Origin of the sequence: Microbacterium sp. SL75, from assembly GCF_026625865.1 — a bacterium.
Lineage (GTDB): Bacteria > Actinomycetota > Actinomycetes > Actinomycetales > Microbacteriaceae > Microbacterium.
The window spans coordinates 1-115,343 of record NZ_CP113067.1 but is presented as its reverse complement, the minus strand read 5'-3'; the positions used below and the strand labels follow the sequence as shown (position 1 = coordinate 115,343).

Annotated in this window: 94 protein-coding genes, 1 tRNA gene, 2 rRNA genes and 2 pseudogenes (1 of these 99 running past the window's edge); 62 read left to right on the top strand and 37 right to left on the bottom strand. The window is 69.5% G+C overall.

The window, feature by feature from the left end; genetic code table 11:
* The 3 genes in view from hutH to hutI are tightly spaced (at most 39 nt apart) and all read left to right on the top strand, a layout consistent with a single transcriptional unit that may run on beyond the window.
* Positions 1-1,330, top strand: the 3' portion of a protein-coding gene (gene hutH / locus OVA17_RS00500) for a histidine ammonia-lyase (protein ID WP_267787551.1). It extends 209 nt beyond the left edge of the window; 1,330 of the gene's 1,539 nt are visible here — the last part of the coding sequence; its start codon lies off the left edge, out of view; the stop codon is at positions 1,328-1,330.
* Between the two features lie 39 nt (positions 1,331-1,369).
* Complete coding sequence (locus OVA17_RS00495) at positions 1,370-3,139, top strand: urocanate hydratase (RefSeq protein ID WP_267787550.1); 1,770 nt, start codon at positions 1,370-1,372, stop codon at positions 3,137-3,139.
* Positions 3,136-4,353, top strand: a complete 1,218-nt coding sequence (hutI, locus tag OVA17_RS00490) for an imidazolonepropionase (RefSeq protein WP_267787549.1) — start codon at positions 3,136-3,138, stop codon at positions 4,351-4,353. The genes OVA17_RS00495 and hutI overlap by 4 nt, the downstream gene beginning before the upstream one ends.
* Here hutI and OVA17_RS00485 read toward each other — a convergent pair.
* From OVA17_RS00485 to OVA17_RS00460, 6 genes are all read right to left on the bottom strand, one after another.
* Positions 4,343-4,807, bottom strand: a complete 465-nt coding sequence (locus OVA17_RS00485; protein WP_267787548.1) for a SixA phosphatase family protein — start codon at positions 4,805-4,807, stop codon at positions 4,343-4,345. The two genes, hutI and OVA17_RS00485, sit on opposite strands and share 11 nt — an antisense overlap.
* Positions 4,804-5,808, bottom strand: coding sequence for an arginase family protein (locus OVA17_RS00480; RefSeq protein WP_267787547.1), 1,005 nt, complete (start codon positions 5,806-5,808; stop codon positions 4,804-4,806). Before OVA17_RS00480 ends, OVA17_RS00485 begins: the two co-directional genes overlap by 4 nt.
* Positions 5,805-6,155, bottom strand: coding sequence for a gamma-glutamylcyclotransferase family protein (locus OVA17_RS00475; protein ID WP_267787546.1), 351 nt, complete (start codon positions 6,153-6,155; stop codon positions 5,805-5,807). The genes OVA17_RS00480 and OVA17_RS00475 overlap by 4 nt, the downstream gene beginning before the upstream one ends.
* A 76-nt stretch (positions 6,156-6,231) precedes the next feature.
* The gene (locus tag OVA17_RS00470) at positions 6,232-7,506 is read right to left on the bottom strand and encodes a DUF445 domain-containing protein (protein WP_210073934.1); all 1,275 of its coding nucleotides are present in this window, start codon (positions 7,504-7,506) and stop codon (positions 6,232-6,234) included.
* Complete coding sequence (locus OVA17_RS00465; protein ID WP_267787545.1) at positions 7,506-8,666, bottom strand: acyl-CoA dehydrogenase family protein; 1,161 nt, start codon at positions 8,664-8,666, stop codon at positions 7,506-7,508. The genes OVA17_RS00470 and OVA17_RS00465 overlap by 1 nt, the downstream gene beginning before the upstream one ends.
* 75 nt (positions 8,667-8,741) lie before the next feature.
* Positions 8,742-9,494 (bottom strand): alpha/beta fold hydrolase, encoded by a 753-nt coding sequence (locus tag OVA17_RS00460; RefSeq protein WP_267787544.1) that lies wholly within the window; start codon positions 9,492-9,494, stop codon positions 8,742-8,744.
* 72 nt (positions 9,495-9,566) lie between these two features.
* Between OVA17_RS00460 and OVA17_RS00455 the strand changes: the two genes are divergently transcribed.
* Entirely contained in the window at positions 9,567-9,971 is a 405-nt protein-coding gene (locus tag OVA17_RS00455; protein WP_210073940.1) for a pilus assembly protein CpaE, read from the top strand.
* A 51-nt stretch (positions 9,972-10,022) separates the two neighbouring features.
* On the opposite strand, the gene OVA17_RS00450 is transcribed toward OVA17_RS00455, so the two are convergent.
* Positions 10,023-11,228: an MFS transporter gene (locus OVA17_RS00450; protein ID WP_267787543.1), complete on the bottom strand. Its 1,206-nt coding sequence runs from the start codon at positions 11,226-11,228 to the stop codon at positions 10,023-10,025.
* Positions 11,229-11,614: 386 nt separating this feature from the next.
* Between OVA17_RS00450 and nrdH the strand changes: the two genes are divergently transcribed.
* The 7 genes from nrdH (at position 11,615) to OVA17_RS00415 (ending at position 17,464) form a co-directional block, all read left to right on the top strand.
* Positions 11,615-11,848 (top strand): glutaredoxin-like protein NrdH, encoded by a 234-nt coding sequence (gene nrdH / locus OVA17_RS00445; RefSeq protein WP_058625194.1) that lies wholly within the window; start codon positions 11,615-11,617, stop codon positions 11,846-11,848.
* Between the two features lie 28 nt (positions 11,849-11,876).
* Positions 11,877-12,317, top strand: coding sequence for a class Ib ribonucleoside-diphosphate reductase assembly flavoprotein NrdI (nrdI, locus tag OVA17_RS00440; protein WP_267787542.1), 441 nt, complete (start codon positions 11,877-11,879; stop codon positions 12,315-12,317).
* Entirely contained in the window at positions 12,299-14,455 is a 2,157-nt protein-coding gene (gene nrdE / locus OVA17_RS00435) for a class 1b ribonucleoside-diphosphate reductase subunit alpha (RefSeq protein WP_210073944.1), read from the top strand. The genes nrdI and nrdE overlap by 19 nt, the downstream gene beginning before the upstream one ends.
* A gap of 38 nt (positions 14,456-14,493) precedes the next feature.
* Entirely contained in the window at positions 14,494-15,468 is a 975-nt protein-coding gene (gene nrdF / locus OVA17_RS00430; RefSeq protein WP_074696716.1) for a class 1b ribonucleoside-diphosphate reductase subunit beta, read from the top strand.
* Between the two features lie 68 nt (positions 15,469-15,536).
* Positions 15,537-16,313 carry an adenylate/guanylate cyclase domain-containing protein gene (locus tag OVA17_RS00425; RefSeq protein ID WP_267787541.1) on the top strand — a complete coding sequence of 259 codons (777 nt, stop codon included), beginning with the start codon at positions 15,537-15,539 and terminating at the stop codon, positions 16,311-16,313.
* 7 nt (positions 16,314-16,320) lie between these two features.
* Positions 16,321-16,941 carry a hypothetical protein gene (locus OVA17_RS00420; protein WP_267787540.1) on the top strand — a complete coding sequence of 207 codons (621 nt, stop codon included), beginning with the start codon at positions 16,321-16,323 and terminating at the stop codon, positions 16,939-16,941.
* 28 nt (positions 16,942-16,969) lie between these two features.
* Positions 16,970-17,464, top strand: coding sequence for a hypothetical protein (locus OVA17_RS00415; RefSeq protein WP_267787539.1), 495 nt, complete (start codon positions 16,970-16,972; stop codon positions 17,462-17,464).
* A 166-nt stretch (positions 17,465-17,630) separates the two neighbouring features.
* Here OVA17_RS00415 and OVA17_RS00410 read toward each other — a convergent pair whose 3' ends face one another.
* The 3 genes from OVA17_RS00410 to OVA17_RS00400 form a co-directional block, all read right to left on the bottom strand.
* Positions 17,631-18,554 carry a nucleoside hydrolase gene (locus OVA17_RS00410; RefSeq protein ID WP_267787538.1) on the bottom strand — a complete coding sequence of 308 codons (924 nt, stop codon included), beginning with the start codon at positions 18,552-18,554 and terminating at the stop codon, positions 17,631-17,633.
* Entirely contained in the window at positions 18,551-19,384 is an 834-nt protein-coding gene (locus OVA17_RS00405) for a ribokinase (RefSeq protein WP_267789329.1), read from the bottom strand. The genes OVA17_RS00410 and OVA17_RS00405 overlap by 4 nt, the downstream gene beginning before the upstream one ends.
* A 121-nt stretch (positions 19,385-19,505) precedes the next feature.
* The gene (locus OVA17_RS00400) at positions 19,506-20,531 is read right to left on the bottom strand and encodes an FUSC family protein (RefSeq protein WP_267787537.1); all 1,026 of its coding nucleotides are present in this window, start codon (positions 20,529-20,531) and stop codon (positions 19,506-19,508) included.
* Between the two features lie 345 nt (positions 20,532-20,876).
* Here OVA17_RS00400 and OVA17_RS00395 point away from each other — a divergent pair, with 345 nt between their 5' ends.
* Positions 20,877-21,341 carry a DUF3817 domain-containing protein gene (locus OVA17_RS00395; protein WP_267787536.1) on the top strand — a complete coding sequence of 155 codons (465 nt, stop codon included), beginning with the start codon at positions 20,877-20,879 and terminating at the stop codon, positions 21,339-21,341.
* Positions 21,342-21,355: 14 nt separating this feature from the next.
* On the opposite strand, the gene OVA17_RS00390 is transcribed toward OVA17_RS00395, so the two are convergent.
* The 4 genes and pseudogenes from OVA17_RS00390 to OVA17_RS00375 all read right to left on the bottom strand — a co-directional run bounded on the left by OVA17_RS00390 (position 21,356) and on the right by OVA17_RS00375 (position 24,140).
* Positions 21,356-21,925: a hypothetical protein gene (locus OVA17_RS00390; protein ID WP_267787535.1), complete on the bottom strand. Its 570-nt coding sequence runs from the start codon at positions 21,923-21,925 to the stop codon at positions 21,356-21,358.
* Between the two features lie 76 nt (positions 21,926-22,001).
* Positions 22,002-23,106, bottom strand: a pseudogene (locus OVA17_RS00385) (class I SAM-dependent methyltransferase).
* Between the two features lie 53 nt (positions 23,107-23,159).
* Positions 23,160-23,309: a hypothetical protein gene (locus OVA17_RS00380; RefSeq protein ID WP_164481596.1), complete on the bottom strand. Its 150-nt coding sequence runs from the start codon at positions 23,307-23,309 to the stop codon at positions 23,160-23,162.
* 24 nt (positions 23,310-23,333) lie between these two features.
* A complete protein-coding gene (locus OVA17_RS00375) occupies positions 23,334-24,140 on the bottom strand; it encodes an EI24 domain-containing protein (RefSeq protein ID WP_267787534.1) in 807 nt (268 codons plus the stop codon).
* Between the two features lie 9 nt (positions 24,141-24,149).
* Here OVA17_RS00375 and OVA17_RS00370 point away from each other — a divergent pair, with 9 nt between their 5' ends.
* From OVA17_RS00370 to OVA17_RS00350, 4 genes are all read left to right on the top strand, one after another.
* Positions 24,150-25,055 (top strand): hypothetical protein, encoded by a 906-nt coding sequence (locus OVA17_RS00370; RefSeq protein WP_267787533.1) that lies wholly within the window; start codon positions 24,150-24,152, stop codon positions 25,053-25,055.
* 87 nt (positions 25,056-25,142) lie between these two features.
* A complete protein-coding gene (locus OVA17_RS00365) occupies positions 25,143-27,659 on the top strand; it encodes an ATP-dependent Clp protease ATP-binding subunit (RefSeq protein ID WP_267787532.1) in 2,517 nt (838 codons plus the stop codon).
* A gap of 129 nt (positions 27,660-27,788) precedes the next feature.
* On the top strand, positions 27,789-29,501 hold the full coding sequence (locus OVA17_RS16365; RefSeq protein ID WP_324289903.1) for an LLM class flavin-dependent oxidoreductase: 1,713 nt from the start codon (positions 27,789-27,791) through the stop codon (positions 29,499-29,501).
* Positions 29,502-29,574: 73 nt separating this feature from the next.
* Complete coding sequence (locus OVA17_RS00350) at positions 29,575-29,982, top strand: hypothetical protein (RefSeq protein WP_267787531.1); 408 nt, start codon at positions 29,575-29,577, stop codon at positions 29,980-29,982.
* A 74-nt stretch (positions 29,983-30,056) separates the two neighbouring features.
* On the opposite strand, the gene OVA17_RS00345 is transcribed toward OVA17_RS00350, so the two are convergent.
* Positions 30,057-31,706, bottom strand: coding sequence for a RecQ family ATP-dependent DNA helicase (locus tag OVA17_RS00345; protein WP_267787530.1), 1,650 nt, complete (start codon positions 31,704-31,706; stop codon positions 30,057-30,059).
* A gap of 211 nt (positions 31,707-31,917) precedes the next feature.
* On the opposite strand from OVA17_RS00345, the gene OVA17_RS00340 reads away from it, so the two are divergent.
* Both OVA17_RS00340 and OVA17_RS00335 read left to right on the top strand, forming a co-directional pair.
* On the top strand, positions 31,918-33,462 hold the full coding sequence (locus OVA17_RS00340) for an ATP-dependent DNA ligase (protein ID WP_267787529.1): 1,545 nt from the start codon (positions 31,918-31,920) through the stop codon (positions 33,460-33,462).
* A gap of 4 nt (positions 33,463-33,466) precedes the next feature.
* Complete coding sequence (locus tag OVA17_RS00335) at positions 33,467-34,093, top strand: hypothetical protein (RefSeq protein ID WP_210073985.1); 627 nt, start codon at positions 33,467-33,469, stop codon at positions 34,091-34,093.
* Positions 34,094-34,548: 455 nt separating this feature from the next.
* On the opposite strand, the gene OVA17_RS00330 is transcribed toward OVA17_RS00335, so the two are convergent.
* Together OVA17_RS00330 and OVA17_RS00325 are read right to left on the bottom strand one after the other, a co-directional pair.
* Entirely contained in the window at positions 34,549-35,409 is an 861-nt protein-coding gene (locus OVA17_RS00330; protein ID WP_267787528.1) for an NYN domain-containing protein, read from the bottom strand.
* A gap of 47 nt (positions 35,410-35,456) precedes the next feature.
* The gene (locus tag OVA17_RS00325; protein WP_267787527.1) at positions 35,457-36,440 is read right to left on the bottom strand and encodes a Gfo/Idh/MocA family protein; all 984 of its coding nucleotides are present in this window, start codon (positions 36,438-36,440) and stop codon (positions 35,457-35,459) included.
* Positions 36,441-36,558: 118 nt separating this feature from the next.
* Here OVA17_RS00325 and OVA17_RS00320 point away from each other — a divergent pair, with 118 nt between their 5' ends.
* From OVA17_RS00320 to OVA17_RS00280, 9 genes are all read left to right on the top strand, one after another.
* Entirely contained in the window at positions 36,559-37,881 is a 1,323-nt protein-coding gene (locus OVA17_RS00320) for a M20/M25/M40 family metallo-hydrolase (protein WP_267787526.1), read from the top strand.
* Between the two features lie 228 nt (positions 37,882-38,109).
* Positions 38,110-39,135, top strand: coding sequence for a LacI family DNA-binding transcriptional regulator (locus OVA17_RS00315; protein ID WP_267787525.1), 1,026 nt, complete (start codon positions 38,110-38,112; stop codon positions 39,133-39,135).
* A 331-nt stretch (positions 39,136-39,466) separates the two neighbouring features.
* Positions 39,467-40,570, top strand: a complete 1,104-nt coding sequence (gene chvE, locus OVA17_RS00310; RefSeq protein WP_210074199.1) for a multiple monosaccharide ABC transporter substrate-binding protein — start codon at positions 39,467-39,469, stop codon at positions 40,568-40,570.
* Between the two features lie 159 nt (positions 40,571-40,729).
* On the top strand, positions 40,730-42,256 hold the full coding sequence (gene mmsA, locus OVA17_RS00305; RefSeq protein ID WP_210074201.1) for a multiple monosaccharide ABC transporter ATP-binding protein: 1,527 nt from the start codon (positions 40,730-40,732) through the stop codon (positions 42,254-42,256).
* On the top strand, positions 42,243-43,508 hold the full coding sequence (gene mmsB / locus OVA17_RS00300) for a multiple monosaccharide ABC transporter permease (protein ID WP_267787524.1): 1,266 nt from the start codon (positions 42,243-42,245) through the stop codon (positions 43,506-43,508). The genes mmsA and mmsB overlap by 14 nt, the downstream gene beginning before the upstream one ends.
* A 76-nt stretch (positions 43,509-43,584) precedes the next feature.
* A complete protein-coding gene (locus tag OVA17_RS00295) occupies positions 43,585-44,886 on the top strand; it encodes a substrate-binding domain-containing protein (RefSeq protein WP_267787523.1) in 1,302 nt (433 codons plus the stop codon).
* A gap of 79 nt (positions 44,887-44,965) precedes the next feature.
* Complete coding sequence (locus tag OVA17_RS00290; protein WP_267787522.1) at positions 44,966-46,291, top strand: sensor histidine kinase; 1,326 nt, start codon at positions 44,966-44,968, stop codon at positions 46,289-46,291.
* Entirely contained in the window at positions 46,279-46,944 is a 666-nt protein-coding gene (locus OVA17_RS00285) for a LuxR C-terminal-related transcriptional regulator (protein WP_267787521.1), read from the top strand. Before OVA17_RS00290 ends, OVA17_RS00285 begins: the two co-directional genes overlap by 13 nt.
* Complete coding sequence (locus OVA17_RS00280; protein ID WP_267787520.1) at positions 46,941-47,762, top strand: hypothetical protein; 822 nt, start codon at positions 46,941-46,943, stop codon at positions 47,760-47,762. The genes OVA17_RS00285 and OVA17_RS00280 overlap by 4 nt, the downstream gene beginning before the upstream one ends.
* Positions 47,763-47,787: 25 nt before the next feature.
* Here the strand turns inward: OVA17_RS00280 and OVA17_RS00275 are convergent, their stop codons facing one another.
* Positions 47,788-48,687, bottom strand: a complete 900-nt coding sequence (locus tag OVA17_RS00275) for a DMT family transporter (RefSeq protein ID WP_267787519.1) — start codon at positions 48,685-48,687, stop codon at positions 47,788-47,790.
* Positions 48,688-48,726: 39 nt separating this feature from the next.
* On the opposite strand from OVA17_RS00275, the gene OVA17_RS00270 reads away from it, so the two are divergent.
* The gene (locus OVA17_RS00270; protein WP_267787518.1) at positions 48,727-49,221 is read left to right on the top strand and encodes a MarR family winged helix-turn-helix transcriptional regulator; all 495 of its coding nucleotides are present in this window, start codon (positions 48,727-48,729) and stop codon (positions 49,219-49,221) included.
* A 51-nt stretch (positions 49,222-49,272) separates the two neighbouring features.
* Here OVA17_RS00270 and OVA17_RS00265 read toward each other — a convergent pair whose 3' ends face one another.
* The 3 genes from OVA17_RS00265 to OVA17_RS00255 all read right to left on the bottom strand — a co-directional run bounded on the left by OVA17_RS00265 (position 49,273) and on the right by OVA17_RS00255 (position 56,156).
* Positions 49,273-53,529, bottom strand: coding sequence for a DUF3418 domain-containing protein (locus OVA17_RS00265; RefSeq protein WP_267787517.1), 4,257 nt, complete (start codon positions 53,527-53,529; stop codon positions 49,273-49,275).
* Positions 53,530-53,686: 157 nt separating this feature from the next.
* Positions 53,687-54,838 (bottom strand): glycoside hydrolase family 3 N-terminal domain-containing protein, encoded by a 1,152-nt coding sequence (locus OVA17_RS00260; protein ID WP_267787516.1) that lies wholly within the window; start codon positions 54,836-54,838, stop codon positions 53,687-53,689.
* 64 nt (positions 54,839-54,902) lie between these two features.
* Positions 54,903-56,156, bottom strand: coding sequence for an LCP family protein (locus OVA17_RS00255; protein WP_267787515.1), 1,254 nt, complete (start codon positions 56,154-56,156; stop codon positions 54,903-54,905).
* 104 nt (positions 56,157-56,260) lie between these two features.
* On the opposite strand from OVA17_RS00255, the gene OVA17_RS00250 reads away from it, so the two are divergent.
* Positions 56,261-57,097, top strand: a complete 837-nt coding sequence (locus OVA17_RS00250; protein WP_210074031.1) for an aldo/keto reductase — start codon at positions 56,261-56,263, stop codon at positions 57,095-57,097.
* 19 nt (positions 57,098-57,116) lie between these two features.
* Positions 57,117-58,934 carry a thioredoxin domain-containing protein gene (locus OVA17_RS00245; protein WP_267787514.1) on the top strand — a complete coding sequence of 606 codons (1,818 nt, stop codon included), beginning with the start codon at positions 57,117-57,119 and terminating at the stop codon, positions 58,932-58,934.
* 145 nt (positions 58,935-59,079) lie between these two features.
* Here the strand turns inward: OVA17_RS00245 and OVA17_RS00240 are convergent, their stop codons facing one another.
* Positions 59,080-60,651 carry a dolichyl-phosphate-mannose--protein mannosyltransferase gene (locus OVA17_RS00240; protein ID WP_267787513.1) on the bottom strand — a complete coding sequence of 524 codons (1,572 nt, stop codon included), beginning with the start codon at positions 60,649-60,651 and terminating at the stop codon, positions 59,080-59,082.
* 23 nt (positions 60,652-60,674) lie between these two features.
* Here OVA17_RS00240 and rsmI point away from each other — a divergent pair, with 23 nt between their 5' ends.
* From rsmI to OVA17_RS00225, 3 genes and pseudogenes are all read left to right on the top strand, one after another.
* On the top strand, positions 60,675-61,493 hold the full coding sequence (rsmI, locus tag OVA17_RS00235; protein WP_267787512.1) for a 16S rRNA (cytidine(1402)-2'-O)-methyltransferase: 819 nt from the start codon (positions 60,675-60,677) through the stop codon (positions 61,491-61,493).
* 49 nt (positions 61,494-61,542) lie between these two features.
* A complete protein-coding gene (gene metG / locus OVA17_RS00230; protein WP_267787511.1) occupies positions 61,543-63,135 on the top strand; it encodes a methionine--tRNA ligase in 1,593 nt (530 codons plus the stop codon).
* A gap of 5 nt (positions 63,136-63,140) precedes the next feature.
* A pseudogene (locus OVA17_RS00225) lies at positions 63,141-64,141 on the top strand (TatD family hydrolase).
* Between the two features lie 886 nt (positions 64,142-65,027).
* On the opposite strand, the gene OVA17_RS00220 reads toward OVA17_RS00225, so the two are convergent.
* On the bottom strand, positions 65,028-66,488 hold the full coding sequence (locus tag OVA17_RS00220) for a sugar porter family MFS transporter (protein WP_210074048.1): 1,461 nt from the start codon (positions 66,486-66,488) through the stop codon (positions 65,028-65,030).
* 67 nt (positions 66,489-66,555) lie between these two features.
* Here OVA17_RS00220 and rsmA point away from each other — a divergent pair, with 67 nt between their 5' ends.
* A complete protein-coding gene (gene rsmA, locus OVA17_RS00215; protein ID WP_267787510.1) occupies positions 66,556-67,395 on the top strand; it encodes a 16S rRNA (adenine(1518)-N(6)/adenine(1519)-N(6))-dimethyltransferase RsmA in 840 nt (279 codons plus the stop codon).
* 325 nt (positions 67,396-67,720) lie between these two features.
* Complete coding sequence (locus OVA17_RS00210; RefSeq protein ID WP_267787509.1) at positions 67,721-68,656, top strand: phosphodiesterase; 936 nt, start codon at positions 67,721-67,723, stop codon at positions 68,654-68,656.
* Here OVA17_RS00210 and OVA17_RS00205 read toward each other — a convergent pair.
* Positions 68,607-70,187 (bottom strand): stealth family protein, encoded by a 1,581-nt coding sequence (locus OVA17_RS00205; protein ID WP_267787508.1) that lies wholly within the window; start codon positions 70,185-70,187, stop codon positions 68,607-68,609. The two genes, OVA17_RS00210 and OVA17_RS00205, sit on opposite strands and share 50 nt — an antisense overlap.
* 242 nt (positions 70,188-70,429) lie before the next feature.
* Here OVA17_RS00205 and OVA17_RS00200 point away from each other — a divergent pair, with 242 nt between their 5' ends.
* The 7 genes from OVA17_RS00200 to OVA17_RS00170 all read left to right on the top strand — a co-directional run bounded on the left by OVA17_RS00200 (position 70,430) and on the right by OVA17_RS00170 (position 77,025).
* Positions 70,430-71,362: a 4-(cytidine 5'-diphospho)-2-C-methyl-D-erythritol kinase gene (locus OVA17_RS00200; RefSeq protein WP_267787507.1), complete on the top strand. Its 933-nt coding sequence runs from the start codon at positions 70,430-70,432 to the stop codon at positions 71,360-71,362.
* A 135-nt stretch (positions 71,363-71,497) separates the two neighbouring features.
* Positions 71,498-71,800, top strand: a complete 303-nt coding sequence (locus OVA17_RS00195; protein ID WP_267787506.1) for a DUF427 domain-containing protein — start codon at positions 71,498-71,500, stop codon at positions 71,798-71,800.
* Between the two features lie 14 nt (positions 71,801-71,814).
* Positions 71,815-72,639, top strand: a complete 825-nt coding sequence (locus tag OVA17_RS00190; RefSeq protein ID WP_210074061.1) for an ABC transporter ATP-binding protein — start codon at positions 71,815-71,817, stop codon at positions 72,637-72,639.
* A complete protein-coding gene (locus tag OVA17_RS00185) occupies positions 72,636-73,316 on the top strand; it encodes an ABC transporter permease (RefSeq protein WP_210074063.1) in 681 nt (226 codons plus the stop codon). Before OVA17_RS00190 ends, OVA17_RS00185 begins: the two co-directional genes overlap by 4 nt.
* Complete coding sequence (locus OVA17_RS00180; protein ID WP_267787505.1) at positions 73,313-74,071, top strand: ABC transporter permease; 759 nt, start codon at positions 73,313-73,315, stop codon at positions 74,069-74,071. The genes OVA17_RS00185 and OVA17_RS00180 overlap by 4 nt, the downstream gene beginning before the upstream one ends.
* Positions 74,072-74,111: 40 nt before the next feature.
* On the top strand, positions 74,112-75,029 hold the full coding sequence (locus tag OVA17_RS00175) for an ABC transporter substrate-binding protein (RefSeq protein ID WP_267787504.1): 918 nt from the start codon (positions 74,112-74,114) through the stop codon (positions 75,027-75,029).
* 202 nt (positions 75,030-75,231) lie between these two features.
* Positions 75,232-77,025: an ABC-F family ATP-binding cassette domain-containing protein gene (locus OVA17_RS00170; protein ID WP_210074068.1), complete on the top strand. Its 1,794-nt coding sequence runs from the start codon at positions 75,232-75,234 to the stop codon at positions 77,023-77,025.
* Between the two features lie 128 nt (positions 77,026-77,153).
* Here the strand turns inward: OVA17_RS00170 and OVA17_RS00165 are convergent, their stop codons facing one another.
* Complete coding sequence (locus tag OVA17_RS00165; RefSeq protein ID WP_267787503.1) at positions 77,154-78,824, bottom strand: PHP domain-containing protein; 1,671 nt, start codon at positions 78,822-78,824, stop codon at positions 77,154-77,156.
* Positions 78,825-78,978: 154 nt separating this feature from the next.
* Between OVA17_RS00165 and OVA17_RS00160 the strand changes: the two genes are divergently transcribed.
* Positions 78,979-79,710, top strand: a complete 732-nt coding sequence (locus tag OVA17_RS00160; RefSeq protein WP_267787502.1) for a hypothetical protein — start codon at positions 78,979-78,981, stop codon at positions 79,708-79,710.
* A 98-nt stretch (positions 79,711-79,808) separates the two neighbouring features.
* On the opposite strand, the gene OVA17_RS00155 is transcribed toward OVA17_RS00160, so the two are convergent.
* Together OVA17_RS00155 and OVA17_RS00150 are read right to left on the bottom strand one after the other, a co-directional pair.
* Entirely contained in the window at positions 79,809-80,321 is a 513-nt protein-coding gene (locus OVA17_RS00155) for a hypothetical protein (RefSeq protein ID WP_267787501.1), read from the bottom strand.
* Positions 80,318-80,770 (bottom strand): MarR family winged helix-turn-helix transcriptional regulator, encoded by a 453-nt coding sequence (locus OVA17_RS00150; protein WP_267789327.1) that lies wholly within the window; start codon positions 80,768-80,770, stop codon positions 80,318-80,320. Before OVA17_RS00150 ends, OVA17_RS00155 begins: the two co-directional genes overlap by 4 nt.
* Before the next feature lie 147 nt (positions 80,771-80,917).
* Here OVA17_RS00150 and OVA17_RS00145 point away from each other — a divergent pair.
* The 7 genes from OVA17_RS00145 (at position 80,918) to OVA17_RS00115 (ending at position 87,906) form a co-directional block, all read left to right on the top strand.
* A tRNA-Gln gene (locus OVA17_RS00145) sits at positions 80,918-80,989 on the top strand.
* A gap of 1 nt (position 80,990) precedes the next feature.
* The gene (gene glmU, locus OVA17_RS00140) at positions 80,991-82,439 is read left to right on the top strand and encodes a bifunctional UDP-N-acetylglucosamine diphosphorylase/glucosamine-1-phosphate N-acetyltransferase GlmU (RefSeq protein ID WP_267787500.1); all 1,449 of its coding nucleotides are present in this window, start codon (positions 80,991-80,993) and stop codon (positions 82,437-82,439) included.
* Positions 82,429-83,463, top strand: a complete 1,035-nt coding sequence (locus tag OVA17_RS00135; protein WP_210074077.1) for a ribose-phosphate diphosphokinase — start codon at positions 82,429-82,431, stop codon at positions 83,461-83,463. Before glmU ends, OVA17_RS00135 begins: the two co-directional genes overlap by 11 nt.
* A gap of 408 nt (positions 83,464-83,871) precedes the next feature.
* Positions 83,872-84,363 (top strand): hypothetical protein, encoded by a 492-nt coding sequence (locus OVA17_RS00130; protein WP_210074079.1) that lies wholly within the window; start codon positions 83,872-83,874, stop codon positions 84,361-84,363.
* Positions 84,364-84,368: 5 nt separating this feature from the next.
* Positions 84,369-85,247 (top strand): FAD:protein FMN transferase, encoded by an 879-nt coding sequence (locus OVA17_RS00125; protein ID WP_267787499.1) that lies wholly within the window; start codon positions 84,369-84,371, stop codon positions 85,245-85,247.
* A gap of 27 nt (positions 85,248-85,274) precedes the next feature.
* Positions 85,275-86,828 (top strand): FAD-dependent oxidoreductase, encoded by a 1,554-nt coding sequence (locus tag OVA17_RS00120; RefSeq protein WP_267787498.1) that lies wholly within the window; start codon positions 85,275-85,277, stop codon positions 86,826-86,828.
* 115 nt (positions 86,829-86,943) lie between these two features.
* Positions 86,944-87,906 (top strand): S41 family peptidase, encoded by a 963-nt coding sequence (locus OVA17_RS00115; RefSeq protein ID WP_267787497.1) that lies wholly within the window; start codon positions 86,944-86,946, stop codon positions 87,904-87,906.
* Between the two features lie 18 nt (positions 87,907-87,924).
* On the opposite strand, the gene OVA17_RS00110 is transcribed toward OVA17_RS00115, so the two are convergent.
* From OVA17_RS00110 to OVA17_RS00090, 5 genes are all read right to left on the bottom strand, one after another.
* Positions 87,925-89,373 (bottom strand): sensor histidine kinase, encoded by a 1,449-nt coding sequence (locus OVA17_RS00110; protein WP_267787496.1) that lies wholly within the window; start codon positions 89,371-89,373, stop codon positions 87,925-87,927.
* A 155-nt stretch (positions 89,374-89,528) separates the two neighbouring features.
* Complete coding sequence (locus OVA17_RS00105) at positions 89,529-90,263, bottom strand: response regulator transcription factor (RefSeq protein WP_056228637.1); 735 nt, start codon at positions 90,261-90,263, stop codon at positions 89,529-89,531.
* A gap of 222 nt (positions 90,264-90,485) precedes the next feature.
* On the bottom strand, positions 90,486-92,081 hold the full coding sequence (gene gndA / locus OVA17_RS00100; protein WP_267787495.1) for an NADP-dependent phosphogluconate dehydrogenase: 1,596 nt from the start codon (positions 92,079-92,081) through the stop codon (positions 90,486-90,488).
* 85 nt (positions 92,082-92,166) lie between these two features.
* Complete coding sequence (locus OVA17_RS00095; protein WP_267787494.1) at positions 92,167-92,682, bottom strand: gluconokinase; 516 nt, start codon at positions 92,680-92,682, stop codon at positions 92,167-92,169.
* Positions 92,683-92,702: 20 nt separating this feature from the next.
* On the bottom strand, positions 92,703-94,106 hold the full coding sequence (locus OVA17_RS00090; RefSeq protein ID WP_267787493.1) for a GntP family permease: 1,404 nt from the start codon (positions 94,104-94,106) through the stop codon (positions 92,703-92,705).
* 141 nt (positions 94,107-94,247) lie between these two features.
* Between OVA17_RS00090 and OVA17_RS00085 the strand changes: the two genes are divergently transcribed.
* Complete coding sequence (locus OVA17_RS00085; protein WP_267787492.1) at positions 94,248-94,958, top strand: FadR/GntR family transcriptional regulator; 711 nt, start codon at positions 94,248-94,250, stop codon at positions 94,956-94,958.
* Positions 94,959-95,040: 82 nt separating this feature from the next.
* Here OVA17_RS00085 and OVA17_RS00080 read toward each other — a convergent pair whose 3' ends face one another.
* Positions 95,041-95,955: an NAD(P)-dependent oxidoreductase gene (locus OVA17_RS00080; protein ID WP_267787491.1), complete on the bottom strand. Its 915-nt coding sequence runs from the start codon at positions 95,953-95,955 to the stop codon at positions 95,041-95,043.
* Positions 95,956-96,069: 114 nt separating this feature from the next.
* On the opposite strand from OVA17_RS00080, the gene OVA17_RS00075 reads away from it, so the two are divergent.
* The 6 genes from OVA17_RS00075 (at position 96,070) to OVA17_RS00050 (ending at position 102,058) form a co-directional block, all read left to right on the top strand.
* Positions 96,070-97,125 (top strand): D-2-hydroxyacid dehydrogenase, encoded by a 1,056-nt coding sequence (locus OVA17_RS00075; protein ID WP_267789326.1) that lies wholly within the window; start codon positions 96,070-96,072, stop codon positions 97,123-97,125.
* Positions 97,126-97,149: 24 nt separating this feature from the next.
* Positions 97,150-97,941, top strand: coding sequence for an IclR family transcriptional regulator (locus OVA17_RS00070; protein WP_267787490.1), 792 nt, complete (start codon positions 97,150-97,152; stop codon positions 97,939-97,941).
* A gap of 154 nt (positions 97,942-98,095) precedes the next feature.
* Complete coding sequence (locus OVA17_RS00065; RefSeq protein ID WP_210074097.1) at positions 98,096-99,511, top strand: MFS transporter; 1,416 nt, start codon at positions 98,096-98,098, stop codon at positions 99,509-99,511.
* Positions 99,508-100,275, top strand: a complete 768-nt coding sequence (locus OVA17_RS00060) for an SDR family oxidoreductase (protein WP_267787489.1) — start codon at positions 99,508-99,510, stop codon at positions 100,273-100,275. The genes OVA17_RS00065 and OVA17_RS00060 overlap by 4 nt, the downstream gene beginning before the upstream one ends.
* Positions 100,275-101,012, top strand: a complete 738-nt coding sequence (locus OVA17_RS00055; protein WP_267787488.1) for a fumarylacetoacetate hydrolase family protein — start codon at positions 100,275-100,277, stop codon at positions 101,010-101,012. The genes OVA17_RS00060 and OVA17_RS00055 overlap by 1 nt, the downstream gene beginning before the upstream one ends.
* An 8-nt stretch (positions 101,013-101,020) precedes the next feature.
* The gene (locus OVA17_RS00050) at positions 101,021-102,058 is read left to right on the top strand and encodes a zinc-binding dehydrogenase (protein WP_267787487.1); all 1,038 of its coding nucleotides are present in this window, start codon (positions 101,021-101,023) and stop codon (positions 102,056-102,058) included.
* Between the two features lie 132 nt (positions 102,059-102,190).
* On the opposite strand, the gene OVA17_RS00045 is transcribed toward OVA17_RS00050, so the two are convergent.
* Positions 102,191-102,316 carry a hypothetical protein gene (locus OVA17_RS00045; protein WP_267787486.1) on the bottom strand — a complete coding sequence of 42 codons (126 nt, stop codon included), beginning with the start codon at positions 102,314-102,316 and terminating at the stop codon, positions 102,191-102,193.
* A 296-nt stretch (positions 102,317-102,612) separates the two neighbouring features.
* Here OVA17_RS00045 and OVA17_RS00040 point away from each other — a divergent pair, with 296 nt between their 5' ends.
* The gene (locus tag OVA17_RS00040; protein WP_210074105.1) at positions 102,613-103,251 is read left to right on the top strand and encodes a 50S ribosomal protein L25/general stress protein Ctc; all 639 of its coding nucleotides are present in this window, start codon (positions 102,613-102,615) and stop codon (positions 103,249-103,251) included.
* A 129-nt stretch (positions 103,252-103,380) separates the two neighbouring features.
* Entirely contained in the window at positions 103,381-103,965 is a 585-nt protein-coding gene (gene pth / locus OVA17_RS00035) for an aminoacyl-tRNA hydrolase (protein ID WP_267787485.1), read from the top strand.
* Positions 103,966-103,974: 9 nt separating this feature from the next.
* Here pth and OVA17_RS00030 read toward each other — a convergent pair whose 3' ends face one another.
* The 3 genes from OVA17_RS00030 to OVA17_RS00020 all read right to left on the bottom strand — a co-directional run bounded on the left by OVA17_RS00030 (position 103,975) and on the right by OVA17_RS00020 (position 105,975).
* Positions 103,975-104,745, bottom strand: coding sequence for a MerR family transcriptional regulator (locus tag OVA17_RS00030; protein ID WP_267787484.1), 771 nt, complete (start codon positions 104,743-104,745; stop codon positions 103,975-103,977).
* Positions 104,746-104,843: 98 nt separating this feature from the next.
* Positions 104,844-105,350, bottom strand: coding sequence for a hypothetical protein (locus OVA17_RS00025; RefSeq protein ID WP_267787483.1), 507 nt, complete (start codon positions 105,348-105,350; stop codon positions 104,844-104,846).
* A gap of 139 nt (positions 105,351-105,489) precedes the next feature.
* Positions 105,490-105,975 (bottom strand): hypothetical protein, encoded by a 486-nt coding sequence (locus OVA17_RS00020; protein WP_267787482.1) that lies wholly within the window; start codon positions 105,973-105,975, stop codon positions 105,490-105,492.
* An 82-nt stretch (positions 105,976-106,057) separates the two neighbouring features.
* Between OVA17_RS00020 and mfd the strand changes: the two genes are divergently transcribed.
* The 3 genes from mfd (at position 106,058) to OVA17_RS00005 (ending at position 115,296) form a co-directional block, all read left to right on the top strand.
* Positions 106,058-109,645 (top strand): transcription-repair coupling factor, encoded by a 3,588-nt coding sequence (gene mfd, locus OVA17_RS00015; protein ID WP_267787481.1) that lies wholly within the window; start codon positions 106,058-106,060, stop codon positions 109,643-109,645.
* 602 nt (positions 109,646-110,247) lie between these two features.
* Positions 110,248-111,769, top strand: a 16S ribosomal RNA gene (locus OVA17_RS00010).
* A gap of 418 nt (positions 111,770-112,187) precedes the next feature.
* A 23S ribosomal RNA gene (locus tag OVA17_RS00005) occupies positions 112,188-115,296 on the top strand.
* The 16S and 23S rRNA genes sit together here, the layout of an rRNA operon.
* Positions 115,297-115,343: the final 47 nt, after the last annotated feature.

Genomic DNA, 115,343 nt, shown 5'->3' with positions numbered 1-115,343 from the left:
CGAGGACCGCCGGGCGCAGCTGCAGGCGAGCCTCATCCGCTCGCACGCCGCCGGAACCGGCGCCGAGGTCGAGCGCGAGGTAATCCGCGCCCTCATGCTGCTGCGCTTGCAGACCCTCGCCACCGGGCGCACCGGCGTCCGCCCCGTCGTCGTCGAGACCTACGCCGCCCTGCTGAATGCGGGGATCACCCCCGTCGTGCGCGAGTACGGCTCGCTCGGCTGCTCGGGCGATCTGGCTCCGCTGTCGCACGTCGCCCTGGCGGTCATGGGTGAGGGCGAGGTGCGCGACGCGTCGGGGGAGCTTCGGGCAGCCGCCGACGCGCTCGCTGCGGCGCACATCGCCCCCGTCGCCCTGCGCGAGAAAGAGGGCCTCGCCCTCATCAACGGCACCGACGGCATGCTCGGCATGCTTCTGCTGGCGCTGCACGACCTCGAGATGCTGCTGACCACGGCCGATGTCTCGGCGGCGATCTCGATCGAATCGCAGCTCGGAACGGATGCCGTGTTCGCCGCCGACCTCATGGCGCTGCGTCCGCAGTTCGGTCAGGCCCACTCGGCGGCGAACCTCCGCGCGTTCCTCGCCGACTCGGCGATCGTCGCGAGCCATCGCGGCCCCGAGTGCACGCGCGTTCAGGACGCGTACTCGCTGCGCTGCACTCCCCAGGTGCACGGCGCCGCCCGCGACACGATGACGCACGCCGCCCTGGTCGCCGATCGCGAGTTGGCATCGGCCGTCGACAATCCCGTCGTCACGCTCGACGGACGCGTCGAGTCCAACGGCAACTTCCACGGCGCGCCCGTCGCCTACGTGCTCGACTTCCTCGCCATCGCGGTGGCCGACGTGGCGTCGATGTCGGAGCGCCGCACCGATCGCGCCCTCGACGTCTCGCGCAGCAACGGGCTTCCCCCCTTCCTCGCCGATGAGGTCGGGGTCGACTCGGGCTTGATGATCGCGCAATACGCCGCCGCGGGCATCGTGTCGGAGCTCAAACGTCTCGCCGCCCCCGCGTCGGTCGACTCGATCCCCTCGAGCGCCATGCAGGAAGACCACGTCTCGATGGGCTGGGCCGGCGCCCGCAAGCTCCGCCGGGCGATCGACGGACTCGCTCGGGTGCTCGCGATCGAAGTGCTCACCGGATGCCGTGCCCTCGACCTGCGCGCCCCGCTCCAGCCCGCGCCGGTCACCGGGGCCGTTCGCGACCTCGTCCGCGAGCGCGTGCAGGGCCCCGGTCCCGACCGGTTCGTCTCGCCCGAGATCGAGGCCGTGACCGAGCTCGTCGCCTCGGGAGCGGTGGCTCGCACCGCTCTCGACGTCGTCCTTCGCGCGTAGAGCGCGATTGTTCCCGCCCTGATCGAAGGAGATCCCGCCATGACCGACACGACAGCATCGCCCTCGACGGCCTCCGGCGCCCACGCCTCGGAGCGAGACGCGTCGGCCGTCGTCTCGACCCCCGACGCCGCGACCGCGCCGCGGGCCGGGGCCTCGGCATCCGGCTCCCGCCCTCCGATCCGCGCGCCGCGCGGCGCCCAGCGCACCGCGAAGAGCTGGGGCGCCGAGGCGGCCAAGCGCATGCTCATGAACAACCTCGATCCCGAGGTCGCCGAGCGGCCCGACGACCTCGTCGTCTACGGCGGCACCGGAAAGGCTGCGCGGTCGTGGGCGGCATACGACGCGATCGTGCGCACCCTCGACGAGATCGAGCCCGACGAGACCCTGCTGGTGCAATCGGGCAAGCCCGTCGGCGTCTTCCGCACGCACGAGTGGGCACCGCGCGTGCTCATCGCCAACTCGAACCTCGTGGGTGACTGGGCGACGTGGCCCGAGTTCCGCCGCCTCGAGGAACTCGGGCTGACGATGTACGGACAGATGACCGCGGGCTCGTGGATCTACATCGGCACCCAGGGGATTCTGCAGGGCACGTACGAGACCTTCGCGGCGGTGGCTCGCTCCCTCGGTCGCGAGTCGCTCGCGGGGACCGTGACCCTTACCGCCGGATGCGGCGGGATGGGCGGGGCACAGCCTCTGGCGGTGACGATGAACGGCGGGGCGGTGCTCATCGTCGACGTCGACCGCGCGCGGCTCGACCGACGCGTCGCCCACGGCTACCTCGACGAGGTCGCTCTCGATCTCGACTCCGCGATCGAGCGGGTGACCGCGGCGCGTGAGGCGGGTGAAGCGCTGTCGGTCGGCGTCGAAGGGAACGCGGCCGAGGTCTTCCCGGAGGTGCGGGCCCGCGGCATCCGGATCGACATCGTCACCGACCAGACGAGCGCGCACGACCCCCTGTCGTACCTGCCCGTCGGGACGCCGGTCGACCGGTGGCAGGCCGACGCCGCGCGCGACCCCGAGGATTTCACCCGCCGCTCGCGCGAGAGCATGGCGGCGCACGTGAAGGCGATGGTGGAGTTCCAGGATGCGGGAGCCGCGGTCTTCGACTACGGCAACTCGATCCGCCGCGAGGCCGAGCTCGGCGGGTACGATCGGGCCTTCGCCTTTCCGGGGTTCGTGCCGGCGTACATCCGTCCGCTCTTCGCCGAGGGCAAGGGGCCCTTCCGGTGGGTCGCGCTGTCCGGGGATCCCGAGGACATCGCCAAGACCGACCGCGCGGTGGCCGAGCTCTTCCCCGAAGATGCCGCCCTGCACCGCTGGCTCGAGAAGGCCGGCGAGCAGGTGCACTTCGAGGGGCTGCCGGCGCGGATCTGCTGGCTCGGCTACCAGGAGCGCCACCTCGCGGGGCTGAAGTTCAACGAGATGGTGGCCTCCGGCGAGCTCTCGGGGCCCATCGTGATCGGTCGCGATCACCTCGACGCGGGCTCCGTCGCCTCGCCCTACCGCGAGACCGAGGCAATGGCCGACGGTTCGGATGCGATCGCCGACTGGCCGCTGCTGAACGCCCTGCTCAACACGGCGAGCGGTGCCTCATGGGTGTCGCTGCATCACGGAGGGGGCGTCGGGATCGGCCGGAGCATCCACGCGGGGCAGGTGTGCGTCGCGGACGGCACGGAGCTGGCGGCCGAGAAGCTCGCGCGCGTGCTCGTGAACGACCCCGGAACGGGCGTCATGCGACACGTGGATGCCGGATACGACCGCGCCCGCGAGGTGGCGGCCGACCGCGGGCTCACGGTGCCGATGCCATGAGCGCTCCGGCACCGGGTGGTATCAGCCCCGCGGGCGACCTCTTGCTGACGAACATCGGGGAGCTGACGACGAACGTCGCCGTCGACGGTGATCCGTGCGGGACGGTGCAGGGTGCGGCCGTGCTCGTCCGCGGCGGGCACGTGGTGTGGGCGGGTCCTTCGGACCGGGTTCCGGACGCCGGCGGAGGGGTCGACGTCGTCGACGCCGGGGGGCGCGCGGTGATCCCGGGCTTCGTCGACAGCCACACGCACCTCGTCTTCGGCGGCGACCGCGCGGCGGAGTTCGCCGCACGCATGGCGGGGGAGCCGTACGCGGCGGGCGGCATCCGCACGACGGTGGCGGCAACCCGAGCGGCATCCGAAGACGAACTTCGCCAGCGGCTCCGGGCGTTCGTCGGAGAGTGCCGGTCCCAGGGGACGACGACGCTCGAGATCAAGACCGGGTACGGCCTCGACGTTGCGACCGAGACGCGTCTTGCGCGGCTGGCCGCGGAGGTGACGGACGAGGTCACCTTCCTCGGCGCACACGTCGTCGCACCGGAGTTCGCGGGGCGGGCTGACGACTACGTCGATCTCGTCGTGGGACCGATGCTCGACGCCGTCGCGCCGCACGCGCGGTGGGTCGATGTCTTCTGCGAGGCCGGGGCCTTCACGCCCGCACAGAGCCGGCGTGTGCTCGAGGCGGGGAGGGCGAAGGGGCTCGGGATCCGGGTGCACGGGAACCAGCTCGGCTACGGCGCGGGGGCGGCACTGGCCGTCGCGATGGGTGCGGCCGCGGTCGATCACTGCACCTTCTTGACGGACGACGACGTCATCGCGCTCGCCGGCTCTCGAACCGTCGCGACCCTGTTGCCGGGCGTGGAGTTCTCGACCCGGCAGCCCTACCCCGATGCGCGTCGTCTGCTCGCAGCCGGCGTGACGCTCGCCCTCGCGAGCGACTGCAACCCGGGGTCGAGCTTCACCAGCTCGATGCCCCTCATGATCGCCCTCGCCGTCCGCGAGATGGGGATGACACCGGCCGAGGCCGTGTGGGCAGCCACGGCCGGCGGAGCGCGCGCGTTGCGTCGTACCGACGTCGGCGTGATCGAGCCCGGCGCCAAGGCGGACCTCGTGCTGCTCGACGCGCCGTCGCGGGTGCACCTGGCCTACCGGCCGGGGGTACCGCTCGTGCGGCGGGTGTGGAAGGACGGGCTGATCGCCGAGCCTATGGGGTGACGAGCTCGAACTCGTCGGGAGGGGTGGCGTCGACGTCGTCCCAGGTGCCCTCGTGCCAGGTGAAGATCGCCACGGCGCACGTGACCATGCGCTCGTCGCGATCGGCCAGGCGTGAGACCAGCGCGCTCATCCCGGGGTCGTGCGCCACGACCATGACCTCGTCGACTCCGGCGGCGCGCGCCGCGGCCAGCACCTGTGCGGGATCGGCGAGGTAGAGCTCCGCCTGCTCGGTGATCTCGGCGTCGAAGACGCAGGCGAACGCCTCGGCCGTCTGCCGAGCGCGCAGCGCGGTGCTGGAGAGGATCGCCTCGGGTCGGACGCCCTTGCGAGCGATCGTCCGGGCCATCGCCGGGGCGTCGCGCAGGCCGCGGTGGTTCAGGGGGCGGTCGTGGTCGGCGAGGCCTTCATCGGCCCAGTCCGATTTCGCGTGTCGCGCGAGGACGAGTTGGATCATCGTCTTTCCGCCAATCCTGCCAAGAGCTCGAGTACGCACAGTGCGGCGAGTCGCACGGTGCGGGAATCGGGGGCGTCCGCCGTGGCATCCACTTCGACGACGTCGGCGCTGACGACGCCGGGGTCTTGAGCGAGCGCGCGGACGAGGGCCCGCAGCTCCCAGGCGGCGAGACCGCCGGGAACGCTCGCGGGGCAGCCGGGGGCGACCGAGCGGTCGCACACATCGACGTCGATGTCGAGGTGGATGCCGGGGGACGAGGCGCCGACCCCCGGGAACGCGAACCGGCCGGCGGCCGGTCCGTCGGGGGGAGAAGCGGCCGATTCGCTGCCGACGACGGTGAGGGGTCCGTCGCCCGGCCGATCGACCGGCCGGCCCGCCGCGACTCTCAGCGCCTCGGCGACGACCTCGGCGATGCCGCGTCGGCGCACCTCGTCGAGCGTGATGACGGTGATGCCGGCGTCGAGAGCGCGCTGGGCGTAGGCAGCCGAGTTGGCGAAGTCGGCGATGCCGATCTGCACGATGCGCCGGGGGTCGAGGCCGTCGGCGATCAGCCGTCGCACGGGGGAGCCGTTGGATTCCCCGTCGCGGAGGTCGAAGTGCGCGTCGAGGGTGATCAGGCCGCCCGCTCCGCGCCCCTGGGCCACCGCGTAGGTGGCGGAGTTGTCGCCACCGAGAGCGACGACGAGCCGGGCCGCGGACAGGTCCGCCACGGCGGCGCGCACGCGCGCTTCTCCCTCGCGGCCGTCGGGGTCGTGCACGTCACCGGCGTCGGCGATGCGGAGCGCGCCGTTCAGGTCGACGGGCGGCGGTCCGAGCAGAGTCGGCGAGAAGCGGCGGAGCGCCTCGCGGACGGCGGCGGGGGTCGCCGCTGCTCCGGTGGGAGAGAGCGACGTGCGCCAGGCGGGAACGCCGAGCAGGACGGCATCCGGGATCGTCGTGCCGTGGGGCGCGGGCCAGTCCCCGGCACGGGGCCACAGAGGATCGACGGACAGGGCGCTCATGCGGCCAGGTACACCCAGGCGCGGACACCGCTGACGAGAACGACCGAGGCGCGGCGGTAGAGCGACACCTCGTACTCGTCGGCGGCGTCGAGTTCTTCCGGCGTCAGGAGCAGCACGCGACCGAAGACGCGATCTCGCGCGTCGTCGGTGCGACGGAGGATCGGATGACGGTCGTGACCCGAGAGCTGGGCGACGTGGTCGTCGGCGATGTCGGTCCACTCGAGCCGGTACCCGGCCAGGGCGTCCTCGGCACCCTCCACACGGTGGCCGAAGGTGTCGAGCTGCACGTCGGGCAGCTGGAGCGTCCCATACGTGAAGAGGGACTCCATGTCCGAAGCGTCGCTCACGCGGACCAGGCTACTCACGCACCGAGGGCGCCGGGCGGCGCGAGCGTGATGATTCGGCCAGCGATTGCGCGAATCGTCATGATCCCCACACCAGATGCGCGACGGTGAAGATCACCAGCCCTGCGAGAGCGCCGACGATCGTGCCGTTCAAGCGGATGTACTGCAGGTCGCGGCCGACCATGAGCTCGATCTTCTCGGTGGTCTCTTCGGCATCCCACCGCTCCACGGTGTCGGTGATGATCGAGGCGATGTCGTGCCGATAACGACCGACGACGAAGACCGCCGCGTCGGTGACCCATCCGTCGACGCGCTTCTGCAGCGCAGCGTCGCGTTGCAGGCGGCCGCCGACCTCGGCCAGGGCGGCGGCGGCGCGGCGACGCAGAGCGCTCTCGGGGTCGGCGAGCGACCGCAACAGTCCGGCCTTGGCGGTGTTCCAGGCGTCGGCGGCGAGCTGCCGTACGCGCGGGCTGTCGAACACCGCGGCCTTGGCCTCTTCGAGGCGCACCATCGTCGCGGGATCGTGCTGCAGGCTGTCGGCGAGGCGGCCGAGGTAGCCGTCTATCGCCCCGCGTGCCTGGTGGCTCGGGTCGGCCCGCACGGCGTCGACGAACTGCACGGCCTCCCGATAGACGGTGTCGTCGACGAGGCGCGCCGCCATACTCGGGACCCACGACGGAAGCCGCCGCGAGACGAGCCCCTGGAACGTGTCGCGGTTGTTGCCGAGCCATACCGCGATGTTGTCGAGGGCGAGGTCGACGGCGCCGTGGTGGGCGCCCGAGCCGACGACGCGTTCGAGCCAGCCGCCGAGGGAGGGACCCCAGTCGGGCGAGAGCAGGTGCTCGCGGGCGAGGTCTTCGATCAAGCCCTGCACGTCGTCGTCGCTGAGCGCGGTGAGGACGCTCGAGGCGAGCGTCGCCCCCTCGGCCGCGACGCGATCGGCGTGGGCGGGGACGGCCAGCCAGGCTCCGGCGCGAGCCGACAGGGGCGTCGATTCGAGCTTGGTCCGTACGACGTCGCCCTCGAGGAAGTTCGTCTCGACGAACTCGCCCAACTGCCGCCCGATCTCGTCTTTGCGTCGGGGGATGATCGCCGTGTGGGGGATCGGCAGCCCGAGCGGGTGGCGGAACAGCGCGGTGACCGCGAACCAGTCGGCGAGGGCGCCGACCATGCCGCCCTCGGCCGCGGCCCGGACGTACTGCAACCACTCCACCTCGCGCTGCAGCGAGAACGAGACGGCGAAGACGATGGCCATCGCGAGGAGCGCGCCGAGGGCCACGCCCTTCATCACGCGGAGGGCGCGGCGGCGCTCCTGATCGGCCGGGCTCAGCGCGCGGGTGGGCGTGCGCGCCATCACGCGGTCACCGGCCCGAGCCAGGCGGCCGCGGCGGTCGAGTGGGCGGACTCGGAGTCGGAGGGGTGGAACATCCCGGCGAGCACGTCGCGGTACAGGCGGCTCAGTTCGTTGTGCGAGAAGTACGCCGAGCCGCCGCCGACGAGGATCGCGTCGTCGACGACCTCTTTCGCCATGGCGACCGCGCGGTACTTCACGCCGGAGAGCAGGGCGAACCACCGACCGCCGTGGTCGACCAGGGTGTCCACGTCGGAGGCCAGCGAGGCGAGCTGCGGCGGAAGCGCGTCGTAAGCGAGCGCCATGTCGGCCACACGCCACCGGATGTCGGGGTCGTTGGCGTACGTCGTGCCCGTCTTCTTCGACCGCCGCGAGGTCCCGGCTGCGACGGCCAGGTCGAGCGCACGTCGCGCGATGCCGGTGTACACCGAGGCCAAGAGGATCTCGAAGACGGCGAAGATGCCGAACACGAGCGGATCGGGCTGAGGGCCCGGGTCGATGCGACGCACGATGCGGTCGGCGGGAGCGTGGGCCCCGCGCAGTTCGGTCGTGCGGCTCTGCGTGCCGCGCATGCCCAGTGTGTCCCAGTCGTCGTGGGCGACGACGTCGTCGCTGCGGTCCAGGAACGCGAACACCATCTTCGGTCCGTCGGCCGATGTCTCGTCGAGCCCGTGCACGCCCAAGTGGTCCCACACGGGGGAGAGCGAGGTGAAGATCTTGGTCCCCGTGAACGTGTAGCCGCCGTCACCGTCGGGGCGGGCCTCGGTGTCGCTGCCGAAGAGCACGAGGTCGTTGCCGGCTTCGCTGATGCCGAAGGCGAAGACCTCTCCTGCCGCAGCGCCCCGCTGGACGTGCTCGAGATCGTTCAGGCCGCGGTCGCTCAAGACCTTCGCGACCCCCGTCCACACCAGATGCATGTTGACGGCCAGGGCGGTCGCCGGGGCCGCGCCCGCGAGACGCTGCTGCAGGAGCGACGCCTCGGCGAGGCTCAGCCCCGCGCCACCGAGGTCGGATGGCACCAGGATGCCGAGATACCCGGCCGCTCGGAGTTCGTCGAGGTCGTCGTGCGGGAAGGTGTTCTCGCGGTCGTGCTCGACGGCGCGCTCACGGATGCGCGCGAGCAGGTCGTCGGGCAGGTACCGAGCCGGGTCGAACGAGGTCATGGCATCCATTCTGCTCGGCACCGCCGACATTGCGTGCGGGGGTGGCATCGCGCCGCACATCGCGTATGCGCGGCGTCAGCGGAGGGCGTGCAGGACCGCCGCGACGGCGGCCTCGGGGCGATCGCGATGCGGGGAGTGCCCGGCGCCCTCGATGACGCCCATCGTCACGACCGGGTTCCGGAGCACCTCGGCCGCGAGCTCGCCCGTGAAGATCGAGTGCACGGCCGGGTCGGCGCCCACCACGTGCGTCGGCACCGTGAGAGAGGCCGCGGCGGAGCGCACGTCCCACACGGCGTTCTGCAGACTCGTCTGCTCGACCGCCCAGCGGCTCGCGCGCTGCGTCGCCCGCGCCTTCAACTCGACGTCGATCGGATGCCATTCGGGATGCACCGCGCGCACGGCCTCGATGCTCGGGTCGGCGAACGACTGCTCCTGGCCCACGCGTACGACCTCGCGGTCGTCCTCCGACAGGGCGATGGCCGGGTCGATGAGCACGAGCCGGCGGGTCCAAGCGGGACGCTGAGCCGCGGCGAGTGTCGACGACGCACCGCCGAGCGAGTGACCGACGACCGCGTCCCACGCACCGCCGCTTGAGGGCGTCGTGCCGATCAGATCCGCCGCGTACGACGACAGGCGGTAGTCGAGGGTGCGCGGGGCGTCACCGTGGCCGCGGAGGTCCACCGCGACCGCGTGCCACCCGGCGTCGGCCAGCGCCACGCCGTAGCGCCACATGAGCGCGCCGTCGGAACCGAGTCCGTGGGCGAGCAGCGCCTGCGGTCCGTGCGGGTCGCCCCACGACAGTCGGGGGAGGGTCACGGGTGTCGACATGGCATCCATCTTGCTCCGTCCACGCGGACGACAGGCGACCGGCCGTCACAGAACGCCCCCAGAATGGATGCCATGATCTCGACCGAGTTGGCCCAGGCCCTGCGTGAGGCGGGATTGGTGTGGCATCCGCTCTCCGGTGACCGCTTTCAGCTCGACGAGCCGGAGTTCGAGGCCGACGTCTTCACCGTGAGCGACATGACGGTGGAGCCGCGGGATTACCCCACCGGTCGGATCCTCGCTTTCAACGGCACGACGGAGTGGGCGCTCGACTCCGTCGCCACCGAAGACGCTCTCTGGCTGCCCTCGGAATCCCAGTTGCGCGAGATGCTGCGCTCGACCTTCCGCTCTCTGCGACGTCTCTCCGACACCTACGAGGTCGAGATCTCGGTCGGCGGCTCGACCCTGGTGTTCGACCACCCGGCACCGGCGGACGCGTACGCGCTCGCGGTGCTCGAGCTCTTGCGGCGCACGCACTGACCCACGGCTCGGGCGGTTCGGGTGCGGGATGCCGATCGCCCCGGCATCCGCTCAGGTGATGGTGTGCACCGGCTCGGTGTCGGGGATGGGGCTCGCATCTCGGTGCCGCAGATCCGGGAAGCCGCGCACGAACACCGCGGCGACCACGAAGCCGACCAGGGCGAAGCCTGCGGCGGCGATGTACGCACCGGTGGGGCCGACGCCGTCGACGAGGAAGCCGGCCACCGCGGAGCCCGCGGCGGCACCGATGAGCTGGCCGGTACCGATCCAGCCGTAGGCCTCGGCGGTCTCGCTGAAGCGGACGCTGGCAGAGGTCATCGCGAACATCACCGCGAGGGCCGGCGCGATACCGGCGCCGGCGACGAGGAGGGTGGCGCCGATCCACCACGCGTTGAGCGAGAAGATCGTGAGCGAGAGACCGAGGGCCACGATCGCGAAGCGGCGCGCCATGGCCCAGGGGCCGATGGGGATGTGACCGAACGACAGTCCGCCGGCGAGACTGCCGACGGCGAAGACGGCGAGGATGAGGCCGGCCTCGAGGCCGCCGTGGTCGAAGGTGGCCACGACGCCCGCCTCGACGGCCGAGCAGGCGCCGATGAGGAGGAAGCCGGTCGCGGTGGCGAGGATGACCGGCGGCTTGGCGAGCACGCGGCCGAGGCCGCGGCGGCTGCGCGGGATGCGCACGCGGCCGACCTCGGGACTGAGGATGAACCACGCCCCGCCCCCGAGAAGGATGATCACGACGAGGAGCAGACCCGGGACGGTGCCGACCTGCGTTGCGACCAGGGTGATGAGCACGGGCGCGAGGACCCAGATGATCTCTTGCAGCGACGCGTCGAGCGAGTACAGCGGGGTGAGCCGCTGGGAGTTGACCATCTTGGGATAGATGGTGCGGACGGCCGACTGCACCGGAGGGGTCGACAAGCCGGCGATGAGGCCGAGCACCATGTAGAGGGGCAGCGGCATCTCGATGAGGGCGAGGGTTGCGATCGCGGCCGCGCACACGAGAAGCGTCACGGTGAGGACGCGCCGCATACCCCAGATGCCCATCCAGCGACTGGTGACCGGGCCCGCGACGGCCTGGCCGATGCTCGTGGCGGCCAGCACCAGCCCCGCCGCTCCGTAGGAACCCGTGACGTGTTCGATGTGGAGGAGCACCGCGAGGCTGGTCATGCCGTTGGGGAAACGCGCCGTCAACTGTGCGGCGATGATGCGCCCCACGCCAGGGGTTTTGAGGAGTTCGCGGTAGCCGGCCACCGGATAACGCTACAGCCGACCTCCGACATGCGCCGAGGCGTCCTCGTACCGGCTCGCCGCGACACGCCGCGACACGCCCTCGGGCGAATTTGCTCGCCTGTGCAATGTCGGACCCCCCGTCTACCGTCCGACCTGTGGACAGACATCGACCGGTCCCGCCAAATCCGCGGAATCGCGCCCGTCGACAACGTTCCGGAAGGGGTGCGATCTGTGGATGAAATCGTGGACAACCTGTGTTGTACATGGGGAGAGACGGTGGAAAATCACATCGCTGTAACTACTACCCCTTGTGGTGCCTTCCGATGTCCGTCCCCATATGTAGTATTGAGGTCCCGGCTGGCCCTGCCCGGCCGAACACAGATTTTCCAGGGGAGAGAGAGAACGACATGGCGATCACGGTCTACACCAAGCCGTCCTGCGTCCAGTGCACCGCGACCTACCGTGCGCTCGACTCGAAGGGCATCGAGTACAACGTGCTCGACCTGTCCGAAGACCCGTCGGCGCTCGAGCAGGTCAAGTCGCTCGGGTACCTTCAGGCACCCGTCGTCGTCACCGACGAGGACCACTGGTCGGGCTTCCGTCCCGACAAGATCGACGAGCTCGCTTCGCGCCTCGCGTGATCCGGCGACAGGCTCTCAGACCTCCGTCATGAGCACTGTCTTGTCGGCGACCGAAGCCCCGCTGCTGGTCTACTTCTCGAGCGTGTCGGGCAACACCGCACGTTTCATCGAGAAGCTCGGCAAGCGGGCCGTGCGCATTCCGCTCCGGCCGACCGATCCGCCCCTTCACATCGACGAACCCTTCGTGCTGGTCACCCCTACTTACGGTGGGGGTGCCGGTCGGGGCGTTGGGAAGGGCGCGGTCCCCAAGCAGGTCATCCGATTCCTCAACGAGGAGCGGAACCGACGCAACATCCGCGGTGTCATCGCCGCGGGAAACACGAACTTCGGCGACGCGTTCTGCCTCGCCGGCGACATCATCGCGCGCAAATGCGGGGTGCCGCACCTGTACCGGCTGGAAGTTTTCGGCACCCCCGACGATGTCGAGCGGGTCAACGAGGGATTGGAACGATGGTGGAAGTTGAGCTGACCGACGTGGACTTCAAGACCGAAGCGCGGTTCGAGGGGCTGGATTACCACGCCCTCAACGCGATGCTGAATCTGTACGACGCGGACGGCAAGATCCAGTTCGACGCCGACAAGCGTGCCGCACGCGAGTACTTCCTGCAGCACGTGAACCAGAACACGGTGTTCTTCCACTCGCTCAAGGAGCGTCTCGACTACCTCGTCGAGAAGGAGTACTACGAGCCGACCGTGCTCGAGAAGTACTCGATGGACTTCATCCAGGAGCTCAACGACCGTGCCTACGGCGCGAAGTTCCGCTTCGAGACCTTCCTCGGCGCGTTCAAGTACTACACGAGCTACACGCTCAAGACCTTCGACGGAAAGCGCTACCTCGAGCGCTTCGAGGACCGCGTCGTCATGACCGCCCTCGCCCTCGCCGACGGCGACCCCCGTCTCGCCGTCCAGCTGGTCGACGAGATCATCTCGGGCCGCTTCCAGCCGGCCACCCCCACCTTCCTCAACGCGGGCAAGGCGCAGCGCGGCGAGCTCGTGTCGTGCTTCCTGCTCCGCATCGAAGACAACATGGAGTCGATCGCTCGCGGCATCAACTCCGCTCTGCAGCTGTCGAAGCGCGGCGGCGGCGTGGCCCTGCTGCTGTCGAACATCCGCGAGGCGGGTGCTCCGATCAAGCAGATCGAGAACCAGTCTTCCGGCATCATCCCCGTCATGAAGCTGCTCGAAGACAGCTTCAGCTACGCCAACCAGCTCGGCGCGCGTCAGGGTGCCGGCGCGGTGTACCTCAACGCCCACCACCCCGACATCCTGCGCTTCCTCGACACCAAGCGCGAGAACGCCGACGAGAAGATCCGCATCAAGACGCTGTCGCTGGGTGTCGTCATCCCCGACATCACATTCGAACTCGCCAAGAACGGCGAGGACATGTACCTCTTCTCGCCGTACGACGTCGAGAAGGTCTACGGCAAGCCGTTCGGCGACATCTCGGTCACCGAGAAGTACCGCGAGATGGTCGACGACCCCCGCATCAAGAAGACGAAGATCAACGCGCGCGAGTTCTTCCAGACCCTCGCCGAGATCCAGTTCGAGTCGGGCTACCCGTACATCATGTTCGAGGACACGGTGAACAAGGCCAACCCGATCGCCGGTCGCATCAACATGTCGAACCTGTGCTCGGAGATCCTGCAGGTCAACACGCCGACCACGTACAACGAGGACCTCTCGTACGACACCATCGGCAAGGACATCTCCTGCAACCTCGGCTCGATGAACATCGCTCTCGCGATGGACGGCGGCGACCTCGGCCTCACGGTCGAGACCGCGATCCGCGCCCTCACCGCCGTCAGCGTGCAGAGCCACATCGCCTCGGTCCGCTCGATCGAAGACGGCAACGACCGCTCGCACGCCATCGGCCTCGGCCAGATGAACCTGCACGGCTACCTCGCTCGTGAGCACGTCTACTACGGCTCCGAAGAGGGCATCGACTTCACGAACATCTACTTCTACACGGTGCTGTTCCACGCGCTGCGTGCGTCGAACCGCCTTGCGATCGAGCGCGGCACCGCGTTCGACGGCTTCGAGAACTCCACCTACGCGTCGGGCGAGTTCTTCGACAAGTACACCGACCAGGTGTGGGCGCCCGAGACGGCCAAGGCCAAGGAGCTGTTCGCGAACGTCCAGATCCCCACGCAGGACGACTGGCGCGAGCTCAAGGCGTCGGTGCAGGCGCACGGTATCTACAACCAGAACCTGCAGGCGGTGCCCCCGACCGGCTCGATCTCGTACATCAACAACTCGACGAGCTCGATCCACCCGATCGCCTCGAAGATCGAGATCCGCAAGGAAGGCAAGCTCGGTCGCGTCTACTACCCGGCTCCGTTCATGACGAACGAGAACCTGGAGTACTACCAGGACGCCTACGAGATCGGCTACGAGAAGGTCATCGACACGTACGCCGCCGCGACGCAGCACGTCGACCAGGGCCTGTCGCTGACGCTGTTCTTCAAGGACACCGTCACCACCCGCGACATCAACAAGGCCCAGATCTACGCGTGGCGCAAGGGCATCAAGACCATCTACTACATCCGTCTGCGTCAGCTGGCGCTCGAGGGCACCGACATGACCGAGTGCGTCTCGTGCATGCTCTGAGCCACTGACACCTCATCGATCAAGGACACAGGAACGACATGGCTGAGAAGCTGCAGTTGCTGAACCACGTGCAGGCCATCAACTGGAACCGCATCCAGGACGACAAGGACCTCGAGGTCTGGAACCGTCTCGTGAACAACTTCTGGCTGCCCGAGAAGGTGCCGCTGTCGAACGACATCCAGTCGTGGAACACGCTCACCCCCGAGGAGCAGACGCTCACGATGCGCGTGTTCACGGGGCTCACGCTCCTCGACACCATCCAGGGCACGGTCGGCGCCGTCTCGCTCATCCCCGACGCGATCACCCCGCACGAGGAAGCCGTCTACACGAACATCGCGTTCATGGAGTCGGTGCATGCGAAGAGCTACTCGTCGATCTTCTCGACGCTGTGCTCGACGAAGGAGATCGACGAGGCCTTCCGCTGGTCGACCGAGAACGAGTTCCTTCAGAAGAAGGCGCGCATCGTCATGGACTACTACCGTGGCGATGACCCGCTCAAGCGCAAGGTCGCCTCGACCCTGCTCGAGTCGTTCCTGTTCTACTCGGGCTTCTACCTGCCGATGCACTGGTCGAGCCGCGCCAAGCTCACCAACACGGCCGACCTGATCCGCCTCATCATCCGCGACGAGGCCGTCCACGGGTACTACATCGGCTACAAGTTCCAGCGCGGTCTCGAGACGGTCGACCAGGCCCGTCGCGACGACATCAAGGACTACACGTTCTCGCTGATGTACGAGCTCTACGACAACGAGGTGGGCTACACGCAGAGCCTGTACGACTCGGTCGGACTCAGCGAAGACGTGAAGAAGTTCCTTCACTACAACGCGAACAAGGCGCTCATGAACCTCGGCTACGAGGCGATGTTCCCCGCGTCGGTCACGAACGTGAACCCCGCGATCCTCTCGGCCCTGTCGCCGAACGCCGACGAGAACCACGACTTCTTCAGTGGCTCGGGTTCGTCGTACGTCATCGGCAAGGCCGAGGCGACCGAGGACGACGACTGGGACTTCTGAGTCACCGCGGGCTGTGTGGGAAGTGAACGCTGCTGATGGTCGATTCGAGTCGAGATCGGTTCACAAAGATGGTCGCGGACGACTACGTCCGCCGGCAATACAACCGTCAGTATGCCGCTTTCAGTCATAGTGATGGCTCGTCCAGTCTTCTGGAGAATCGATCCTTGGAGCATCCACAGACCGCGGACCTCGAGGTGGGTGGCCGCGTCACGATCCCGATGACTGTTGCGTTCCTCGATCTCTCCAATTTCACTCGCCGCACATTCTGGGACGATCTCGACGATGTGGTTGATCTCGCACACGCGGTATTGACGGGCTTCATCGATACCGTCGACCGTTTCGGAGGCCATCCACTCGGACTTCGTGGCGATGGGTTGTTTGTAGGGTTCGGCGGAAATCCGGCGTTTGCCTCCGCTATGGCGTTAGGCGCGTGTGCGAGTGCGCTAGACGCGGTAGAAAATGGAGTCAATTCCTGGCTCGAGGATCGGCAGATGGAACCCATTCAAGCCCGTGCTGGCCTAGACGCAGGAGAGATTTCTTTTGTGCGGACAGGGAACTCGCAGCACAGCGAGGTAAACGCTCTCGGGTTCGCGGCTAATTTCGCGGCGAAGTGCGAGAAGGTGGCAAATTCCTGGGAGATCGTCGTCGGCGAAGGTGTGGCTAGTTGCTTGCCTGATTATCGTTTCTTTTCGCAGCATCCGGACTCTCCGAAGAAATACACTCGATTCGGAGCGAGCAAATACTACCGGTTCTACGATTTCGCTTGGCGTCGGGCGCTGCCGCACCTGAGCGGAGTCCCTGAGCAACTGCTGGGTACATCAACAAGCCAAGTTCGATCGAGTTAGGATTGCAATGAGTCTTCCATCGCTTCTTAGTCACTTCGGTATCGATGATCAGCGCTTCGTTACCTCCACCGGACGAGTCATCTTCGACGGCGTGACCAAATCTCCTCTCGGGCAACGCCACTCCCACCCGGAATACGGCGTGGTGACGCCCGTTGAAACCCACCGATTCCATGGCGACGAGCCCGAGCCGCAGGATGGAGGGGCGGACGGTGCGTGGTGGGCGGACGAAGCAGAACTCGAACGTCACGACTCTGCAGTTCGTGCCGCTTTCCCGGGTTTCACGCGCGTGGAGGGTCACGAGTCCGAGCCGCCAGTCTGGGTGGGAACCCTCGATACCGGTCGTGGGAAATTCACGATTGCCGTCTTCACTCGGTGGGACCGAGAGCTGCCGTCAGTGACTATTCTCAAGGGGCAGAAACCAGGTGTCGCAACCGGACGTTCCTGGGTTCCGTCACCGCACCTCTATCTCAATGGCGCGCTTTGCATCGCGGATCGCACCGATTGGAAGCCCGCGGAGCACACCGTTGCAACCGCCATCACTTGGTCAGCTCACTGGCTCGCTGCGTACACGGAGTGGCGCATGATTCGCCGGTGGCCCGTTGACGGTGCGCAAGCACGTGCGGCGTAAACCTGGTCGGGTTGGCGACGAAGGGAGTTTGCAGGCCCTGGATCATGCGGCTAATTGGGTCAGGTTTGCCGACACAAAGGCCACAATCCTAACGGCGGCGTTCGGGGTCGTCACGACTTTGCTTATGAATAATATCGCGCTGATCGTTCAGGCCGCTATGAGTGGTGAGTCGGCGTCTATTGGATTCGGATCAGCGGTGGTGGCGGCGGCGGTAGCGTTTTTCGCGACCCTTGGTTGGCTTCTTGCGGCGTTGCTGCCGCGCCGCGGTGGGCCGGTGACGCTAAATCGTTTCTCGTGGCCGTCCTTGATCTCCGCCAGTCCTGAACTGTTGGAAGATCATGCCCAACGGGTAACTGTCGGATACGACGCGCGCGAGCAGTCGATAACGCTGGCCAAAATTGCAAACGCAAAATTTGGAGCGTGTCATAATGCCGCTATTTGGTTTGGCGTATTTGTTATCATTGTGGCCTTGACTGTGGGAATGGCCGCTGTCGCGACCTCATGCTGTTCTCCGTCTTCTTGATCGCTTCGGTTGGGCCCGGCAATCCAGGGCAGCGCGCGGCGCTTCCGAGGAAATATAGCGTCACCGCGAACGTCGGCAATCGCGCATTCAGGCTCAGCCACGAGTGAGCAGATCGCCATGCGGCCTGGTGAACAGCTTGGTCGCCGCTCTTTCGCCAACGGCGGGCTCAGCCCGGCCATTCCCGCCGTTCGAGCGCGCCGAGCAGCACCTCGGCCGCCGAGCCCTCCATGGCGCGGACCCAGCGCTGCGTCTCGGACCCGCTGCCCGAGACTGTCCGCCCGCGTTCGCCGCGTTCGAGCCGCACGTCGACGTGGCCCGAAGCGACGCTCACTCCGCGCAGCGCCCCCGCGGCCACCATCGCGGCGAGCGGATCGTGCAGCGCGCAGCGCCGGTCGGGGAAGACCCCGGCGTAGAAGTCGAGGTAGGCCGGCAACATGCGGGCCAGCGCGCGGGGGAGCGCCCCCGGGATCGCTTCGAGACGCACGAGGTCGGCGGCATCCAGGGTCTGCGTCATGGTGACGTCGAGGGGGACGAGGGTGGTGTCCCAGTCCTGCGCGAAGACGACGGCGGCAGCTTCGGGGTCGTTGTGGATGTTGGCCTCGGCCCACGCGGTGACGTTGCCCGAGTGGGCGAAGGCGCCGCCCATCACGACGAGGTGGTCGAACCGCGCGACCCCGGGCGCCTCGGCGTAGGCCGCGAGATTGGTCAGGGGGCCGAGGGCGAGGACGGTGAGGTCCGGATGCCGTGACGCCACGTGGTCGATCAGCTCGACGGCGGCGCGGGCGTCGTGCGCGCGGACCGCGGCGGCCAGGGCGATACCGCCGAGCCCGTCGTCACCGTGCACGTGCGGAGCTCCGCCCGCGTAGTCGCGAGCGCGGAAATCGTGCGCGCCGATCGCGACGGGGATGTCGTCTTCGCCGGCGAGCTCGAACAGCGACAGGGTGTTGGCGGCGGCGCGGGCGGCATCCGTGTTCCCGGAGACGGTCGTGACGCCGACGACCTCGACGGAGGGCTCGGTCAGCAGGTAGGCGAGGGCCAGGGCGTCGTCGATGCCGGTGTCGCAGTCGACGAGGATCGGGCGGCGGTTCATGCGGGGACTCCGTACGTGTCGAGGGCGTCGAGCGCCGGTTGCGAGGCGTCGTCGGCGACGGCGGCGGATCCTACGGCGCACGCGCGGGAGAGGGCGTCGGCTTCGGCGTCTCCGCGGAGCAGTCCGACGACGAGAGCCGCGCAGAACGCGTCGCCCGCGCCGACGGTGTTGCGAACGGTCGTGGGCACTCCCGCGGCCGAAGCCACGAGCTCGCCGCGCCGGTAGAGTCGCGCACCCTCGGCACCGAGCGTCACGCAGAGCAGAGGGGCGGCGTGCACCTCGGGCAGCTGCGCGTACTCGGTCTCGTTGACGATCACGAGGTCGCACCGCTCGAGCACCTCGGCGGGCAGCGGCCGGGCGGGGGCGGCGTTGACCGCCAGGAAGCCCGCAGCGCGCGCGGCGGCCGTGACGACGGCATCCGACACCTCCAACTGCAGCAGGACCGCAGCTCCCGGTTCGATGCCGAGCGCATCCGCGCCGATGGCGGCGTTCGCCCCCGCGCACACGACGATCGAGTTCTCGCCCGTCGCATCGACGACGATGAGGGCGGTTCCGGTCGCGGCGTCCGTGGTTTGCACCCCCGAGGCGTCGACCCCGATCGCGGCGAAGCGGTCCCGGATACCGCGACCGTCGGCGTCGTCGCCGACGGCGCCGATGAGCCGGACGTCGGCGCCGAGGCGGGCAGCGGCAACCGCCTGATTGGCCCCCTTGCCTCCGGGGCCGCGGTCGAGGACGCCGTCGGCGACGGTTTCGCCGGGGCCGGGGGAGCGGCGGACGCGGGCGGTGAGGTCGACGTTGATGGCGCCGACGACCGTGAGTGGGGCAGAGATGGCGGGGCCTTCCGATCAGTGCAGCAGGAGGTTCGCGGCGATGAGCAGCGGCGATACGAGGGCCGCGCCCACGGCGGTGCTCACGAACGGGAACGGGGTGTAGCCGGTGGGCATGGGGCGCTCAGCCTCTCGCGGAGCGGCGGCGCAGGCCCGCCGACACGATCGCGACGAGGGTTCCGACGGCGACGCCGATGACCGTCTCGATCACGCGGTCGCGCAGCAGCATGTCGGGGGCGACGGGGGAGGCGAGCGACACCATGAGCAGAGCCAGCGGGGTGATGAAGAGCATCGCGATGCCGTAGTTGCGGCCGACGAACAGCTCGGCACCCGCCTGCAGGGCGACCGCGACGAGCAGCACGACCCACGGGGGCAGGTCGAGAGCGAGCAGCCCCGCGGCGATCAGCACGCCCAGGAGCGTTCCGACCAGTCGCTGCACGCCACGGATGAGTCGCGCGGTGACGTGTGCTCCGCCGACGGCGGCGACGGCGCCGACCATCGCCCAGTACCAGTGCGTCCCGATGAGCAGGGCCCCGGCGATGCCGGCGACGAGAGCGGCGACGCCGACGGTCGCCGTCATCTCCCACGCGACCGAGCCGATGGGCGGTCGCGTGCGAGCCGGGCGCCGCCACGAGCCGCGCCGCGCGAGGACGAACGCGCAGGTCACGAGCAGGCTCCACAGCACGCTTGCGCCGCCGACGACGAGCACGGTGAGGAACGTCGCGCCGGTGGCGGGGAAGCTTGCGGTGGCTCCCGCGGCGAAGACGGCGAAGAGCGCGCCGGGCGGATGCCACTGGGCGCGGTAGGCGAAGAGGGTGACGGCCGCGGCGAGGACAGCGACGACGGCGACGCTCGCCATGGCGGGGGTGGAGAGGGCCGAGAGGGCGGTCCCGACGAGCATGCACGAGACCAGGACCGTACCCGCCACGGCCTGCATGCGCACGCGCGTGCGAGGGAGGTCGGTGCGACCGTAGAGCGCGGCGAAAGCCCCGAAGCTCGCGTAGACGCTCAGGTCGAGGCGGCCGAGCGCCAGGAGCACGAGAAGCGGGACACCGACGCTCACCACGGCACGCAGAGCCACGCGGTGATCCCCGCGGTGCGGTCCCACGCGGATGACCCCGGTCCACACGCGCCCCCGGGATTCCGCCATCCCTCCAGCCTACGCTCCAGGATCGCGGGCGCCGGGCGTCCCGCGGGGGAGCCGGACCCTCGGGGGGAGAGGCGACGGTGCCCGGAGGGATGCCGAGACGTCAAGGGCGTGGCATCCCTCGCTCGATCTGATGGGGTGGAGCGATGGATGCCGAACGCGAGAAGCCCCCGATCGAGCCCGGCCCCGAGCCCGACACGTCGACGGCCGCGGAGGGGACGAGGTCGGATCCCTCGCTGGATGAGGACGATCAGCCGATCGAGTGACGTCTCGACGTCGAACGGTGAGCCGGTCAGCGGCGAGACGTTCTGCGTAGGGTGGAAGGCCCCGACTCGAACGAGGAGAGACGTGTTCCGCACGCCCCTGACCCTGTTTCGCACCCTCGCGATCGCCGAGGCGGTCTCGTGGACGCTCCTGATCGGAGGGTTGATCCTGCGCGCCGTCGCGGACCTGCCGATCGCGGTGTCGATCGGCGGGGGGATCCACGGCTTCGTGTTCCTGGCCTACGGCGCGACCGCCGTGCTCGTGGCGCTGAACCAGCGCTGGGGCCTCGGTCCCACCGCCCTCGCGGTGGTCAGCGCCGTGATCCCGTACGCCACGATCCCCACCGAGATCTGGCTCCACCGCACCGGACGTCTGCGCGGCGCGTGGCGCCTCGACGACAGCGGCGACCCCCGCGATCGGCGCCCGCTCGACCGGTTGCTGCGATTCTTCCTCCGGCGACCGTGGGCCCTCGCGGTGGCGCTCGTGGCGGTCGTCGTGGTCGTGTTCGTCGTGCTGCTCACCGTCGGCCCTCCCGGCGGCAAGGGCTGACGACGGGCTCCCCGTCAGCGCACGAAGATGCGCACGCTCGCGGGGACGATCCGACAGGTCGCGGTGAAGGTCTCGACCGACCCGGACAGGGTGGCCGTCGCCCTCCCCGCCCCGAGGAACGCGACCGTGCCGTCGTGCGCGTGGACACTGGGCGAGCGGTCCGAGAAGTGGCGCATCTCGCCGCCCGAGCCGCTCGCGAAGGCGAGGTCGAACTCGACGGCGACGATCGGGCCCGTCTCGGAACTCACGCGCCAGTCGATCGCGGCGAGCCCTCCGCCCCGGCTCGTCATCGTCAGCGTCGCCGACCCGCACTCCTCACCGCCCACGCTCTCCGTGCGCAGAGGCTCGGCCGGGGGCGTGGTGGCGGCACCGCAGAGATCGATCCCGTGCAGGCGGGCGTAGCCGCGGCCGTTGTCGGTGATGCTCGAGCAGTCCGCCAGGAGCGGGGCCGTGAGGGCGTCGGAGAGCGGATCGGCGCGCACGCTGCCGGTTGCGGGTGCTCCGGAGGCGGGAGGGGCGGGCGGCAACGCCGTCGCCAGGGCCGCGACGACCAGGAGCGCGGGAACGGCGGTTCGGATCCGCACGGCGCACCTCCTCGTCGACGTCGATCGAAATCTACGCGCGGAACGCGGTGGACGCCACGACTCGACGCGGATCGGGTCAGCGCTTCGTCGAGACGGTGACGGTGAACTTGCGATCGCGCGCCACCTGGCGGGTCGGACCGACCAGCCGCTCCAGCGCCGCGCGGTACCGCAGCGAGGAATTCCACACCGTCCACAGCTCGCCGCCCGGCTCGAGCACCCGAGCCGCGTCGGCGAACATGCGGGGAGCGAGACCCTCGTTGATGGCGGCACCCGCGTGGAACGGGGGGTTGAGGGCGATGAACGAGGCCGAGGCATCCGGTTGCGACCGGAGGACGTCGTCGCGAACCACGCTCACGCGATCGGCCACGCCGTTGGCCTCTGCCGTGGCCCGCGCCGAGGCGACGGCGACCGCGGACTGGTCGCACGCGACCACACGGACGGAGGGATGCCGCACGGCCAGGGCCGCGGCCACCACGCCCGTCCCGCAGGCGAGGTCGATCGCCCGGTCTCCGCGCGGGGCGGGCAGCTGGGCGAGCATCAGGCGCGTGCCGATGTCGATCGACGCGCCCGCGAAGGCGCCGCCGAACGCACGGACCCGGATGCCGTCGATCTCGGCCCCCTCCGGCTCGGGGACCGTGCCGTCGTGTGGGCCGCGGGCGGTGAGGACGCGGGACTTCTGCCGCGCGTGCGAGACGTCCACGTGGTCGAAGAAGCGCCGCAGCACGTCGTTCATCGACACCGTCATGTGCTTCAGCCGGCCACCCGCGACCACGACGACGTCGGGGTGCGCGTGCAGCGCGATGAGTCCGGCGATGTCGGACAGCGCGTGAAGCGAGCGGGGGAGGCGCAGAAGGACGACGCTGGCGCCGGTGAGCAGGTGCGCGTCGAGCGAATGAGAGACGAAGGAGTCCTCGAGGCTCGGCATCGCGGGCGTTGCGCGCGAGGGCTTCCTCGCCCAGCAGCTCGTCTTGATGGACCCGGATGCCCCGGGCTCCGGCATCCGCCGCCGCCAGGGTCAGTGCCCCGTAGGAGTCGCCGACCACGACGAGCTCTCCCTCACCGAGCGCGGCACGCACGTCGGCGGATTCGTCCAGGATCAGACGATCGGCGGCATCGACGGCCACGAGGTCGGGACCCTCGAGATCGGGGCGGCGACGCAGGGCATCGAACGAGAAAGGCACCGGACCACGCTACCCGGGGGTGACGTGACGCGGTGCCTGACCGAGATGCGTGCTCAGCGGGTGCCGAAGTGGAACGGCAGCGCCAGCGAGGCCGAGACGAGGATGATGCCGAGCGCGAAGAACAGCGCCGGAGCGGCAAGAGAGAACGAGATGCCGGTCAACAGCATGCCGCCGACGAACAAGATGAGAGAGACGATGAACATGAGGATCCCTTCGGTCGCTCCAGGCTATCGTGCCGAGTCCGCGCGCGAGTGCGCGGCCGGGGTGGCGTGGGGGTCGAGCGCGTCCGGAGCGCGGGAGTCGACAGGACGGATACCGAGAGCCGCGTGCGCCCAGAGGGTACTGCCGGCCACGGCTGCGGGCATGACCGCCACCGCCCCGAGCGGGACGAGGAAGCAGAGCTGGGTCGCGACGCCGAAACCGAGGGCACGTGCTCGGTTCGTGCGGAGGAGCTCTCTGCGCGCGCGCCGATCGAGCCCCCGGGCGGAGAGCGCGCGCGAGGTGAGTTCGTCAGCCAGGAGCCACCCGGTCAGCAGCACGCCGGTGACGAAGCCCAAGACTCCGCCGACGAAGGGGATGAGGCCGATGAGCCATGCCAGAGCAGCGGCCACGATACCCCGGAGGATGAGACGCACGCTGTCTGCGACGGCCCGCCAGAAGCCGTACTCTGCGGCGGGGACCGCGCCCGTGGCGCTGCGCTCGGTCGCGCGCCAGATGCGGTCGTAGAACGGCTCACCCACGGCGAGAGTGACGGCGGTGAACGACACGATGACCACGAGGACCGCCGCGCCGAACGACGCGAGGCCGATCGCCGCACGGAGAGTGCCGGCCCACACCGGTGCCCACGCGTCGGCGAACGGCGTCCAGTCGTCGACGAGATCGGGCAGGACGAGACCCCACGTCACGAGCGCGGCACCGAGCACCAGGCCGACGATCGTTCCCGGGATGAGCCCGAGCGCCATCGCCCCGGGGGTTCGGCGCCATTGGCCGAGACCGCGGGCCAGCAGTGCCGCTCCGGCGAGGAATTCGCGCATGCCGGAATTGTGACAGACGCCACCGACGTCGAGAGGAAGGTTGCGCTCGCCGCCGATGTCGGCGGGCAGTGCCAGGATGCCGCTATGCGCATCCGCACCACTTCGACGCAGCGCACGTACCGGTACGTGCGACTGGCGCTGATCGGTGCGACGGTGTTCCTCGCCATCGGTGTCGGCCTCGAGCTCGGGCGCGGCGACGGGCTGCCGTCGGTCAGCGCGACGTATTACACCCCCGCGGGCCCGGTGTTCGTGGGGGCGCTGAGCGCGACGGCCCTCGCCCTGCTCGCCCTATCGGGCCGCAGCCTGGAGCAGGGCCTGCTCGACATCGCGGCGGTGCTCGCTCTCGTGATCGCCTACGTACCGACGACCATCTCGTCGAACGCCTGTGCCGACGGTCTGCGCTGCGTGCCGCCGGAGGTGAGACCGACCGTGGCGAACAACGCCGTGGCGGTGGCATCCGTGGTTCTTCTCGGGGCGGTCGCGGCGGGGATCCTGGCACGCGTTCAGGGCACCGCGAGTCGCGGGGTAGCGCTCACGGTCGGGGTCATCGTCGTGCTGGTCGCCGGGGGAGCGGCGTGGGCTCTGGCCGCGCCCGGGGTCTTCCTCGCGTGGGCGCACGAGATCGCCGCGGTCGCGTTCTTCGTTCTGATCGCGGCGGTCGCCTCGATCGCGGCGTGGAGGCCGCGGCGCAGCGGGCGGCTGCGGCGGGGAGTCCGTCTCGCCTACGCGGCCGTGGCCGTGGCGATCGTGCTGACCCTGGTCCTGCTCGTCATCGGGGTCGTCTCGGGCGTGGAACGCACGGGCTTTCCGGTCGTGCTCGTGGGCGAGTCGGCGGCCCTGGCGCTCTTCGCGATCTTCTGGCTCGTGCAGACGGTGGAGCTCTGGAACGACGCCGACCCGACCCTCCGGGAATAGACGCCGCGCACTCTCGTTGAACTTGATGCGACGGCGCTCAAGTAGCAAACTTGAGTGAAACGCACTCACGTATCTCAGGAGACGGAATTGCCCGAAGAATTCACCCCCGGCGACGGCGCTCAGTCGTTCGACGAGTTCCTGGCCCGCTACCTCGCGGGCGAGCAGGCGCGAGCCGAGCGCTCGATCGACCTCAGCCGGTTCCTCAGTGCACGCACGCAGGACGCCCTCCAGGCGGCCGGACGTTTCGCGCTCGGCCGAGGCCAGCGTGAGCTCGACGCTCTGCACGTGCTCCACGTCCTCGTCGGACGCTCGCCCGCCAAAGAAGCCGTCGCGCGGCTCGGCGCCGACCCCGCCGCGATCGCCCGTGCGGCCGAGAGCCGCCTTCCCGCCGCCGCGACCCCCGCGAACGTCGACGGTGCCGTCGTCGCCGGCTCCGTGCAGCGCGCGCTGTTCCACGCGTTCCAGGTGGCGCGGGCCGCCGGGTCCACGTACGTCGACCCCGACCACCTCTTCTTCGCGCTCGTCCTCGCCCAGGACGCGCCCGCGGGGCAGATCCTCGCGCAGGCCGGAGTGACCGCCGAGGCCCTCACCCAGGGGGTGCGCGAGACCGTCATGGGCGGCGACGAGAACGAGGCGGCCGACGAGTCGGCATCCGCGACTCCGAACCTCGACCGCTTCGGCACCGACCTGACGGCGCGGGCCGTCGCCGGTGAGCTCGACCCGGTCATCGGCCGCTCCGATGAGATCGAGCAGACCATCGAGATCCTCAGCCGCCGCACGAAGAACAACCCCGTGCTGATCGGCGAGGCCGGCGTCGGCAAGACGGCCGTCGTCGAGGGGCTCGCCCGCGCGATCGTCGCCGGAGAGGTGCCCGAGCAGTTGCGCGGTACGCGCGTCGTCTCGCTCGACCTCGCGGCGATGCTCGCCGGAGCGCGCTACCGCGGCGACTTCGAAGAGCGCCTCACCCAGACGATGGAGGAGGTCGCGGCATCCGACAAGCTCGTCGTCTTCATCGACGAGGTGCACACCCTCGTCGGCGCGGGCGGAAGCGGAGACGGCTCGATGGACGCCGGGAACATCCTCAAGCCCCGCCTCGCCCGCGGCGACGTGCACCTGATCGGCGCCACGACCGTTCGCGAGTACCGCACGATCGAGAAGGACCCCGCCCTGGAGCGGCGCCTTCAGCCCGTGCGCGTGGGCGAGCCCTCGATCCCGGATGCCGTGGAGATCCTGCGCGGACTCCGCTCGGCGTACGAGGAGCACCACGCCGTGACGTACACCGACGAGGCGTTGCGCGCGGCGGTCGAGCTGAGTCACCGTTATCTGCCGGACCGCGTGCTGCCCGACAAGGCGATCGACCTCATCGACCAGGCGGGCGCGCGGCTGCGGCTGCGGCTGGGCTCGACGGTCGACACGACGGCGCTGCTCGAACGCCTCGCAACCCTGGAGGCCGAGAAGAACGCCGCGGTGTCCGCCGAGCGCTACGAGGAGGCCTCTCGTCTGCGCGATGAGATGGCTGCCGTGCAGACGCGGCTCGACGAGGCGACGGCCGGCCCCCGTGCCGCCGCGGTCGTCGACGAGGCCGAGATCGCCGCGGTCATCAGCCGGGCCACTGGCATCCCCGTCGCACGCCTCACCGCCACCGAGCGTGGTCGTCTCGCCGAGCTCGAGACCGAGCTGCACGCCCGGGTGATCGGGCAGGACGACGCGGTCGCCGCCGTGGCGAAGGCGGTGCGTCGCAACCGCACGGGCATGGGCGACGAGAACCGCCCGGTCGGATCGTTCCTGTTCCTCGGCCCCACCGGCGTCGGCAAGACCGAACTCGCAAAGGCTCTCGCGGGCTCGTTGTTCGACGACGACGCAGCGGTGATCCGCTTCGATATGAGCGAGTTCGGCGAGCGGCACACCGTGTCGCGCCTGATCGGTGCCCCTCCCGGATACGTCGGCTACGACGAGGCCGGTCAGCTCACCGAGCGTGTGCGCCGCAACCCCTACGCCGTCGTGCTGTTCGACGAGATCGAGAAAGCCCACCCCGACGTCTTCACGCTGCTGCTGCAGGTGCTCGACGACGGCCGGCTCACGGACGGACAGGGCCGCACGGTCGACTTCCGAAACACGGTCATCGTGATGACCTCGAACCTGGGCGCCGAGTTCCTGGCATCCCGCTCGGGCGCCATCGGCTTCACCACGACGGGTCGCGAGTTCGCCGATGCCGACCTCCGCGACCGAGTGATGGGAAAGCTCCGCGAGGCCATGCGTCCGGAGTTCCTCAACCGCATCGACGACATCGTGTTGTTCCGCAAGCTCGAGAAGACGCAGCTGCGCGAGATCGTGGGGTTGCTGCTGGAGGCGACCTCGCGGCGACTGGCGTCGCGCAACGTCTCCCTCGAGGTCACCGATGCGGCGATGGACCGTCTCGCCGAGATCGGGTACGAGCCGGAGTACGGAGCGCGGCCCCTGCGCCGGGTCATCCAGCGCGAGGTCGACGACCGTATCGCCGACCTGTTCGTGTCGGGTGAGCTGAGCGACGGTGCAGCGGTGACGGTGGATGCCACGGACACGGGCATGACGGTCACCCCCGTCACCGCCGCTCTCGCCGCCTGACGAGCCCCTTCTCGACGCCCCCGGTGCTTCGGTGCCGGGGGCGTCTTGGCGTGGGGGCGTTTCGCCCGGGCAGCGGCGACCCGCGCGCCAGCCCCTCCCGATGTCGCAGGTTCGCGGCAGAGTAGAGACATGAGTCGTATCGGCACGATCTTCAGCCCGTACCCGCATCCGCCCGAGAAGCTTCGCGACGCAGCGCGAGCGGCCGAAGACGCGGGGGTCGACGAGCTGTGGCTGTGGGAGGACTGCTTCCGCTCGTCCGCGTGGGCCGCCGCCGCCGCCGCTCTCGCCGTCACCGACCATCTGCGCATCGGAGTCGGCATCGCGCCGCTCCCGCTGCGCAACGTCGCGGCGTCGGCGATGGAGATCGCGACGATCGAGCGCATGTTCCCCGCACGCCTCCTGCCGGGCTTCGGGCACGGGGTGCAGGACTGGATGCGTCAGGTCGGCGCCAAGGCCGCCTCACCGCTCACGCTCATGCGCGAGCAGCTGCCGGCCCTCCGCTCGCTGCTCGCCGGTGAGACGGTGAGTACCGAGGGGCGCTACGTGAAGCTCCGCGACGTCACTCTCGACTGGCCGCCTCCCGCGGCGCCGCTCGTCTATGCCGCCGCCGAAGGGCCCAAGACCCTCGCCCTCGCCGGGGCCGTCGCCGACGGGGTGGTGCTCGACAGCAGGCACACCGTCGCCGAGATCGCGGCGGCCGTGCAGACCGTGCAGATGGGTCGTGCCGAGGCGGGCCGTGAGGGCCGCACCGATGTCGTCGCCTACGTGCTGACGGCGTTCGGCCCCGACGCTCTCGAGCGCGCCACCGCGGTGCTCGCCGATCGCGAAGACGCGGCGGACCGCGTGCTCGCCGGCTCGGTGACAGAGGTGGCCGAGGGGGTCGCGCGCTTCCACGCCGCGGGCGTCGACGACGTCGTTCTTCTCCCCACCGACGACGTCGACCTCGCCGCCTTCTTCTCGGCGGTGGGTCAGGTCGCGCTGGCCCTGCCGAACGCGGGGAGATGCGTCATGACACGAGGAACCGTTTCGCTCGGACTCGCAGGCTCCCTCGGTCCCGACGCCGTCGCGCGGATCGCTCCGGCCGTCGAGAGAGCGGGCTTCGACACCCTCTGGATCAACGACACCCCCGATGGCGATGCTCTGGCCGCGCTCGCCGCCGCCGCGCGTGTCACGGATCGTCTTCGACTCGCGACCGGCGTCGTCCCCGTCGATCGCCGGCCCGCCGACGCGATCGCCGCCGAGGTGGCATCCCTCGGTCTTCCGCTGGACCGCTTGACGATCGGTATCGGCTCGGGCATGGCCAAGCAGGGCGCCCTGGCCCGGGTGACCGAGGCCGTCTCCGTGCTGCACGAGGCCGGCGTGCCCCGCGTCCTCGTGGGGGCGCTGGGCCCCAAGATGCGCCGCACGGGGGCGGAGCTCGCCGAGGGCGTGCTGTTGAACTGGGTACCGCCGACCGAGGCTCGAGACCAGGCCGAGGTCCTCCACGCCCTCGCACCGGCCGCGCACGTCGCGGTCTACGTGCGTACCGCCGTGGTCTCGGCCGCCCGCGAGCGCCTCGACGCCGAGACCGCCATGTACGCGTCGTTCCCGAACTACGCCGCGAACTTCGAGCGGATGGGAGTGGATGCCGCGGCCACGACGATCCGCGACGCCGCCGGACTCGCAGACGCGCTCGAGGCATACACGGCGGCCGCCGACGAGGTCGTGCTGCGCGCGATCGTGCCCGAGGACACGGTCGAGGCGTACGTCGAGTTCGTGCGGACGACGGCGCCGGCCCGGCACAGCGGTCATGCGGCATCAACGGACCCGGACGCCGTATCGCCACGCCCGCCGGGGTCGTGATGACCCCCTGCTGAGGCCGGTGGGGCCGCGCGCGAGCGGCCCCGCCGGCTTGCACGGATGACAGACTGACCCCATGCCGCGTCGCACTGGTCTCACCGTCCGTTCCGTCGCCCGCGGGGTGCTGGCCCTCCTGCTCGTCGGGGCCGGGGTCGGCCACGTCACGTGGGGTCGGCGGGGCTATCGGATCGTCGTCCCGGGGTGGGCCACGCGACTGCTTCGGACGGACAAGGACGCCATCGTCGTGGCATCCGGGGCCGTCGAGGTCGTCTTGGGGGTCGCTCTCGTCGCTCTGCCGCGGGAACGTGGACGCATCGGGGCGGCCATCGCGGCCTTCTTCGTCGCCGTGTTCCCGGGAAACGTGCACCAGTGGCGGACCGGACGTTCGGCGCCGGGGCTGAACACCGATCGCTCCCGCTTCATCCGGCTCTTCCTGCAGGTGCCGCTCGTCGCGTGGGCGTGGTGGTCGACGCGCGCCCGGTGACGCCCCTGCCGCGGTTCGGAACGGAACTCACGGTGCAGAGCCGATGAATCACACCTCGAGCCGCTGACTGCCCCTCAGGCCGCCTCGCCGAGCTCCAGGATGCCCTTCTCGAACGCCGCGCGAGCGAGCACCTTGTACCCGTGGTCGGCGAAGAACACCGTGAGCCGGTCGTCCTCGATCGCCATCACGGTGCCGGTGCCGAACTCGCCGTGCTCGACGGTCGAGTCGATCCGGATGCCGTCGTCGTCGGACGTCTCGTCGCGCTCGTCGACCGTGGCCGCGGTGCCGGCGTCGCACCGATCGCACGACCCGCACTGGGCGGCAGTCTCGACGCCGAAGTACTCGAGCAACGCCCGCCGGCGGCAGTGCGTGGTCTCGGCGTACCCGCGCATGATCTCGATGCGCGAAGCTCGAATGCGCTCCTCGGCCTCGTCGCGCTCGCGCACGGCGCTGACCGCGTCGCCCGCCGATACCTTCGCTTGCGCCGAGACCCCCTCGGGGCCCGAGACGGCGAGCTCGCACGCCACGAGCTGATTGAGCACCCGGCCGATCGCCCTGACCGAGCGTCCGCTCTCGTCGGCGATGTCCCTCGCGCGCACCGGCTTCTTCATCCGCTGGAGCACGTCCCACACCCCCGCGATGTCGGCGCGCTTGGTGTGACCGCCCGCGAAGAAGGAGCGCAGCGAGAAATCCTCGGCGCGGTAGTGCAGGATCGCCCGCGCGGGTTGCCCGTCGCGTGCCGCTCGGCCGATCTCCTGCGCGTAGGAGTCGAGGGACTCGGTCACGTCGGCGTGCACGACCAGACGAACGTCGCTCTTGTCGACGCCCATGCCGAACGCGGAGGTCGCCACGACCACGTCGAGTTCGCCTGCGCTCCAGGCGGAGTGCACCTCGTCGCGCTTCTTCTGCGCCATCGCACCGTGGTACGCCGCAGCTCGCAGGCCGAGCTCACGCAGTTCCTCGGCATACGAGTCGGTGCCCTTGCGCGTCGCCACGTACAGCAACGCCGGGCCGCCGGCATCCTGGACGTCCGCGATGACGGCGCGGCGCTTGTCGGCGTCGTGCTCGTGCCGCCGGACCGCCATGTGGATCTCGGGGCGATCCATGCCGCGCACCTCGAGGTGAGGCTCGCGCATGCCGAGGCTTTCGACGATGTCGTCTCGGACGGGAGCGGATGCCGTGGCCGTCAACGCCAGCACCGGGGGGTGACCGAGCGCCTCGATGGCGTCGCCGATGCGCGCGTAGTCGGGACGGAAATCGTGGCCCCACGCCGACACGCAGTGCGCTTCGTCGATGACGACGAGGCGCACGTCGGCTTTCGAGAGTCGATCGAAGACCTCGTCGTTGGCGAGCTGCTCGGGTGCGAGGAACGCGTACACCGAGTCGGGGCCCTCGATCGCCGCCCAGGCCTTCTTCTTGGCGGCGGCACCGGTGCGGGAGTTGAGGGCGACGGCCGCGGGGGCGTCGGGGGCGGCGTCGATCGAGTCGATCTGGTCGCGCTGCAGGGCGAGCAGGGGAGAGAGGACCACCGTCGTCCCCCCGAGCTCGCAGCCGGCGATCTGGTAGACGGCCGACTTTCCTGCGCCGGTGGGGAAGACGACGAGGGTGTCGCGACCGCTCACGACCGCGTCGATCGCCTCGGCCTGACCCGGCAGCAGGTCGTCCCATCCGAACACCTCACGGGCGGTGCGGGCGGACTGTTCGAGTGTGGCGGGAGCGTTCACGAATCCTCATTCCTCGGGGAGGACCCCAGCACACTCCAGACCTCCGACATCGATCCGGGGGTTGCGAGGCCGGGCCGGATCTGTTCTCACCGGAACGGCCGCACAGGCGATCCTCCTCCGAAGGTGCCGGGTTCTCCGGCGCTGCATGGCACCGCCGCCGGTTCCGCACAAGCGTCGCCGCGATGTCGGAGGGGGATGCCAGGATGCCGACATGCTCTTCGGCGATATCGAGACCGCGCTCGCGGCGGTGACGAACACGCGTTCTCGACTCGCGAAGGTCGCCGCCCTCGCCGCGCTGGTGCGCGGGCTGGACCCGGACGAGATCGAACCGGCGGTGGGGCTGCTCACCGCGTCACCGCGGCAGGGCCGCCTCGGGGTGGGCTGGCGCACGCTCTCGGCGCACGACGGCGGTCACGCAGATGAACCGAGCCTGACGATCGGCGACGTCGACGCGGCTTTCACGCGGCTGACCGCGGTCGGCGGCGCCGGGTCGGGGGCGGAGCGCACGCGCCTGCTCGACGAGCTCGCCGAGCGCGCGACGGCGCGGGAGTGGCATCTGCTGATCCGGATCATGACGGGCGAGCTGCGCACCGGCGCCCTCGAGGGGGTGCTGCTGGATGCCGTGGCCCGAGCCTCGGATCGCGACGTCGCTCTGGTTCGTCGCGCAGCCATGCTGTCGGGCGACCTGGGCTCGACGACGCGCATCGCGCTGACCGCCCCCGCCGCCGATCTCGCGGCGGTCGGACTCGTGGTGGGTCGCGGCGTGCAGCCGATGCTCGCCTCGACCGCGACGAGTGTCGCGGAGGCGATGGCGGTGACGGGGCGTGCGTCCGTGGAGTACAAGCTCGACGGGGCCAGAGTCCAGGTGCATCGGCACGGTGACGAGGTCCACGTCTTCACCCGCACGCTGGCGGACATCACCCATCGCGTTCCGGAGATCGTCGAGGTCGCCCTCTCGCTCTCCGTCCACGACGTCATCCTCGACGGAGAGACCCTCTCGCTCGACGAGGACGGCGGACCCCGGCCGTTCCAAGACACCATGGCGCGCTTCGGCGCCGAGTCGGCGCGCGAGATCGCCCTCCGGCCCTGGTTCTTCGACATCATGCACGTCGACGGTCGTGACCTCGTCGACGAACCGCTCGCCGCGCGCCTCGACGAACTCGAGAGGGTCGCGGGAGAGCACCGCATCCCCGCCGTTCTGACCGACGACGCGGAAGTCGCCGACGCCTTCGCGCGCGACGCTCTCGCCGCCGGTCACGAGGGCGTGATGGTCAAGGGGCTCGACGACGCCTACACCGCGGGGCGCCGCGGCAAGAGCTGGCTCAAGGTGAAGCCGGTGCACACGTTCGACTTCGTCGTCCTCGGCGTCGAGTACGGTTCGGGGCGACGTTCGGGATGGCTGTCCAACCTGCATCTCGGCGCGCGCGATCCCGAGGGGCGTTTCGGCGAACCCGGCGGCTTCGTAATGGTCGGCAAGACCTTCAAGGGTCTGACCGACGAGCTGCTGCAGTGGCAGACGGCTCACTTCGCCGAGCGGCAGACCGGAGAGGTGGCGGGGGGTCTTCGCGTGGCACCCGACACCGTCGTCGAGATCGCCATCGACGGGGTGCAGCGGTCGGTGCGGTACCCGGGCGGCGTGGCGCTGCGCTTCGCCCGGGTGAAGACCTACCGTTCGGACAAGACCGCGGCCGAGGCCGACACGATCGACACCCTGCGCGCGCTGCTGCCCGGCGGCGAAGCAGCGACGAAAGGATGACGCGATGAGTCTGGCCCCCTGGCTCGACGGTGAACTCGGTTACCGCAGCTTCGGCACCCCCGGCGCTCCGCGTGCCGTGTTCGTCCTGCGCACCGGCGACGTCGCCACCACCGACCCCGACGCCCGGGTGACTTCGGGCTTCGACGTGCGGATCGTCGCCGTCGGTCTCGACGCCCCCGAACTCGAAGATCCGCCGGTGTTCGGGGGACAGACCCCCGCCGGTCTCACCGTCGAGGCGTTGAGGGCGCTGCTCGAGCGCGAGGCCCCCGGCGCGACGGTCGGACTGGTCGGCGAGCGGTCTGCGGGACCGATCGCGCTCTATCTGGCCGCGGCCATGGGTGAGGTCGTCGACCGTGTCGCGATCGTCGGCGTTCGGAGCCCGACCGACGCGCTGAGCCGCGACCTGCGCACGCCGCTGCTCGACGATCTGGCGGCCGACGTCCTGGTGGTCGTGGGCCACGATGGCCCCGCGGGGCAGGGTGACGCTGCGTGGTACGTCGACCGGTTGCGCTCAGGCGCCGCGGAGGTCATCCACCCCGACGAGATCGGCTCGGTCAACGGCGAGGTCACGCTGACCTCGGTCTGGTCGCGCGTGCTGACCCACGTCGCCCCGGGCGCCGAGCGCCGCTGACGGCGCGGGTCGTCACCGGCGCGGGGCGCCGAACGGCCCGCCCAACCTCTTCGACCCGTTGAGTGTCCAAAACACCCGGACGCCCGTCGAAATCGTCCGGGTGTTTTGGACACTCGAAGTGAGGGCGAGTGTGCTCGCGAGGGCGAGGTGCCCGTGAGGGCGAGGTGCCCGCGAGGGCGAGTGCGCCCGGTAGGGCGAGTGTGCCCGCGAGGGCGAGCGTGCTCGCGGCCGTGATGCCGCGCGCCGACCGTGCCCCGGCTGGGGCCGCGCGACCGCGCCTCAGCCTCGCCCGTTCGCGTCCCTTGAGTGTCCAAAACACCCGGACGCCCGTCGAAATCGTCCGGGTGTTTTGGACACTCGACGCGGGCGCCCACGTCTGGTCAACCGCGCAGGGCCACTCATGCGCACGCGAGGCCACGTCCGCCAGCGCGTCGGGTCCGCGCGCCCGCGCCACCTCAGCCCCGCGAGACCGCCTTCACCTGCACGACGTTCGACTCCTCGTCGACCTCGACGTGATCGGTCTGCGCCTTGAGGAAGTCCGAGAAGCTGCGGAACCCGAGCGCCTTCTCGCTGAACGACGGATCCAGACGCTTCATGAGATCCTTCACCGCCGACGCGTGGAGCCACTCGCCGTCGGCGCGCTCCGCCTCGAGTTGCATCGCGCGCTCGAGCAGGTCGACCGCGGGATCTTTCGAGCGCTTGCGCGCGCGGGGCCGCGACGGGGCGGGATCCTTCTTCGTCTCGGCGAGATTCGGGATGCCGGGGAGGGAGTCGTAGGCGTCGAAACGGTCGCACGCGGCGGCGAGCGACTTCGCCGTGGACCCGGCCACGCCGACCCCGACGACATACCGGCCGAGCCGCTTGCACCGCTGAGCGAGCGGCACGTAGTCGCTGTCTCCGGCGACGACGACCACGTGCGACAGGTCGGGGAGGCGAAACATGTCTTCGACGGCGTCCACCGCGAGACGGATGTCGGCGCCGTTCTTGGCGTAGGCCGCGGCCGGGAAGAGCTGCACGAGGTCGACCGCGCGAGCCACGAGCTGCGAGCGGTACTCGGCGTTGACCGGTGACGACCAGTCGGCGTACGCGCGGGTCAGCACCAGCGTGCCGAACGATGCGGCGTAGTCGATCACCGCGCCGACGTCGATGGTCGCCTTGGTCAGGCGCTCGGCGATCTCGGGGTCGATCGGATTCTCGGCGATCTTCTGCCGATCCCGCGAGTAGGCGTTCCGGCCGTGCACGCGGTCGTACCAGGACATCACGATGTTGTCGAAGTCGAGGTAGACGGCGACGCGGGCGGTCTGGGTGTCGGGCATGCCTCCAGTCTGACCCGTCGCGGCGGAGCGCGGGTAGCCCTCGCCGCTCATCGCTCGCCGGGGTACACCACGCCGATCTGGCGTCGCACCTCGTCGAGCACGCCCATGATCGCGACCGTCTCGTCGATCGACAGGATGTCGTTCGGCCCGGCTCCGGACGCGACGAAGCGCTCTGCCGCCTGCGCCTGGAACTGCATGCCGCGGCCCTCGACCTCGGTGGTGAACTCCTCGATCACGTCGCCGTCGGGGGAGACGACGCGGAACGACGTGGGGGTGTACCAGACGCCGTCGATCTCGATGCGGGCCTCGGTGCCGACGATCTGCGCCGTGTTCAGACCGGCCCCGCGCGACGACGACACGGTGCTCGACAGCGCCCCGCCGGAGTGCACGAACGCGGTCGCCACCTCTGCATCGCTACCCGCGTCGGAAAGCCGCGCGAGAGCGGTGATGCGCTCGGGGAGGCCCAGGACGTCTATCGCGAACGAGATCGGGTAGATACCGAGGTCGAGCAGGGCTCCGCCGCCGAGTGCGAGGTCGTTGAGGCGGTGAGCCGGGTCGGTCGAGATCTTCTGGGTGTGGTCGGCCGAGACCACCCGGATCTCACCGAGGGTGCCGGCGGCGAGGATCTCGCGGATGCGCACCATGTGCGGCAGGTACCGCGTCCACATCGCCTCCATCGCGAGAAGACCCTTCGCGGCCGCCGCGTCGCGGATCTGCGCCGCCTCGGAGGCGTTCAGGGTGAAGGGCTTCTCGACCAGCACGTGCTTGCCGTGCTCGAGGGCCAGCAAGGCGTTGTCGAGGTGGCCGGGGTGCGGCGTCGCGATGTAGACGATGTCGACATCGGGGTCGGCGACGAGCTCTTCGTACGAGCCGTGCGCGTGCGCGATGTCGTATTGCTCGGCGAAGGCGCGAGCGCTGTCGATGCGGCGCGAGCCGACGGCGGTGACGTCGAGGCCCGCGGTGCGCAGGTCGGAGGTGAAGGCGTGCGCGATGCCGCCCGTTGCGAGGATGCCCCAGTGCAGTCCGGTCATGCGATCCACCGTAGCCGCGTCTGCCGACATCGGCGTCGCGCCCGCCCGTCGTACGCCGTGGCCATCGGATGCCGGCATCCCCGGGGCTCCGAGATCTCCCACGACCTAGGCTCGTCGCATGACGCCCGTCGAGCGCTTCCGCGAGCTGCTGTCCATCCCGACGGTGTCGCGGGTCGACCCGGGCGAGGTCGACGACTCGGCCTTCGAGACGTTCCACGCTGCCCTCGAACGGCTGTACCCGCTGGTCCACGAGCGATTGGAGCGACAGGTCGTGGCCGGCCGCTCGTTGCTGTACCGCTGGACGGGAACGGCGAGCGACGCGCCGCTGGTCCTCCTCGCCCATCAGGATGTCGTCCCCGTCGACGGGCAGGAGTGGCGGCATCCGCCTTTCGCCGCCGACCTCGTGGGGGAGGGACCCGACGCGACGATCCACGCGCGCGGGGCGATCGACGACAAGGGCGCTCTCGTCGCCATTCTCGAGGCCGTCGAAGCGGCGCTCGCCGAAGGGGTCACCCCGCGCACCGACGTGTGGCTCGCTTTCGGTCACGACGAAGAGACTCGCGGCACCGGGGCACAGGCCATGGCCGCGCTCCTGGAAGAGCGCGGCATCCGTCCGGCCCTCGTGCTCGACGAGGGGGGAGCGGTCGTCGAGGGCGCCGTTCCCGGGGTCGCCGTGCCCACCGCGATGATCGGCGTCGCCGAGCGCGGCGCCGCGACCTTCGAGCTCGTGACGCGCGAGGCCGGGGGCCACGCCTCGACCCCGCCGCGCATGCCCGCGACGGCCCGACTCGCTCGGGCCATCGATCGCCTCCGGCGTCGTCCGTTCCCGCGTCGGCTCGTCGCTCCCGTCCGGGCGATGCTCGCCACCGCCGCCGCCCACACGGGCGAGCCCGTCTCGACGCTGTTCCGCCGCACCTCGCTGTCGGCTCGCGCGGTGACCGCGGCCCTGTCGCTGCTCGGACCCGAGACCAACGCCCTCGTGCGCACCACCGCCGTCGTCACCCGTCTCGAAGGTTCGGCGGGCGAGAACGTGCTCGCCACCTCGGCGCGGGCGAGCGTGAACGTGCGGCTGCTGACCGGTGACACACTCGCCGACGTCGCGATCCACCTGCGCCGAGCGGTGGCCGACCCGCTCGTCGACATCGAGCTGCGCCACGGCGACGATCCTTCGCCGGTCTCGCCCTGGCAGGGGGAGGCGTGGCGGCGGCTGTCGCGGGCGGTCACCGACACCCTCGGCGCCGACACCGTGGCCCTGCCCTACCTGCAGCTCGGGGCCAGCGACAGCCGGTTCTACACGGGGATCACCGACGCGGTGTACCGCTTCGCGCCGTTCCACCTCACGCGCGCCGAGCGCGATGCGCTGCACGCTCCCGACGAGCGCATCCGAGTGGACGTCTGGCTCCGCGGCATCCGGTTCTATCGGGCACTGCTCGAGTCCTGAACGGGTTCGCACTCAGCTGGTCGACTGTCCCGCGGCGACATCCCGATCCGATCCCGAGACGTCGAGCCGATGCTGATGCGCCGGCGCCGACGCGCCCACGACGACCCGCCCCGCCCGCGCACCCCGGCGGATCGCGCTGACGTGAGCACGTTCGGGCGGACCGAGCCGCGTCGGCTATCCTCGTGTGACCGGTCACGCAACAGCGCGCGACCCGCAATGAGGCGGACCATGAGCGACACCGATATTCCGGAGGCGACGGGGCGCGCCCCGAGCATCCGCGACGTCGCGCGGCTCGCGGGGGTGTCGTATCAGACCGTCTCTCGTGTGATCAACAACAGCACGCAGCTGCGTCCCGAGACCGCGGCCAAGGTGCGATCCGCGATCGCCGAGCTGAAGTTCGTGCCCAACCAGGCCGCTCGTGCCCTCGCCACCAGCCGCTCGCGCCTGATCGGCGTCCTGGGGCCGCGCGCCACCACCCACGGCACCGCATCAATGGTGCAGGCCATCGAATCCGCCGCTCGCGCCGCCGGTTACCGTCTCACCGTCACCAACCTCGCCACGAGCGCCCCCGACGATGTCCGCTCGTCGATCGACCACCTCATGCAGCAGTCGATCGAGGGGCTCATCGCGGTGGCTCCGCAGACCCGGGTCGTCCCGATCCTCGACGAGCTGAAGCTTCCGGTGCCGGTGCAGATCGTCACCTCGACGGACACCTCCACCACGCACAACGACCAGAGCGCGGGGGCACGCGCCGCCGTCCGCCACCTCATCAAGCTCGGGCACTCGCGCATCCTCCACCTCGCCGGTCCGCGTGACTGGGTCGAGGCCGATCACCGTATGCGGGGGTATCTCGCGGAGATGGATGCCAACGACCTGTCGCCGCGACCGCCCGTCCTCGGCGATTGGACGGCGCAGTTCGGCTTCGAGGCGGGGCTGGAGCTTCTGCGCACCGAGGATGCCACCGCGGTGTTCGCGGGCAACGACCATATGGCGCTCGGGTTCATGCATGCCGTGCGAGCCATAGGTCGTTCGGTCCCCGAGGACATCTCCGTCGTCGGTTTCGACGACGTCCCCGAATCCGCGCATCTCTGGCCCCCGCTCACCACGGTGCGCCAGGACTTCGTGGGCATCGGCACGCGCGCGGTCGCCGACCTCCTGGCATCCCTCGGCGAGGTGAACGACGACAAGCCGGTGGTCGAACCCGACCATCTGCGTCTTATCGTGCGGGCATCGACGGCCGCACCCCGGGCGTGAGCCGCGCGCCGCGCACGTCACGTTTCGGCAACGGCTGGACTTCGAGCGCATCGAGACTTGACAGTCCCGCCTGGCGGGGAGGTAGCATCGCTCACACGATGTGAACGGTCACATGACCGGGTCACACGGCCGACGGGACTCGCTGCGGAGCGGATCCGTCGAGACGAAGACGTTTCGAACGACGCGGGTCGCACCGCCTCGCCGAGGGCCCTTCGTTTCGCCCCCGAAGCCGTGCGCCCCGACGCGACCCGTCTGCATCGCCGCGGTGGGCTCCAGGGGGAGGCGCCGCGACAAACACCCAACGGAGGGAACCAGAGTGAAGAAGCACAGCATGCTCAAGGCGATCGCGGGAGCGGGCGTCCTCGCGCTCGGCATCGGCCTCGCCGGTTGCGCGGGAGACCGCACCGGCGCCGGCAGCGGAGACTCGCAGGAAGCCGGTGGCACCATCGGCGTCGCCATGCCGACGCAGCAGTCGGAGCGGTGGATCGCCGACGGCAACAACGTCAAGTCGCAGCTCGAGGAGCTCGGCTACCAGGTCGACCTGCAGTACGCCAACGACGACATCCCCACCCAGGTCTCGCAGATCGAGAACATGATCACCACGGGCGCCAAGGCCCTGATCGTCGCCTCGATCGACGGCACCACGCTCACCGACGTGCTGCAGCAGGCCAAGGACGCGAACATCCCCGTCATCGCGTACGACCGCCTCATCAACGGCACCGAGAACGTCGACTACTACACGACGTTCGACAACTACAAGGTCGGCGTCCAGCAGGCCACCTCGCTCCTGACCGGCCTGGGCGTCCTCGACGCGTCGGGCAAGGACACCGGCGCCGCCGGCCCCTTCAACGTCGAGCTGTTCGCGGGCAGCCCCGACGACAACAACGCCACGTTCTTCTGGAACGGCGCCATGGACACCCTCAAGCCCTACATGGACAAGGGCGTGCTGAAGGTTCCCTCCGGCCAGACCGAGTTCGGCCAGGCGGCCATCCTCCGCTGGCTGCCCGAGACGGCGCAGAAGCGCATGGAGAACATCCTCACCGTCATCGGCGGCACCAAGCTCGACGGCGTCCTCTCGCCCTACGACGGTCTGTCGATCGGCATCATCTCGGCCCTGACCTCGGGCGGCTACGCCGCCAACGCCCTCCCCGTCATCACGGGTCAGGACGCCGAGGCCGGCTCGATCAAGTCGATCATCGCCGGTGAGCAGTACTCGACGATCTTCAAGGACACGCGCGAGCTGGCGAAGCAGGCCGTGACCATGGTCGACGACATCCGCAAGGGCGAGAAGCCCGAGGTCAACGACGAGAAGACCTACGACAACGGCAAGAAGGTCGTTCCCTCGTACCTCCTGCAGTCGACGATCGTCACGAAGGACAACTACAAGGAAGTCCTCGTCGACAGCGGTTACTACACCGAGGCCGACCTGGGTTGATCCCCGGAGGGGCTCTGAGCCCCTCCACCCCGCCTCCGCCGCGGCCCACCGGGTCGCGGCGGAGGCTCCTGCGGGTCCGCGGCATCCCGCACCCGCCCCACATTCCGACCGGCCACGAGCCGGTTCTGCAAGGAGGACCTCGTGAGCACCATCCTCGAGATGCGCTCGATCACCAAGGAGTTCCCCGGCGTCATCGCGCTCGCCGACGTGTCACTGACCGTCGAGCGCGGGACGGTTCACGCCATCTGCGGCGAGAACGGCGCCGGCAAGTCCACCCTCATGAAGGTGCTCAGCGGCGTGTACCCCGCGGGCGACTACCGCGGCGAGATCGTCTTCGACGGCAACACCGTCGAGTTCAAAGACATCCGCGACAGCGAAGCGGCCGGCATCGTCATCATCCACCAGGAGCTGGCCCTTAGCCCCTACCTCTCGATCGCCGAGAACATCTTCCTCGGCAACGAGATCACCCATCGCGGTCTCATCGACTGGGATGCCACGAACCGAGAGGCCGCCAAGCTCCTCGCTCGCGTGGGTCTGGGCGACAGCCCCGACGTCCCCGTCAACGAGATCGGCGTCGGCAAGCAGCAGCTCGTCGAGATCGCCAAGGCGCTGTCGAAGGACGTCAAGCTGCTGATCCTCGACGAGCCGACCGCGGCGCTCAACGACGACGACTCCGAGCACCTGCTCGATCTGATCCGTCACCTGCGCGGCCAGAACATCACCTGCATCATCATCAGCCACAAGCTCAACGAGATCCGTGCGATCGCCGACGAGGTCACCATCATCCGTGACGGTCGTACGATCGAGACCCTCGACGTGGCCACCGGCGGTACGAGCGAAGACCGCATCATCCGCGGGATGGTGGGCCGAGAGCTCGAGAACCGCTACCCCGACCGCGACGTCGAGATCGGCGACGAGGTCCTGCGCATCGAGGACTGGAACGTCAGCCACCCGACCGATGCGAGCCGCGTCGTCATCCACCAGGCGAACCTGAACGTGCGTGCCGGCGAGGTCGTCGGCATCGCCGGTCTCATGGGCGCGGGGCGCACCGAGCTTGCGATGAGCGTCTTCGGCAAGAGCTTCGGCTCGCGCATCTCGGGCAACGTCTACATCCGCGGTGAGAAGGCCGACACCTCGACGGTTCCCGCGGCCATCCGCAGCGGGCTGGCGTACGTTACCGAAGACCGCAAGGGCGCCGGGCTCAACCTCATCGACACGATCAAGCGAAACATCTCGATCGCCGGCATGCGCAAGCTCGTCAAGGGCGGGTTCGTCGACGGGGACGAGGAGTACCTCGTCGCCAACCGCTACCGCAAGTCGATGAACATCAAGGCGCCGAGCGTCGACGTGGTCGTCGGCAAGCTCTCGGGCGGCAACCAGCAGAAGGTCGTCCTGTCGCAGTGGCTGTACTCCGACCCGGAGGTGCTCATCCTCGACGAGCCGACGCGCGGTATCGACGTGGGCGCGAAGTACGAGATCTACACGATCATCAACTCCCTCGCGGCGCAGGGGAAGGGGGTGCTGGTCATCTCCTCGGAGCTGCCGGAGCTCCTCGGCATCTGCGACCGCATCTACACCCTCAGCGAAGGCCACATCACCGGCCAGCTGCCCATCGAAGAGGCCACTCCCGAGGCACTCATGGTGCTCATGACGAAGGAAAAGGAAGCCGACCATGTCAGCGCTTGACAACACCGTGACCCCCCAGGGTCCCGCCACGCCGAAGGGCCCCGTCGGCGGCGGTGCCGGCAACGGTGCCGGCGGCATCGTGCAGTTCTTCACGTCGCGCCTGCGCGAGATCGGCATCTTCATCGCGCTGATCGTCATCGTGCTGCTCTTCCAGGCGCTCACGGGCGGGCGTCTGCTCACCGCGGGCAACGTGTCGAACATCATCGTTCAGAACAGCTACATCCTGATCCTCGCGATCGGCATGGTGATGATCATCATCGCCGGCCACATCGACCTCTCGGTCGGCTCGGTCGCCGCCTTCGTCGGTGCGGTCTCGGGTGTGCTCATCGTCCAGTGGGGCCTGCCCTGGTGGCTGGGCATCGTCCTCTCGCTGCTCCTCGGCGCCGTGGTCGGCATGTGGCAGGGATTCTGGGTCGCGTACATCGGCATCCCCGCGTTCATCGTGACCCTGGCGGGCATGCTGCTCTTCCGCGGTCTGACGCAGATGACCCTGGGCAACACCCAGATCACGCCGTTCCCCACCGAGTACCGCGCCCTCGGCGGCGGCTACCTGTTCCCCGATCTCTTCCCGGCGGCGTCGTCGCCGGCCGAGTGGATCACGGTCGCCCTCGGCGTACTGACCCTCGTGCTCTTCGTCGTCTCGCAGGTGCGTCAGCGCGCCAAGCGTGCCGCCCTCGAGCTGCAGAACGAGCCGCAGGTCGCCTTCCTGGTCAAGCTCATCGGTGGCGGCGCGCTCATCGCGTACCTCACCTACCTGCTGGGCGTCGCGCCCGGCTCGCGCGGCACGCCCATCGTGCTCGTCGTGCTGGCGCTGCTCATCATCGGCTACTCAACGGTCATGAGCCGCAGCGTCTTCGGCCGCCACATCTACGCGCTCGGCGGCAACCGCACCGCCGCGAAGCTGTCGGGCATCAACACCCGTCGCGTCGACTTCATGCTGTTCGTCAACATGGGCGTCCTCGCGGCCCTCGCCGGCATCGTCTTCACGGGCCGCCTGAACTCCGCCGGTCCCGGCGCGGGAAACCTCTTCGAGCTGGATGCCATCGCGGCATCGTTCATCGGTGGAGCGGCCGTCCAGGGTGGTGTCGGCCGCGTGGTCGGCGCGATCGCCGGTGGTCTGGTCATGGGTGTGCTGAACAACGGCATGTCGCTCATGGGTATCTCGACCGACGTCCAGCAGTTCATCAAGGGTCTCGTGCTGCTGCTGGCCGTGGCCTTCGACGTGTGGAACAAGAACCGCACCCGCGGTTGAGTCCCCGCTCCTCCGGCAACGCCCCGTCGCTTCGAGCGGCGGGGCGTCGCCCGTTTTCCGGGGGAGGATGGAGGGGATGACACGCTCCCACGCCCTCCGTGCCGCCGCGGCACTGCTCGCCCTGACCCTCGGCCTCGCCGCGTGCGCCCCGGCGCAGGGGAGCGCCGCGGGCTCGAGCGACGGGTCGAGCGACGGGGCGGGAGTGGTCGGGGTGGCCCTGCCGACGACGGCCGACGCCCTGTGGAGCCGCGGCGGCGACGCCCTGCGCCGGGAACTCATCGTGCGCGGCTATCGCGTCGACCTGCAGTTCGCGGCCTCCGACTCGCGGACGCAGGCCGCGCAGGTGCAGAACATGCTCACGAAGAGCGCGGATGCCGTGGTCGTCGCGCCGTGGGCATCCGAGGAGCTGACGCCGGCCCTGGCCGTCGCCGCCGACGACGGCGTCCCCGTCGTGGAGTTCGGCCCGTCGCCGGCGGATGCCGCTGATCTCGGCCGCGCCCAGGCCCAGGCGCTCCTCGCGGACCTCGCCGACGCCCCGAGCGTCGCGGAACCGTCGCCCGAGGCGACGCCGACCACCACGGCATCCGGGTCGACGCCGTCGGGGGACGCGTCGCCCGGCGCGGTGTCCGGGACGGACGCGGTGCTCGAGACGGGCGCCGTGCCCGGGACGGACGCGGTGCCCGGGACGGACGCGGTGCCCGGGACGGACGCGGTGCCCGGGACGGACGCGGTGCCCGGGACGGACGCGGTGCCCGCGACCGCGGCGGTGCGTCTCGCGGTGCTGGCCGCCGGGGTCTCCGACGCGGGGGAGCAGAGCCGATACGAGGCAGCCCTCGCCACCTTGCAACCGGCGCTCGACGCGGGACGCCTCGAGATCGTCTCGGGAGCCACCCTCGAGGCGGCCGAGGTCGGCGGCGACACCGCCGAGAGCCGCGCCTCTGCGGCCGAGAAGCGCTTGCGCGATCTGCGCGCGGGGGCCGCGGACGAGGCGCCGACCGCGGTGCTCGCCCTCGGCGACGCGGTCACCCGCGGAGTGGTGACGGCGCTCACCACGACGGCCCCGGCCACCGAGGCCGAGACGGCGTCGCCCACCCCGACTCCGGCGACGACCGCCGCCGCGGTCGCCCCCGCCCCGCTCGTGGTCGGGTCGGGTGCCGATCCGGTCACCGTGCGCGCGCTGCGCGACGGCGCGATCGACGCCACGACCTTCGCCGATCCCCGCGCGCTCGTGCCCGCGACCGCCGACCTCGTCGAGGCACTGCTCGCCGGCGACGACACCGCGGCCGACGAGACGCCGGAGGTCTCGCCGAGCATCCTGCGCGCCGACGACGTCGAGGAGCTCATCGCCTCGGGATGGATCTCGGCCGAGGAGCTGTGATCCGCTTTCGGGATAACCCGAATCGCGGCGGGGGCTGACCGGGCGGTGCCCGCGCCGACCGCGCCCTAGCGTGGAACGCATGACCACGGCATCCGTTGTTCCGCCTCCGCCTCCGACACCCGGCGGGTACACCGCCCCGGCCGACCCCGCCTCGACCGTCGTGCCCCAGAGGGTGCGCGTCGCCTCGCCCGGCCGCGTGGCCGGGGCCGCGGCGCACCTCGCCGCCCTCGGCGTGGTGGGTCCCGCGGCCTTCACGGGCCTGTTCAGCCTGCTCGGGTCGGGGTTCGGACTGCTCGCGGCCCTGCTGGTCGGGGTGCTCGTGCTCGTGGTCTTCGTCTACGCGCTCTTCGCCGTCGCGTGGTTCGAACGCGCGCGCGTCGACGGTCTCTACGACCTCGGGCTCGCCCCGCTGCGGCCGCGGCGCAGCCCCAAGCACGGGTTCGTCGGCGTGCTGCACACCATCTGGCTGCAGGCCATCGATCCGCTGCAGTGGCGGGCGGTGGCGTCGTTCACGATCGCGACCGTGCTCGGCATGGTGACGCTGACGGCCCTCGCGGGGTTCGCGTGGGGTCTCGCCCTCGCCGTCAGCCCGGTGTTCGGGTGGACGAACACCCGCTTGTTCGACCTCATCCCGCTCCACGGCGCCGCCGCCCCCTTCGTGGGGATGATCGCCGTCATCGGAGGCCTCGCCGTCGTCGTCGGCCTGGCGATCCTCGACGGTGTCATCGTGCGGGCGATCTTCGTCCCCTCGCGCGAGGCGCAGCTGCTCGAGCAGGCGCGCACCTCCGACACCCGGCGCGCGGGAGCGGTGCGTGCGGCCGAGGTGGAACGCACCCGCATCGAGCGCGACCTGCACGACGGCGTCCAGCCGCGCCTGGTCTCGATCGGCATGACCCTCGGCCTCGCGCAGACGAAGATCGACGACGACCCCGAAGCGGCGAAGGCCCTCGTCGCCGAGGCGCACGCCTCCACCAAGTCGGCCATCACCGAACTGCGGCAGTTGGCCCGCGGCATCCACGCGTCCGTCCTCGAGGATCGGGGGCTGGATGCCGCCCTCTCGGCCCTGGCGTCGCGCTCGCACATCCCCGTGACCCTCGACGTGCGGCTCCCGCGCCGCTGCGGTCGCGCGACCGAGGAAGCGGTGTACTTCGCGATCGCGGAGGCCCTCACCAACGCCGCGAAGCACTCCCGCGCCGCCGCCTGTCGCGTCGACGTGCGCGTGCGCGACGACGGCTCGCTCTGGGCCCGCGTCGAGGACGACGGCCTGGGCGGGGCGCGCATCGTGCCCGGCGGCGGTCTCGACGGCATCGTCAACCGCGTCACGGCGGCGGGCGGCACAGCGCGCATCGACAGCCCGCAGGGCGGTCCGACGACGGTGGAGGTGACGGTCCCGTGCGCATCCTGATCTGCGAGGACTCCGTCCTCCTGCGCGAGGGCCTCGTGCGCCTTCTCGCCGACGATGGTCACGAGGTGGTCGCCGCACTCGCCGACGCCGGCGGTCTCGACGCCGCCGTCGTCGAGACCGCGCCGGAGCTGTGCATCCTCGACGTCCGGCTACCGCCGACCTGGACCGACGAGGGCATCCGCGCGGCCATCGCACTGCGGCCGCGGCATCCGGGGCTGGCCGTGCTCGTGCTGTCGCAGTACGTCGAGGAGCGGTACGCGAGCGACCTCATCGCCGACGGCCAGGGCGCCCTGGGGTACCTGCTGAAGGACCGCGTGGCCGACGTCGCCGACTTCCTCGCCGCCGTCGCCTCGATCGCGGCCGGTGCCACCGTGCTCGACCCCGAGGTCGTGGCGCAGTTGCTCACCCGGCGTCGGCGCGACGAGCGCCTGCAGAGCCTCACCGAGCGCGAGCGGGCCGTGCTCGCACTCATCGCCGAGGGACGCTCCAATCAGGCCATCGCCGCCGCGCTGTTCGTCAGCGAGGCGAGCGTCGAGAAGTACATCACCGCCATCTTCACCAAGCTCGGACTGGAGCAGGACGAGACCGGCAACCGCCGCGTCATCGCCGCTCTCGTGCACCTGGGCCACGACCATACCGGAGCGACCTCATGACCGCGAACGCCCCTCTCCCCGCCCCCGACCGACCGCGACGTCGCGGCCCCGCCTTCGCCGTGTCGATCGCCACGATCGTGGTCGGCGCGTGCGTCGCCCTCGGCACGGTGGCCGGAACCGGCGCCTCGGCGGTCGTCGTGCTGCGCGACGCCGACCGCAGCTCGAGCCGTGTCGACGACGCGGAGCAGGCCGCGGGTTCCCTCGACATCGACATCACCGGGGGAGCGCTCACGATCGCTTACGGCGACGTCGCGAGCGCGCGTCTCGACGCCGCGCAGAACCGGTCGGGGTGGACGTTCGAACGGCGCGGCGATTCCCTGCGCGTGGCCTCGCCGAACGGGACCTTCGTCGGGTGGGGGACGGGATCGTCGGCCACGCTCACCCTGCCGCGGGAGTGGGCCGTCAGCGGCGTCGGCGTCGACGCGCAGGTGAGCGGGGGCACGCTCGACCTGCAGGGCGACTACGGCACGGTGTCGATCCGGGTCGCGGGCGGGACGACCTCGCTGAGCGGCGCGGCCTCTCAGATCGATCTGAACGTGTCGGGGGGATCGGCCTCGGCGCAGTTGCGCGACGTCGGCACCGCCGCGATCGAGGTGGCCGGGGGAGAGGTGACGGCGCAACTACGCGGCTCCACACCGTCGCGCACCGACGTCGAGCTCACCGCCGGATCGATCGACCTGCGGCTGCCCGACGACGACTACCGCGTGAGCGTCGACGACGGCCTCGGGCAGGTCGACAACGGCCTGCGCGAGAGCTCCACGGCCACGGCCGAGGTCGACGTCACGGCCACGATGGGCGAGGTGCGCCTGCGGTCGTGATCTCCCGCGTGCCGCCCGCCCCCGCTCACGCCGCGGGGACGGGCGGTTTCCGCGCGGGGGCGGAGACGGGCGCGGAGCCGCGGCGGCGGAGGTTGGTGATCGCGATGGCCGCCAGCACCAGCGCCATCCCGAAGGCCTGCGCGAGGGTGAGGGACTCCCCGCCGACGAGCACCCCGAGAGCGATCCCGGTGACCGGGTTGAGCAGGCCGATGAGTCCGACCGTTCCGGCCGGCAGGCGGCGGAGCCCGGCGAACCAGCAGACGAAGGCCAGGGCCGTCGCGACGACCGCGATCGCGGCGTAGGCGGCCACGCCCGCGGCATCCACTCGAGGGGGACTCCCCTCCACGACGGCGGCGACGAGGACGAGGGCGATCCCGCCCGCGGTGAGCTGCCAGGCCGTCATCGCGAGTAGCGGGGTCTCGTCGCGCCACCGGGTGGTGAGGATCGCCCCCAGTGACGAGGCGAGGAGGGCGAGCACCGACGCCGCGATGCCCAGGGGAGCGACAGCGCCCGCGCTCCAGCCCACGACGAGAAGGACACCCAGGATGCCGACGGCGCAGGCCAGCGCCCATCGCAGGCTCGGACGCTGCGCGAGCAGGGGCCACGCGAGACCCGCCAGGGCCAGGGGAGCCAACGCCACCACCGACGCCGCGATAGACGACGGCAGCGCCTGCGCGGCGACGTAGACCAGGAAGAAGAACGCTCCGAAGTTGAGCAGGCCGAGAAGGGGCGCCCGCCACCACCACGAACCGACCGGCCGACGCCGGGCCAGGGCCCACAGCAGGAGACCCGCGGGCAGGGCGCGCAGGGCGGCTCCCCACAGGGGGGCGTCCGCCGGCAGAAGGTGGCGGGTCACGACGTAGGTCGCGCCCCACGCGATCGGAGCGACGGCGGTGATCGTGACGGTGCGCCAGGTGGTTTCCATGGAAGACACTTTAGCTTCCACGGAAGATAAAGTGGAAGGATGACCGCACCCGATCGCGTCGACACCCTTACCGCGCAGTGGCGCGCCGAGCGCCCCGACCTCGACCCCTCCCCGATGCAGGTGATCGGCCGCCTGCATCGCCTCGCCGACCACCTGCGCGAGGAGCTGACCGCCGTCTACCGGCGGTACGGCCTCGGCGAGGGGGAGTTCGACATCCTCGCCGCCCTCCGCCGTGCCGGAGAGCCGTTCGCCGCGGCCCCCGGAGAGCTCGCGCGTCACACGATGGTGACCAGCGGTGCGGTCACCAAGCGCGTCGACCGGCTCGTGGCATCCGGTCTCGTCGTGCGCGACGACGACGCCGACGACGGACGCGCGCGCGTCATCCGCCTGACGGCTGCGGGGCGCCGCGTGATCGACGAGGCCTTCGCCGCCCACCTCGCGAACGAGGAGCGGCTGCTCGCGGGCCTCGATGCGGCGCAGCGCCGCGGCCTCGAGGCGCTCCTGCGCGCGTGGGGCGGTGCGCTGGGCGTCTGAGATCGGGATCCGACGCGGACCCGGGGATCGGAAGCGACGATCCCCGGCGACTCACGCGCCCTTGAGCGCCTTCGCGATGCGCTGCGGCGAGACCGGTTCGGCGGTGCCGAGGCGCTGGGCGAACAGGCTCACGCGCAGTTCCTCGAGCAGCCAGCGCGTCTGAACGAGGTTCGCGGGCGCGTCGGCGGGCAGGGGGATGACACCGCCCGCCTCCGTGAACGCGGTTGCGGAGCGCTCGTACTCGGTCTGCCGCTGGCGGTCGCGCCCGGGGTTGTCCGACAGGGTCGTCACGCGCCCCAGCGCCCCCGCGAGGTAGCGGGGGTAGTGCTGCAGGCGGTGCAGGCCGGTTCGCGCGAGGAACCCCGGGAAGATCAGCCCCGACACCTGACCCCGCACGTCGTTGAGCGCGCCCAGGAGCGTGATGGACGCGGCATCCTTCATCGCCCTCTCGACCTCGCGCTGCGCGAGCAGGATCTTCGCCGCGAGCGAGACCGTCTGGAAGGTGCGCTCGACCGAGACGGCCGAGAACGCATCCCGTACCCGCTCGAAGTCGGCCCTCGTGCGCACCACTCCGGTCGGCGCCTCGCGCAGCAGGACGTCATCGGCCAGGGCCACGCGCGCGTCTTCGATCAGCGCCTTGGCGTTCTGATACGGCGAGGCCGCGAGCGCGAGCTTCTCGTTCGCGGTGAGGTGGTCGAGAACGTAGGTGGCGGGGGAGGGGCCGGCCAGCAGCAGGAGGCGCCGGATACCTGCACGCGTGTGCCGCGCGGCGTCTTCGGGCGTGGCCTCCACACGCAGGGCGACGCTGTCCGTCTCGTCGACCAGGGCGGGGTAGCCGCGAACGACGCCGCCGGCGACGGGGGTGTCGACGACCTCGGTGAGCTCGTCGAAGTCCCAGCCGGTGAGCTTCGAGCGCGACGCGAACGCCGGCGAGGCCTCGGCGACCTTCGCCGCCGACCGGGCGGCGGGGCGCTCGCGCGTCACGGCGGACTCGACGCTCGAGCGCGCGCGGTCGGCGAGGCGGCGTTGCAGGGTCGCGAGGTCGCGGTCGCTCCCGATCGCGCGTCCGCGGGCGTCGACCGCGCGGAACGAGGGCATGAGGTGACCGGGCACGCGCTCGAGCTCGAAGTCGGCGGCGCTGACCCGCTGGTTCGCGACGCGCTGCACGAGGGCGGCGAGCGCGTCGACGAGCGTCGTCTTCGGCAGGCCGTTCGCGTGCTCGGGGCCCTTCTCGGCGAGTTCGGCCGAGAACTTCTCTGCCCAGTCGGCGGCGGGGACGACGTTGCGGCGGATGGCCTTGGGAAGCGCGCGCAGCAGCGCGGTGACGAGCTCGTTGCGCATGCCCGGCACCTGCCAGTCGAAGCCGTCGGGTCGCAGCTGCGCGAGCAGCGGCAGCGGGACGACGACCGTCACACCGTCGTCGGGCGCCCCGGGCTCGAAGCGGTAGGCGAGGTTGAGCGTCTGGTCTCCTTGACGCCACCGCGCCGGGAAAGCACGGTCATCGCCCTGGGCGCGGTCGCCGGTCAGATCGGACTCGCGAAGGTCGAGGAGGTGAGGTGTACGGTCGGCGGCATCCTTCCACCAGGCCTCGAACGAGCGCACGTCGGTGACGTCGGCGGGGATCCGCGCGTTGTAGAACGCGAACACCGCTTCGTCGCCGATCAGGATGTCGCGGCGCCTCTCGCGCTCCTCGATCTTCTCGAGCAGGCGGCGCTGCTCCTGATTGCGGCGGAGGAACGCCGTGAGGCGCTTGTCGAGCACCGAGGGGTCCCACTCGCCCTCCACCAGCGCGTGTCGCACGAACATCTCACGCGCGAGCGGGCGGTCGAAGCGGGCGAGCTGCACGCGGCGACGGCCGACGAGCTCCACCCCGAAGAGAGTGACCTTCTCGTAGGCGGCGGCGGAGCCGGCATCCTTCGACCAGTGCGGCTCGCTCAGTGACCGCTTGACGAGGTCGGGGGCGAGGTCTTCCGCCCAGGCCGGGTCGACGGCGGCGACCGTGCGGGCGAACAGGCGCGAGGTCTCGACGAGCTCGGCGGCCATGACCGCGGAGGGACGCTTCTTCTTCAGGCCCGAGCCCGGGAAGATCGCGAATCGCGCGCCGCGCGCGCCGATGTACTCGCCCTTCGTGGGGCGGGCATCACCCGGAGCCTTGCGGTCCTTCGTCTGGGCCATCGTGCGCGGATCCAGGATGCCGAGGTGCGACAGCAACCCGGACAGGATCGCGCGATGGATGGCATCGCCGGCGGCGTGGCCCTCCGGCGCCGCGGTGTGCGGGACGTGGGTCGTGGATGCATGTCCCGACCGGTGCGGCCGGGACGGGTCAGACTCCGCACGAAGGGGGACACGGCTCCGATCGCTGCGCCCGCTTTCGCTGGAACGCCCGACCCCGTCACCCCGTGACGCCTCGCCGCCCAGCGACCGCAGCTGCCGGTGCACGTCGACCCACTCGCGGACCCGCACGTAGTTGAGGTGCTCGCTGCGGCACAGCCGGCGGAAGGCGCTCGAGCCGAGTTCGGCCTGCTTCTCCTGCAGGTACTCCCACAGGTTGAGCAGGGAGAGGAAGTCGCTGGTGGGGTCGGTGAAGCGCGCGTGGAAGCGGTCGGCCTCCTCGCGGCGGTCCTCCGGACGCTCGCGTACGTCCTGGATCGACATTCCCGACACGATCGCCAGCACCTCGGACTGCACGTCGTTTCGCCGCGCCTCGATGAGCATGCGAGCGAACCGCGGGTCGATCGGCAGGCGCGCGATCTCGCGGCCGATCTCGGTGAGGCGGGGACCGTCGTCGTCACGGCGCCCGCGGGCGTTGTCCCGCCCGCCGCGCCCGCGCGACGGGTCGCCGTCGCTGCGCACATCGCGGTCGCGCGAGGTGTCGGCCCCGCGCGACCCCGGCGCCGGCAGCTTCACCGCACCGAGCTCCACGAGCAGGTCGAACGCCGCCTTCACGCCCCGCGAGTCGGGCGGAGTGAGGAAGGGGAAGGCCTGGATGTCGCCGAACCCGAGCGAGAGCATCTGCAGGATGACGGATGCCAGCGACGTCCGCAGGATCTCGGGCTCGGTGTACTCCGGGCGGCGGGTGAAGTCGTCTTCGGAGTAGAGCCGGATCGCGATGCCCGGCGAGGTGCGCCCCGCGCGGCCCGAGCGCTGCTGCGCCGAGGCTTGGGAGACGGCCTCGATCGGGAGGCGCTGGATCTTCGAGCGGTTGCTGTAGCGCGAGATGCGCGCGGTGCCGGTGTCGACGACGTACCGGATGCCGGGGACGGTCAGGCTCGTCTCGGCGACGTTCGTGGCGAGGATGACGCGTCGACGCACGCCCGCGACGCTCGAGCGCTCGAAGACGCGGTGCTGCTCGGCGGCGGAGAGTCGCCCGTACAGGGGGAGCACCTCGGTGGGGGCGGCGTCCTTCTGATACGCCCCGCGGATGGCGTCCGCCGCATCACGGATCTCGGCCTCGCCGGGGAAGAAGACGAGCACGTCGCCCGCGGGCTCGCGGTCGAGCTCGCGCAGGGCGGCGACGACGGCTCCGACCTCGTCGGCGTCGTCGGCATCGCGCCGGGTCTTGGCCGCGGGTCGTGCCGAACTCCTGACTTTCGAGGGCCCTGCGACCGCGCGACCTCGGGATGAGGGGGGTTCGGCGCCGTCCACATCCGAATCCTCAGGAGTTTCGCCCGCGTCGTCCGCGCCATCGACCGGCCGGTACCGGATCTCGACCGGGTACGTCCGGCCCGACACCTCGATCACCGGTGCCGGAACCGGCTCGCCGCCGGGCTGAGCAGGGGCGGCGGCGAAGTGCCGCGCGAAGCTCTCGGGGTCGATGGTCGCCGAGGTGACGATGACCTTGAGGTCGGGGCGCTTCGGCAGGATGCGGCGCAGGTAGCCGAGCAGGAAGTCGATATTGAGCGAGCGCTCGTGCGCCTCGTCGACGATGATCGTGTCGTAGCGGCGCAACAGCCGGTCGCGGTGGATCTCGTTGAGCAGGATGCCGTCGGTCACCAGCGCCACGCGCGTGTCGGCCGACACCTTGTCGGTGAAGCGCACCTTGTAGCCGACGGTCGAGCCCAGCGGCACCTGCATCTCGTCGGCGATGCGCTCGGCGATCGTCCGCGCGGCGATGCGGCGCGGCTGCGTGTGCGCGATGGAGGTGCGGCCCAGTTCGAGGCAGATCTTGGGCAGCTGCGTGGTCTTGCCCGAGCCGGTGGCGCCTGCGACGATCACGACCTGGTGGTCGCGGATCGCGCGCGCGATCTCGTCCCGCGCGGCGCTGACGGGCAGCTCGGGCGGGTAGACGATGACGGGTTCGACAGACACAGCCTTCCAGAGTATCGCCCACCCATCGCGCGAGTCGCCAATTTCTGTCGCTTGGGGCTGCTCGAAGCGACATTTCCTGGCGACTCGCGCGAGGGGTCACCTCCTGTCGCCTGGCCCGTGCCCGGGCGACACAAAGCGACCCCTCACGGGGGAGCGCCTACGGCATCGACGCCTTCTGCTCGACGATCCGCCGGGCCGCGGCATCCACCTTCGCGGCGAACGCGGGGTCGCTTTCGGCGCGCGACAGCACCGCCTGGTGCATGTCGGGATACACCGAGGGGTCGGCCGAGACGAGCAGCAGGTCGACCCCGGCGTCCACGGCGAGGGTGGCGCGATCGGCCGGAGACCAGGGCTGCACCTGGCGCGCCGCCGAGAGATCGTCGACGGTGATCACGCCGTCGAAGCCGATGCGGTCGCGCAGCACGTCCACCACCGCGGGTGAGAACGCGGCGGGCGCGCTCGGGTCGATCCGGGCGTAGATCGCGGTCGACATCATGACGATCGCGTCCCCCTGGGGCAGGACGCTCGCGTACACGCCCACGTCTGCGCCGTCGGCGGTGACCGTGTCGTCGGTGACGCCCGTGCGGGTGTCGGTGTTCTCGTCGACGTGCCCCAGGCCCGGGAAATGTTTGAGCGTGGGCATCACGCCGCCGTCGCGCATGCCGGCGGCGAACGCGCCGACCTTGGTGGCGACAGTGGTCTCGTCGTAGCCGTACTCGCGCACGAGCGCGCCGATCGGAGGGTTGGATGCCGCGAACTCCGGGCTCGTGACGATGTCGGCGACGGGAGCGAGGTTCATGTTCACCCCCGATTGCGCGAGTTGCGTGCTCCAGGTCGCGGCGGAGGAACGCAGGGCCGCATCGGTCTGGGCGGCCTGCTCGACGGCCGAGGGGATGCGGTCGAAGCCCGGACCCTTCAGCACCTGGACGGTGCCGCCCTCCTGGTCGGTGGCGACCCACAGCTGCGGAGCGTCCGCGCCGACGGTGGAGGTGAACTGCCCGATCAGGGCTGCGGTGGCCTGGGTGCCGGCATCCGACCGTCCGTGCAGGAAGATCCCGCCGACGTGGTCGTCGCGCACGGCCGCGAGGGTCGTGGGGTTGGCGCCCTCGAACGAGGTGCCGACCATGAACATCTGACCGACCTTGTCGGCGAGGCTCATTCCCGCGAGGGGGTCGGGAGTGGCGGTCGGCGTGGGAGTCGCGGTGGGGGAGGGGGATGCCGACGGCGCGGGGGCCGCGGCCGGGGCACATGAAGTGAGGGACAGGGCCGCGAGCAGCAACAGGGCGGTCGAGCGCGTGGCGGTTTTCACCCCGCAATGCTCCCCGACGACTCTGGACGGTTCCCGGGTCTTGACCGCGACCCGATGGCCTCGATCAGCCGTTGCCGGCCGAGCACGTCGCCTGGTTCGCCTTGGTGCCGCTGACGTTGCTCGGCAGCTCCACCACGCCCGGCGCGGCGCTGGCGTCCGTGGCATCCGGGGCGGGGGTGCTCGCCTCGGGGGCGGGCTCGCTCGGCGCGGCGGTGGGAGCGGACGGGTCGGCGATGACGCCGCCGTTCGCGCCTTCCTGGCCGGTCAGCTGCAGGGGAGCGTTGGTGTCCAGCGCCTCCCACAGCGTCGCCGCCGATGCCTGGTCGGGGATGACGTGGTTGTTGTCGGCGGGGTCGTCGACCACGGGGAACTGCACGAAGGTGATGTCCGAGAACGGGACGTCCTTCAGCGTGTACGCGAGTTGCGCGATGCGGATCGGGTCGGCGAGGCTCTCGCTCGGCTCGATGTTGTTCACCGCGGTGTTGGCCAGGCCGATGAGCGTTCCCGGGTTGGAGAGCACCTCGTCGCTGCGGAGCTTGTTGATGAGGCGAGACAGGTACTGCTGCTGGTTGCCGATGCGGGCGAGGTCGCTGCCGTCTCCGATGCCCTTGCGCGTGCGCAGGAAGGCCAGGGCGTCGTAGCCCTTGACCACCCGCGGGCCCGGCTCCCAGTCGATCCCCGCGTCGGGGTCGTCGATGCCGTCGCCGCCGATGCAGACCTCCACGCCGCCGATGGCGTCGGTGATGTTGACGACGTTTCCGAAGCTCACCTTCGCGGCGAAAGGAATGCTCTGTCCGCTCAGCTCCGAGACCGTGTCGGCGACGCAGGTCAGGCCGCCGGCTTCGTACGCGGAGTTGATCGGGGCCTTGTACGACGCCGACGAGGTCGAGCCGTCGGCTCCCGTGCACTCCGGGATGCCGATCTGCAGATCGCGGGGGAACGAGACGACGGTGACGCGACGGGGGTTCGTCGAGACGTGCACGAGCATGTTGACGTCGTTGCGGGTGCCCTCGTTGCCCGGGTCGGAGCAGCGCGCGCCGAAGGCCGCCTTCACCTGATCGTCGCACTCGTCGGTACCGACGACGAGCACCGAGAAGGGTTCGTTGTAGGCGCTCAGCGCGGGCGGTTCGGCCGGGGCGTCCTTGAGGGGGACGGCGGCGTCTTGCAGACGCTGCGACAGCGAGAACGCGTAGAACCCTCCGACCGCCACGGCCGCGACGAGCACGACGGTCACGGCGATGGCGACGAGCTTGGCTCCGCGACGCCAGGCCGAGGAGGGGTCGCGTCGAGCGTGCCGGGTGGGAGGCTGCGGCGTCATTTCGGTAGTCAACCACGCCGGGGTGCGAGAAGGCGGGGGATAGCGGACTCGACCCGCGCGTCAACCCCGAGAACCCTCCGAGACACCGCTCCTAGGCTCTTCTCATGACCGTTCCTTCAGTTCAGCTCAACGACGGAAACTCCATCCCCCAGCTCGGCTACGGCGTGTTCCTCGTGCCCGCCGACGACGCCGAGCGTGCCGTGTCCGAGGCCCTCGAGGTCGGCTACCGACACATCGACACCGCTGCCATCTACAAGAACGAAGAGGGCGTCGGTCGAGCAATTGCCGCCAGCGGCATCCCGCGCGACGAGCTCTTCGTCACCACCAAGCTCTGGAACGACCGCCACGACGGCGACGACGCGCACGCCGCGATCGACGAGAGCCTTCAGAAGCTTCAGCTCGACGCCGTCGACCTGTACCTCATCCACTGGCCCACCCCGAAGAACGACAACTACGTCAACGCGTGGCAGAAGCTCATCGAGATCCGCGAGGCCGGCAAGACCCGCTCGATCGGCGTCTCGAACTTCCTCGTGCCGCACCTCGAGCGCATCGTCGCCGAGACCGGCGTCACCCCCGTGGTGAACCAGATCGAGCTGCACCCCGCCCTCAGCCAGCGCGAGATCGCCGCGTGGGGCCACGAGCACGACATGCACATCGAGTCGTGGGGTCCGCTCGGCCAGGGCAAGTACGACCTGTTCGAGATCCCCGCGGTGAAGGACGCCGCCGAGGCGCACGGCAAGAGCCCGGCCCAGGCGGTGCTGCGCTGGCACATCCAGCACGGCTTCATCGTGTTCCCCAAGTCGGTGCGCCGCGAGCGCCTCGAAGAGAACTTCGCGCTGTTCGACTTCGAGCTCTCCGCCGACGAGATGGCCGCGATCGACGCGGTCGACCCGGGTGACGGTTCGGGCCGCGTCGGCACGCACCCCGACGACCTCAACTGACCCGAGCTCGACCGAGCGCATGAACCGCCTCGCGAACGCCTCGAGCCCCTACCTGCGGGCCCACGCCGACAATCCCGTCGCGTGGTTGCCCTGGGGGGCCGAGGCGTTCGCGCTCGCGGCCGACAGAGACGTCCCCGTCATGGTCTCCATCGGCTACAGCACCTGCCACTGGTGCCACGTCATGGCGCGCGAATCTTTCCAGGATGCCGAGACCGCCGGCATCCTGAACGAGGGCTTCGTCTCGATCAAGGTCGATCGCGAGGAGCATCCCGACGTGGATGCCGCCTACCTCGACGCCGCGTCCGCCTTCACGCCGCACCTGGGCTGGCCGCTGACCGTGTTCGCGAGCCCCGAGGGGCGCGTCTTCTACGCCGGCACGTACTTTCCGCCCTCGCCCCGCCCGCCTCAGCCCTCATTCCGCCAGGTGCTCGCCGCGGTCCGCGAGGCGTGGACCGAGCGACGGAGCGAGGTGGATGCCACGGGCTCCTCGCTCCGAGATGCCCTGGCCGCCGCAGCCACCGCCCCGGCCGACGCCCCGCCATCCCTCGACCAGCTCGCGGCCGCCGCCCGCACGATCGCCGCGCGCGAGGACCGCGAGTACTTCGGCTTCGCCGCGGGCCCCGCCTTCGAGACCCCGAAGTTCCCGAACACCCCGGTGCTCCGCTTCCTGCAGCACCCCGCCCTCGCCTCGGACGCTCCGGATGCCGCGGACGTGGCATCCCGAGCCCTGTCCGCCATGGCCGGCTCCGACCTGCACGACACGGTCGAGGGTGGCTTCTTCCGCTACGCCACGCGCCGCGACTGGAGCGTGCCGCACTACGAGCGCATGCTCACCGACAACGCCGGGCTCGTCGAGGTCGCGCTCGCCGCGGGCGACGACGCCACGGCGACCGATGCCGCCCGCTTTCTCGTCGATGTCCTGCAACTGCCCTCGGGTGGGATCGCCGCCGCCCAGGACTCGGAATCGATCATCGACGGCGTCCGCAACGAGGGCGGGTACTACCGTGTCGCGGACCGTTCGGCACTGCAGCCCCCCGCTCTCGACGCCAAGGTCGTCACCGGCTGGAACGGGCACGCGATCGCCGCCCTCGCCGCCGCCGGAACCCGAACCGACCCCCGCTTCCTCGAGGCGGCGCGCTGGGCCGCCGACGCGGTGCTCGAAAGCAACGTCGCCGACGACGGGACGCTGCGCCGCGCCTCGCTCGACGAGATCCGCTCCGCCGCCCCCGCGACGCTCGAAGACTACGGCGGACTCGCGCGAGGCCTCCTCGCCCTCGCCCGTGCGACCGGCGAGGTCGCCTATGCCGCGCGGGCTCGGGCACTCGTGGACCTGTGCGTCGGCGACGACGGCATCCGTCCTCCGGGTGGTGGTGACCCCGTGCTCGTGGGGCAGGGCATGCAGTCGCACGCCGTGCCCACCGACGGCTCCTCGCCCTCGGGCCCGTCGGTGTTCGCCGCTGCCGCCCTCGACCTGTGGCGCCTCGGGGCGGGGGAGCGCTACCGGACCGCCGCGGAGACCCTCGTCCGGGCCGCGGCCGACGCCGCGTTGTCGTCGCCCCTCGCGCACGGCGCGATCCTCGAGGTCGCCCTCGGCCTGGCCTCGGCCCCGCGCCAGGTGGTCGTGGTGGGCGAGACGGATGCCGAGATCGCCGACGCCGCCCGCCGGATCGCCGCCGACGTGGTGGCGGTGGTGTCGCCCGCACAGGCTGTCGCTTTCGCCGAGGCGGGGTTCGAGCTGTTCGAGGGCAAGGTCGCCCAGGGCGGCGAGGCGACGGCGTACGACTGCCGTGCCTTCACGTGCGCGCTGCCGACGACGGATGCGGGGCAGCTCGTCTGAGGCGGGCACCGCGAGAAGTCCTTACAGATTCGGATCCACGCAACGAATTCGGATGCCGTGTCCCCGGAGATCCGCACCGGTTACGTGACTCCGATTCTGTTGCGTGCCCACCCCGCACGCCACGGCGCACCCGCGCACGCCGCGCTCAGATCCAGGTGGGCAGCCAGTTGTGCAGGCGCCAGAACTCGTACGGCACCGGAAGCCCCGCCCACACGGGATACCAGAACGCCGAGATCACGAGACACAGCCCGAGGAAAGCCAGGACGAGCACCTGCCCGCTCGCCCGTGACGCGCCCTTCACCCCGCGGGCGATGTCGCGCAGCGCGAAGGTGAGCGCGAGCACGAGGAACGGCAGCATCGCCACCGTGTAGAACTGGAAGATCGTCCGCTCGGGGTAGAGCAGCCACGGCACGTAGGTGGCGGCGAGTCCGGTCAGCACGAGAGCGAAGCGCCAGTCGCGGACCATGACGAAGCGCACGAGCAGGTAGAGGGACGCCGCGACACCGGCCCACCAGATGATCGGGTTCGCGATGCTCGAGATCGCCTCGGTGCAGCCCGTCGGCAGGGCGCAACCGTTCACCCCGGCCTGGTCCTGGTGCCAGTACATCGAGGTGGGACGGATGAGCAGCGGCCACTGCCAGGCGGGGCTCGCGTAGCTGTGCGGGGTGACGAGGCCCACGTGGAACGCGTACATCTCCTGGTGGTACGCCCACAGCTGTCGGAGCGGCTCGGGAACCCACCCCCAGATGCCTGTCGCGGCGACCGGGGTGCCGCGCATCCAGCCGCCGTTCGAGAACAGCCACCCCGACCAGCTCGCAAGGTACACGACCACCGCGACCGGCACGAGCAGGACGAACGATGCGAGGCCCTGGCGCACGGCATCCATCGGCCACTGATCGATTCCGGCGCGGCGACGGGCGAGGGCGTCGGTGATCACCGCGTACAAGCCGACGGCGGCGAGCACGTACAGTCCCGACCACTTCACGGCGGTGGCGGCTCCGGCGGCGGCTCCCGCGGCGAAGAGCCAGGGGCGGGCCCACAGGATGGGCCCCCACGTGTGCCGTTCTCCCGGCAGGGCCGCGATGGCGGTGCGCAAGCGGTCGGTGCTGCCCCGGTGGTCGAGGGCGACGAACCAGAAGACGAGCACGATGAAGAACGTCAGGAAGACATCGAGAAGCGCGATGCGGCTCAGCACGATCCCGAGGCCGTCGATCGCGATGAGACCGGATGCCACGGTCGCGAAGGGGATCGACCGGGTGATCGTGCGCGCCAGCAGGTACACCAGCAGCACCGTCGCGGTACCGAAGACGGCGGCGGAGATGCGCCAACCCGTCGCCGAGTCGGGACCGAGCAGCGCCATGCCCGCGCCGATGAGGATGCGTCCGAGGGGAGGGTGAACGACGTAGCTGCCGATGCCCGTGAAGACGTCGGAGTCTCCTGCCGCGAAGCTGGCGTCGGCGCCGTCGGGCCAGGTGGAGGGGTAACCGAGCACCCACTGGCTCCACGAATCCTTCACGTAGTACGTCTCGTCGAAGACGAGCTGGTGCGGATTGCCGATGTCGACCAGACGCAGCACGGCCGCGAGGACGGTGACCAGCGCAGGTGCGAGCCAGCGCCACAAGCGGAACCCGCGGGGGCCGTCGAGGAGGGCGTCGCGCCACCGATCGATGCGCGTCTGCTCGATCGACGGGAGCAGCGGAGGGACGGCGGTGGTCACGGCCCCCAGCCTAAGGTGGAACGGTGATCATCCTGGCGGCGACCCCCATCGGCAACCTGGGCGACGCCTCGAAGCGTCTGATCGAGGCGCTCGAGAACGCCACCGTCGTCGCGGCAGAAGACACCCGCACCACGCAGCGTCTGCTCGCGGGACTCGGGGTCGAGAACCGGCCGCGCCTGATCGCCCTGCACGACCACAACGAGAAGGAGCGGGCCGCCGAACTGGTCGAGCTCGCCCGCGAAGACGATCTGCTGGTGCTGAGCGACGCCGGCATGCCCACGGTGAGCGACCCCGGCTTCGGCCTCGTCGCGGCGGCCGCCGCCGCGGGTGTCACGGTCACCGCGATTCCCGGTCCGAGCGCGGTCGTCACGGCCCTGGCCGTCGCGGGCCTTCCTACCGACCGCTTCGCCTTCGAGGGCTTTCCGCGCCGCAAGCCGGGGGATCGCCGCAAGGCCTTCGCGCAGCTCGCGTCGGAGGAGCGGACCCTCGTCTTCTTCGAGTCGCCGTCGCGACTGGCATCCACTCTCGAAGACCTCGCGACCGAGTTCGGCGCCGATCGTCCCGCCGCCGTCTGCCGCGAGCTCACCAAGCTCTACGAAGAGGTCAAGCGCGGAACCCTTGCCGAGCTCGCCGCGTGGGCGGCCGAGGGCGTCCGCGGTGAGATCGCGATCGTCGTCGGCGGCGCCACCGCTCGCGAGGTGGCGTTCCCGGATGCCGTGACCCAGATGCTCGAGATCGTGCGCGGCGGCGCGCGGCTCAAAGAGGCCGCCGCCGAGGTGGCCTCGCAGACCGGCCACTCCTCGCGCGAGCTGTACCAGGCGGCGCTGGCCGTCAAACGCTGACACCCGTCACACGGTCGGCCGTGTCGGTGCCTCCCCGTAGAATCTCCAGGTGACTTCCGGCCGATCTTTCTACATCACGACGCCGATCTACTACCCCAGCGATCTGCCCCACATCGGGCACGGGTACACGACGGTGGCCGTCGATACGCTCGCGCGCTGGCACCGCCAGGCGGGTGACGACACGTGGATGCTCACCGGCACCGACGAGCACGGCCAGAAGATGCTGCGGGCGGCCGCCGCGAACGGCGTGACGCCGCAGGAGTGGGTCGACAAGCTCGTCACCGAGTCGTGGTTCCCGCTGCTCGAGACCCTCGACGTCGCCAACGACGACTTCATCCGCACCACGCAGCCGCGCCACGAAGAGCGCGTGCAGCAGTTCGTGAAGGCGTTGTTCGACCGGGGCTACATCTACGCGGGCGAGTACGAGGCGCTGTACTGCGTCGGTTGCGAGGAGTTCAAGCCCGAGGCCGAGATCGTCGACGGCACGGGGCCCTTCGAGGGACTCAAGGTCTGCGCGATCCACTCGAAGCCCCTCGAGCTGCTGCAAGAGAAGAACTACTTCTTCAAGCTCAGCGAGTTCCAGGACCGCCTGCTCGAGCTCTACAAGACGGAGCCCGACTTCGTGCGCCCCGAATCGGCGCGCAACGAGGTCGTCTCGTTCGTGCGCAGCGGTCTGAAAGACCTCTCGATCTCGCGTTCCGCCTTCGACTGGGGCATCACCGTTCCGTGGGACCCCTCGCACGTCATCTACGTGTGGGTCGACGCTCTGCTCAACTACGCCACCGCCGTGGGCTACGGCACCGACCCCGAGACCGGCGAGGTCACCGCGGAGTTCGCGCGCCGCTGGCCCGCGTACCACGTGGTCGGCAAAGACATCCTGCGTTTCCACGCCGTCATCTGGCCCGCCATGCTCATGGCTGCGGGCCTCGACGTGCCCCGAGGCGTCTTCGCGCACGGGTGGCTGCTCGTCGGCGGCGAGAAGATGTCGAAGTCCAAGCTCACCGGCATCGCGCCGACCGAGATCACCGACGTCTTCGGCTCGGACGCGTACCGGTTCTACTTCCTCTCGGCGATCGCTTTCGGTCAGGACGGCTCCTTCTCGTGGGAAGACCTCTCGGCCCGCTATCAGGCCGAGCTCGCCAACGGCTTCGGCAACCTGGCGTCCCGCACCATCGCGATGATCTCGAAGTACTTCGACGGCGTGGTACCCGAGCCCGGCGCCTACACCGACAGCGACCTGACGATCCAGAAGATCGTGGCGGATGCCGCGGCCAACGCCGACGCCGCCGTGGAGCGTTTCCGCATCGACGAGGCGATCGCCGCCATCTGGACGATCGTCGACGCGCTGAACGGCTACATCACCGAGAACGAGCCGTGGGCTCTGGCGAAGGACGAGGCCACGCGCGAGCGTCTGGGCACCGTGCTGTACACCGCGGCCGAGGGGCTGCGCGCGCTCGCCGTGCTGTTGTCGCCGGTCATGCCGGCGTCGACCGAGAAGCTGTGGTTCGCGTTGGGCGCGTCCGAGAGCCTCGGCGACCTGCACGATCAGCGTCTGCGCGAAGCGGGGGCATGGGGCGTGCTGCGCCCCGGCTCCTCGGTGAACGCGCTCTCGCCGCTGTTCCCCCGCGTCGAGCAGGCGTGACGGCAATGTCGGGTGCAGCGGCGGTCCCTGAGCCCGGCGAGGCGACCGCCGCCGCACCGGCCCCCGGCTCTGCCCCCGTCGAACGCCCACGCGGCACCATCGACGGCGGTGATCCGAGTCAGTACGTGCGCGAGCGCTCGGTCGACGGCCGTCGCGACGTGAGCTATCCACCGGCGCCCGAGCCGCTCGGCATCCCGGTCTACGACAATCACACGCACCTCGAGATCGAGGACGGCGACACCGGTTTGTCGCTCGACGAGCAGCTCGAGCGTGCGCTCGCCGTCGGCGTCCACGGCGTCGTGCAGGCCGGCGGTGACGTGGACTCCTCGCGCTGGTCGGCGTGGGCGGCGCGTTCGCACCCCCGGGTGCTGGCCGCCGTCGCCATCCACCCCAACGAGGCTCCGGTCTACGAGCGGGCAGGCGAGCTGGATGCCGCGATCGCCGTCATCGACGAACTCGCCGCCGAGCCGCGGGTGCGGGCGATCGGTGAGACGGGCCTGGACTTCTTCCGCACCGAGGCGGACGGCATCCCGGCCCAGATGCGCTCCTTCGAGGCGCATATCGCGTTGGCGAAGAAGCACGGCATCGCGATGCAGATCCACGACCGCGACGCGCACGAGGCCGTGCTCGAGACCCTCGAGAGGGTCGGCGCCCCCGACAGGACGGTGTTCCACTGCTTCTCGGGCGACGCCGACATGGCGCGCATCGCGGCAGACCGCGCATCGCGGCAGACCGCGGGTACTATCTGTCGTTCGCGGGCAACGTGACATTCAAGAACGCGCAGAACCTGCGCGACGCTCTCGCGGTCACGCCGCTCGACCGGATCCTCGTCGAGACCGACGCGCCGTTCCTTACCCCGGTGCCCTACCGCGGCCGCCCGAACGCGCCGTACCTGATCCCGGTGACGCTGCGCTTCCTCGCGGCGGAGCTGGCGATGGACGCCGACGAGCTCGGTGCCCGGGTGGCGGCGAACACGCTGCGCGTCTACGGCGCCTTCGAGGACTGACCGGCGCGCACGAGCCGGGTGCCGCGCCGCCTCCGTGATTCGCGCAAACCCAGCCCTTTGGCCCCGGATGCCGGTGAGTTTGTGTGGATTGCTGGGGTGATGTCGCGTGGGTGGGTCGGGCGTCGCGCAGTCTCGGTGGTTCGTGCAACTTCAGCTGCTTGGCCCCGGATGCCGCTGACTCTGTGCGGATCGCTGAGGTGATGTGGCGCGGGTGGGTCGGGCGTCGCGCAGTCTCAGTGTTTCGCGCAACTTCAGCTGCTTGGCCCTGGATGCCGCTGACTCTGTGCGGATCGCTGAGGTGATGTGGCGCGGGTGGGTCGGGCGTCGCGCAGCCTCAGTGATTCGCGCATCCTCAGCCGCTCGGCCCTGGATGCCGCTGACTCTGTGCGGATCGCTGAGGTGATGTCGCGCGGGTGGGTCGGGCGTCGCGCAGCCTCAGTGTTTCGCGCTTCCTCAGCCGCTCGGCCCTGGATGCCGCTGAGCTTGTGCGGATCGCTGGGGTGATGTGGCGTGGGTGGGTCGGGCGTCGCGCAGCCTCAGTGTTTCGCGTATCCTCAGCCGCTCGGCCCTGGATGCCGCTGAGCTTGTGCGGATCGCTGGGGTGATGTCGCGCGGGTGCGCCCGGCGTCGCGCAGCCTCAGTGACTCGCGCAACCTCAGCCGCTTGGCCCCGGATGCCGCTGACTCTGTGCGGATTGCTGAAGTGATGTCGCGCGGGTGGGCCCGGCGTCGCGCAGCCTCAGTGATTCGCGCATCCTCAGCCCTTTCGCCCCGGATGCCGCGCACCCTGTGCGGATCGCTGAGGGTGCGCGGGCGACACGCCGACGCGCGGAAGGCCGGCGCCCCTCGGGGCACCGGCCTTCTGGCATCCGGACGCGGGCTTCGCGTCAGGCCTTGGCCTTCGCCTTCGGCTTGCGGACGAACAGGGTCTCGGTCTGCTCGAGCTCCATGCCCTTGGTCTCGGGGATGCGCAGGGCGACGTAGACGAACGACAGGGCCGCGAACAGGGCGTACATGCCGTAGGTGAGGGGCAGCGACCAGCCCGACATGGCCGGGAACGACACCGTGATGGCGAAGTTCGCGATCCACTGGGCTCCGGCGGCGACGCCGAGGGCCTTGCCTCGGATGCGGCTCGGGAAGATCTCGCCGAGCAGCACCCAGACCAGCGGGCCCCACGACGCCCCGAAGCCGACGACGAAGACGTTCGCGGCGACCAAAGCGACTCCACCCCACGGGGCGGGCAACGACACGTCCGTACCCGAACCGGTGGCGAAGGCGAACGAGAGCGCCATCGCACCGAGCGAAACGGTCATGAGGATCGAGCCGGTCAAGAGAATCGGCTTCCGGCCCACCCGGTCGACGAGGAAGATCGCGACGAAGGTCACGACGACGTTCGTGACCGAGGTGATCACCGAGATCAGCAGAGAGTTGCTCTCGTCGAAGCCGACAGCCTTCCAGAGGGTCGTGGAGTAGTAGAAGATCACGTTGATGCCGACGAACTGCTGGAACATCGACAGCAGAATGCCGGTCCACACGATCCCCTGCAGTCCCAGCACCGGCCCGCGCAGCGAGACGTTCTTGTTCTTGCGATCGGCCTCGATGGCGTTCGAGAGCTCGTTCATCGTCTTGTCGAGGTCGGCCGGCGGCACCAGCCGCGCGAAGATCGCCTTCGCCTCGTCGCGCTTGCCCTTCGAGAGCAGGTAGCGGGGCGATTCGGGAACCGTGAAGGACAGGACTCCGTAGACCGCTGCCGGGACCACACCGACGAGGAACATCCAGCGCCAGGCCTCCATGCCCAGCCACAGCTGATTGGCCGCGCCGCCGGCGGTGTTGGCCAGCAGGGCATCCGAGAGCAGGGCGCCGAAGATACCGAGCGTGATCGCCAGCTGCTGCAGGGAGGCCAGGGAACCACGGATCTGACGCGGGGCGACCTCCGCGATGTAGGCGGGGGCGACCACCGAGGCAATGCCGATTCCCAGTCCGCTCATCACGCGCCACAGGATGAGGTCGGGCACGCTGAAGGTGAGGGCGGCGCCGATCGACGAGACGAAGAACAGCACGGCGCCGAGGAGCATGACCTTAAGGCGCCCCCAGCGGTCCGACAGGGCGCCGGCGACGATCGCGCCGACGGCGCAACCGAGCAGGGCGACGGCGACGACGAAACCGGTGAGCACCTGCGAGAGCTCGAAGTTGCCCTGGACGGCGTCGACAGCGCCGTTGATCACCGAGGAGTCGAAACCGAAGAGGAAACCGCCCACCGCTGCCGCGAGCGAGAGCCCGATGGCTCGTCGCCCGTAGGGGCTCCTGAGGGTGAAAGCGTTCGAGGGGATGGACTGCGTTTGACTCACCTGATCACGCTACTCCTGCCCATCGGGAGCGTCGGGTACTGGCGGGATCGCTGACTACAGTGGAACAATGCCCGTTTCCCTCCTCGGTGCCTCCGAGATCCGTCGGCTCGCCGCCGAGCTCGATGTGACCCCCACCAAGAAGCTCGGGCAGAACTTCGTCGTCGACGCCAACACGGTGCGCAAGATCGTGCAGGCGGCTCGGGTCACGGCATCCGATCGTGTCGTCGAGATCGGTCCCGGTCTCGGATCCCTCACCCTGGCGATCCTCGAGACGGGTGCCTCGGTCGTTGCCGTCGAGATCGATCACCGGCTCGCGGAGCGGCTTCCCTCCACCGCGGCAGCCCACGACGTGCCCGCCGGCCGCCTGACGGTCATCGACGCCGACGCTCTGCGCGTCGATGAGCTGCCGGGAGAACCCGGCGTCCTGGTCGCGAACCTGCCGTACAACGTCTCGGTGCCCGTGCTGCTGCACTTCCTCGAGACCTTCCCCTACCTGCGGCGCGGCGTCGTCATGGTGCAGGCCGAGGTGGGGGAGCGCCTCGCCGCCCCTCCCGGGTCGAAGATCTACGGCGCCCCGAGCGTCAAGGCGGCCTGGTACGGCTCGTGGCGACTGGCCGGCACGGTGTCGCGTCAGGTGTTCTGGCCCGTGCCGAACGTCGACAGCGTGCTCGTCGGCTTCGACCGGGATGCCGAAGCCCGCGGCACCGAGGAGCACCGACTCCGCACTTTCCAGATCGTGGATGCCGCTTTCCAGCAGCGCCGCAAGATGCTCCGCCAGGCGCTGTCGGGCGTGCTGGGCGGCACGGCCGCGGAGGCGTCAGCTCATCTCGAAGCGGCCGGCGTGGATCCCACGCTGCGCGGCGAGCAGCTGACGGTTGAGGACTACGCGCGCATCGCCGCGGTCTGATCGCCGCGCTCTGACCCGAGGTCGGGGCGCCTCGACGTGACCCGCGTTCGAGGTGACCCCTGTCCGCCGAGAGGACCCGCGTTTCGCGCTCGTCTCGGGTCATCTCGCGCATCGTGGGTCATGTCGCTCGACCGGGCGGGATGCGGCGCGGCGTCCACCCCACACGACGTCCCGTGCCACCGCGCAGTGCGGCCACGTTGTGAACTGTCGGGTGAATTCTCGCCGTGTTCATCACGCGTTCCAGAAACATGTCTGTAACATTTCGAGCCAACCGGGAGCATCACGCCGGTGACGAGGTCGTACCCGACGGCCCGAGAGGATCGAGATGCGCTACGCCGAGTACCCCCGAGCCGAACGTGTGCTGCTCCACCTGAGCGACACCCACCTTCGCGCCGGCGGTGCACCGCTCTACGACGACGTCGACTCCGAGGCGTACCTCGCCCGTGCGGTCGAGGCGATCGGTGCGTCGGGCATCCGCCCCGACGCCCTCGTCTTCACCGGCGACCTCGCCGACTACGGCGAGGCTGACGCCTACGACCGTGTCCGCGCGTTGGTCGAGCCGCTCGCCGAGCGCTTGCAGACGCGCGTGGTGTGGGTCATGGGCAACCACGACGACCGGGCGGCCTTCCGCTCGCGGCTGCTGCCCGGTGACGAGGGCGACCGCGACGCTCCGGTCGACCGCGTCGACGAGTTCGACGGCTTGCGCATCGTGACGCTCGACACCTCGGTGCCCGGTGCCCATCACGGCGAGGTCACGGCGGCTCAGCGCGAGTGGCTCGCCGAGGTGCTGGCCACCCCCGCGCCCCTCGGCACGATCCTCGCGATGCACCACCCGCCCGTCCCGAGCGTGCTCGACCTCGCGGCCTCCGTTGAACTGCGCGATCAGCGCAGTCTCGCCGCGATCCTTCGAGGATCCGACGTCCGCGCCATCCTCGCGGGACACCTGCACTACTCGACGTTCGCCACGTTCGCCGGCATCCCGGTGTCCGTCGCCTCGGCCACCTGCTACACGCAGGACCTCATGGTGCCCGTGGGCGGCACGCGCCCTCAGGACGCGGCGCAGGGCTTCAACATCGTGCACGTGTACGACGAGACGGTCGTTCACTCCGTCGTTCCGCTCGCGACGAGCGCGGCCTTGCAGTATGTCGACGCGGACGAGTCGCAGCGGCGGCTGCACGACGCCGGCGTCGTGGTCCCGACCTCGCGCGAGCTCAGCGGCCGGGTGTCGCCGCCGACGACGCCGCTGCCGATCCTTCGCTGACCGAGGTCTTCTCCCACGGCGCAGCGACCGGGAAGTAGCGCTCGAGGCAGGCGCGCAGCGCCGGGACGCGCACCTCCTCGGGGATCTCGGGCACGCTGCCGTCGTTGAGGCAGAACATGTCGGTGTCTCGGCGCGACACGAGGCGCTCCATGGTGCGGAGGGAGTCCAACTGCGTGGTCTGCACGTAGCGGGTGCGCGGCTCGGTCGTGATGACCGCGCGACCGGTCGCCAGAGCGTAGTGGTGGTACAGGCTGTTGGTGACCGAGATGTCGGTCGCCGAACGGAACCGGCTCGCGGCCGTGCGTGCATAGTCCTCGGCGAACTCCCGCTCGAGCTCGAAGGCCACGGAACGGCGCAGCGGCGTCGCGCAGTGCTCGAGGTCGAGTGTGATGACACGGCCGAAGCGCTCTTTGAGCAGCGCCCGGTTCACGCGCAGGCCGTTGTCGTGGCCGGAGCGGTCGACGTGCGCCGGACCGCTGCCGATGCGCACACCGCTCTCGACGAAACGGCTCACTCCGCCACCGCTGAAGAACAGTTCGGGGGTGACGGGGCGCCCGAAGAACATGTCGTCGTTGCTGTAGAGGAAGTGCTCGGCCAGACCGGGGATGCGGTGCAGCTGCGCCTCGACCGCGTGCGAGTTGTGCGTGGGAAGGACCGAGGGATCGGCGAAGAACTCCTCGCTGCGCACGATCGTCACTTTCGGGTGATCGGCGAGCCATTCCGGGGTGGGGGAGTCGGTGGCGATGAAGATGCGGCGCACCCACGGCGCGTACATGTGCACACTGCGCAGCGCGTAACGCAGTTCGTCGACCTGTCGGTACCGGGCGGCGTTGTCGTCGCCGTCGCCGACGACGTAGCCCTTCATCCGGGCAGCGCGCTGACGTTGGAACTCGCTCGAGGATCCGTCGACCCACGAGAAGACCATGTCGACGTCGGCGGTGAACTCGTTCGGGTGGGGGTCGAACATGCCCGAGACCGTCATCCAGCGGCGGCCGTAGCGCTCGACCTCGACCAGATCGAGGTCGGCGGCGGCGAACTTGCGGCGGGTGAGGGCGCTCGGGCGGGGTGCCTCGATGGTCTTCTCGCCGAAACGCCAGAGCTCCATCCGCGGAGCCAACGCCGAGCCGTAGCGGTACGAGCCCTCGGTCGAGGTGCGCGGGCGGAAGACCGCGTAGGCCTGCACCGACCCGGGAGCGGGCTCGACGCTGTGTGCGGGCACCGGGTCTTCGCCACGGGCCTTGAGGTACATCGGGCCGAGGTCGGGATCGCGCAGCGCGGCGAGGGCCTTCGCGGCATCGGCGGTATCGACGACGAGCTTGGGACGACGGTTGGCGTCGCGCACCAGCAGCACCCTCACCCCCGCAGCTTCGATCGCGGACGCTGCGGTGAGCAGGTCGTCGCGCTCGGCCATCGCGGGCGTCGAGGAGTCGTCGACGACGTGCAGGATGCCGTCGTGCATGCGGATATCGGACCGGGACAGCAGGGCGCGCCAGGGGTCGGTGTCGATCGACAGGGGGACCATCGGGCGCATTCTGCCTCCTCGGGGGTGGGTGCAAGGGATCCGGTCACCGTATGGTTCCGGGGTTACGAAGACGTTTCGGCCTCGGCGCCGAACGACGGGGGAGCGGAGCACTACTGTCGAAGAGTGACTCAGATCGCTCGCTCCGGCCCGTACCTTTCCGTACCGCCTTGCGAGCGTTGGCGGGAAGCGGGCCGACGTTCCAGTTTCGCACACCCCGACAGCCCCCGGCGCGCGGGACGGCGGCAGGGACGATGAGCGTCCACGCCCCGGCATCCGTCCGCGTTCGCGCGCCCGGGAAGATCAACGTCTTCCTCGAGGTGGGCGACGTCCAGGACGACGGTTACCACGAGCTCGCGACGGCCTTCCAAGCGGTGTCCCTCTACGAAGAGATGGTCGCGACGCCCGCTGACGACATCACGATCGAGGTGTCCGCGCGCGGTCCGGTCGATATCGATGGTGTTCCCACCGACGACCGCAACCTCGCCGTTCGCGCGGCGCGCCTTCTCGCGCAGACCGCGGGAATCGACCGAGGTGCCCATCTCTCGGTCCGCAAGGCCGTTCCCGTCGCCGGCGGCATGGGTGGGGGATCGGCCGATGCGGCTGCCGCCCTCGTCGCCTGCGATGCGCTCTGGGGGCTCGGGATGCCGACGAGCGAGCTCGCCCGCCTGGCTGCCCGCCTCGGCGCGGACGTCCCCTTCGCCCTGCTCGGCGGGACCGCCATCGGCACCGGTCGCGGCGACCAGCTGAGTCCGGCTCTCGCGCGTGGGCGCTTCGACTGGGTGCTCGTTCCGAACGAGACCGGCATGTCGACCCCCGTCGTCTATGGCGAGCTCGATGCGCACCGCAGACGTCACGCCGTCGACATCGGTCCGGCTCCGCGCGTGCCCGTGGTCGACCGTGACGTGCTCCACGCCCTTCGTCAGGGCGACGCCGGCATGCTCGCCGCGAGCCTGCGCAACGACCTCCAGGCGCCGGCCCTCCACCTCCGCCCCGATCTCGCCCGCGTGCTCGAGCGCGGCGAGAGCTCGGGTGCCCTGGCGGGGATCGTTTCGGGCTCCGGGCCGACGCTCGCGTTCCTCGCCGCCGACGAATCATCCGCCATCGACCTGCAGGTCACCCTCAGCGCCGCCGGTCTGGTCGCCCTGCACGTGCACGGGCCCGTTCCCGGCGCGCGTGTGGTCTGAGGGCGCCGCACCCTAGCCCAGGTCGTCACACGGGGCAATCTGCGCTTTGCGTGCCGACCGTCTGGTTAGCCTCATGCGAGGTGGTCCGTCACCGATGGGCGCTGTGCCCGCGGGACGCCACGGAGGGGGTAAACCATGAAGGCAGTGCTCGACGGCGTCGTGATCGCCGAAGCCGACCGCAACGACCTGGCCTCGATCGAGGGCAACTGGTACTTCCCGCCGCAGTCCGTCCGCGAGGGCGCTCTGCATGAGAGCCCCACCCCGTACACCTGCCCGTGGAAGGGCGCTGCACAGTACTGGAACGTCGCGCTCGACGGTGTCGAACTGGCCGACGGTGCCTGGTCGTACCCCGACCTGTACCCGGGCGCTGTGGAGCGCGTGGGCAAGGACTTCGCCGGCTACGTCGCCTTCGACCGGAAGGTCGTGGTCTCCGACTGAGGTCGGGTGAGCACATGATCGAGTTCTCGGCCGTCTCCAAGGTCTTCCCCGACGGCACGCGCGCCGTCGACGACTTCCATCTCGTCATCCCCTCGCGAAAGACGACCGTCTTCGTGGGGTCGTCCGGCTGTGGCAAGACGACATTGCTGCGCATGATCAACCGCATGGTCGAGCCCTCCTCGGGCACGATCGAGATCGACGGAGCAGACATCGGCGGCAGCCCCGCCGTGCAGTTGCGCCGCAGCATCGGCTACGTGATGCAGAACTCCGGCCTCTTGCCGCACTTCACCGTGGCCGACAACATCGCCACCGTGCCGGTGCTGCAGGGGCAGAACCGTAAAGCCGCTCGCGCCCGGGCGCTCGAGCTCATGAAGACGGTGGGCCTCGACGCGGCGATGGCCGACCGTTACCCCAGCCAGCTCTCCGGCGGGCAGCAGCAGCGCGTCGGCGTCGCTCGCGGCCTCGCCGCCGACCCCAACATCCTGCTGATGGACGAACCCTTCGGTGCCGTCGATCCGATCGTCCGCGATGAACTGCAGCAGGAACTCCTTCGTCTGCAGAGCGAGATCGGCAAGACGATCGTCTTCGTCACCCACGACATCGACGAGGCCTTCCTGCTCGGCGACCAGGTCGTGATCCTCGAGAAGGGCGCGAAGATCGCGCAGGTGGGAACTCCCAGCGAGATCGTCGAGAACCCCGCCAGCGACTTCGTCGCGAGCTTCATCGGCGCGGTCAAGGGCAAGCGCGCGCTCCATCTGAAGCAGACGCCGAGCGGCACGGTCGTCGTGGATGCCGAGGGACGCACGCAGGGTGCGCTCGTGGAGGATTCCCGCCCGTGAACTGGGTCGGCAACAACCTCGAGCTGATCGGGGAGCTCACGCTGGTGCACCTGCGCCAGAGCATCATCGCGTTGATCGCTGGCTTCGTGCTGAGTGTCCCGCTCGGCTGGGTCGCGTGGCGGTATCGCCTCGTGCGCAGCGGTGTCATCACCATCACCGGCTTGCTCTACACGATCCCCTCTCTCGCCCTGCTGATCCTCGTGCCCGTCGTCACCGGTTGGTACAGCATCGTCAGCGAGACGAACCTCATCGTCGCTCTCGCCATCTACGCGGTCGCGATACTCGTACGCGCGGTCGCGGACGGTCTCGATTCGGTGGATGCCGGAGTCCGCCAGGCCTCGACGGCCATCGGCTACGGCTCCTTCCGTCGCTTCTGGGCGGTGGAGTTCCCGCTCGCCGGCCCCGTCGTGCTCGCGGGCCTGCGCGTCGCCTCGGCCAGCACGATCGCGCTGGCCACGGTCGGCATCCTCGTCGGCATCCAGAACATCGGCTACCTGTTCACGAACGGGCTGCAAAGGCGCATCATCCCCGAGGTCTTCGCGGGCGTGATCGCCGTCGTGGTGCTCGCTCTGATCATCGACCTGCTGCTCGTGGTCGCGGGCCGCCTGCTCATGCCGTGGACGCGTGGGACGAAGACCGTCTCGCGTCAGGCCAACCGAACGCTGGTGAAGGCATGAACCTCCTCGGCGACGCGATCGCCTGGATCTTCTCCGGGGATTCCGGCCAGTTCGACTCGATCCCCGCCGCCATCGGCGTCCAGTTGCTGTACACGCTGGTCGCCGTGGTGATCGCGGGAGCGATCGCCATCCCGCTGGGCTGGTACATCGGCCACACCGGCAAGGGGCGCGAGAGTGCCGTGGCGATCTCGGGTGCGGCACGGGCGATCCCCTCCTTCGGCTTGCTGATCCTCCTGACACTGCTCCTCGGCGTCCTCCACAAGCCCGAGGCCGCGGTCATCTCGTTCATCGTGCTGGCGATCCCGTCGCTGCTCGCCGGGGCGTACACGGGCTTCGAGGCCATCGACCGCCGCGTGATCGACGCGGGACGCTCGATGGGCATGACCGAGTCGCAGATCCTCTGGCGCATCGAGGTTCCCCTCGGTCTTCCGCTGCTGGTCGGCGGCATCCGTGCGGCGACCCTGCAGGTGTTGGCGACCGTCACGATCGCCGCGTACATCGGCCTCGGCGGGCTCGGGCAGTACATCATCGCCGCGATCCCGCTCCGCCGGTTCGACATCCTCATCGGCGGGGCGATCCTCGTGGCCGTCCTCGCGCTCGTCATCGACGGGCTCTTCGCCCTGCTTCAGCACCTGGTCGTACCCCGTGGCATCCGTGCCGCAGGTTCCGCTCAGCCGCAGCGGCGCTCCGTTCGTCAGCGTCGCGCCGAAGCCCTCGCCGTGGGGGCACCGACCGCACCTCCGGCGACCCCCTGACCCACACTCGATTCCCGAATCACCAGAAAAGAGAGCACCCATGTTCACAGCACGAACCAAGAAGGGCCTCGGCCTGTTCGCCGGCCTCGCGGTCGCCTCGCTCGCCCTCGCCGGTTGCGGCGGCGGCTCCAGCGATCCCCTCAGCAACGGCGGCGGCGACGCCAGCGCCTCGAGCGACACCATCGTGGTCGGCTCGCAGGCCTACTACTCGAACGAGATCATCGCCGAGATCTACGCGCAGGCGCTCGAGGGTGCCGGCAAGACCGTGAAGCGCCAGTTCCAGATCGGTCAGCGCGACGCGTACATCCCGCTGCTCGAGGACGGCACCGTCTCGGTCTTCCCCGAGTACACCGGCAACCTGCTCCAGTTCTTCGAGAAGGACACCACCGCGCGCACCTCCGACGACGTGTACGCGGCTCTGCCGGCCGCCCTCCCCGAGGGTCTCGAGGTCCTCGACCAGTCGCAGGCCACCGACCAGGACTCGTACACCGTCACGAAGGCGTTCGCCGACGCGAACGGGCTCACCTCGATCGCCGACCTCGCGAAGGTGACGTCGGGTGTGACCCTCGGGGGCAACGCCGAGCTCGCCGAGCGTCCCTACGGACCCACCGGTCTGCAGTCGACCTACGGCGTGAGCGTCCAGTTCTCGCCCACCGGTGAGACCACGGTCGACGACCTCGTCGCCGGTACCGTCCAGGTCGCCAACGTCTACACGGCCGACCCCCGCATCAAGACCGACAACCTCGTCACGCTGACCGACCCCAAGGGCCTGTTCCTGGCGTCGAACGTGGTGCCGGTGGTCAACTCGAACGTCGCCTCCGAGGTGTCGGACGTGCTCAACAAGGTCAGCGCCGCCCTGACGGCCGATGCCCTCGTCGAGATGAACGTCGAGTCCACGGTCGACCAGAAGTCGTCCGCCGACATCGCCAAGGAGTGGCTCTCGGCCAACGGCTTCTGAGCCGTCGAGTCACGCGGGGTCGTCCGGTTCGCCGGGCGGCCCCGTCGTCGTTCCGGCCGCGGCCCCGGGTGCCGGCATCCGGGGTGCGCCTGCGATCGTCTCGTCCGTGGCGCGCCAGATGGGCGACGGGAAGCAGGAGATCCCGGATGCCGGCACCCCCGCGCGCTCGCACACCCCGGGCACCGCGTAGCCTGGGACGGATATGGCACACCTGCTCGGGGGCGAAGCCCTGCACCTGGAATACCCGACCAAGGTCGTCTTCGACTCCGTCTCGCTCGGCGTGAACGAAGGTGACCGAATCGGCATCGTCGGTCGCAACGGCGACGGCAAGTCGAGTCTGCTCGGCATGCTCGCCGGCACCCGCGAACCCGACGGCGGGCGCGTGACGGTGCGCGGCGGCGTCACCGTGGGCGTGCTCGACCAGCAGGACACCCTCGACGACGACGACACGATCGGGCACGCGGTGGTCGGCGACCGCGCCGAACACGAGTGGGCCGGTGACGCGCGCACGCGCGACGTGATCGCGGGTCTGCTGGGTGATCTGCCCTGGGACGCGCGCCTCGGCGACCTCTCGGGCGGTCAGCGCCGCCGCGTCGCGCTGGCGGCGCTGCTCTCGGGCGATTGGGATGTGCTGTTCCTGGACGAGCCCACCAACCACCTCGACGTCGAAGCCATCACCTGGCTCGCGGGGCACCTGAAGAAGCGGTGGGCGCCGTCGGCGGGCGGTCTGCTCGTCGTCACGCACGATCGGTGGTTCCTCGACGAGATCTGCACGGTCACCTGGGAGGTGCACGACCGTCTCGTCGAGCCCTTCGAGGGCGGGTACGCGGCGTACATCCTGCAGCGCGTGGAGCGCGACCGTCAGGCGGCATCCATCGAACAGCGCCGACAGAACCTGGCCCGCAAAGAGCTGGCGTGGCTGCGTCGCGGGGCGCCGGCGCGCACGTCGAAGCCGAAGTTCCGCATCGATGCGGCCAACGAGCTCATCGCCGACGTGCCCGAGATCCGCGACAAGGTCGCGTTGCAGTCCCTCGCCGTGGCACGGCTCGGCAAAGACGTGGTCGACCTGCTCGACGCCGGTGTGACCTACGGCGATCACACGGTCCTGAAAGACGTCGAGTGGCGCATCGCCCCGGGTGAGCGCACCGGCATCCTGGGGGTGAACGGCGCGGGCAAGTCGACCCTGCTGAGCCTGGTCACCGGCTCGCTCGAGCCGACGAGCGGCCGGGTCAAGCGCGGCAAGACGGTGAAGGTCGCCACCCTCACCCAGCGCCTCGACGAGCTCGACCAGCACCTGAACGACCCCGTGCGCGTGGTGATCTCGGGGCTGCGGACCACCTATTCGTTCGGCGCGGGGTCGAAGGCGAAGGAGCTCACCCCCGGCGAGCTGCTCGAGCGCCTCGGGTTCTCGAGCGCCCAGCTCTCGACCCCCGTGAAAGACCTCTCCGGCGGTCAGAAGCGGCGCCTGCAGCTGCTGCTCGTCCTGCTCGACCAGCCGAACGTGCTCATCCTCGACGAGCCCACCAACGACCTCGACACCGACATGCTCGCGGCCATGGAAGACCTGCTCGACTCGTGGTCGGGCACCCTCATCGTCGTCTCGCACGACCGGTACTTCCTCGAGCGCGTCACCGACCAGCAGTACGCGATCCTCGATGCGAAGCTGCGGCACCTGCCCGGCGGCGTCGACGAGTACCTGCGTCTTCGAGCGATTCAGGATGCCGAGCCCTCGCGGTCCGCGACGACGGGCGGCGCCACCGCGACCTCGGGTCTGCAGGGCGCGGAACTGCGCGCCGCGCAGAAGGAGGCCTCGGCCACCGAGCGGCGCATCGAGAAGCTGCAGCAGCAGATCGACAGGGCCAAAGCCGCGCTCGTCGACCATGACCAGGCGGATTATGAGGGACTCGGCAAAGAGATGCAGCGCATCTCGGCCCTCGAGGGCGAGCGCGACGAGCTCGAGATGAAGTGGTTCGAGCTCACCGAGACGATCGGCTGAGCTCGTCCCGAGCGAGTGCCGCCCGGCAGAGGACGTTTCGCACCTCGATCGTCCTCGGCCGCCGAGATCTCCTCCCCGCACGGCGAACGGCCCGCCCCCTCGGGTGACGGGCCGTTCGCGTCGTCGGGTCAGTGCACCGAGACGAAGATCGGGTTCGTGTAGAGCCACGTGTCGAGCCAGGGGTTTCCCTGCCCCGCCGCGTGCGGCTGAGGAGCCCGCGGGTCGACCTCGGCGCCGCGGGGGCCGGTGCCGTGGACCTTGCCGTCGGAGCCGCGCACGCGCACGTAGCCGTCGACGTCGGCCGTGCCCACCGGGATCACGATCTGGAAGGGCGAGCCGCTGCGGTCGCTCACGTCGCGCAGCTCGACGACGCGGGTGCGGGGAGCGATCATGGTGTCGCGGTCGGTCACCGCGCCGGTGATCTCGCCGCGGATCACATCGAGGTGGGCCAGACGGGGCAGGATGCCGGCGGAGTTGCGCTGCGTGGTCGGCTCGACGTCGATCACGATCTCGATCTTCGTCCCCGTCGGCACGCGCAGGGTTCCGCCGAGGGTGGCGGTGTTCGCGGTGTCGTCGACCGCGCGGAGGGTGACCCCGAGCCCGGCGACGAGGTGGCCGTGGTCGACCCACATGCGCCCCGCTCGCACCGCGTCGAGGACGGCCGTGTGCGTCTTCGCGGTGGCGCCCACGTGGGTGCGGCTGAACTCGCCCGGCCAGAGGTCGCTGCCGCCCTGCGGTGCCGCCGTCGACACGGGATCGGGGCGGCGGCCGGCGCGGTTGAAGTTCGCCAGCGTCGCGCCGTTGTCCCAGCCCGAACCGGTGGGAAAATCGCCCACGCGGGTGTTGTCGAAGTTCTTCAGGTGCAGGTCGCTGTTCGTGGTGATCCACCAGCGGCGTCCCTCGCTCAGCAGTGCGTCCCACATTCCGCCGACGACGGCCGTCATCCAGTCGAAGCCGCCGTGCGCCCGGTAGGCCTCGCTGGGGAACCCGGGGTACGAGTAGTCGCTGCGCGAGTTCTCGTACTCCCCGCGCTGCGAACGGTCGGTGGTGTTGGCCGCGAGGCCCGAGGCCTGCGCTCCCGGTGCACCCTCGAATCCGACGAAGATGTCGGGGTCGGCATCCTGCCACGCGCGCAGTTCGCCGGGGGAGTCGATCCCCAGACGGCTGGGATGGTTGGCGAGCACCAGCACGTCGGCGATCGCCCCCGCGGTGCGCTGCTGACCGAGCCACGAGATACCGTCGACCGCGTGCTGCAGCCAGTCCGCGGCGTCGCTCGTGTTCGGCCGCGGCTTCTCCCACTTGTTCAGCTTGCCGTCGTAGTCGAGCTCGAAGCGTCGCAGCACCTCGGTGACCCGGGGGCCGGGTGCGACGAGAACAGTGCCGTGCTCCGCGGCCGGGATGTACCACTCGAGCCCCTGGAACACGAGCAGGTCCGGGCGCGCCGTGCGTGCCGCCTCGATCTCCCGGGCGGCGTTGAAGACGCCTCCGACGTTGGCGTGACCGACGTTGCTGTGCTCTGTGAAGGCGATGGCATCCACCCCGAAACGCTGCGCCTGGTCGAGGATCGTCGTCATCGCGTACTTCGCGTCGTGCGAGTACACCGAGTGCACGTGGTGGTCGAAGACCAGCCAGCGCAGGGTCTTCGGGTCGGTGACGGCGGCGGGCGCGGCGGTCGCCGCCGCAGCTGTCGCGGCGGCGGCGGGACCGAAGGATGACGCGGCGGACGCGGTCGTGACGGCCGCCGCCGCGGCGGCGAGGAAGGCGCGGCGGGAGAAGCCGGAAGGGGTGTGAGTGGGCATTGGTCACTTTCGTGAGAGGGGTCGCCGGGAACGTAGGGGCCGCGGGTGAATAGCGGGTGGCCTGCGGGTGATGTTGGCGTCATCATCCGTTCACCGGGCGGACCGAACCGTGGGGCACAGTCCGTTCGTCCTCACCACCCGATCGAGAGCAGCCATGTCGTCCACGCCCGTGCCCACCCGCCTTCTCCCCATCGCCGCCGCCGTGGTCCTCGTCGCGGGTATCGTTCCGCTCAGCTCCCTGGCCGCTTCCGCGGCGAGCCCCCTCGTGCTGCGGGATGCCGACGGTGCGGCCGTCTTCTCGGGCGACGCCGCCGCATACCCGTCGTTCGCCACCGCGTACTTCGCCGACGGCTGCCCGGCCGGCACACGCGACGGGGCGCGCCTGACCGTTTCGGCGGGCGGCAGCACCGTGGTGGTGTCGGCGACCGTGCCCGTGGACGGGGGAGCGGCCGTGAGCGTCCCCATGGGGTCGTCGTTCCGTGCCGTGGTCCCGGCGGGAACGACGGCGGCGACCCTCAGCCTCGAGTGCCTCGCGCTGTCGTCGGGCGTGCCCTCATCGATCACCTCGGCGGCCAGTCTGCCCGTGACCCTCACCGCAACGGGCTGGTCGGTCCCGGGCCAGCCCGCTCCGACTCCGACGACGGCCCCGACGACCGCCGCTCCGTCGCCGAGCACCTCGGCGTCGGTCGGCCCCGACCCGGCGGCCGCCGTCACTCCGCGCCCCTCGGTCTCGACGGCCGCGGTTCCCGTCGCCGCGGGCGGGGCGGACCTCGCCGTCACGGGGGCGCAGGTCGCGGGCGTTGCGGGACTCGGGGCCCTCCTTGCCGTCGTCGCCGGCTTCGTCCTGCGCAGCCGCGCCCGTCGCCGGGCGGTCGCTCGGGACTGATGTACCTTCCCACCGCGTCGTTGCGAGAGCGATGAGACGGTCGGCGTCAGCGGAAGGCGCTCGTGTCGCCCGCGACGAGATGTCGACGAGGGATGCCGTCAGTGGATGGCGTACTCGAGCGCGATGATGAACACGCCGAGGCAGGCGGTCGCGAACGCTCCCAGCAAACGCACCGCGATCCGGGCCTTCCGCCTCGCGTACGCGCCGTATCCCAGCAGCGCGAGCACCGCGAAGGTCGCCCACATGCAGGCCTCGAACGCATCGTCCACCGAGACGCCGGTGAGGCCGGCCCACACCAGCACGAGGATCGAAGGAACCGAGGCGTACAGCATCCCGGCTCCGTGGCGCATCCCCTCACGCGTGGCCAGACGCAGGCCGTGGTCGGCGTGTTCGGTCAGGGTGTGGGCGAAGACGTGCGCGATGAAGAACACCACGAGCGACACCGACGCGCTCGCGAGGACCTCCCACACGTCCTCGGCGTGATCGTCGGCGATCGAGACGAAGGCCGCGAACACGATGAGGCCGTAGATGGCGGCGGGGGAGCGGAAACGAACGCCGAACCACCCCCTCACACGGGCCCAACGCGAGGGGGACCCGATCGGAGCGCTCACGCGTCGAACCCCAGGCTCAACTTGCGCAGGAGGGTCGCGAGGCGGTCGCGGTCGCCGCGGGAGAGGCTCTCGAGCAGCAGGGCCTCGGCATCGACGAGGCGGGTGATCGCGGCATCCACTCGTATTCGTCCGTCATCGGTCAGAGTCACCAGGATGCTCCGTCCGTCCCCGGGGTCGGCCTCCCGGCGCACGAAACGGCGAGCGACCAGCCGATCGATGCGGTTCGTCATCGTTCCGCTCGACACCAGCGTCTGCTGAAGAAGCTGCTTGGGGCTCAGCTGGTAGGGCTCGCCCGCGCGGCGCAGAGCCGAGAGCACGTCCCACTCCCACGACTCGATGTCGCTGCGGCGGAACGCCTCCTTGCGGGCGATGTCGAGGTGCCGTGAGAGGCGCGCGACACGCGAGAGCACCTCGAGCGGCGAGAAGTCGAGATCGGGGCGCTGCCGCATCCACGCATCGACGATGCGGTCGACTTCGTCGCTGTCCCGGCTCACGGTCTCATTATGTCGAGTGCGCGGTCCACCGTCGTCGCGCGCCGCAAGTCGGAACGCGCGGCGCTCGGGTCTGGCAGACTTGACCGGTGCCCGCGGGCACGGTCCGCCGTGGTGTAACGGCAGCACGACAGCCTTTGGAGCTGTTAGGTCTAGGTTCGAATCCTGGCGGCGGAGCATGACATCACCGACCGAGCTGGCTGTCGTCGTCCTCGCCGCGGGTCAGGGGACGCGCATGCGCTCCCGCACCCCCAAGGTGCTGCACCCCGTCGGCGGTCGCCCGCTGGTCGGTCACGTGCTCGACACCGCGGCCTCCCTCGACCCGGCGCGCATCGTCGTGGTCGTGCGTCACGAGCGAGAGCTCGTCGCCGAGACCGTGTCGGAGCTCGCGCCCGGCGTCGTGATCGTCGACCAGGACGAGGTGCCCGGTACCGGTCGTGCGGTGGAGGTCGCCCTCGACGCGCTCGACGGATTCGAGGGCGATGTCCTCGTGCTCAGCGCCGACGTGCCGCTGCTCGAGACCGGAACGCTGACCGAGCTGCTCGCGACGCACCGCACGGGCGGCGCCGCCGTCACCCTGCTCAGCGCTCGCGTCGACCAGCCGTTCGGCTACGGCCGGATCCTGCGCGACGAGGCCGACGGCGTGCGTCGGATCGTCGAGCAGAAAGACGCCTCGGCCGAGGAGGCCGCGGTCACCGAGATCAACGTCGGGGTGTACGTCTTCCAGGCGGCGCCGCTTCGCGCCCAGCTCGCGCAGGTGGGTACCGCCAACACGCAGGGCGAGAAGTACCTCACCGACGTGGTCGGCCTGCTGCGCGACGCGCAGCTGGGGGTCGCCGCTTCCGTCACCTCCGACGCCTCGGCCGCCCTCGGAGTCAACGATCGCGTGCAGCTGTCCGAGGCCGGGCGCACGCTCAACGCCCGCACGGTGCGTCGCTGGCAGCTCGAGGGCGTCACCGTCGTCGATCCCGCCACGACCTGGATCGACGTGACCGCCACCCTGGCTCCCGACGTCACGATCCTCCCCAACACTCATGTGCGCGGGGCGACCGTCATCGCCTCGGGCGCCATGATCGGCCCCGACACGAGCCTGGTCGACTGCGAGGTGGGAGAGGACGCCACGATCACCCGCACCGACGGCACCCTCGCCGTCGTCGAGGCCGGGGCGACCGTCGGACCGTTCGCCTACCTCCGTGCGAACGCCCGGGTGGGCGTGAACGGCAAGGTCGGCACCTTCGTCGAGGTGAAGAACTCCTCGATCGGCGAGGGCAGCAAGGTGCCGCACCTCTCCTACGTCGGCGACACGGAGATCGGCCGCGGCGTCAACCTCGGCGCCGGCGCCATCACCGCCAACTACGACGACGTCGCCAAGCACCGCACGGTGATCGGCGACGAGGTGCACAGCGGGTCGCACAACGTCTTCGTCGCGCCGGTTACGATTGGAGCGGGTGCCAAAACGGGCGCCGGAGCGGTGATCCGCAAGGATGTCCCGGCCGGTGCGTTGGCGCTCAGCGTGGCACCCCAGCGCAACGTCGAGGGGTGGGTCGAGAAGAACCGACCGGGCACCAGAGCGGCCGACGTGGCCGCGCGGGCTCGGGCTGAACAGGAAGCGGCCGATGGCTCGTAAGAAGAATCGTGTAGACCTCGACCGCGACAACGGCATCGCCCCCGGGCTCGTCGCCAAGACCAAGAAGCGGCTCGTCGTCGCCTCGGGTCGTTCGCACCCCGATCTCGCGGCACAGGTCACGCAGCACCTGGGTACCGAGCTCGCCCCCACCGAGCACCGCACCTTCGCGTCGGGCGAGATCTACACCCGGTTCGAGGTGTCGATCCGCGGCTGCGACGTCTTCGTCATCCAGTCCTTCGGCCCTCCGGTCAACGAGTGGCTGATGGAGCTGCTCATCATGCTCGACGCCCTCAAGCGCGCCTCGGCCAAGCGCGTCACGGTCGTCGCTCCGTACTTCCCCTACTCGCGTCAGGACAAGAAGGGCCGCGGCCGCGAGCCGATCAGCGCCCGCCTCGTCGCCGACCTGCTCAAGACCGCCGGCGCCGACCGCATCATGAGCGTCGACCTGCACGCGGCACAGATCCAGGGCTTCTTCGACGGCCCGGTCGATCATCTCTTCGCCAAGCCCGTGCTGCTCGAGCACTTCGAGCAGGGCCTGTCGGCCGAAGACCGAGAGACCCTCACGGTCGTCTCGCCCGACATGGGTCGCGTCCGCGTCGCCGACACCTGGTCCGACAGCCTGGGGGCCCCGCTCGCGATCATCCACAAGCGTCGTGATCCCAAGGTCGCCAACCAGGTCTCGGTGCACGAGATCGTCGGAGATGTGAACGGGCGCACCTGCCTGCTCGTCGACGACATGATCGACACCGGCGGCACGATCCAGAAGGCCGCGCAGGCTCTCAAGGCCGCGGGCGCCCGCAAGGTCATCGTCGCCGCGACGCACGCGATCTTCAGCGACCCGGCAATCGAGCGCTTGCAGGACGCGGCGATCGACCAGGTCGTGGTCACCGACACCATCCCGATCGAGGCCGAACGCCGGTTCGAGCGCCTCACCGTGCTGCCGATCGCGCCGTTGCTGGCTCGCGCGATCCACGAGGTCTTCGAGGACGGCTCGGTCACGAGCATGTTCGGCGGCGACGCGTAGGCGTTCGCTGCTTCGATACTCAGCCACCTCCCCTCGGGGAGGTGGCTGAGTCGTTCTCGTGCCGGGCCGTCCTGCGGAGTCGCGTGGCACACGCCGCTCCGGGATGCCGCGGCACGGCGTGTCGCCGAAGACCTCCGACGGAGGGTACGGGCGGCTGCCGGCCCGCTCGCGCGGCCGCGGCCGGGCCGTCGTGCGGAGTCGGGGTTCGACACGCCGGTTTCGGGTGTCGTGAGCACGGCGTGTCAACCGCGAACTCCGCTCGGCGGCCCGGGCGGCCCCCCATTGCCATCTCGCCCCAACCGCCCACCACACATAGCTTGCACAAAAGAATGAACCGGTGAGCGGGCAAGGTCGTGTCCCTACCGTGAGCACGTACGCGCCGCGAGGCACGACCGAAGGAGGACCCTCATGATCCGCACCACAGCCGTACCCCGTCCCGTCCGCATCGGCACCGCTCTGCTGGGTGTCGCCGGCATCGCCACCCTCGCCGGGTGCGCGGGCGGCACCACGACCGGCGACGCCGCCCCCGCCGAAACCGCGGCCCCCGCCGCGAGCTCGGCTCCCACCACCTCGGGTGCCGCAGCCGGATCCACCGGCTCTGGCTCCTACAAGGACGGCGAGTACGAGGCCACGGGCCAGTACGCCACCCCCGAAAGCGTCGAGACCATCGACGTCACGCTCACGATCGCCGGCGACACGGTCACCGCGGTCACGGTCACGGGCGATCCACAGGCCGCGGAGTCCAAGCGCTACCAGGGCGAGTTCATCGGCGGCATCCAGAGCGAGGTCGTGGGCAAGAAGCTCGACGAGATCTCGGTCAGCAAGGTCGCGGGCTCCTCGCTCACGAGCGGCGGTTTCAACAAGGCCGTCGACACGATCAAGTCCGAGGCCCAGGCCTGACAGCCATGAGCACTCCGATTGCGACGGGTTCGACCTGGACCTTCGACGCGATCGGCACGTCGTGGGCGATCGAGACGGCGGATCCGCTCTCCTCGATCGCCCGCGACGCGGTGTCGTCGGTCATCGAGCGCTTCGATCGGGAGTGGTCGCGATTTCGCGACGATTCGCTCGTATCCTCGCTCGCCGAGGGGCGCACGGCATCCGTTCCCGCCCCGGAGGACGCGGATGCCATGTTCTCGCTCTACCGAGAGCTCGACGCGGCGACCTCCGGCGCGGTGAACCCCCTCGTCGGCGAGGCGCTCGCGCGCCTGGGCTACGACGCACGGCTGACCCTGGCTGCGTGGGGAGACCCGCAACCGGCGCCGTCCTGGCGCGACGTCCTCACCTGGGACGCCGACCGCGTGAGCGTCGCGACTCCCGCGACCATCGACGTCGGGGCGCTCGGCAAAGGACGGCTGGTCGACCTCGCGCTCGACACGCTGAGCACGTTCGTCGAGGGCGACCTCGTCGTCGACGCCTCGGGAGATCTCGCCGTTCGCGGGACCCCGCTGCGCGTCGGGCTCGAGCACCCGTTCGACGCCACGCGCGCGATCGGCGTCGTCACCGTGACCGACGGGGCCCTCTGCGCCTCGGCGATCAACCGCCGCGCGTGGGGAGACGGGCTTCATCATGTGCTCGACGCCCGCACCGGCGCCCCCGTCCGCGCGTACGCCGCGACGTGGGCTCTGGCCGACACGGCCATGCGCGCCGACGCCCTGGCCACGGCGCTGTTCTTCGACGGCGGCCCGGAGCTTGCGGCATCCTGGAACGCGAACTGGGTGCGCATGCGCACCGACGGCCGTGTCGAATGGTCGCCCGGCTTCTCGGGCGAGATCTTCTCCTGACTCCCATCTTTCGAAGGGTTCCCTCTCATGAGCACCACGCTCGCCGCCGGTTCGACCCGGGTCCTCGGTCTCATCGGACGCGTCTCGATGTACCGGCTCGTCATGGCGTCGCTCGGCCTTCTCGCCGTGATCGCGCTCGTCCTGTCGTTCGCCGGCCTGGTCGTGCCGCAGCCGCTGGCGATCGTCGCGAGCGCCGTGGTACTCGCCGCCGCGTGTGCCCTCACCGATGTCGTGGCGCAGAGTGCGCTCCGGATGCCACATCGTGTGGAATCCTCGCTGATCACGGCCGCAATCCTGCTGTTCGTCCTGCGCCCCTCGATCGAGCCGTTGGGTCTGGCCGGTCTCGCTCTCGCCGGGGTGGTGGCATCCGCGTCGAAGTACCTGCTCGCGTGGCGGGGCCGGCACATCTTCAACCCCGCGGCCACGGGGGCGGCGGTGTTGACGATCGTGAGCATCTGGGCGCCCGATCTCGGTTCCTCGGCCTGGTGGGTCGGCTCGCCGTGGCTCGCGGGTCCGGTGCTGGTGCTGGGCGTTCTGCTGCTGTTGCGCACCGACAAGCTGCCGATCGTCGTGGTCTTCTGGGTGGTCGCCGTGGCCGTCGCCTTCTTCCGCACGAGCGTGCAGTTCCAAGCCGCGGGCTTCCCGGTCGACGTGCCGAGCGTGCTGCTGCAGGTGGCGTTCTCGTCGCCCTTCCTCTTCCTCGGGGCGTTCATGCTGTCCGAGCCGCTGACCCTTCCTCCGCGTCGCGTCCAGCAGTACCTGGTCGCGATCCTCGTCGGCGTCCTCGCGGGTTGGCCGCTGCCGCTGGGCGAGATCACGCTCGGCCAGGAGCGCGCCCTGCTCATCGGCAACCTGCTCGCGTTCCTGTTCTGCCTGCGCGCGGCCGTCCGTCTGCGGGTCGAGCGCCGCCGCGATGTGACGCCCACGGTGCGCGAGCTGTCGTTCCATGCCGCCCGCCCCTTCTCGTTCCACCCCGGGCAGTACCTCGAGCTCGACGTGCCGCACCGCCGCCCCGATGCCCGCGGCACGCGGCGGGAGTTCTCGATCGTCTCGGCGCCGGAGGACCTGCCCGAGGTGCGCATCGCGTTCAAGGACGGCTCGCAGTCGTCGTACAAGCGAGCGCTGGCGGCGGTCGAGCCGGGCTCGACCCTCGCCGTCACCGGCGTCTGGGGCGACTTCGTGCTGCCCTCGCGCCCGACCTCCCCGGTGCTCCTGGTCGCCGCCGGCATCGGTGTGACCCCGTTCGTCTCGCAGCTGCGTCACCTCGTGGCGACGAATCAGGACCGCGACGTCGTTCTCGTCTACGTGGTGTCGGAGGCATCCGAACTCGCCTTCCGCGACGAGATCTCCGCCAGCGGCATCCCGGTGGTGGTGTTCTCGCGCGACGAGCCGCTCGACCTCCCCGCGGGCTGGGTGTGGGCGGGACCCGATCGCGTGGATGCCGAGGCGCTGCTGCGCTCCGTTCCCGATATCGCGCAGCGAGCGGCGTACGTCTCGGGCCCGCCGCGGCTCATCTCGGCCCTCGCCCCCGCGCTCGCGAAGGCGAAGTCGCTGACCACGGACGCGTTCGCCGGGTACTGAATCGAGGGTGGCGGAGGAGGGCCCGAGCGGGAAGGGTGGGGGGATGACCCCCGGTTTTGTTCCCGCCGACCCTCGGAGGCCGGTCGGCCACTCTCGCGGACGAGGTGCGAACGCGGTGGGGCGGAAGTGTTCTCAGGCTTTCCTCGCCCTCCTCGCCGTGACTCTCGTGCTCAGCGGCTGCTCGGCCGACAGCGGGGGAGACGAGGTCGCAGGCTACGTCGAGGCAGCGATCGCCGAGATGCGCGACGGCATCCACGCCGACACGGACGAGTTCCGGGATGCCGTGTCTCGAGTCGAACCCGAGCTGAAGGCGAAGACGACGATAGCCGAGACCCACCGGGGGCTGGGCGAGTTGGTGGTGGTGGCGGGCGGGGTGCACTCGTGGCTGCAGACGCCCGCGGATGTCGCCTCCATTTCGGCGCAGAACGCGCCGGCGGCGTCCTTTCCCGTGCCGACGGTCTCGACGCGGGACGGCATCAGCATCCTGTCGCTGCCCGGGTTCCAGGGGGAGGAGCCCGAAGCGATCGAACGGTACGAGGCAGCGGGACTGCAGGCGATGCGGGCCGCCGCCGCGGCGACGACCTGCGGCTGGATCGTCGACCTGCGCACGAACGGTGGGGGCAATGCGTGGCCCATGCTCGCTGTTGTCGCGCCGCTGCTCGACGACGGAGACGTCGTCGGACTCGAGCGAGACGGGCAGGTGCAGTGGGCACGTGTGGCCGACGGCGGTGTCGTCTCGACGCCCGGGGGAGACGACACCTCGTCTCCCGGGGGATTCACCGTCGACGCCCCAGTGGCGCTGCTTACGTCGGGGATGACGAACAGCGCCGCCGAGATCGTGGCCATCGCCTTCGCCGGTCAGGCCGATGCCCTACGGGTCGGCAAACCGACGGCGGGAATGACGACCGGTAACCAGGTCCGAGAACTCAGCGACGGCGCCCGCCTCATCCTCACCACCAGCTACGACGTCGATCGCACCGGTCGGGTCTACGACGGTCCCCTCGCCCCCGACATCGAGGCGGCTCCCGGCCCCGACCTCGAGGCCGCGCGGACGGCGGTCAGGTCCCGCTGCGCCTGACCGCCGGCATCCGGAATCTCAGACCGGATCCGCGGGCTTCGCGGGGAGGCGCACCTCGAACGTCGTGTCACCGGGGCTGCTCTTCACGTTGATGGTGCCGCGGTGGGCGTCGACGATCGCGCGGGCGATTGAGAGGCCGAGGCCCGTGCCGCCGGTCTTGCGGTCGCGGGAACGGTCGGCGCGAGCGAATCGCTCGAACAACTGGGAGGCGACCGACGGGTCGATGCCGGGTCCGTTGTCGTGCACGCGCAACACGGCCTCGGCTCCCTCGTGGGCGACGGAGACGTTCACGACGCTTCCGGCCGGCGTGTGCGTGCGCGCGTTGGCGAGCAGATTCGCCACCACCTGGTGCAGGCGCGCGGCGTCTCCGGCGAGTTCGACGGGGGTGTCGGGCACGTCGATCGTCCACGAATGGTCGGGGCCGGCGGGGCGCGCATCGCCGACGGCCTCGACGGCCAGGCGCGTGAGATCGACCGAGCCGTAGACGAGCTCTTGGCCCTCGTCGAGGCGCGCGAGAAGAAGCAGGTCCTCGACGAGCGTGGTCATGCGCAGCGACTGCGCCTGAATGCGCTCGAGCGACTGCTCGGTGGTCTCGACGGCCAGGGCGATGCGTTGGCGACTCTCGTCGTCCTGCGCCTGACGCATGGCGCGCAGCGACAGCTCAGAGAAACCGCGAATGGATGCCAGGGGCGTCCGCAGTTCGTGGCTGGCGTCGGCCACGAACCGGCGCATGAGTTCCTCGTTGCGCTGGCGCGCGCTGAGCGAGGCGTCGACGCGGTCGAGCAGGGTGTTGAGGGCGGTTCCCACTTGCCCGATCTCGGTGTGCTCGTCGACCTGGTCCGCCGGGACGCGCTCGGTGATCGACACGTCTCCCTGATCCATGCGGATCGACGCGACGCGCGTGGCGGTCTCGGCGACCGCGCGCAGGGGGCGCAGCCCCAGACGGATGACGATCGCGATGATCACGGCGAGCAGCAGCAGGCCTCCGGTGGTGACGAGCGCGACGGTGGTGAGGATGGCACCGATCGTGCTGGTCACGCTCGACAGGGGGAGACCCACGAGGAAGACGCTGTCGCTTCCGGGTGTCGGGAACGCTCGGACGAGGTACTCGCCGAGATTCGGCAGATCGACCGTCTGAGCGGTGGGGTCGGATGCGGCAGCCTGGAGGCTGTCGGCGATGCGACCGAGGTCGTCGGTCGTGAGCGCGCGCACGCCGTTGTCGCCGACGACAGCTCCGGTGATCCCGGCACCGCGCGAGTTCATCACGAGCAGCGTGCCGGAGTCGAAGAACCCCGACTCCAGGACCTGCTCCGCCGAGCTCTGGAACGCCGCCCGCGGCTGTATGGAGGCAGCCGCTTCGTCCACCTGGGCGCCGAGGTTCACGTAGAGAACCTGGCTGAGGATCGCACTGGTCGAGATGCCGATCATCACGAGGATGAACGCGACCATGCCGATGACGGCCGTCATCAGACGCGCCTGCAGCGTCCACGGGCGGCGGAGCCGCGTCGACAGGGGCTCCCGCTTCGGCCTCGGCTCCGGTGTGCCGGTGTCGGCGACTGCGGGGTGGTCGGTCTCCCAGACCTCGGACGGGGGAGCGGGGGGCGCTGGTCTCGGCGGAATACTCACTGAGGCGCTTTGATCATGTACCCGACACCGCGCACGGTGTGGATGAGCGGGTCGTTTCCGGCGTCGATCTTCTTGCGCAGGTACGAGATGTAGAGCTCGACGACGCTGGAGCGACCGCCGAAGTCGTAGTTCCAGACGCGGTCGAGGATCTGCGCCTTCGACACCACGCGACGCTGGTTGCGCATGAGGAAGCGCAGGAGCTCGAACTCGGTCGCGGTCAGCTCGATCTCCTTGCCGCCGCGGATGACCTCGTGGCTGTCCTCGTTCAGCGAGAGGTCGCCGACGCGCAGGATCGGCTCGGAGTCGCGCGTGAGGGCGGTGCCGGCGCGACGCATGAGGCCTCGCAGGCGCGCCACGACCTCTTCGAGGCTGAAGGGCTTGGTGACGTAGTCGTCGCCACCGGCCGTGAGACCCGCGACGCGGTCGGCCACGGCGTCCTTCGCCGTCAGGAACAGCACGGGCACGTCGTTGCCCGAGTGACGCAGGCGCTGCAGCACCGCCATGCCGTCGAGGTCGGGCATCATGATGTCGAGCACCATGGCATCCGGCTCGAAGTCGCGCGCGGACTGCAGGGCGTCGAAGCCCGATCCGGCGGTCTTCACGTCCCAGCCCTCCATGCGCAGGGCCATCGACAGCAGGTCGGTGAGCATCTGCTCGTCGTCGACGACGAGGACGCGCAGGGCGCTCCCGTCGGGGCGGGTGAAGGTGGGGGCGGCGGCGGTCGCGGTCATAGAACTCATTGTGCTCTCGTATCTATGAGCTTTCTATGGCGAGCCTTATGGGAATCCTGGGAACGGGAGATCCGACGGCTGAGAACGAGCCCGTGCCGACCCCGACCGCGGCACCCGGGGTTGTTCGCGACGACGTCGCGGACGTCCGCGACGCGCCTGGGCGGCCATAGACGCACGAGGCGGCGACGAGCCATGCTCGCCGCCGCCTCGTCAAGACAGCTCTCAGTGGGTGTCTTCGGCTTCGATCTCGGTGCGGTCGCCCGACCACAGGGTGTGGAAGGTGCCCTCCTTGTCGATGCGACGGTAGGTGTGCGCACCGAAGAAGTCGCGCTGGCCCTGGATCAGGGCGGCGGGCAGGCGCTCCGCGCGCAGGCCGTCGTAGTACGCGAGCGACGAGCTGAACGCGGGGGCGGGGATGCCGCTCGCCGCCGACAACGACACGATGTGGCGCCATGCGTCCTGCGCCCGGCCGAGGGCCTCGACGAAGTACGGGGCGGTCAGCAGCACGGGGAGGGCGGCTTCGGCGTCGTAGGCCTCGGCGATGCGGTTGAGGAACTGCGCACGAATGATGCACCCGCCGCGCCAGATCTTCGACACCGCGCCCAGGTCGATGCTCCAGTCGTACTGGGCGGCACCGGCGCGGATCTCGTCGAAGCCCTGCGAGTAGGCCACGATCTTCGAGGCGTAGAGCGCGAGTCGCACCTGCTCGATGAAGGCGTCGGCATCTTCGCCCGAGAGCACGTCGGTGCCCGAGGGGCCGGGGAGCTCGCGCGAGACCTCGCGCTGCTCGGGGTGGCTCGACAGCGACCGGGCGAACGTGGCCTCGGCGATGCCCGAAACGGGGACGCCCAGGTCGAGGGCCGTCTGCACGGTCCACGCGCCGGTGCCCTTGGCGCCGGCCTGGTCGAGGATGACGTCGACGAGGGGCTTGCCCGTGTCGGCGTCGGTCTGGCGCAGCACCTCGGCGGTGATCTCGATGAGGTACGACTCCAGTTCGCCCCGGTTCCACTCGGCGAACACGTCCGCGATCTCGGCCGGGCTCTTGCCCGTGGCGCGGCGGATGAGGTCGTAGGCCTCGGCGATCAGCTGCATGTCGGCGTACTCGATGCCGTTGTGCACCATCTTCACGAAGTGACCGGCGCCATCGTGGCCGACGTGCGTCACGCAGGGCTCGCCCTCGGCGACCGCGGCGATCGACTTTAGGATCGGGCCCAGCGTGGCCCAGGCCTCGTCGGAACCGCCGGGCATGATCGAGGGGCCGCGCAGGGCACCCTCTTCGCCGCCCGAGACGCCCATGCCGACGAAGTTGATTCCGGTGTCGCGCACGGCCTTCTCACGGCGGATGGTGTCGGTGAACAGCGCGTTGCCGCCGTCGACGATGATGTCGCCCGGTTCGAAGACCTTCACCAGCTCGTCGATGACGAAGTCGGTGGGACGGCCGGCCTTGACCATGATGATCGCGGTACGCGGCTTCGCCAGCGACGCGGCGAAGTCCTCGTACGAGAACGAGGCGACGAAGTTGGCCTCGGGGTGCTGCTCGAGAACGTGCTCGGTCTTGTCCTTGCTGCGGTTGAAGATGGCGACCGTGTTGCCCTCGCGGCTGGCGAGGTTGCGGGCGAGGTTCGAGCCCATCACGGCCAAGCCGACGACGCCGATGTTGGCGCGGCCGTCGCCCTCGCCCTGGGGGCGTGAGTCGGCGTCGGCGGTGGGACGGTCCACCTCTTCGATGCCGGGCGCACCCTCGTGCACCTGTGCGGCCTGATGCGGGGACTGGTCCTGGTCGGTCGAGGGGCCGGTCGGGGAGGCGTGGGACGTCATGGGTGCTCCGTCTTCAGGTGCGAGGGGTGTGGGCAGGCTCACGTGGGCCGCCTCCGCCACTTTATCGGCTCGGCCCGCGCGTGTTTCAGGACGGGGTGTGAGTGAGCTGGAGACGCTCGACGACCTCTCGCACCTGCTCCTGGGGAGTGAGGTCGAGGTCGGTGCGGATCGCGCGCTCATCGGCATCCGGGATCTCCAGGGTCTCGAACTGCGAGGTCAGCAGCGACGGCGGCATGTAGTGGCCCTGTCGACGCAGCAGGCGTTCGAGCACGAGCTTCGGGTCGCCCATCAGCAGGACGAAGGTCACATCGTCGCGGCGCAGTACGTCGCGGTAGCTGCGCTTGAGGGCCGAGCACGTGATGACGCCGGGGCGTCCGGCGGCGATCTGGCCGTCGATCCAGCCGGCGACGCGATCGAGCCACGGCCATCGGTCATCGTCGTCGAGGGCGTGACCGGATGCCATCTTGGCGACGTTCTCCGCGGGGTGCAGGTCGTCGCCCTCCTGGAAGTCCCAGCCGAGGCGACCGGCGAGCATGCCGGCGACGGTGGACTTGCCGGTGCCGGCGGGGCCCATGAAGACGAGGACGGGGTGGGACGTCATGATTCTCTCTTCCTCTCCCATCAGACGAACACGCTGATCGCGAGAACGCCGGCCAGGCCCATGACCGAGATCACGCACTCCAGCACGCTCCATGTTTTCAGTGTCTGCGGGATGTTCAAGCCGAAGTACTCCTTGATGAGCCAGAAGCCGGCATCGTTCACGTGGCTCAGGAACACCGAGCCCGCGCCGATCGCGAGCACCAGCAACGCCGTCATGGGGGCGTCGAGGGTCTCGGTGAGCGGCTGCAGGATGCCGGCGGCGGTGATCGTGGCGACGGTGGCCGATCCGGTCGCGACGCGGATGACCACGGCGACCAGCCAGGCCAGCAGCAGCACGGAGACACTGGAGCCCGCGACGAGATCGGCGATCACTTTGCCGATGCCGGTGTCGACGAGCACCTGCTTGAACCCGCCGCCCGCGCCGACGATGAGGAGGATGCCGGCGATGGGCCCGAGCGAGGAGCCGACGACGCTCGTCAGCTTGGCGCGGTCGAAGCCGGCGCCCCGGCCGAGCACGACGAAGCCGACGAGCACGGCCAGCAGCAGCGCGATGATCGGCAGGCCGAGGAAGTCGATGACCACCTTCCATACGGCGGTCGAGCCGGGCGCGACGATGTCGGCGACGGCCTTCAGCAGCATGAGGAACACGGGCAGGAGGATGCTCGCCAGCGTCGCCGCGAACGACGGGCGGCGAGCGGGCTCTTCGCCCTTCTCCTCGGCCGAGACGAACAGCTCGGGCACGGGAACGGGGGCCCAGCGGGCGGCAATCGGGGCGAACAACGGGCCGGCGACGATGACCGCGGGGATCGCGACGATCACGCCGAACGCGAGGGTCAGGCCGAGGTTGGCGTCCAGTGCGTCGATGGCGGCGAGCGGCCCCGGGTGCGGGGGCACGAGGCCGTGCATCGCGGAGAGGCCAGCGAGGGTCGGGATGGCGATCTTCATCAGCGAGACGCCCGAGCGGCGGGCCACGAGGATTATGACGGGGACCAGCAGTACGAGACCGACCTCGAAGAACATCGGCAGGCCGATGATCGCTCCGATCAACCCCATGACCCAGGGGAGTGAGCGCGGGGTCGCGCGGGCGACGAGGGTGTCGACGATGCGGTCGGCGCCGCCCGAGTCGGCGAGCAGCTTGCCGAAGATCGCACCGAGGGCGATGAGGATGCCGACGCCGCCCATGGTCGAGCCGAAGCCGCCGGTGAAGCTCGTCACCGAGGTGGCGATGGGCATGCCGGCGACGACGCCCGTCGTGAACCCGCCGATGGTCAGGGCGAGGAAGGGGTGCAGCTTGCCCCACGTGATGAGCACCACGATGAGGGCGATGCCGATGAGGGCGGCGGTGATCAACTGCCCGGCGGGGGCGGTGGTCGCGGACTCCGCGGCGGCGAGCACCAGCGTGGAGGGGTGGGGGGAGAGGGCCATGAGCGTCCTTGATCCGGCGAGCGGCAGCGATGCCGTGGGTGATGGTGCAGTGGGTATTTGTCGTACATAAAACCACAAGATGCAGGGATGTGCACGACGAATGCGTCCGTCGGAGCGCATCACGTCTGTCATCATCGAGAAATGACGTTGGACCGTCCCGCCGTGTCGACGCTGCACGACGCCCTCGTCGACCGCCTGGGCTCGGCGATCGTCGACGGGGAGCTGGGCGCCGGCTCGCGCCTCATCACAGCCGAGCTCTCGCCCGGATCGTCGCGCGGAGCGGGCCGTGAGGCCGTGCGCGTGCTGCAGTCGCTCGGGCTCGTGCGGGTGCGTCGAAAGACGGGTGTCGAGGTGCTTCCGTCGACGCAGTGGAACGTCTACGCGCCCGAGATCATCGCCTGGCGCCTCGCCGGTCCCGGCCGGCACGCGCAGCTACGCGAGCTCAGCGAGCTCCGCGGTGCGATCGAACCGCTCGCTGCGCGTGCCGCGGCGACCCACGCCACCGACGCGCAGCGCCAGGTGCTGGTGGCCGCGGTGATGGAGATGGCGCGCACCGAGCACGACGCGGACGGCGCCGAGTACCTCGCGGCCGACATCCGCTTCCACCGCACGGTGCTCGCGGCATCCGGCAACACGATGTTCGCCGCCCTCGGCGCGGTCGTCGAATCGGTGCTGGTGGGGCGGACGCGACACGAGCTCATGCCGCACGACGCCAACCCGCATGCCGTGCGGTGGCACCAAGACGTGGCCTTCGCCGTCGCGGCCGGTCGCGCCGACGACGCCGTGCAGGCGATGCACCTCATCGTGCGCGAGGCGGGGGATGCGATGGCCTCCGCGGTGAGCTCGGAGTAAGGCCTCGGCGGATCCGTTGCGCGCAGGGACGAGTCGGTCGTGGTGGGCTCGTCGCTCGCGGTCGCTCCGGCGCTCGCCGATGTCAGTCCGTGTGGGTGGGGGCCGAGCTGCGCTCCGCCGTGAAGCGGCGGGTGACGGCGATGTCGCGGCCGCCCAGGCCCCGCTCGACGATCTCGTCGAAGGCGGCTCGCAGGGCCGGCAGCAGCGCGGGCCGCGTGTCGGTGGATGCGGCGATGTCGGCCGCGAAGCGCAGGTCTTTCACCATGTACTCCGCGATGCCACTGGGGGAGTCGTCGCCCGTGACGAGGCGCTCGCGACGGCTCTCGAGCAGGCGTGATCCGGCGTACCCGCCGCCCAGAAGCTCCCACAAGGTGGCGGGGTCGACGCCGGAACGCGCGGCGAGCTCGGTCGCCTCCCCGAGCGCGAGGATCGTCGAGGCGACGACGAGTTGGTTGCAGGCTTTCGCCACCTGCCCGGCGCCGAGGGGGCCGAGACGCACGGGCGTTCCGCACGGAGCCAGAAGTGCGGCAGCCCGGTCGGTGTCGGCGGGGGAGCCGCCGAGCATGATGGACAGTCGTCCGGCTTTCGCGCCGTCCTCGCCGCCCGAGACGGGGCAGTCGACCACCCGGATGCCGTCGGGGAGGCGGTCCGACAGCTCCCGCACGCCCACGGGTGACGAGGTCGAGCCGATCATGACGAGAAAAGCGCGGTCGCCGATGCCTGCCAGCAGCCCGTCGGGCCCGTCGAGGTGCTCCTCGAGCTGCGGAAGGTCGGGCAGCATCACGAGCACGGCGTCGGTGTGGACGGCGAGGTCACGGACCGTCTCGGCCCACTGCGCGCCGGCCTCGATGAGCGCCGGGCGTCGCCGGCGCGCGTGGACGGTCAGGGAGCCGCGGGCGGCGAGCAGGTGGTGCGCCATCGGTGCCCCCATCGCCCCGAGGCCCCATACCCCGAGTCGGACGGTGGCGGGGGTGGTCTCGTCGTCGAGAGGTGTCATGCACGGCATCCTATCGACTGGACAACAGGTTGAACAGGGTTCACTATGGTGAACGTATACCGAGGGGTCGAGCGGCTCGCGGTGCCCGCGATCGCGGCGAAGGGATGGACGAAGATGTCGACGCACAAGAGCCTACGCGCGGTGGTAGCCGTTCCTCTGGCGGAGGAGCACTGCCGGCTCATCGAGCGGCTGGAGCCGCGGCTCGAGCTGGTGCGCGATGCCGCTCTCACGCGCCCCATGCGCGGCCCCGCCGACTGGTCGGGTGACCCGGCCCACGTGCGCACCGACGCCGAGCAGCGCGCCTTCGAGGCGATGATCGACTCGGCCGAGGCGCTCTTCGGCATTCCCGACGTCGAACCGGCCGCGCTCTCGCGCACGGTCGCGGCCAACCCGGGCCTGCGGTGGGTCATGACGACGGCCGCCGGTGGCGGCGGGCAGGTGAAGGCGGCAGCCCTCGACGACACGGCTCTCGAGCGCGTCGTGTTCACCACGAGTGCGGGTGTGCACGGCGGACCGCTCGCGGAGTTCGCGGTGTTCGGAGTGCTCGCGGGGGCCAAGGGACTGCCGCGCCTGCGGGCAGACCAGGATGCGCGCGTCTGGTCCGATCGGTGGGAGATGCGCCAGATCGACGAGATGACCGTGCTCGTCGTGGGACTCGGCGGCATCGGTGCCGAATGCGCTCGCCGCTTCCACGCTCTGGGCGCCGAGGTGTGGGGCACGACCCGCTCGGGCGCGCCGGTCGAGGGAGTCGACCGCCTCGTACCGCTCGACGATCTCGCCGAGGCCGTCGGGCAGGTGGATGCCATCGTCGTGACGCTCCCCGGGACCGATCAGACGCACCACCTCATCGGCGCGGACATGTTCGCCGCCGTCCGCCCGGGGGTCGTCCTCGCCAGCGTCGGGCGCGGCAGCGTCATCGACGAGAGCGCCCTACTCGCGGCCCTCGACGATGGCCGGGTCGGTTTCGCGGCGCTCGACGTGTTCGAGGTCGAGCCGCTGCCCGTCGACTCGCCGCTGTGGGGGCACCCGCGCGTTCTCGTGAGCCCGCACACGGCCGCGCTGAGCAGCAGGGAAGAGGAGAGGATCGCCCGTCGCTTCGCCGAGAACGCCACGCGCCTGATCGATGGACAGCCGCTGCGCGCGGTTGTCGATACGGTCGAGTTCTACTGATCGAGACCATCGAGGGGAGCCGGCATGACCGACGACGACGGCCGGCTCGCACGGGATCCCGCCCCGGCGGTGGGACGCAGTATTCGCCTGCTCGGGCTTCTGGCCGAGGCCGAGCGTGCGCTCACCCTGACCGAGCTGGCATCGGGGCTGGGGCTGGCGAAGTCGTCGACCGCCAACCTGTGCCTCTCGCTCGAGGCGGAGCGCATGATCGAACGCGTCCCGCTCGGCTATCGCCTCGGCATCCGCACCGCCGAGCTCGGCGGAGCTTTCGCGGCGCAGTTCAACCAGGTGCGCGAGTTCTACGCCGTCTGCGAGTCGTCGCCCGTGCTGGTGCGTGAGCTCGTGCAGGTGGCGGTGCTCGATGACGCCGACTCGCTCTACCTCGCCCGGTACGAGGGCTCGCGCTCGGTGCGTCTGGGCACGCCGCTGGGCTCCCGACTTCCCGCCGCCCTGTCGGCGACGGGGCGCGCGCTGCTCATGACGCGCGACGACGCTACCGTGCGGGATCTGCTCGCGCGTCGAGGCCCGCTGCCCGCGCTGACGGCGCACAGCACGGTCGATGTCGAGGGCATCCTCGTGAAGCTGGCGGTCGCTCGCGAGCGCGGATGGGCCATCGACGAGGAGGAGTCGTTCCGGGGGATCGTCGGGGTGGCCGTGCCCCTCGAGGGGTGGGCGCCGGGCGATCCGCAGTTGGCCCTGGGTGTCGGCATCCCCGTTCTGGATGCCACGCCCGAGCGCATCACGCGCGTCGGAGAGGCGTTGCGCGGGGCCGCGTCGGCGCTGACGAATCCGTTCAGCGCGGCACCGCGCCCCTGAGTGCGCTCGTCTCGCCCCTCCGTGGAGGGGTATTCGTCGCGCCTCCCGATCAATGGAGTGGAAACGGGCTCAACGAATTGTGTTCAACATATTGAACTCAGTTCAGAGGGTTGATACAGTCCCGGTGTCGGGAGACCCCAGCCGATCAAAGGAGATGGCCGTGACCACTGCACCCACCGCACCGCCCGTGCCGCAGGACGACCCCGAGTACGCCGCCAATCTGCGGAGGGCGACCCTCGCCTCCAGCATCGGCAGCGCGCTCGAGTACTTCGACTTCGCGCTCTACGGGCTGTCGACGGCGCTGATCTTCAACGTCCTGTTCTTCTCGCAAGACAACCCGGCCCTGGCCACGGTCGCCGCTTTCGCGACCTACGGCGTCGGCTTCCTGGCACGTCCCTTCGGCGGACTCTTCTTCGGCGTGCTCGGCGACAAGCTCGGCCGTAAGTGGGTCCTCGTCATCACGATCGTGCTGATGGGCGGGGCGTCCACCGCCATCGGCCTCCTGCCCACGTACGAGGCCGTCGGCATCCTCGCTCCGATCCTGCTCGTGATCATGCGACTGCTGCAGGGCTTCGGCGCCGGCGCCGAGCAGGCGGGGGCCACGGTCCTCATGGCCGAATACGCCCCCGTCAAGCGCCGCGGATTCTTCTCGGCCCTGCCCTTCATCGGCATCCAGGCCGGAACGCTGCTCGCGGCCGTCGTGTTCAGCCTCATCTCGCTGCTGCCCGAAGACCAGCTGCTCAGCTGGGGCTGGCGCGTGCCATTCCTCGCCTCGTTCGTGCTGATCCTCCTCGCGCTGTTCATCCGCATGCGCCTGCGCGAGACGCCGACCTTCATCGAGCTCGAGAAGAGCGAGCAGATTGCCGAGCGGCCCGTGCGCGACATCTTCACGCGCGGTCTGCCCGGAGTCATCGTCGGTATCGGGCTCCGCATGGCCGAGAACGGCGGCTCCTACATGTTCAACACCCTCGCGCTGACCTTCTTCGTCGCGTCGGTGGGGGGACAGGCCGACCGCAGCCTCCTCACCTGGGGGGTCACCCTCGGCTCGCTGATCGGCATCTTCTCGGTGCCGCTGACGGGCGCCTTGTCCGACCGGATGGGTCGTCGCACGGTGTACCGCGCGGGCGCGGTGTTCATGCTGCTGTTCACCTTCCCCGCCTGGTGGCTGATCTCGCTCGGGAGCTACCCGATCACGATCGCCGTCGTCGCGATCGGTATCGGCGTCGCCGTCAACTCCATGCTCGGACCCCAGTGCGCGATGCTCCCTGAGCTGTTCGGCAACCGCCACCGTTACCTCGGCGTCGCGATGGCGCGAGAGATCTCGGCGGTGCTCGCCGGTGGCCTCGCGGGTGTGCTGGGCGCCTACATCATCGCCGTCAGCGGCGCGAACTGGCTGCTGCTGGCGATCTACATGGCCACGCTCGCCCTGATCACCACGGCATCCACCTTCCTCGTCCCCGAGACGCTGCGCCGCGACCTCACGCGCACCGACGACGCGATCAAGGTGTCTCGCGAAGAGGCCGGCGAGGGCGTGGACGCCACGACCGTCACCGTGCGGACGATCCGATGACGGCCGCGTTCGACCTGACCGGGCGGCTGGCCCTGGTCACCGGTTCCAGCCGCGGCATCGGCCGGGCCCTCGCGCAGGGCCTCGCCGAGGCGGGGGCCACGACGCTCGTGCACGGACGGGATGCCGAGACCGCCGGACGCGCGGCGGAGGAGATCTCCGCGTCGACCGGGGTGGCCGCTCACGCGGTGACCTTCGATGTGGGGGAGTCCGGCGCTGTCGACGAGGGCGTCTCTCTCATCGAGCATCGCTACGGCGTGCCCGACATCGTCGTGAACAACGCCGGCATCCAGCGGCGCGCGCCGATCGCGGAGTTCGCCGACACCGACTGGGACGACCTGGTGCGCACGAACCTCTCGAGCGCGTTCTACGTCTCCCGACGTGTGGCCGGCGGCATGATCTCGCGCGGATCGGGCAAGCTCGTGCAGATCGGTAGCGTCCAGTCGCAGCTGGCCCGCCCTTCCATCGCGGCGTACGGCGCGACGAAGGGAGCGATCACGATGCTCACGAAGGGCCTGTGCGCCGATCTCGCGCCGCACGGCATTCAGGCCAACGCCATCGCACCCGGGTACTTCGCCACGGAGCTGACCCGGGCACTCGTCGACGACGAGAAGTTCTCCGCGTGGGTGCGCTCGCGCACGCCCGCGGGGCGGTGGGGGAACACCGGCGACCTGGTGGGGGCGCTGGTGTTCCTCTCGAGCTCGGCGAGCGACTTCGTCAACGGCCAGACGATCTTCGTCGACGGCGGCATGACGGCGGTGGTCTGATGCGCATCGCTCGCGTCGAGACCCCCGCCGGGGTGCGCACGGTCCGTCTCGCCGACGACGGGTCGTGGATCCCGATCACTGATCCGTACGCAGCGTTCGCGGACGGCCGCCGCCCCGCCGACGAGGGCGACCCGGTCGCGGGACGTCTGTTGGCTCCGTGCGAGCCGATCGTGGTCGTCGGCATCGCGCAGAATGGCCCCGATCATGCCGCTCCCGTGCAGGCATGGCTGAAGAGTCCGCGCACCGTCACCGGGTCGGACGCGTCGGTGGCGCTCCGGCGCGACGCGGGCACCACGGTCGCCGAAGCCGAGATCGCCGTCGTCATCGGTCGCGACACCACCGGGTTGACGGCGGCGAACGCCCACGAGTACGTGCTCGGCATGACTGCCGTCAACGACCTGTCGAGCCCCGACCGGTCGGTCCTCGATCCGCGCAACTTCGAGTCCAAGGCGGGCGCGGGCTACACACCGCTCGGGCCGTGGATCGACACCGGGTTGTCGCTCGATGCCGATCTGGCTCTGGCGCTCATCGTCGACGACGAGCCGGTCCGGCAGACCTCCGCCGCGCGTCTGCCGGTCTCGCTGAGGGACTGCCTGGCCTACGTCGCCGGGTGGAACGTCCTCGGCCCGGGCGACGTCATCATGATGGGGGCACCGTTCTCCGCCGCACCGATCCACCCGGGTGCGCGGGTCGACGTCGTCGTCGCCGATGTGCGCCTTCGCACCGCAACTTTCTGAGGAGAACCGTGACGAATCTCGCCGTGGTGGCCCACGCCGCCGACGACCTCCGCATCGACGACATCGGTGAGCCGACCCCGGATGCCGATGAGGCCGTCGTCGCCGTCTCATTCGGGGGTGTCTGCGGCTCCGACCTCCACTACTGGCGACACGGGGCTGCGGGAGCATCGATCCTGCGGGAGCCGCTCGTCCTGGGCCATGAGCTGTCGGGGGTGGTGGTGCGCGCCGCTGCCGACGGAAGCGGGCCCGCCGAGGGCACGCCGGTGGCCGTGCACCCGCTGACTCCCCGCGACGACGGCGCGACGCCGTGGCCGCGGGAGCGCCCGAACCTCGCGCCGGCCTCGACCTACCTGGGCTCGGCCATGCACCTCCCGCACACGCAGGGCGGGTTCGCCGAGCGTGTCGCGCTCCCCACGCGCATGCTTTTCCCTCTGCCGGCGGGGCTCGATCTCGCCACGGCCGTGCTTGCGGAGCCCGCGGCGGTCGCGTGGCACGCCGTCGAACGCGCCGGAACGGTCACGGGCCGACGCGTCGCGGTCATCGGGTCGGGTCCCATCGGCCTGCTCGCCGTGGCCGCGGCTCGCCACCACGGTGCCGGCGAGGTCGTCGCCACTGATCTGCACGAGCTTCCGCGCCGTCTGGCAGCGGCTCGCGGGGCGCGTACCCTCGACGCGCGCGACGCGGCGGCGATCGAGGCCCTGCACGCCGACGTCGTGATCGAGTCGAGCGGCACCGTCCCCGGACTCGCTGCGGCGGTCGCGGCGGCGCGGCGCGGCGGGACGGTCGTTCTGCTCGGGCTTCAAGCGGCGGGCACGGTAGCGGCGCCGATCGCGACGGCGATCACACGGGAGCTGACGCTGACCGGGTCGTTCCGTTTCGGCGGCGAGTTCGGCGAGGTGCTGGCGGCGCTTGCCGACGGGTCACTCGCCGTGGAAGGCATCGTGACGCACGTGACGCCCGTCGCTCACGCCCTCGACGCCTTCGCGACGGCGGCGGACGCGTCGCGATCGTCGAAGGTCGTGCTCTCGTTCGGCGGAAACAACTGAACGACCCGTCACGCTCCCCGGAGGCGGGGTGACGACGATCGAGCTCGTCCTCACGAACCGGTCCGCATAAGGGTCGGCACAGCCCGGCGACCGCGGAGCGGCTCCGCCGGGGGCAAGCCGCGGTTCCGGGCGTCAGTGCTTCTTGTAGTCCGTGGTGCGGCCCATCGAGAACAGGGCGCCGACGGTGCCGAGCAGGCCGAATGCGGCGATGCCGCCGATGACCCAGAGCACGACGTGAGAGAAGAAGCCGCTGTCCATGATGATCCTCCGGGTGGGTTGTGGCCGTTCGATCCTACCGTCGCTCCGCGGGCGGTCCTGCGCGCGCCCCGGCGGCGGGGTCGTGGTGCGGCCCCGCGCGCTGGTAGACTTCCGGGGAACTTCGGCGAGGGATGCCACCTCGTACGCCGTACGGCGCGCTGGGCATCCGTGATCGACGCAGTGATGCAGGCTCCCGGCTTTCCTCACGCGCTCGCGTTCGAGTCGAATCCAGACCACACAGGTGCGGACCTTGTCCGCTCACAAGCTGCGGGACACGAGCCCGCGAGGAGAACATCATGTCGGAAGACAACAAGGTCGTCGTAGAACTGCGCGAGAACTTCGGCAAGGGCTTCGCCCGTCGCCTCCGCGCCGCGGGCAAGATCCCCGCCGTCATCTACGGTCACGGCACCGAGCCCCAGCACGTCGCGCTGCCCGGTCACCAGACCGCGCTGCTGATCCGTCGCGCCAACGCGCTGCTCGACCTCGACATCGCGGGCAAGAGCCAGCTCGTCCTCGTCAAGGATGTCCAGAAGGACCCCGTGCGCCAGATCATCGAGCACATCGACCTCATCGTGGTGAACAAGGGCGAGAAGGTCCAGGTCGACGTTCCCGTCGTCATCACCGGCGAGCCCTTCTCGGGCACCATCGCCATGCTCGACGCCACGTCGGTCTCGCTCGAGGTCGAGGCCACTCACATCCCGCAGAACGTCGAGGTCGATGTCGAGGGCGCCGAGGATGGCACCCAGATCACCGCCGCCGACCTGAAGCTGCCCCAGGGCGCGACCCTCGTCACCGAGCCCGAGACTCTCATCGTGGGTGTCTCGATCCCGCTCGACACGATCGCCGCCGACGAAGAGATCGCCGAGGCCGACGCCGAGGTCGCCGGGGAGCAGTCCGAAGAGGCCGAGACGGCCGAACAGGGCGACGACAAGTAATTCCCGAGGGCCGTTCACCGGTCCGACGACGACGAGGGGGCGCGGATTCGCGTCCCCTCGTTCGTTTCGCCGCGCGGCGCACCGCGTCGTCGCGTACGGTCCCCACCCGGACCCGGAAGGATGGATGCCATGGCAGACACCTGGCTCATCGTGGGTCTCGGCAACCCCGGCCCGCGCTACGAGGCGACGAGGCACAACATCGGTCAGATGGTCATCGATGAACTCGCCGCCCGTCGCCGCGAAGCGTTCCGCGCGCACAAGGCCAACGCGCGAGTGGTCGAGACCTGGCTGCGGCCGGGAGCGGCGAAGCTCGTGCTGGCCAAGCCCAACAGTTTCATGAACGTCTCCGGCGGCCCGGCCGCCGGCCTCGCCCGGTTCTACGACATCGGCCCCGAGCGGATCGTCGTCGTGCACGACGAGCTCGATATCCCCTACGACACCATCAAGCTCAAGACCGGCGGCGGTCACGGTGGTCACAACGGCGTCCGTGACATCGCGAAAGCGCTCGGCACGCCCGACTTCCCCCGGGTGCGGGTCGGAATCGGTCGCCCGGTCGGCCGGCAAGATCCCGCGGACTGGGTGCTCGACCCCTTCAGCGCCGCCGAGCGTCAGACCCTGCCCATCCTGGTCTCGGATGCCGCGGATGCCGTGGAGCTGTTGGCCGACGAGGGCCTCGTCGCCGCGCAGCAGCGCTTCCACGCTCCGCGCGCCTGAGCGAAGGGCTCATACCGAGCCGGTCACCGGTGTGGTCGGGGTCGCGAGCGTGGTGGCCGTCCCCTCCGAGTGAAGAATGTGACGATATGGCCCGGTCGCCGCGAGCCCTAGCGGCAGGAGCGCGGCGTCGAGAGCGGCCCAGGTGTCCCCGAGGTCGACGGGCCGTTGTGCGAGCCGGACGCTCGCCGCGCGGGGCGCTCCCGGGATCGTGATCACGTCTGTTCGGGCCGCCTCGCAGACCGCGGTCACGGCGATCACCCGGGGGTCCGTCGTCCCGTCGTAGACGAGGGCGACCTCCGCCCCTGCCGGTGCGGCCATCCGATCGAGCACCGCGCGCACCGCCGCGGGAATCTCCGACTCGTGCGCCACGGACGTCCGCAGGCCCGGGCCCGTGAGCGGGGGGAGCGCTTCCAGCGTCAGCGTCGTCGCGATGTCGTGGTGCCCGCGGTCGAGCGAGGCGATCCTGCTGTCCAGACGGCGCAGGGCGGCGTTGTCGCGGGCGATGCTGGCGGAAAGCGTCGATCGCCTCGCATCGAGGACTGCGCGCAGCTTCGCGTGGTCCGTCCGTGAGTCGAGCAGGACGCGGATCTCTTCGAGTCCGAAGCCGTTGGCACGGAGGGCGACGATGGTCAGCACGCGTCCTTCCTGCGCGAGGTCGTAGGAGCGGCGTCCGGTTGCCGGATCGACGTCTGCGGGAGGCAGAAGGCCGGTGGCCTCCCAGTGGCGCAGCATGCGTGGCGTCGTACCCGTTTGCCGAGCGAGTTCACCGATCGAGACCATGACGACAGTCCACACCCTGCCACGGTGTCAGGGGCAACACCGAGACGGCGAACGGCCCCGGTCGCGAGCAACCGTGGCCGTTCGCACCGAGGGTCAGCTCACGTCGAGACGCCGATCGCCGCGCCTGCGGCCAGGGCGATTCCGACCACGATGCCGCCGAGCACAGATAGCACGACGGCGCCGATGCCCCACCCACGACCGCGACTCTTGATCGCCGCGACGATGCCCTGGACGAAGCCCCACAGGCCGAGAACGGCGTACACGGCGAAGGCGACGATGGTCAGGATGCCGAAGAGCGCGGCCGCCTGCTGGACCTCCGGTGGGAGGGCGTTCGGGTCGACCCGCTGACCGGCGTCGGCGTAGGGCGCGAGGGCCGCGCTCTGCATGCCGGCGATGAGAGCGATGATCGAGCCGCCGACCACGCCGACCAGCGAGACGACGAAAGCGCCGAGCCCGAGCTTGTTTCCGCCCTTGGGGTTCGCAGATGCCGGGGGGACGTAGGCAGGAGCCGCGGGGGCGGGCACTCCTGCGGGGGTGGCGCGGTAGGCGTCGTTTCGCGCGACGGGCTGCTGGTAGGGCTCGGGGGGCGGCGGTGTCGTGCTCACGGAGTGCTCCTCTGGTCTTCGATGGGCGAACAGGCCCTGTCCCGAAGTCTAGGAACCGACTGGCGGGGGATCGCGGGGTGGACGGTCGCCGATTCGGAGCGATGTCGCCCACTGGGGCGAGGAGCAGTCCGCCCGGGGATCAGACCGACGAACCGCCGGAGGGGACGCTCGCCAGCCCTGCCACGATGGCGATGAGCGTGAGCCCGCCGAAGATGGCGGGTCCCAGAACCGCGATGACGAGCCCGGCGATCCCGGCGCCCCGCCCGGACCGCCGCACGATGGCGACGATACCGAGCACGAGCGCCGTGAGACCGATCACGGTTCCCGACCAGAAAGCGACCTCGCCCAGCAGCACCAGATCGCGGACGGGGGAGAGGACGCGCCAGTCGAAGCCGTTCGACGACATGGTGGTCAGCCCGGGGGCCGCCCCGCGCGCCGAGCGGAACGCCGCGAATCCTCCGACGGCGGATGCCAACACCGCCGCGACGACCGAGAGCGCGAGCGCCCAAGTTCCCAGGGGTCGACCGCGGCGCGTCGGCTCCGGGGGAGTGAGCAGCGTCCCGACCGGCGGCGCCGCGTGGGGAGCGGCGAAGACCGGACCGTTCGGAGCGCTCGGCGACGTCATGCGGCCAGCCTACGAGACACGGATCGCCCGCCGTGTTGTCCACCCCGTCCCGATGTCGGAGCCCCCGCGTAAACTCTTCCGAGTGACAGTTCCCGGGATCGTTCGCGCCCTCGAGCAGGCTGAGTCGTATCGTGAAGCCGCTTCGGCTGCTTCCTCCGACCTGTCTCTCTCCCTCGTCGATGGCCTCGACGCCCCGGTCATCGCCGGCCTCGTCGAACGGCGCCGCTCGGCGGGTGGCCCCGGTGCCGTGTTGGTGATCGCCCCGACCGGTCGACGAGCCGAGTCTCTCGGTCCGGCTCTGGATGCCGTCCTCCCCGGCGCACAGGTTCTGCACTTTCCGGCATGGGAGACGCTGCCGCACGAGCGGCTCAGCCCGAGCCCCGAGACGGTCGGCCGACGCCTCGACGTCCTGCGCCGGATCGCCGCGTGGGACGGCACCGCCCCCCTTGTCGTGACCGCATCGGTGCGCAGTGCTCTCCAGCCGCTGGCTCCCGGGCTCGGCGATGTCGAGCCGATCGAGCTCGTCGTCGGCGGGCGTGGACTCGAGCTCGAGGGCGTGATCACACGGCTCGTCGAGCTCGCGTACCACCGCGTCGATATGGTGTCGCGCCGCGGCGAGTTCGCGGTGCGCGGCGGCATCCTCGACGTGTTCCCGCCCGTGGCCGATCATCCCTACCGCGTCGAGTTCTTCGGCGACGAGGTCGACCAGATCCGCGCCTTCTCCGTCGCCGACCAGCGTTCGCTCCCCGGCGAGGTCACCTCTGTGATCCTTGTTCCCAGCCGCGAGCTGCTGCTCACGACCGAGGTGCGTGCCCGGGCCGCCGAGCTCCGCGACGGCTACCCGGGCCTGCGTCAACTGCTCGAGAAGATGGCCGAGGGCATTCCCGCTGAGGGGATGGAGTCGCTCATCCCGGTGCTGGTCGACGACCTCATCACCCTTGTCGACTACCTCCCCGGCGGCAGTGCGGTGGCGCTCGTCGACCCCGAGCGTTCGCTCGCCCGCGCGACGACGCTCGGTGACACCAACCGCGAATTCCTCGAGGCTGCCTGGTCGGCGGCTACGGCCGGCGCGGACACCCCGGTCGACCTCGGCTCCGGCGATTTCGTCACCCTCGACGACCTGCACGAGAAGGCGAGCGGGCGCGGCGGTGTCTGGTGGCAGCTCAGCGCCTTCGACTCGGGAGCGGCCGATGCCGAGGACGAGGGGCTCATCGTCCGAGACGACTCGACCCACCGCATCAAGGCCGATCCCGTTCCCTCCTTCCATGGCAATGTCGAGGGCGCGACCGCTCACGTCGGCACGCTGATCAGCGACGGATGGTCGGTCGTCGTCACGGCATCCGGTCCGGGAATGGTCGATCGCGCCCGCGACGTGCTCTCGGAGCGCGGAATCGCGGCGCGTCGTGTCGACGACGTGCGTCTGGCGCCTGAGACGGGTGTCGCTCACGTGGTGTGCGCTCCTCTCGAACGCGGATTCCAGCTTCCCGAGGCGAAATTCGCGGTCATCACGGAAACCGAGTTCTACGGACGCTCGGTCAGCGGCGACAACCGCGGCGTGAAGAAGCTCGCTTCCCGCCGTCGCAACGTCGTCGACCCTCTGCAGCTCAAGCCCGGCGACGTCGTCGTGCACGCGACGCACGGAATCGGCAAGTTCCTCGAGCTCACCCAGCGCGAGGTGTCGAGTGGTGGCCGTCACGCGGTGAAGACGACGAAGGAGTACCTCGTCCTCGAGTACGCGCCGGCCAAGCGCGGCTACCCGGGCGACAAGCTGTTCGTCCCCACCGATCAGCTCGATCTGCTGTCGAAGTACGTCGGCGGCGAGGCGCCCACTCTGTCGAAAATGGGCGGCAGCGATTGGGCTGCCGCCAAGGGGCGCGCCCGCAAGGCCGTTCGCGACATCGCGGTCGAGCTGGTGAAGCTGTACTCGGCGCGCATGGCGTCGAAGGGCTACGCCTTCGGTCCGGACACCCCCTGGCAGCGCGAGCTCGAAGAAGCATTCCCCTTCGCCGAGACTCTCGACCAGCTTCAGACGATCGATGAGATCAAAGCCGACATGGAGAAACCCATCCCCATGGATCGTCTGCTCTCGGGCGATGTCGGTTTCGGGAAGACCGAGGTCGCGGTCCGCGCGGCCTTCAAGGCCATCCAGGACGGCAAGCAGGTCGCCATGCTCGTGCCGACAACGCTGTTGGTCAAGCAGCATCTCGAGACCTTCGCCGAGCGTTTCGCCGGGTTCCCCGTCACCGTGCGGCCACTGTCGCGTTTCCAGACCGACAAAGACGTGAAGGCCACCCTCGCCGGCCTCACCGACGGCACCGTCGACATGGTCATCGGGACCCACCGCATCCTCACCGAGAAGGTGATCTTCAAGGACCTCGGTCTCATGATCATCGATGAAGAGCAGCGCTTCGGCGTCGAACACAAGGACCAGCTGAAGAAGCTCAAGACCAACGTCGACATCCTCGCGATGAGCGCCACACCCATCCCGCGCACGCTCGAGATGGCGGTCACCGGTATTCGTGAGATGTCGACGCTCGCGACTCCGCCGGAGGACCGGCACCCGATTCTGTCGTACGTCGGACCCCGCAACGACAAGCAGATCGCGGCGGCCATCCGGCGCGAACTGCTGCGAGAGGGCCAGATCTTCTACGTGCACAACCGGGTGTCCTCGATTCAGCGGGTCGCTGCGCACCTCGCCGAACTGGTCCCCGAGGCGCGCATCGTCGTCGCCCACGGGCAGATGGGGGAGCACGCGCTCGAACAGGTCGTCGATGACTTCTGGGAACGTCGTGCCGACGTGCTCGTATCGACCACGATCATCGAGACCGGCCTCGACATCTCGAACGCCAACACGATCATCATCGATCGCGCCGACAAGTACGGGCTCTCGCAACTGCATCAGCTCCGCGGTCGAGTGGGCCGCGGTCGTGACCGCGCCTACGCGTACTTCCTCTACGACGAGATGAAGCCCCTCTCCGAGACCGCGGCCGACCGCCTCGAGACCATCGCCGTCAACAACGACCTGGGTTCCGGCATGCAAGTGGCTCTGAAAGACCTCGAGCTCCGCGGTGCCGGCAATCTCCTCGGTGCCGAACAGGCCGGGCATATCGCCGGCGTCGGTTTCGACCTGTATCTGCGGATGATCGGCGAAGCGGTGTCGACGTTCCGAGGTGAGGACGTCGACGGACCCACCGAGCTGCGGCTCGAGCTCCCCGTGGACGCACGCCTGCCCGAGTTCTACATCGACAGCGAGCGGCTGCGTCTCGAGGCGTACCAGAAGCTGTCGGCTGCGGCGTCAGGTACCGCGAAGGCCGACGCGATCGACCTCGTGGTCGACGAACTCCGCGACCGGTATGGGGAGCCTCCTGCGGAGGTCGAAGGTCTCATCGCGGTCGCGCGCCTGCGTCGTCGTGCGGCACAGGCGGGCTTGGCCGATGTCGTCGCCATGGGGTCCAATCTGCGCGTCGCCCCGGCCAACCTGCCCGATTCCATGCGCGTGCGACTGCAGCGGCTGTACCCCAAAGCAAAACTCGTCGCCAATGGAGATGCCATGGTGGTGCCGCTTCCACAGGATGCCGACGACGCGAACCTCATCGCGTGGGTGCGCCAGTTGCTCGATGCGCTGTGGCCGCTGCCGGTAGACAAGAACGCGGAGACCGCGAACGCCTGAGCGTCGCCCGCCTCGCGGATGATCGAGGCAGGAGCCCGGCCGACTGTTCGTCGGCCGGGCTCCGTCGTAGGACCGTGTCATTCTCGGGGCGAGGGGTGGCGACACGCCCGGGCGGAGGCCTCGATTCGACCGATCCGAACTCCCGACGTAGTGTTTTACCTGTTCGCCCCACAGGGGAGAGCGGAGAGGCCGGAAGGCCCCGCTTCGTCTCAAGTGGCGGACTGTCCAGAACCTCATCGTTTCGGTGTAGGGTTTTGGTTCTGGTCTTCGACCGGGTTTCACGACGTTGATCTTTTAGAGGTCCCACGGTGAGAGCCTTGAGGTTTGAATGATCGAATAGGTAGTGAATTGCCTCACGGGTAGGTCGGGAGACTGTTTCTGTGGGTGCGTCCGTTCCTTGAGAACTCAACAGCGTGCACTTGTCAAATGCCAATTTATTCCTCGTCGGTCTGACTTTTGTTGGATTGCGAGAAATTCCTTTGGATCAAAGACCAGCCCTTCCGGGGGTTGGCATATGAATTCGTCAGTTTTGATGTTTTCTCTTTGGTCAGTTTCAAACTCGCTATGACTGTCGTTTTCCCGGTGGTTGTATGCATTTCTTTTTTACGGAGAGTTTGATCCTGGCTCAGGATGAACGCTGGCGGCGTGCTTAACACATGCAAGTCGAACGGTGAAGCCAAGCTTGCTTGGTGGATCAGTGGCGAACGGGTGAGTAACACGTGAGCAACCTGCCCTGGACTCTGGGATAAGCGCTGGAAACGGCGTCTAATACTGGATATGAGACGTGATCGCATGGTCGTGTTTGGAAAGATTTTTCGGTCTGGGATGGGCTCGCGGCCTATCAGCTTGTTGGTGAGGTAATGGCTCACCAAGGCGTCGACGGGTAGCCGGCCTGAGAGGGTGACCGGCCACACTGGGACTGAGACACGGCCCAGACTCCTACGGGAGGCAGCAGTGGGGAATATTGCACAATGGGCGGAAGCCTGATGCAGCAACGCCGCGTGAGGGATGACGGCCTTCGGGTTGTAAACCTCTTTTAGCAGGGAAGAAGCGTAAGTGACGGTACCTGCAGAAAAAGCGCCGGCTAACTACGTGCCAGCAGCCGCGGTAATACGTAGGGCGCAAGCGTTATCCGGAATTATTGGGCGTAAAGAGCTCGTAGGCGGTTTGTCGCGTCTGCTGTGAAATCCCGAGGCTCAACCTCGGGCCTGCAGTGGGTACGGGCAGACTAGAGTGCGGTAGGGGAGATTGGAATTCCTGGTGTAGCGGTGGAATGCGCAGATATCAGGAGGAACACCGATGGCGAAGGCAGATCTCTGGGCCGTAACTGACGCTGAGGAGCGAAAGGGTGGGGAGCAAACAGGCTTAGATACCCTGGTAGTCCACCCCGTAAACGTTGGGAACTAGTTGTGGGGACCATTCCACGGTTTCCGTGACGCAGCTAACGCATTAAGTTCCCCGCCTGGGGAGTACGGCCGCAAGGCTAAAACTCAAAGGAATTGACGGGGACCCGCACAAGCGGCGGAGCATGCGGATTAATTCGATGCAACGCGAAGAACCTTACCAAGGCTTGACATATACGAGAACGGGCCAGAAATGGTCAACTCTTTGGACACTCGTAAACAGGTGGTGCATGGTTGTCGTCAGCTCGTGTCGTGAGATGTTGGGTTAAGTCCCGCAACGAGCGCAACCCTCGTTCTATGTTGCCAGCACGTAATGGTGGGAACTCATGGGATACTGCCGGGGTCAACTCGGAGGAAGGTGGGGATGACGTCAAATCATCATGCCCCTTATGTCTTGGGCTTCACGCATGCTACAATGGCCGGTACAAAGGGCTGCAATACCGTGAGGTGGAGCGAATCCCAAAAAGCCGGTCCCAGTTCGGATTGAGGTCTGCAACTCGACCTCATGAAGTCGGAGTCGCTAGTAATCGCAGATCAGCAACGCTGCGGTGAATACGTTCCCGGGTCTTGTACACACCGCCCGTCAAGTCATGAAAGTCGGTAACACCTGAAGCCGGTGGCCTAACCCTTGTGGAGGGAGCCGTCGAAGGTGGGATCGGTAATTAGGACTAAGTCGTAACAAGGTAGCCGTACCGGAAGGTGCGGCTGGATCACCTCCTTTCTAAGGAGCATCTGGCATCCGGGGTTTTCGAATCGTGGGTGTCCAGGCGCCAGTTCAACACCGAATGTGTGTTGCTGGTAGCTCATGGGTGGAACATTTGATGGGGTGCTCATGCCGATGGTTCGGGTCTAGTACGCAGCTTGCTGTGGGAACGGTTCGGGTTGGAGGGGTGGGTACATGCACGCTGTTGGGTCCTGAGGGGCCGGGCGCTGGTTGCGCTAGTCGGAAGGCTGGTGTGGTTGGTGGCTGTTCCTCGTGGGCCTTCCCTGCTGTCACGGTTGTGGCGTGTGGGGTGGGTACCGCCCGTACTTTGAGAACTACACAGTGGACGCGAGCATCTTCGACATGACTTTTTGGTTGTGTCGTGAAGATGATCTTAAAGATCATTAGTCAATTTTTGACGATTCAACTCATGTGATTTCAAGTCTTTAAGAGCAAACGGTGGATGCCTTGGCATCTGGAGCCGAAGAAGGACGTAGCAATCTGCGATAAGCCTCGGGGAACTGATAAGCGAGTTTTGATCCGAGGATGTCCGAATGGGGAAACCCCGCCAGGGCGCGTGCGTACCTGGTGACTCCCGCCTGAATATATAGGGCGGGTAGAGGGAACGTGGGGAAGTGAAACATCTCAGTACCCACAGGAAGAGAAAGCAAAAGCGATTCCGTAAGTAGTGGCGAGCGAAACCGGAAGAGGCTAAACCTAGCGTGTGTGATAGCCGGCAGGCGTTGCATGTTGGGGGTTGCGGGACTTTTCTGATTGTTCTGCCGAATGATCGACGTGACAAGAGGGTATAGACGAACGGTTTTGAATGGCCGGTCATAGAGGGTGCGAACCCCGTAGTCGAAATGCCTGTTCTTGGCGTGAGAAGTATCCCAAGTAGCACGGGGCCCGAGAAATCCCGTGTGAATCTGTCAGGACCACCTGATAAGCCTAAATACTCCCAGATGACCGATAGCGGACAAGTACCGTGAGGGAAAGGTGAAAAGTACCCCGGGAGGGAGTGAAATAGTACCTGAAACCGTTTGCTTACAAACCGTTGGAGCCTCCTTAGTAGGGGTGACAGCGTGCCTTTTGAAGAATGAGCCTGCGAGTTAGCGATACGTGGCGAGGTTAACCCGAGTGGGGTAGCCGTAGCGAAAGCGAGTCTGAATAGGGCGATTCAGTCGCGTGTCCTAGACCCGAAGCGAAGTGATCTATCCATGGCCAGGTTGAAGCGACGGTAAGACGTCGTGGAGGACCGAACCCACTTAGGTTGAAAACTGAGGGGATGAGCTGTGGATAGGGGTGAAAGGCCAATCAAACTTCGTGATAGCTGGTTCTCTCCGAAATGCATTTAGGTGCAGCGTTGCGTGTTTCTTGCCGGAGGTAGAGCTACTGGATGGCCGATGGGCCCTACAAGGTTACTGACGTCAGCCAAACTCCGAATGCCGGTAAGTGAGAGCGCAGCAGTGAGACTGTGGGGGATAAGCTTCATAGTCGAGAGGGAAACAACCCAGACCACCAACTAAGGTCCCTAAGCGCGTGCTAAGTGGGAAAGGATGTGGAGTTGCTTTGACAACCAGGAGGTTGGCTTAGAAGCAGCCACCCTTGAAAGAGTGCGTAATAGCTCACTGGTCAAGTGATTCCGCGCCGACAATGTAACGGGGCTCAAGCACGCCACCGAAGTTGTGGCATTGACATTTTTGGTAGGCCTTCGTGGTCCAGCCGTGTTGATGGGTAGGAGAGCGTCGTGTGGCGAGTGAAGCGGCGGGGTGACCCAGCCGTGGACGCTACACGAGTGAGAATGCAGGCATGAGTAGCGAAAGACGTGTGAGAAACACGTCCTCCGAAAGACCAAGGGTTCCAGGGTCAAGCTAATCTTCCCTGGGTAAGTCGGGACCTAAGGCGAGGCCGACAGGCGTAGTCGATGGACAACGGGTTGATATTCCCGTACCGGCGAAGAACCGCCCCAGTCAATCCAGTGGTGCTAAGAGTCCTAGCTCACGCTTTAGCGGATCCCTTCGGGGTGAGGCGGGTGTGTGTGAACGCTCGACCCCATGCTGGTGCGGCTAGCGTATTAACAGGTGTGACGCAGGAAGGTAGCCCAAGCCAGGCGATGGTAGTCCTGGTGCAAGTGCGTAGGCCGACTCTTAGGCAAATCCGGGAGTCATGAGGCTGAGACACGATGCGGATAAAAAGTGGGTGATCCTATGCTGCCAAGAAAAGCATCGACGCGAGGTTCTAGCCGCCCGTACCCCAAACCGACTCAGGTGGTCAGGTAGAGAATACCAAGGAGATCGAGAGAATCGTGGTTAAGGAACTCGGCAAAATGCCCCCGTAACTTCGGGAGAAGGGGGGCCATCCACTTATTAGGACTTGCTCCGAAAGGGTGTGGTGGCCGCAGAGACTAGTGGGTAGCGACTGTTTACTAAAAACACAGGTCCGTGCCAAGTCGCAAGACGATGTATACGGACTGACGCCTGCCCGGTGCTGGAAGGTTAAGAGGACCGGTTAGCCGTAAGGCGAAGCTGAGAATTTAAGCCCCAGTAAACGGCGGTGGTAACTATAACCATCCTAAGGTAGCGAAATTCCTTGTCGGGTAAGTTCCGACCTGCACGAATGGCGTAACGACTTCCCAACTGTCTCAACCGCGAACTCGGCGAAATTGCATTACGAGTAAAGATGCTCGTTACGCGCAGCAGGACGGAAAGACCCCGTGACCTTTACTACAGCTTGGTATTGGTGTTCGGTGTGGCTTGTGTAGGATAGGTGGGAGACGGTGAAGCATTCACGCCAGTGAGTGTGGAGTCATTGTTGAAATACCACTCTGGTCACTCTGGATATCTAACTTAGGACCGTGATCCGGTTCAGGGACAGTGCCTGGTGGGTAGTTTAACTGGGGCGGTTGCCTCCCAAAATGTAACGGAGGCGCCCAAAGGTTCCCTCAACCTGGTTGGCAATCAGGTGGCGAGTGTAAGTGCACAAGGGAGCTTGACTGTGAGACTGACAGGTCGAGCAGGGACGAAAGTCGGGACTAGTGATCCGGCAGTGGCTTGTGGAAGCGCTGTCGCTCAACGGATAAAAGGTACCTCGGGGATAACAGGCTGATCTTGCCCAAGAGTCCATATCGACGGCATGGTTTGGCACCTCGATGTCGGCTCGTCGCATCCTGGGGCTGGAGTAGGTCCCAAGGGTTGGGCTGTTCGCCCATTAAAGCGGTACGCGAGCTGGGTTTAGAACGTCGTGAGACAGTTCGGTCCCTATCCGCTGCGCGCGTAAGAAGTTTGAGAGGATCTGACCCTAGTACGAGAGGACCGGGTTGGACGAACCTCTGGTGTGTCAGTTGTTCCGCCAGGAGCACCGCTGATTAGCTACGTTCGGGATGGATAACCGCTGAAAGCATCTAAGCGGGAAGCCGGCCTCAAGATGAGACTTCCATACCTTTATGGTGAGAGGCTCCCAGCCAGACTACTGGGTTGATAGGCCGGATGTGGAAGCGTAGTAATACGTGAAGCTGACCGGTACTAATAAGCCGATGACTTGATAACACACCTGTTTTTGGTGCTTGCGTCCACTGAGTGGTTCTCGATGTACG

Bases quoted from the DNA above. Each gene is read 5' to 3' on its own strand.
- OVA17_RS00020 (WP_267787482.1), bottom strand. From the start codon at position 105,975: ATGACGTCGCCGAGCGCTCCGAACGGTCCGGTCTTCGCCGCTCCCCAC.
- OVA17_RS00470 (WP_210073934.1), bottom strand. From the start codon at position 7,506: ATGGCGCGCACGCCCACCCGCGCGCTGAGCCCGGCCGATCAGGAGCGC.
- OVA17_RS00205 (WP_267787508.1), bottom strand. From the start codon at position 70,187: ATGCGCCCGATGGTCCCCCTGTCGATCGACACCGACCCCTGGCGCGCC.
- OVA17_RS00210 (WP_267787509.1), top strand. From the start codon at position 67,721: ATGCGCTACGCCGAGTACCCCCGAGCCGAACGTGTGCTGCTCCACCTG.
- OVA17_RS16365 (WP_324289903.1), top strand. From the start codon at position 27,789: ATGAGTCGTATCGGCACGATCTTCAGCCCGTACCCGCATCCGCCCGAG.
- OVA17_RS00315 (WP_267787525.1), top strand. From the start codon at position 38,110: ATGAGCGACACCGATATTCCGGAGGCGACGGGGCGCGCCCCGAGCATC.
- OVA17_RS00075 (WP_267789326.1), top strand. From the start codon at position 96,070: ATGTCGACGCACAAGAGCCTACGCGCGGTGGTAGCCGTTCCTCTGGCG.
- pth (WP_267787485.1), top strand. From the start codon at position 103,381: ATGGCAGACACCTGGCTCATCGTGGGTCTCGGCAACCCCGGCCCGCGC.
- OVA17_RS00275 (WP_267787519.1), bottom strand. From the start codon at position 48,687: ATGGAAACCACCTGGCGCACCGTCACGATCACCGCCGTCGCTCCGATC.
- OVA17_RS00165 (WP_267787503.1), bottom strand. From the start codon at position 78,824: ATGCCCACTCACACCCCTTCCGGCTTCTCCCGCCGCGCCTTCCTCGCC.
- chvE (WP_210074199.1), top strand. From the start codon at position 39,467: ATGCTCAAGGCGATCGCGGGAGCGGGCGTCCTCGCGCTCGGCATCGGC.
- OVA17_RS00160 (WP_267787502.1), top strand. From the start codon at position 78,979: ATGTCGTCCACGCCCGTGCCCACCCGCCTTCTCCCCATCGCCGCCGCC.
- OVA17_RS00130 (WP_210074079.1), top strand. From the start codon at position 83,872: ATGATCCGCACCACAGCCGTACCCCGTCCCGTCCGCATCGGCACCGCT.
- OVA17_RS00045 (WP_267787486.1), bottom strand. From the start codon at position 102,316: ATGGACAGCGGCTTCTTCTCTCACGTCGTGCTCTGGGTCATCGGCGGC.
- OVA17_RS00170 (WP_210074068.1), top strand. From the start codon at position 75,232: ATGGCACACCTGCTCGGGGGCGAAGCCCTGCACCTGGAATACCCGACC.
- hutI (WP_267787549.1), top strand. From the start codon at position 3,136: ATGAGCGCTCCGGCACCGGGTGGTATCAGCCCCGCGGGCGACCTCTTG.
- OVA17_RS00270 (WP_267787518.1), top strand. From the start codon at position 48,727: ATGACCGCACCCGATCGCGTCGACACCCTTACCGCGCAGTGGCGCGCC.
- mmsA (WP_210074201.1), top strand. From the start codon at position 40,730: ATGCGCTCGATCACCAAGGAGTTCCCCGGCGTCATCGCGCTCGCCGAC.
- OVA17_RS00125 (WP_267787499.1), top strand. From the start codon at position 84,369: ATGAGCACTCCGATTGCGACGGGTTCGACCTGGACCTTCGACGCGATC.
- OVA17_RS00190 (WP_210074061.1), top strand. From the start codon at position 71,815: ATGATCGAGTTCTCGGCCGTCTCCAAGGTCTTCCCCGACGGCACGCGC.
- OVA17_RS00465 (WP_267787545.1), bottom strand. From the start codon at position 8,666: ATGACCTCGTTCGACCCGGCTCGGTACCTGCCCGACGACCTGCTCGCG.
- OVA17_RS00320 (WP_267787526.1), top strand. From the start codon at position 36,559: ATGACGCCCGTCGAGCGCTTCCGCGAGCTGCTGTCCATCCCGACGGTG.
- OVA17_RS00250 (WP_210074031.1), top strand. From the start codon at position 56,261: ATGACCGTTCCTTCAGTTCAGCTCAACGACGGAAACTCCATCCCCCAG.
- nrdE (WP_210073944.1), top strand. From the start codon at position 12,299: ATGGTGGAAGTTGAGCTGACCGACGTGGACTTCAAGACCGAAGCGCGG.
- OVA17_RS00120 (WP_267787498.1), top strand. From the start codon at position 85,275: ATGAGCACCACGCTCGCCGCCGGTTCGACCCGGGTCCTCGGTCTCATC.
- OVA17_RS00040 (WP_210074105.1), top strand. From the start codon at position 102,613: ATGTCGGAAGACAACAAGGTCGTCGTAGAACTGCGCGAGAACTTCGGC.
- OVA17_RS00460 (WP_267787544.1), bottom strand. From the start codon at position 9,494: ATGTCGACACCCGTGACCCTCCCCCGACTGTCGTGGGGCGACCCGCAC.
- OVA17_RS00425 (WP_267787541.1), top strand. From the start codon at position 15,537: ATGGTCGCGGACGACTACGTCCGCCGGCAATACAACCGTCAGTATGCC.
- OVA17_RS00410 (WP_267787538.1), bottom strand. From the start codon at position 18,554: ATGAACCGCCGCCCGATCCTCGTCGACTGCGACACCGGCATCGACGAC.
- OVA17_RS00195 (WP_267787506.1), top strand. From the start codon at position 71,498: ATGAAGGCAGTGCTCGACGGCGTCGTGATCGCCGAAGCCGACCGCAAC.
- OVA17_RS00255 (WP_267787515.1), bottom strand. From the start codon at position 56,156: ATGACGCCGCAGCCTCCCACCCGGCACGCTCGACGCGACCCCTCCTCG.
- OVA17_RS00070 (WP_267787490.1), top strand. From the start codon at position 97,150: ATGACCGACGACGACGGCCGGCTCGCACGGGATCCCGCCCCGGCGGTG.
- OVA17_RS00480 (WP_267787547.1), bottom strand. From the start codon at position 5,808: ATGAGCGCCCTGTCCGTCGATCCTCTGTGGCCCCGTGCCGGGGACTGG.
- gndA (WP_267787495.1), bottom strand. From the start codon at position 92,081: ATGACGTCCCACGCCTCCCCGACCGGCCCCTCGACCGACCAGGACCAG.
- OVA17_RS00455 (WP_210073940.1), top strand. From the start codon at position 9,567: ATGATCTCGACCGAGTTGGCCCAGGCCCTGCGTGAGGCGGGATTGGTG.
- OVA17_RS00150 (WP_267789327.1), bottom strand. From the start codon at position 80,770: ATGCGGCAGCGCCCCGATCTCGACTTCTCGCCGCTCGAGGTGCTCTCG.
- OVA17_RS00085 (WP_267787492.1), top strand. From the start codon at position 94,248: ATGACGTTGGACCGTCCCGCCGTGTCGACGCTGCACGACGCCCTCGTC.
- OVA17_RS00325 (WP_267787527.1), bottom strand. From the start codon at position 36,440: ATGACCGGACTGCACTGGGGCATCCTCGCAACGGGCGGCATCGCGCAC.
- OVA17_RS00180 (WP_267787505.1), top strand. From the start codon at position 73,313: ATGAACCTCCTCGGCGACGCGATCGCCTGGATCTTCTCCGGGGATTCC.
- OVA17_RS00245 (WP_267787514.1), top strand. From the start codon at position 57,117: ATGAACCGCCTCGCGAACGCCTCGAGCCCCTACCTGCGGGCCCACGCC.
- OVA17_RS00485 (WP_267787548.1), bottom strand. From the start codon at position 4,807: ATGATCCAACTCGTCCTCGCGCGACACGCGAAATCGGACTGGGCCGAT.
- nrdI (WP_267787542.1), top strand. From the start codon at position 11,877: ATGAGCACTGTCTTGTCGGCGACCGAAGCCCCGCTGCTGGTCTACTTC.
- OVA17_RS00380 (WP_164481596.1), bottom strand. From the start codon at position 23,309: ATGTTCATCGTCTCTCTCATCTTGTTCGTCGGCGGCATGCTGTTGACC.
- OVA17_RS00335 (WP_210073985.1), top strand. From the start codon at position 33,467: ATGAGTCTGGCCCCCTGGCTCGACGGTGAACTCGGTTACCGCAGCTTC.
- OVA17_RS00340 (WP_267787529.1), top strand. From the start codon at position 31,918: ATGCTCTTCGGCGATATCGAGACCGCGCTCGCGGCGGTGACGAACACG.
- OVA17_RS00330 (WP_267787528.1), bottom strand. From the start codon at position 35,409: ATGCCCGACACCCAGACCGCCCGCGTCGCCGTCTACCTCGACTTCGAC.
- OVA17_RS00295 (WP_267787523.1), top strand. From the start codon at position 43,585: ATGACACGCTCCCACGCCCTCCGTGCCGCCGCGGCACTGCTCGCCCTG.
- OVA17_RS00375 (WP_267787534.1), bottom strand. From the start codon at position 24,140: ATGCGCGAATTCCTCGCCGGAGCGGCACTGCTGGCCCGCGGTCTCGGC.
- OVA17_RS00055 (WP_267787488.1), top strand. From the start codon at position 100,275: ATGCGCATCGCTCGCGTCGAGACCCCCGCCGGGGTGCGCACGGTCCGT.
- OVA17_RS00090 (WP_267787493.1), bottom strand. From the start codon at position 94,106: ATGGCCCTCTCCCCCCACCCCTCCACGCTGGTGCTCGCCGCCGCGGAG.
- OVA17_RS00065 (WP_210074097.1), top strand. From the start codon at position 98,096: ATGGCCGTGACCACTGCACCCACCGCACCGCCCGTGCCGCAGGACGAC.
- mmsB (WP_267787524.1), top strand. From the start codon at position 42,243: ATGTCAGCGCTTGACAACACCGTGACCCCCCAGGGTCCCGCCACGCCG.
- OVA17_RS00105 (WP_056228637.1), bottom strand. From the start codon at position 90,263: ATGACCGCGACCGCCGCCGCCCCCACCTTCACCCGCCCCGACGGGAGC.
- OVA17_RS00290 (WP_267787522.1), top strand. From the start codon at position 44,966: ATGACCACGGCATCCGTTGTTCCGCCTCCGCCTCCGACACCCGGCGGG.
- OVA17_RS00095 (WP_267787494.1), bottom strand. From the start codon at position 92,682: ATGACGTCCCACCCCGTCCTCGTCTTCATGGGCCCCGCCGGCACCGGC.
- OVA17_RS00350 (WP_267787531.1), top strand. From the start codon at position 29,575: ATGCCGCGTCGCACTGGTCTCACCGTCCGTTCCGTCGCCCGCGGGGTG.
- OVA17_RS00420 (WP_267787540.1), top strand. From the start codon at position 16,321: ATGAGTCTTCCATCGCTTCTTAGTCACTTCGGTATCGATGATCAGCGC.
- OVA17_RS00280 (WP_267787520.1), top strand. From the start codon at position 46,941: ATGACCGCGAACGCCCCTCTCCCCGCCCCCGACCGACCGCGACGTCGC.
- OVA17_RS00175 (WP_267787504.1), top strand. From the start codon at position 74,112: ATGTTCACAGCACGAACCAAGAAGGGCCTCGGCCTGTTCGCCGGCCTC.
- OVA17_RS00110 (WP_267787496.1), bottom strand. From the start codon at position 89,373: ATGACGGCCGTCATCGGCATGGTCGCGTTCATCCTCGTGATGATCGGC.
- rsmA (WP_267787510.1), top strand. From the start codon at position 66,556: ATGCCCGTTTCCCTCCTCGGTGCCTCCGAGATCCGTCGGCTCGCCGCC.
- OVA17_RS00030 (WP_267787484.1), bottom strand. From the start codon at position 104,745: ATGGTCTCGATCGGTGAACTCGCTCGGCAAACGGGTACGACGCCACGC.
- OVA17_RS00200 (WP_267787507.1), top strand. From the start codon at position 70,430: ATGAGCGTCCACGCCCCGGCATCCGTCCGCGTTCGCGCGCCCGGGAAG.
- nrdH (WP_058625194.1), top strand. From the start codon at position 11,615: ATGGCGATCACGGTCTACACCAAGCCGTCCTGCGTCCAGTGCACCGCG.
- OVA17_RS00080 (WP_267787491.1), bottom strand. From the start codon at position 95,955: ATGACACCTCTCGACGACGAGACCACCCCCGCCACCGTCCGACTCGGG.
- nrdF (WP_074696716.1), top strand. From the start codon at position 14,494: ATGGCTGAGAAGCTGCAGTTGCTGAACCACGTGCAGGCCATCAACTGG.
- OVA17_RS00400 (WP_267787537.1), bottom strand. From the start codon at position 20,531: ATGGCGGAATCCCGGGGGCGCGTGTGGACCGGGGTCATCCGCGTGGGA.
- OVA17_RS00060 (WP_267787489.1), top strand. From the start codon at position 99,508: ATGACGGCCGCGTTCGACCTGACCGGGCGGCTGGCCCTGGTCACCGGT.
- glmU (WP_267787500.1), top strand. From the start codon at position 80,991: ATGACATCACCGACCGAGCTGGCTGTCGTCGTCCTCGCCGCGGGTCAG.
- OVA17_RS00135 (WP_210074077.1), top strand. From the start codon at position 82,429: ATGGCTCGTAAGAAGAATCGTGTAGACCTCGACCGCGACAACGGCATC.
- OVA17_RS00495 (WP_267787550.1), top strand. From the start codon at position 1,370: ATGACCGACACGACAGCATCGCCCTCGACGGCCTCCGGCGCCCACGCC.